Below are 110,154 nucleotides of genomic sequence, written 5' to 3' on the forward strand. Positions count from 1 at the left end.
CCCGCCGGTGCGCCCGCCGAGCCGGCGGGCGTGGGCGCGGCCTCGGGCGCCCGGGTGGGCTCGGGCAGCGGCCGCGCCGGGGTCTGGGCGGCGGGGCCGGTCGGCTGGGGGGTCTTGATCGTCCGGTCCTTGATCAGGGAGACTTCCGGGGTCGGCCCGGGAGCGGGCTCACCACCGGGACCTTCGGGCATGCGGGCGGCGGACTCGTCGGAGTCCTTGTGCGTGCCCACGTCAGCCGTCCCGGTCATCTGGTCTTGTCCTCGTATCACCACTCACCGCCCCGAAGATGGTGGCATGCCCCGGCCCCCCGTGCGGGACAGGGGCCGGATCGGGCGCGGCGGATCGTTCGTACGGGGCCGCGAGTGCGCCCCTGTAAGGAAGAATGCCGCAGGTGACGGACGCTGACGAAGACGGCTTCCCGGGCGAGCTGCCGCCCTTCGCCGAACTGGTGCTCGACCTGACCGAGCGGATTCCACCCGGCCGGGTGATGACCTACGGAGACGTTGCCGAATACCTCGGGCAGGGCGGCCCGCGCCAGGTCGGACGGGTGATGGCGCTCTACGGCGGCTCGGTGCCGTGGTGGCGGGTGATCCGCGCCGACGGCCGGTTCCTGTCGGGCCACGAGCACCGCGCCCTCGCCCACTACGGCGAGGAGGGCACCCCGCTGCGAGAACTCTCCGACCCGCCCCGGGTGGATCTCAAGCGGGCCCGGTGGGACGGCGGGGAGCCACATCCCTCCGCCGGAGATGCACCGAAACCGCCACGCGGACGGGATTGACGGGGCAGGATCGTAGGCTCGATGCGGGCGGGCCCCGGCGGGCCCGCCCGGCCATGCCCCTGTTCGACCCCAGGAACTTCCGTGAGCACCCCCTACCGGCTCGTGCGCAACCCGCTCGCCCAGCCCGCCCCGCCCGTGCTGGACGCCTACCAGCGCGCCGTGGTCGAGCACACCGGCGGGCCGCTGCTGGTGCTCGCCGGACCGGGGACGGGCAAGACCACCACGCTCGTCGAGGCCGTCGCCCGGCGGATCGAGCGCGGCACCGACCCTGAGCGGATCCTCGTCCTCACCTTCAGCCGCAAGGCCGCGATGGAGCTGCGCGACCGGATGTCCGGCCGCCTCGGCGCCTCCGCCGCCGCCCCGCAGGCGGCTGTGCTTCGGTCACCGCAGGCGGCTGCGCTTCGGTCACCGCAGGCGACTGTGCTTCGGTCACCGCAGGCGGCTGTGCTTCGGTCACCGCAGGCGACCACCTTCCACTCCTTCTGCTACGCCCTCCTCCGCGCCCACCAGGACCCGCAGGACTACGCCGAGCCGCTGCGGCTGCTCTCCGGCCCCGAACAGGACGTCATGGTCCGCGAGCTGCTGGCCGGCGGCGCCGAGGACGCCAAGCAGACAGAGTCGATCAACGGCTCCGCCGCGGGCTCCCGGATCCACTGGCCGCTCGACCTGCGCGCCTGCCTGACCACCCGCGGCTTCGCCGACGAGGTCCGCGCCGTCCTCGCCCGCAGCCGCGAACTCGGCCTCGGCGAGGCCGAACTCGAACGCTTCGCCCAGGGCGTCCAGCGCCCCGACTGGGCCGCCGCCGCGCACTTCCTCGCCGACTACCTCGACGTGCTCGACCTGCGCGGCGTCCTCGACTACGCCGAACTCGTGCACCGCGCCGTCCTCCTCGCCGAACGCCCCGAGGTCGGCGAGGACCTGCGCCGCCGCTACGAGGTGGTCTTCGTCGACGAGTACCAGGACACCGACCCCTCCCAGGTCCGGCTGCTGCGCCAGCTGGCCGGCGGCGGCCGGGAACTCGTCGCGGTCGGCGACCCCGACCAGTCGATCTACGCCTTCCGCGGCGCCGACATCAACGGCATCCTCGACTTCCCGCAGACCTTCCGGCAGGCCGACGGCAGCCCCGCCGAGGTCAAGGTGCTGCGCGTATCCCGCCGCTCCGGTGCGGCCCTGCTCGCCGCCTCCCGGGAGCTCGCCCGGCGGATGCCGATGGGCCGGCTGCCCGCCGACAAGCTCGCCCAGCACCGCGCCCTGCTGCCCTCCCGCGAGGGCGGCCGGGTCGAGGTCTACACCTACCCCACGCCCGGCGCCGAGCTCGACTCGATCGCCGACCTGCTGCGCCGCGCCCACCTGGAGGACGGCGTGCCGTGGGGCGAGATGGCCGTCCTGGTCCGGGCCGGCGGCCGCTCCATCCCCAGCGTGCGGCGGGCGCTCGGCGCCGCCGGCGTCCCGCTGGAGATCGACGGCGATGACCTGCCGCTGCGCGAGGAGCCGGCCGTCGCCCAGCTCCTGCTCGCCCTGCGGGTCTGCGCCGAGCAGGCCGCCCGGGACCGGCACGGCGACCCGGACACCCCCGACCCGCTCACCACAGACCTCGCCCACGCCCTGCTCACCGGCCCGCTCGGCGGCCTCGACGGCTCCGACCTGCGCCGCCTCGGCCGCGCCCTGCGGGAGGAGGAACGCGCCGCGCTGCGCGCCGACGGCCGCCCCGCCGCCGCCCCGCGCCCGGCCGGCGAGCTGATCCGCGAGGCCCTCGCCGAGCCCGAGCGGCTGATCGCCCTCGACCCCGCCCACTCCCGGCGCGCCCGCGACCTCGGCACCCTGCTGCGCAAGGTCCGCGAGATGCTGGCCGGCGGCTGCACCGCCGAGGACGCGCTGTGGGCGCTGTGGGACGGCAGCCGCCGCTGGCGCGAACGCCTCGAACGGGCCGCCCTGCGCGGCGGCGCCGCCGGCCGCAACGCCGACCGCGACCTCGACGCGCTGTGCGCCCTGTTCGAGACCGCCGCCCGCGCAGAGGAGCAGGTCACCGGCCACCGCAGCGCCCTCGACCTGCTCGCCGAGCTGGAGGCCCAGGACATCGCCGCCGACACCCTCACCGTGCGGACCGTCCGCCCCGAGGCCGTCCGGCTGATGACCGCCCACCGCTCCAAGGGCCTGGAGTGGCGCCTGGTCGTCGTCGCCGGCGTCCAGGACGGCCTCTGGCCCGACCTGCGCCGCCGCGGCTCCCTCCTGGAGGCCGACCGGATCGGCCGCGACGGCCTCGCCGAACCGCTCTCCCCGGCCGCCCTGCTCGGCGAGGAGCGTCGGCTCTTCTACGTCGCCGCGACCCGGGCCAAGGAACGGCTGATCGTCACCGCCGTCAAGGCGCCCGCCGAGGACGGCGACGAGCCCTCCCGCTTCCTGCGCGAGCTCTACCGCGAGGACGTCGACCCCCGGACGGGAAAGGTGGTGCGCCGCACCCCGCCGGTCACCGTCGAGGACGTCACCCACCGGCCGCGCCGCCCGCTGTCCGTCCCCGCGCTGGTCGCCGAGCTGCGCGCGGTCACCGTCGACCCCGCCCGCTCGCCCGAGCTGCGCCGGGCCGCCGCCGAACGGCTCGCCACCCTCGCCGCCGCCACCGACGAGGACGGGCTGCCGCTGGTGCCCGCCGCCCACCCCGACCGCTGGTGGGGCCTGGACGACCCGACCGCCGCCCCCGAACCGCTGCGCAGCGCCGACCTGCCGGTGCGGCTGTCCGGCAGCGGCCTGGAGCAGCTGGAGAACTGCTCGCTGCAGTGGTTCCTGGACAAGGAGGTCAAGGCACGCGGCGCGGGCTCCGCCGCCCAGGGCTTCGGCAACGTGGTGCACGCGCTCGCCGACGAGGTCGGCTCCGGGCGCACCCCCGCCGACCTCGCCGTCCTCATGGAGCGCCTGGACACCGTCTGGGACGCGCTGGCCTTCGACGCGCCCTGGAAGTCCCAGCAGGAGAAGACCGAGGCCCGCGCCGCCCTGGAACGCTTCCTGAACTGGCACGTGCTGGAGCGCGGCCGGGACGTCGTCGCCACCGAGCACGGCTTCGACGTCACCCTCGACGTGGGCGGCGTCGCGGTGCGCATCCGCGGCTCGATGGACCGGGTCGAGAAGGACGAGGCCGGGCGCGCCTACGTCGTCGACTTCAAGACCGGCAAGCAGATCCCCACCGACAAGTCGCTGCCCGAGCACAAGCAGCTCGCCGTCTACCAGCTGGCCGTCCGGGCCGGGGCGCTCAACGAGCTGCCCGGCTTCGGGCACCGGCCCCCGGCCACCGGCGGCGCCGAGCTGGTCCACCTGCGCGAGCCCGCCGCCAAGGCCGCCCAGGACGCCCCCAAGGTGCAGCGGCAGGAGCCGCCGGAGGGCGAGCCGTGGATCGAGAACCTGCTCGCCGACGCGGCCGGCCGGGTCCTCGCCGAGCGCTTCGTCCCGCAGACGGGCGGCGGCTGCGACCGCTGCACGTTCCGCCGCAGCTGCTCCGCCCAGCGGGACGGGGCCCAACTCGTCGAATGAGGGTTGGGGCGCGACCGGCTGTCCGTCGCTCCGGTTAACGTTGCGGGGTGACCGCCGTGCTCAGCCATCCCGACCAGCTCAAGGAGCTGCTCGGGATCCCGTTCAACCGGGAGCAGATGGCGGCCATCGGCGCCCCGCTCGAACCGGCCGTGATCGTCGCCGGTGCCGGGTCCGGCAAGACCACGGTGATGGCTGCCCGGGTGGTCTGGCTGGTCGGCTCGGGCGCCGTCCGGCCCGAGGAGGTCCTCGGCCTCACCTTCACCAACAAGGCCGCCGGCGAGCTCGCCGAGCGCGTGCGCGCCGCGCTGCTGCGGGCCGGGGTCGCCGACGAGGACGGCGGCGAGCCGCTCGGCGAGCCCGAGATCTCCACCTACCACGCCTTCGCGGGCCGCCTGCTCAAGGAGCACGGCCTGCGGATCGGCATAGAGCCCGACGTGCGGCTGCTCGCCGACGCCACCCGGTTCCAGCTCGCCGCCAAGGTGCTGCGTACCGCCCGTGGCCCGTTCCCCGCCCTCACCGGCACCTTCGCCAACCTGGTCGCCGACCTGATCGCCCTCGACGGCGAACTCGCCGAGCACCTCGTCGAGCCGGACGCGCTGCGCGCCCACGACGAGGAGCTGCTGGACACCCTCGCCACCGTCAGGCTCAGCAACGACGACCTGCGGGCCGTCCCGGTCACCGCCCGGGCCCGGCTGGAGCTGCTGCGCCTGGTCGAGGACTACCGGCGCCGCAAGAGCGCCGCCGGGCTGATGGACTTCGGCGACCAGATAGCCGCCGCCGCCCGGCTCGCCCAGCAGCGGCCCGAGGTCGGCGAGCTGCTGCGCGGCCAGTACCGGGTCGTGCTGCTCGACGAGTACCAGGACACCTCGGTCGCGCAGCGGCTGATGCTCGCCGGCCTGTTCGGCGCCGGCCCCGACGGCAAGGGCGCCGGCCACCCCGTCACCGCCGTCGGCGACCCCTGCCAGGCGATCTACGGCTGGCGCGGCGCCTCCGTCGCCAACCTCGACGAGTTCCCCCGCCACTTCCCGCGGGCCGGCGGCCACCCTGCCGCCCGCTACGCGCTCAGTGAGAACCGCCGCAGCGGCGGGCGGCTGCTCGCCTTCGCCAACGACCTCGCCGCGCCGCTGCGCGCGATGCACGAGGGCGTCGAGGCGCTGCGTCCGGCCCCCGGCGCCGAGCGGGACGGCTACGTGCGGGCGGCGCTGCTGCCCACCCATACCGAGGAGATCGACTGGCTCGCCGACTCGATCGCCCACCTGGTGCGCACCGGCACCGCGCCCGGCCGGATCGCCGTGCTGTGCCGGGGCGGCGCGTCCTTCCCGGACATCCACGCGGCGCTGGTCGCCCGCGAGGTGCCGGTCGAGGTGGTGGGCCTCGGCGGGCTGCTGCAGCTGCCCGAGGTGGCCGACCTGGTGGCGGTCTGCGAGGTGCTCCAGGACCCGACCGCCAACGCGGCGCTGGTGCGGCTGCTGATCGGCCCGCGCTGGCGGATCGGCCCGCGCGACCTCGCCCTGCTCGGGCGCCGGGCCGCCGACCTGGTGCGCACCGACCGCCCCGAGGGCGTGGAGGCGCTGGCCGCGGCCGTCGCCGAGACCGACCCGACCGAGGTCGTCTCGCTGGCCGACGCGGTGGAGACCTTCCTCGACCCCGAAAAGCCGGACGACCTGGCCTTCTCCGCCGAGGCCCGGGTGCGTTTCGCCCGCCTCGCCCAGGAGCTGCGCGACCTGCGCCGCTCGCTCGCCGAGCCGCTCATGGACGTGCTGCACCGGGTGCTCGCCGCCACCGGCCTGGAGGTCGAACTCGCCGCCTCCCCGCAGGCGCTGGCCGCCCGCCGCCGGGAGACCCTGCACGCGTTCCTCGACGTGGCCGCCTCCTTCGCCGACCTGGACGGCGACCCGGGCCTGGCCGCCTTCCTCGGCTTCCTACGCGCCGCCCAGGAGTACGAGCGCGGCCTGGACAGCAGCCTGCCCGGCGGCGAGGACACCGTGAAGGTGCTCACCGCGCACAAGTCCAAGGGCCTGGAGTGGGACGTCGTCGCGGTGCCCGGTCTGGTGAAGGGCGCGTTCCCGTCCGGCACCCCGCGCGAACGCTGGACCAGCACCAAGCGCGTGCTCCCGCACGCCCTGCGCGGTGACGCGGCCACCCTGCCGGACGTGCGCGGCGGGTGGAACAGCAAGTCGATGGCCGCGTTCAAGAAGGAGCTGGCCGAGCACTCCGGCACCGAGGAACTGCGGCTGGGCTATGTCGCGTTCACCCGCCCGCGCTCGCTGCTGCTGGCCTCCGGCCACTGGTGGGGGCCCACCCAGAAGACCGTCCGCGGCCCGTCCGCCTTCCTGGAGCAGCTGCGGGAGCACTGCGAGCAGCCCGGCGGCGGGGAGATCGAGCACTGGGCCGAGCAGCCGGAGAAGGGCGCCGGGAACCCGGCGCTGGCCGCGTCGGTGGAGCGGCCCTGGCCGCTGCCGCTGGACCCGGCCGCCCAGCACGCCCGCCGCCGGGTCGCCGAGGTGGTGCGCGGCCGCCTCGCCGGGGCGCCGACAGTGACTCGCCCGTTCGCCTCCGGGCCCTCGGACCCGGCGCCGACGCTCGTCGCTCCGGCGGGCCCTTCGGCTCAGGGCGGGCCGGAGCCGATGGGTGCCGAGGACCGCCGCCAGGTGGAGTCCTGGGACCGCGATCTCACCGCGCTGCTGGGCGAGTTGGAGCGCTCCCGGCGCAGCGTCCGGGAGGTGCCGCTGCCCGCCGCGCTGTCCGCCACCCAGGTGCTTCGGCTGGCCGCCGACCCGGACGGCTTTGCGCACGACCTCGCTCGGCCGATGCCCCGCCCGCCGCAGCCGGCCGCCCGGCGCGGCACCCGCTTCCACGCGTGGGTGCAGTCGAGGATCGAGCCGCTGCTGCTGATCGAGCCGGGCGCGCTGCCGGGCGCGGACGACGACGGCATCGAGGACGAGCAGGACCTGGAGCGGCTCAAGGAGGCGTTCCTGCGCACCCCGTACGCGAACCGGGCGCCGCACCGGGTGGAGGCGCCGTTCCAGCTGGTGCTGGCGGGCCGGGTGGTGCGCGGCCGGATCGACGCGGTCTACCGGGAAGGTGACGAAACGTCAGGATCGGGTGGTACGTCACGCTACGAAGTGGTGGACTGGAAGACCCAGCGCGAGGAGACCGCCGACCCGCTGCAGCTCGCGATCTACCGGGTCGCCTGGGCCGAGCAGGCGGGCGTTCCCCTGGAGCAGGTCACGGCGTCGTTCCTGTACGTCCGTAGTGGGCGGATCGAGCGTCCGGCGGGACTTCCCGACCGAAAAGAGTTGGAACGGCTCCTGATCGGGAACAGTGAAGAATGAGTCACGGAGAGCATCCAAGTCATCACGGCAACGGGCGAAACCTGTGCGTAGTGCACGTTTCGCGCCTATTGTGGGGTCGGTAACCGGTCAACCCCCGTACTCCGGCCGCCAGCGAGGCCCGCATTCCCTAACCCTCAGTCATCACCGCAGGTGCCCGCGGGCATCGGCGTCTTCTGCTGGAGAAACCGAAGTTGAGCGCGACCGGATGGATCAGAGAGCGGTTCACCGGGCCGACCCCGGGACCCGCTCCGGGCGTGACCGGCACCTGGCCGCGGACGGCGCTCGCGCTGCCGTTCATCGGCACGGCGCTGATCGTCGTCCTCGACTACCTCAGCGGCACCGAGGTGACGGTCGAACCCGCCCTCACCGCCGTACCCGCGCTGGCCGCCGTGGTCAGCCGCCGCACCTGGTACCCGCTCGCCATCGGCCTGTGCACCGAGGCCGTGGCCTTCCTGATGGCCTTTCGCGGCGACGTGCTCGGCCAGTCCGTGCACGCCGCCAGCGTCGTCGCGATCGTCCTGGTCGCGGCGATCGGCTGGGTCAGCGCCACCCTGCGGCTGCGGCAGGAGCGGGCCCTGGCCGACGCCCAGCTGGTCGCCTCGATCGCCCGCCGGGTACTGCTGAGACCGGTCCCCGAACGGGTCGGCACCGTGCGGGCGGCCGTCCACTACGAGGCCGCCGCCGCGCACGCCCGGATCGGCGGCGACCTGTACGAGGTGGTCAACACCCGGCACGGCGTACGGGCCGTGGTCGGCGACGTGCGCGGCAAGGGCCTCGGCGCGGTCGAGACGGCCGCCGCCGTGCTCGGCGCCTTCCGCGAGGCCGCGCACCAGGAGCCCGCGCTGGACCGGGTGGCCGGCTGGCTGGCCGTCAGCCTCGACCGGGCGCTGCACGAGAACGACCACCCGGGCGTGGAGGAGGAGTTCGTCACCCTGGTGCTGATCGGCGTCGGGCCGGACGGCGCCGCGGAGATCGTCAACTGCGGGCACCCCGCGCCGCTACTGCTGCGCGGTGCCGAGGTTCGTCCGCTCGAACTTGCCGAGACCGTACCGCCGTTGGGCGTGCTCGACCCGGCCGACGTCCGCCCGCCGGTGCACCGCACGGTGCTGCAGTCCGGGGATCGGGTGCTGCTGTTCACCGACGGGATGATCGAGGCCCGGGACCGCTCCGGCGCCTTCTATCCGCTCGCCGAACGGTTCCCGCGCTGCGCGGACGGCCGCCCGGCCGACGTCCTGCGGCGCCTGCACGAGGACGTGGTGCGCCACGTCGGCCGCCAGCTCGGCGACGACGCGGCGATGCTGCTCCTGCAGTACGACCCGCCGCTGACCGCCGACGCCCATGTCCCGCACCAGAACGGGGCCCTGGCGCGCCGGTGATTGGTTAGAGCGCCACCTCGACCACCAGCGGCCGGTGGTCCGACACCCCGGCGCGCGGCGCCGCCGCCGGGCCGACCGCGCCGCGCGGCACGCCCACCGCCAGCACGTGGTCGAACTGCACCGCCGGGCGGTGCGACGGGTACGTCGGGGTGCGGGCCAGGTCGTACCAGCCCTGCAGCCGGGGGCGCGGCTCGCGCACCCGGCGCCGGCGCGGCTCGGCCAGGGCCGGCCGGACCCGCCGGGCCGCCCGCAGCTCCCGCACCCGCGTCCGCGGCGCGGTGCGCTCCAGCGCGGTCGCCCCGCCGAGGACGGTCCGCGGCACCGCGCCGACCAGGTTGAAGTCGCCCAGCACCAGGTACGGCTGCGGCAGGTCCGCGATCCACCGCCGGATGCCGGCCAGCTGCGCCATGTTCCACCCGGGGACGAAGGACAGGTGCGCCGCCACCACCGTGAACGGCCCGCGCTCGCCCTCCAGTACCGCCGCCACGGCGGCCCGCGGCTCGTCCGGCACCGGGGTGAGCCCGCGCCGGCCGGCCACCCGCAGCGGCAGCCCGAACGGCGCCGGGGCGAACCGGCGGGCCCGCCAGTGCCGCACCGGCAGCCGGGTCAGCAGCGCGGTCCCGTACGAGGGCGGGGCGCCGTCGCCGATCTCGCCCGGCCCGTACACCCGCAGGCCGTTCGGCACCGCGGGCTCCGGCACCCAGCCGGCCACCGGCGCCGGGCGGCCGTGCAGGGCGGCGGCGAAGCGCCAGTCCGCGGCGCCCATCGCCGCCGCCGCGACGGCCGCCTGGTCGGTGCCGCCGGAGCGGGACTGGTGCCGGTCGACCTCCTGGAGGGCCAGCACGTCCGCGTCCAGCGCCGCCACCGCCTGCGCCAACGGCCCGCCGGCGTCGGCCGGGTAGGGCCGCGGGGCGCCGTCCGGGGCGAGCGGCTGACCGTGCAACAGGTTGAAGGTGGCGATGCGCAACTGGCTCACACCGCACGACGGTACCCGCTCGCCGGCGGAGGGGGCGCCGCTTGAGCCGGTAGGGCATACCGGGTATACATACTGAGTATGTCCATCCGTCACGGTCTGCTCGCCCTGCTCGGCCAGGGCCCGCGCTACGGCTACCAGCTGCGCACCGAGTTCGAGGCGCGCACCGGCGCCACCTGGCCGCTCAACGTCGGGCAGGTCTACACCACGCTGTCCCGGCTGGAACGGGACGGTCTGGTGGAGCCCGCCGGCGAGGACGAGGAGGGCCACCAGTTCTACGAGGTCACCGACGCCGGCCGGGCCGAACTGCGGGCCTGGTTCGACACCCCGGTGCCCCGGACCAACCCCCCGCGCGACGAGCTGGCGATCAAGCTCGCCATGGCGGTGACCGTCCCCGGGGTGGACGTCTCCGCCGTCGTCCAGGGCCAGCGCCGGCACAGCATCAAGGCGCTCCAGGACTACACCCGGCTCAAGGGCCGCGCCCTGGCCGGCGAGCCGAGACTCGGCGCGGGCACCGCCTCCGCCTCCGCGAACAACGACCTCGCCTGGCTGCTCGTCCTCGAACAGCTGATCTTCCAGACCGAGGCCGAGATCCGCTGGCTCGACCACTGCGAGACCCGCCTCGCCCAGCAGGCCGAGATCGAACAGGCCAGGGCCGCCGAGGCGGCCGGCCAGGAGACCGCCAGGACCTTCCGGCCCGGCCGTCGCCGCACGCGGTCCTGAGCCCACCGGCAGTTCACCGGCGGCCTCACCAGCAGCCTCGCCGACAGCCTCACCGACGTCCCGAACCACCGGCTCGGCCACGACCCCGAGCCCAGAACCAGCAAGGGGGGATCGTGTCCCACACCGACCCGACCAGCAGCGGCGGCCGGCCCGTCCTGCACCTGGACGGCATCACCCGGGTGCACGGGCAGGGCGCCGCCGAGGTGCACGCCCTGCGCGGCATCGACCTGCGGGTGCACCCGGGCGAGTTCGTCGCCGTCATGGGCCCGTCCGGCTCCGGCAAGTCGACGCTGCTCACCCTCGCCGGCGGCCTCGACACCCCGACCACCGGCCAGGTCCTCGTCGAGGGAGTTGCCCTCGGCGGCCTCAACCGCAAGCGGCTCGCCGAGGTGCGTCGCCGTTCCGTCGGCTACGTCTTCCAGGACTACAACCTGATACCGGCCCTCACCGCCGCCGAGAACATCTCCCTCCCGCGCGAACTCGACGGCCTCTCCGCCCGCGCCGCCCGCCGCGAGGCGCTGGCCGCCCTGGAGGAACTCGGCATCCCCGAGCTCGCCGACCGCTTCCCCGACGACATGTCCGGCGGCCAGCAGCAGCGCGTCGCCATCGCCCGCGCCCTGATCGGCGACCGCCGCCTCGTCCTCGCCGACGAACCCACCGGCGCCCTCGACTCCACCACCGGCGAGGCCGTCCTCGCCGTCCTGCGCGCCCGCTGCGACGCCGGCGCGGCCGCCATGATGGTCACCCACGAGGCCAGGCACGCCGCCTGGGCCGACCGCGTGGTCTTCCTGCGCGACGGCCGCATGGTCGACGAGAGCATCAGCCAGGACGCCGGCAGCCTGCTCGTCAGCGCCGCCGCCAACGCCAAGCGCCAGGGGGAGGAGTGAAGCTCAGCTCCTGGCGGGTCGCCCTGCGCATCGCCCGCCGCGACGCCCTGCGCGCCAAGGGCCGCAGCGCCCTCGTCGTCGCCATGGTCGCGCTGCCCGTCCTCGGCGTCACCGGCGCCGACGTCGTCTTCCGCAGCGCCGAGCTCGGCCCCGCCGAACGCGCCGTCCGCACCATGGGGCAGGCCGACGGCGAACTGCGCATGGTCGAACGCGGCGTGACGCTCAAGCAGGCCCCCGACCCGGACGGCGGCCTCGCCTTCACGCCGCCCGCCACGAAGGACGGCAAGCCCGACCGCACCCCTGAGCAGCAGCTCAGCCTCGACACCGATCCCACCGAACTCGCCCGCCGGCTCCTGCCGGCCGGCACCACCCTGATCCCCGAGGGCCGCGGCCCGTACACGGCCACCACCAGCGCCGAGGGCCTGATCTCGGTCGAAACCGTCGAGGCCGACCTCACCGACCCGGTCTGGCGGGGCAAGGTCAACCTGGTCGAGGGCCGCGCCCCCGGCGCCGGCCACGAGGTCGCCGTCACCCGGGCCTTCCTCGACCGCTCCCGGCTCAAGCTCGGCGGCACCACGTCCGTCCGCGGCCTGGAAGCCACCCCCTTCACCATCACCGGCGTCGTCGAGTACCCCGGCGAACTCACCTCCACCACCCTCGTCGCCCGCCCCGGCGACCTGATCGAGCCGCTCGCCAAGCTGCCCGGCGGCCACGCCGGCGGCACCCCGCGCGAACTCGACCAGTGGCTGGTCAAGCTGCCCGCCGGGGCCGTCCTCGACTGGGCCAAGGTCACCGAGCTCAACAAGTACGGCTTCACCGCCGCCTCGCACCGCGTCATGGTCGACCCGCCGCCGCGCGCCGACGTGCCCCTGTACGCCGAACAGGACGCGGAGGGCAGCTCCACCGGCCTCCTCGACCGCACCGGCGTCGTCATCCTCGCCACCGTCGCCGGCATGGCCCTGCTGGAGATCGTGCTCCTCGCGGGCCCCGCCTTCGCCGTCGGGGCCCGGCGCTCCCGGCGGCAGCTGGGCCTGCTCGCCGCGGGCGGCGGTGACCGCGCCCAGGTCCGCGCGGTCGTCCTCGGCGGCGGCGTCGTCCTCGGCACCACCGGCGCCGTCGTCGGCCTCGGACTCGGCGTCGGCCTGGTCGCCCTGCTGCGCACCCAGGCCGAGGAGTACGCCGGGAGCCGCTTCGGCCACTTCGCCCTCCAGCCGCTCGACCTGCTCGGCGTGCTGCTGATCGGCCTGGTCACCGGCCTGCTCGCGGCCATCGTCCCGGCCGTCCAGGCCGCCCGGCAGGACGTCGTCGCCGCACTCACCGGCCGTGACTCGCTCAAGCCGCCCAGCCGCTGGCTCGCCCTGATCGGCCTGCTGATGCTCGGCGGCGGCGCCGCCCTCGCCCTGCTCGGCGCCACCAGCGGCTTCGCCAGCCGCAGCGTCGCCGTCCTCGGCGGCTCGGTGATCGCCGAACTCGGCATGGTCGCCCTGGTGCCCTACCTGGTCGGCCTGTTCGGCCGGATCGGCCGCTGGCTGCCGCTCGGCCCCCGGCTCGCCCTGCGCGACTCGGTGCGTCACCGCGGCCGCACCGCGCCCGCCGTCGCCGCCGTCATGGCCGCCGTCGCCGGCTCCGTGGCCGTCTCCATCTACGTCACCAGCACCGACGAGGGCTACCGGCGCGGCTACGAGGCCTCCGCCCCCGCGGGCGCCGTCATGCTCGCCACCGGCTGGGGCCCCGCCGCCGACGGCTCGCTGCTGCCGCAGATGCGCAACGCCGTCGAGTCCAACATGCCCGGCCTCGGCCCCCGCGCCGACGTCCAGAAGCTCCGCTACCCCGCGAACTGCGTGGACGGCAACGGCAGCTGCGGCTACGTCACCCCCGCCCTGCCCAAGGAACTCCGCTGCCCCCTGGAGGACGACCGCACCGAGCTCTCCGGCGCCGAGATCACCCGGATGCGCAACGAGGACCAGCGCTGCCAGTTCAACGGCCACCGCGGCCTCAGCATCTACGGTAGCGTGGGCGCCGGCGACGCCGCCCTCCTGCGCAACCTGCACGGCATCACCGACCCGGCCGCCGCCAAGGCCCTCGCCGACGGCAAGGCCGTCGTCCTCGACCCGCGCTACATCAAGGACGGCAAGCTCATCCTCGAAACCAACGACCCGCCGCCGGCCGGCGGCCCGATCGCCGGCCCGGGGGACGACTACCGAAAGCGCCGGCACGAGATCACCGTCGATGCCGTCCTCGTCACCACGTCCATCAAGACCGCCCAGGCCGTCCTCAGCCCCGACACCGCCCGCCGCCTCGGCCTCGGTGTCGCCGAAGCCGGCTCGGTCTGGCTGCCCGACGGCATGCCCGGCGACGCCGCCGAGCAGAAGGCCGCGGGCGCCCTCGGCAAGCTCGCCGACCACACCCAGTTCTCGGTCGAACGCGGCTACCAGACCAAGGGCGACCTCATCACCCTCGGCCTGTCCGGCTTCGCCGCCCTCGTCGCCCTCGGAGCGGCCGGCATCGCCACCGGGCTCGCCGCCGCCGACTCCCAGCGCGACCTGACCACCCTCGCGGCGGTCGGCGCCACGCCCCGGATCCGGCGCTCGCTCTCCGGCTTCCAGTGCGGGGTCATCGCGGCCATGGGCACCCTGCTCGGCGCCGTCTGCGGCGTCGTCCCCGCGGTGGCGCTGCGCAAGGTGCTGGGCGCGGTCAAGCCCTACCCCGGCATCAGCGCCGAGGAGCTGGCCAACCGGTCGCTCGTGGTCTTCCCGTGGATCCACGTCGCCCTCATCGTGATCGCCCTGCCGGTCATCGCGGCGGGCCTCGCGGCGCTGGTCACCCGCTCGCGGATCTCGCTGCTGCGCCGCTCCGGCTGAGCCTGGCTGAGCTGCTCCGGTTGAACCCCGTCACCCCCGTCCGCCGTCCGGCGCGGCCGGGGGTGACGGACGTTACAGGCCCCGGGGCGCCCGGCAGCCGGACGGCCGGGGCGGGCACCCGTACGGGCGAACTACAGTCGTCCGTATGACGAGAACCCCGGACAGCGCCGTCCGCTCCTACATCGACCAGCACCAGGCCGCCTTCCTCGCCGACCTGTCCGACTGGCTGCGCATCCCCTCGGTCTCCGCCGACCCGGCCCGGGCCGGGGACGTGCGGCGCTCCGCCGAGTGGCTGGCCGTCAAGCTGCGCGACACCGGCTTCCCGGTGGCCGAGGTCTGGGAGACGGACGGCCTGCCGGCGGTCTTCGCCGAGTGGCCCTCCGGGGACTCGTCCGCGCCGACCGTCCTGGTGTACGGGCACCACGACGTGCAGCCCGCCGCGAAGGAGGACGGCTGGGCCACCGAGCCGTTCGAGCCGACCGTGGTCGGGAAGCAGCTGTTCGCCCGCGGCGCGGCGGACGACAAGGGCCAGGTCTTCTTCCACACCCTCGGCGTGCGCGCCCACCTGGCCGCCACCGGCCGCACCGCGCCGGCCGTCAACCTCAAGCTGCTGATCGAGGGTGAGGAGGAGTCCGGCTCGCCGCACTTCGCCGACCTGGTCCGGCGCGAGGCCGCCCGGCTGGCCGCCGACGTGGTGATCATCTCGGACACCGGCATGTGGTCCGAGACCACGCCGACCGTCTGCACCGGCATGCGGGGCCTGGCCGACGCGCAGATCGACCTGTACGGTCCGGACACCGACATCCACTCCGGTTCCTTCGGCGGCGCCGTCCCCAACCCGGCGGTGGTCGCGGCCGAGCTGGCCGCCGCCCTGCACGACTCCGACCGGCGGGTCGACATCCCGGGCTTCTACGACGGCGTGATCGAGCTGACCGACCGCGAGCGCGAGCTCTTCGCCCAGCTCCCGTTCGACGAGGCGCAGTGGCTCAAGGTCGCCAAGTCGTACGGCACGCAGGGGGAGGCCGGCTACTCCACCCTGGAGCGCATCTGGGCCCGCCCGACCGCCGAGGTCAACGGCATCTGGGGCGGCTACACCGGCCCCGGCGGCAAGACCATCGTCCCTGCCTCGGCGCACCTCAAGCTCTCCTTCCGGCTGGTCGCCGGGCAGGAGGTGGAGAAGGTCCGCGAGGCCGTCCGGGCCTGGGTGGCCGAGCGGGTGCCCGAGGGCATCCGGTACGAGCTGGTCTTCCCCGGCACGACCCGGCCCTGCCTGACCCCGCTGGACCACCCGGCGCTGCAGTCCACCGTCCGCGCGATGGGCCGGGCCTTCGAGCAGGAGATCCTCTTCACCCGCGAGGGCGGCTCCGGCCCCGCCGCGGACCTGCAGGACGTGCTCGGCGCGCCGGTGCTCTTCCTCGGCATCTCGGTGCCCTCGGACGGCTGGCACTCGGTCAACGAGAAGGTCGAACTCGACCTGCTGGCCAAGGGCGTGGAGACCGCCGCCCACCTGTGGGGCGACCTGGCCGAGAACTTCCGGCCCGGCGCGTGAGCGTTAGGGCCCAGCATGGCAGTCAGATCACTCATCCGGATGATTCATCACGTGGGGATGGAACGAAGTGAGCACCGTGCCTGAGACCGAACGCCCACTGCACCTGGCACTGGCCCGGGACGGAGTGGACCGGGCGGCCGAGCACCGGTTCGACGAACCCTGGCTGGCGGCCGCCTGGAGCCACCCGGCCACCCGGGTGCTGCCGATCGCCGGCGGCGAGGCGTTCGTGGTCGACACCGCGCAGGGCACCGAACTGGTCCTGCTCCCCTCCTTCGAGGCGCCGCAGACCGGCGACCGGTACTTCCTCGGCACCGACGACGACGGCGTCTCGTACTTCGCGCTGGCCGGCGAGAGCCTGCCCGGGCGGCTGGACGGCGACGCCCGTCCGGCCGGCCTGCGCGAGGTCGGCGCGATGCTGTCCGACCGGGACGCCGGGCTGCTGGTGCACGCCGTGGCGCTGGAGCACTGGCACCGGCTGCACAGCTTCTGCTCGCGCTGCGGGCACCCGACCGAGAAGGCCGGCGCCGGGCACGTGCGGCGCTGCACCTCCTGCGCGGCCGAGCACTACCCGCGCACCGACCCGGCGGTGATCATGGTGATCACCGACGAGCAGGACCGCTGCCTGCTCGGCCGCCAGGCGCTGTGGCCGGAGGGCCGCTGGTCCACCCTGGCCGGTTTCGTCGAGCCGGGGGAGTCGATCGAGCAGGCGGTCGCCCGCGAGGTCCAGGAGGAGGCCGGGGTCCGGGTCGGCGAGGTGCGGTACGTCGCCAGCCAGCCCTGGCCGTTCCCGTCCAGCCTGATGCTCGGCTTCACCGGCCGGGCGCTGCCGGGCGGCACCGAGATCACGGTGGACGGCGAGGAGCTGGCCGAGGCGCGCTGGTTCTCGCGCGAGGAGCTGCGGGCCGGGATGGAGGCGGGGGAGATCCTGCCGCCGTCCGGGATTTCGATCGCGCGTCATCTGGTCGAACTCTGGTACGGCGAACCGCTGCCGTCCTCGGCGCGCTGGTAATTCCGGGGCCGCCTTCCGGGGCCGCCGGCAATTGCGCGGCAGGAGCGTTCCGCGAAGCGGGGGCGCGTGACATATGTCGCGCGCCCCCATTTCCTTTGCCGACGCCGCCGCCCCCGGATGTTCGTAACCGCACGGGCCGGAGCTGCCCCTGCCCCGCGCCACCCGGCGCGCGCCACCGATCCGCGCGGACGACATTGCCGGAAACGGCTGAAACCGCGTCACCCCGCTCGCTACATTCACTCGGGTGACAATCCCCCGGGGCACCGCCCAATCCCCCAAATACCAGCGCCTCGCCGCCGACCTGCGCCGCCGGATCGCCGAGGGCGAGTTCACCGCCGACGCCGCCCTGCCGGTCGAGAGCGAACTGGAACGCCAGTACGGAGTCGCGCGTAACACCGTCCGGCTGGCCGTCGACGTCCTGGTCAACGAAGGCCGGCTGGTCCGCCTCCAGGGCAAGGGCACCTACCTGCGGGAACACCCCGTCCTGGACCACCGCGCCTACGGCCCCGCGCTGCCCCCCGCCCCGCGCGACTGCCTGGCCGTCCCCAGCGCCGTCTACCTCGGCGAGGCCGCCGAGGCTGGCCGGGAGCTCGGCACCGACTTCGAGATGATGATCGTCCGGGCCCGGGTCGACATCGCCGAGCGGCTCGGACTGCGCCCCGGCGAGGCCATCGTGGTCCGCCGCCAGCTGCGGATGCTCGACCGCGAGCCGTACTCGATCGAGGAGAGCCACTACCGGGCCGGCCTCGCCGCCGGCACCCCGCTGATGGAACCCGACCCCGTCGAGGGCGGGGACGAGGCGGTGCTGGCCGCCCTCGGCCGCATCGAGATCGGCGCCGTCGACCACCTCGTGGCCCGGATGCCGGGGCCGGAGGAGGCGCAGTGGTTCCAGGGCGGCCCGGGCGTCCCGCTCGTGGTGCAGACCCGCGTCACCTACGACCGGCGCGGGCCGGTCCGGGTCATCGAGACCCGCTACTCGGCCGACCGCAGCCGGCTCGTCTACGGCGTCGGCGACCTCGGCGCGCGCACGTCCCTGCCCGCGCCCGCCGCGCCCGTCGACCCGGCCCGGACCGACGCGCCCTGACGGGGGTCGGCGCGGGCCGGGCCGGTGCTCGGGTGACTCAGGCGGCGAGGGCCTTCTTGACCTGCAGCAGGCTCGGGTTGGTCATGACGACCTGCTCGCCGCCGCCCACCGGCGTCACCAGGACCGTCGGCACCGTCTGGTTGCCGTTGTTCACCGACTCGACGAAGGACGCCGACGCCGGGTCCTCCTCGATGTTGATCTCGGTGTAGCCGATGCCTTCACGGTCCAGCTGGCTCTTGAGTCGGTTGCAGTACCCACACCAGGTCGTGCTGTACATCGTCACGGTGCCGGACATCGAGGGGGCTCCTTAGGAGAGAAGGCGTACGGTCTCTGGACCGAACGTCCGCCGGACTGCGGTCATTCCGGGGCCGACATCCGGGGATTCCGGGCGGTCGACCCGGGGGATGCGGTCAGCCCGGGGATGCGGAGCGATCATCCTGCGATCACACCGGCCCTGTGGACAACCCCGCCCGCGTTGTCCCACCGGGCTGAGAGGATGGAACGCATGCAGGAAGACCTCTTGAGCGGCAGCCCCCTCGACGGCCACCCCGGCGCCCTCTGGGCCGACCCCGCGGCCGCCACGGGCCCCGACACCGTGCTCGCCGGGCTCGACCCCGAACAGCGCGCCGTCGCCACCGCCCTGCACGGGCCCGTCTGCGTCCTCGCCGGCGCCGGCACGGGCAAGACCCGCGCCATCACCCACCGCATCGCCTACGGCGTGCGCAGCGGCGTCTACCAGCCCCAGCAGGTCCTCGCCGTCACCTTCACCGCCCGCGCCGCCGGCGAGATGCGCGGCCGCCTGCGCCAGCTCGGCGCCGACGGCGTCCAGGCCCGCACCTTCCACGCCGCCGCCCTGCGCCAGCTCCAGTACTTCTGGCCCCGCGCCGTCGGCGGCCCGGTGCCCCAGCTGCTCGAACGCAAGGTCCAGCTCGTCGCCGAATCCGCCGGCCGCTGCGGCCTGCGCGTCCAGCGCACCGAACTGCGCGACCTCACCGCCGAGATCGAATGGGCCAAGGTCACCCAGATCGGCCCCGACGACTACCCCGCCGCCGTCCAGAAATCCGGCCGCGAAGCCCCCCGCGACCCGGCCGAGACCGCCCAGGTCTACCGCGTCTACGAGGAGGCCAAGAGCCGCCGCGGCGTCATCGACTTCGAGGACGTCCTGCTGCTCACCGCCGCCATCCTGGAGGACCGGCCCGACATCGCCGACCAGGTCCGCGCCCAGTACCGGCACTTCACCGTCGACGAGTACCAGGACGTCTCCCCGCTCCAGCAGCGCCTGCTCGACCAGTGGACCGGCCCCGGCGGCGGCGCCAGCCTCTGCGTCGTCGGCGACGCCAGCCAGACCATCTACTCCTTCACCGGCGCCACCCCCGACTACCTGCTCAACTTCCGCAGCCGCCACCCCGAGGCCACCGTCGTCAAACTGGTCCGCGACTACCGCTCCACCCCGCAGGTCGTCCACCTCGCCAACGGACTGCTCGCCCAGGCCCGCGGCGAGGCCGCCCGCCACCGCCTCGAACTCGTCTCCCAGCGCGAGGCCGGTCCCGAACCGGTCTACAACGAGTACGAGGACGAACCCACCGAGGCCGAGACCACCGCCCGCCGCATCAAGGACCTGCTCGCCGCCGGCGTCCGCGCCAGCGAGGTCGCCGTCCTCTTCCGCACCAACGGCCAGTCCGAGGTCTACGAACAGGCCCTCGCCGACCTCGGCGTCCCCTACCAGCTCAAGGGCGCCGAGCGGTTCTTCGAACGCCCCGAGGTCCGCGACGCCGGCGTCCTGCTGCGCGGCGCCGCCCGCGCCGCCTCCGACCCGCTCACCGACGGCGCCCCCGACCTCGCCGGCCAGGTCCGCGCCGTCCTCGCCAGCCGCGGCTTCACCGCCGAACCGCCGGCCGGCTCCGGCGCCGTCCGCGACCGCTGGGAATCCCTCGCCGCCCTCGTCCGGCTCGCCGAGGAGTTCGAACGCTCCCGCGCCGCCGCCGGCCAGAGCGCCGACCTCGCCGCCTACGTCGCCGAACTCGACGCCCGCGCCGCCGCCCAGCACGCCCCCGCCGTCGAAGGCGTCACCCTCGCCTCGCTGCACGCCGCCAAGGGCCTCGAATGGGACGCCGTCTTCCTCGTCGGCCTCACCGAGGGCACCCTGCCGATCATCTACGCCAAGACCGACGAACAGATCGAGGAGGAGCGCCGGCTCCTCTACGTCGGCGTCACCCGCGCCCGCAAACACCTCTCGCTCTCCTGGGCCCTCGCCCGCTCCCCGGGCGGCCGGGCCAGCCGCAAGCCCAGCCGCTTCCTGGACGGGCTGCGCCCCGGCTCCTCCGCGCCCGGCGCACGCACCGGCGGGCGGGGCGGGCGCGGGGGCGTCGAACCCGGCGAGCGCGCCGCCGGGCGCAAGGTCCGCGGGCCGGTCAAGTGCCGGGTCTGCGAGCGCGTGCTCACCGACGCCGTCGAGCGCAAGCTGCGCCGCTGCGAGAGCTGCCCCTCCACGATGGACGAGGCGCTGTACGAGCGACTGCGCGAGTGGCGGGCCCGGCAGGCCCGCAAGCAGGGCGCGCCGGCCTACGTCGTGTTCACCGACGCGACGCTCATGGCGATCGCCGAGGACGTGCCCGCGAGCCGCCAGGAGCTGGCGACGATCTCGGGGGTCGGCGCGATGAAGCTGGACAAATACGGGGCAGCCGTGCTCTCGTTGTGCGCGGGGGAGGAGCCCGAGGAGGAACCGGACGGCGTCGAGGACGACGGTCCGGTCGAACCGGCGTGAGCCGGTCCGGGCGCGGTCCAGGGGACTGCTTGGGGGACTCTCGCGCGACTTCGACAGCGCACCGCGCGACTCGCCGCGAAAAATAGTTTGCGCGGCGTACCGGGAGCGCAATAGCCTGCCGGAGCGGTCAAGGGGACGCGAACGCACGGGGTGACGCCTGTGCCCGATCTCCCGCGCCCAACAGCTTCACCGAGACAGACATCCGAACATTCGGAGCCGGGGAAACCTGGCTCCGCGAGACGCCGAGAGGAGGCGAAGACAGTGGGAAACATCATGATCACCAAAATGACTGGCCAGACCGTTGTCGCTGCCTCCCTGCGTGCCGCCCGCCTGCGGGCGCTCGCCGAGCTCGGTGGAACCGGTCTGGGTCTCGACACCACCGGTGTCTCCGTCGTCCCCGCCGCCGTTGTCAGTGGTCCTGGACACACTGATCTCTGCATCGCGGGCGGCAGGAGCGTCGAAGGCGCCAGTGTCGAGACCGGTCTGTCCCGCGACTGGGCATCGTTCGGCACGCCGCGCTCCCTGCGCGACGAGCGACCGACCCAGGCACCGAAGGCACTCGTAGCCGCCGCCACGCATGGCGACTATGCGCAGGTCATCGGTGCCGGAAACGCCCAGAAGCAGAACGAGCAGCAGATCAACCAGGCCGCGGCCGCCTTCATGGGCGCCAAGGCCATCCGGATGCGGGCCTTCCGCGGGCCTGAACCCTGGAGAGAACGAACCTGAGTCAGCCTCAGGTCGGCACCTCCAGGGCCGCGGAACCCGTCACACCGGGATCCGCGGCCCTTCTGTTTTGTCCGGTACGCAAGACCACCCAGGCCCCCCGGGGCCTCCGGCCCAGCACCACCAGTCCGCTGGGCCGGAACCACTGAGAAGACGAGGAAGACGCCCACAGTGTCCACGGTCATCACGCCGCCCATCCCGTCCGTACCGCCGACAAGCCAGATCACCAAGGCCGACCAGGCCGACCCCCCGGAGGTTCCTTCCATGCAGCTCAGCTCCGTCGAGCAGGCCGAGGCGCTCGGTCTCCCCATCCCCTGCCGCGCCTTCGACCCCGAGGTCTTCTTCGCCGAGACGCCCGCCGACGTCGAGTACGCGAAGTCCCTCTGCGGCACCTGCCCGGTCAAGGAGGCCTGTCTGGCCGGCGCCCTGGAGCGGCGCGAGCCGTGGGGCGTCTGGGGTGGCGAGCTCTTTGTCCAGGGCGTCGTCGTGGCCCGCAAGCGGCCCCGTGGCCGTCCGCGCAAGACCGAGGTCGTGGCGTGAACCCCGACCACGGAGCCGGAGCCGTCCGCCGGGGAGAGCAGCCCCCGCTGGACAGTTCCCTCCGCCGCTCCGTGCGGATCGCCGCCGCCAAGGCCGACGCAGCCCGCACCGCCCCCTTCCCGACGTCGCACCACGAGCAGGACCACCACATGACCGCCGCCGCCATCGATCCGACCGTCCGCGCCGAGCAGACCACCGAACTTCAGATCCAGAACAGGACCCTCGAAATGCAACTTCTCCACGAATCCCTGGCCCGTGCCCATATGCAAGAGCGACTCCACGAGGCCGAGCACCAACGGCTCGTCACCCGGATCGCCCGGGCGCGCAAGCTCAAGCAGCGGGCCGAGCGCGCCTCGTTGCGGGCCCGCAAGGCCCTCGCCGTCGCGCTGATGTAAGCGCGCGGCCGCAGTTCAACCCCCGTCGTGCCGCAGGCCGCCCCCCGTCATGGGGAGCGGCCTGCGGCCGTTGTGACTCCTGCTCAGCTCCGCGGCCTGCGAGCCTGCTTGCGCACCGGCTTCCTCCGCTCGTCGAACTCCGGCAGCCACTCCAGCATCTCCGCCCGGAACGGCGCCTTCGCCCCCAGCTGGCACAGCACCCCGATGGTGCTCAGCGTCACCCGGTGGATCAGCAGATACGCCGGCGGCAGGTTCAGCTGCTTGCCCAGGTTGTAGGCCGGCGACCGCGGATCGGCGATCCGGGCCGCCTGCGCCCGCATCCACGCCCGGGTGAAGTGGAAGGTGCCCACGGCGGCCGGCTCGATGATCGGCACCAGATAGTCCAGCACAGCGTCCGGATCCAGCTCGATCGAGGGCTTCACGAAGCCCTCCTCGCGCAGCATCTCCAGCACGCCCGCCGCGTCCCCGTCCAACGCCATCCGCAGCGACGCCCCGATCGGCGCCGGCAGCCCGCCCGGCAGCCGGTCCACCGTGCCGAAGTCCAGCACCCCGAGCCGCCAGCCGGACGCCGGACCGTCGTCCTTCAGCAGCCGGAAGTTGCCCGGATGCGGATCCGCGTGCAGCAGACCCGTCCGCGACGGGCCCGCGAACAGGAACCGGGCCAGCAACTGCCCCGCCCGGTCGCGCTCCTCCTGACTGCCGTTCGCGATCACCTCCGCGAGCGGGGTGCCGTCCATCCACTCCGTGACCAGCACCTGGTCGGCCTGCGCCACGACCCTCGGCACCACGATGTCCGGGTCGTCCGCGAACTCCTCGGCGTGCCGGCGCTGCGCCTGCGCCTCCAGCTCGTAGTCCAGCTCCTCGGAGACCCGCTCGCGCAGCTCGGTGATCAACGGCTTGATGTCCAGCCCCGGGATCAGTGGGCCCAGCAGCCACGCGACCCGGCTCAGCTGCGACAGGTCCGCGAGCAGCGCGTCACCCGCGCCCGGGTACTGCACCTTGACGGCGACCCGGCGCCCGTCGTGCCAGAGCGCTTGGTGCACCTGGCCGATCGAGGCGGCGGCCGCCGGGCGGTCGTCGAACTCCCGGAACAGCTCGCGCCAGCCGTCGCCGAGGCGTTCGGCGAGCGCGGTGTGCACCTTGGCGGCGGGCATCGGGGGAGCGGCGTCCTGCAGCTTGGTCAGCGCGGCCCGGTACGGCCCGGCGACCTCCTCGGGCAGGGCGGCCTCGAAGACGGACAGCACCTGCCCGAACTTCATAGCCCCGCCCTTGAGTTCGCCCAGCACCTTGAACAGCTGGTCGGCGGTGGCCTGTTGGAGCTCGGCCGTCACCACCTCGGCGGACCGGCCGCCGATCCGTTTGCCCAGCCCGAGCGTGGCCCGACCGGCTATCCCGAGGGGCAGGGCGGCGAGCCGTGCCGTGCGGGTCACTGCCTTGCGCGGAAGATCGCTCACCGGGCCTCCATCCCACACACCCCCGGCCCCCCGACACCGGACGGCCGACCATCACTACGCCATTGTGCCCGCTCCCCGCCCCGGGCCCGCCCGCATTTGGGAGAGCCTTGCGGGGCGGGGTGCGGGCGTCGTTCTCTTCTGGCGACGGGCGGGCGGCGGGAGACGGGCGAGCGCAGCAGCGGATCAGCGGGGCAGGCGGAGGGTGAGGCCGTCGAGGACGACCTCAAGGCCGTACTCGAACTTGGCGTCGCGGGCGGCGGCGGGGTCGAGGTCGGCGGCGGCGGCCTCGTAGGCGTCGGAGAGGTGCTCGAAGCCGACGGTCGCCTCCTGGGCGGCGGGCATGAGCCGGGCGATGAAGTCGGCCTCGGTCTCGCCGGACCGGGCGACGGTGGTGAGCCAGGCCGACTCGGTGGTGCTCATGCCGACGACGAAGCAGACGACGGTGTCGATGGCCCGGCCCGGTTCGGGGAAGCCGGCGGCCGTGAACAGGGCGGTCAGGCGCTCGCCGAAGGACATCAGGTTGGGGCCCAGGTAGGCGAGGCCGGCCTGGCCGAGGACGGATGACAGCCAGGGGTGGCGCAGGACGGTCGCCCGGAACGCCTGGGAGGCCTCAGCGGCCGCGGCGCGCCAGTCGGGGCTGTCGGCGGGCGGGAGGGTGATCTCGCCGAAGACCTCGTCCACCGCGAGCTCCATCAGCTCGTCCTTGGTGGCCACGTGCCGGTAGAGGGAGGTCGCGCCGGCGTTCAGGCGGGCGGCGAGCTTGCGCATGCTCAGTGCGTCGATGCCGTCGGCGTCGAGCATGACGATCGCCTCGCGGACGATCGCGGCCCGGCTGAGCACGGGCTGGTCGGGCTCGCGCTGCTGGCGGGCCCATACGGACGGGATCGGGTTCGTGCTGGCGGCCATGGGCGTTCCCTTCTCTGCGTACACCGTTCGCATTTAGCGTACATGAATCCGCTCTTGCGCACACTGTTCCAAAGTGCGTACAGTGTGCGCAGCGACGGAACAGAGTGCGCGCCGGGGGAACGGTGTGCGCATGGCGAAAGGAAGCCTCATGCAAGCCCGTAATCCGCACCGCTGGTGGATCCTGATCGTGCTGTGCCTGAGCTCGCTGGTTCTGGTGATCGACAGCATGGCGCTGACCGTGGCGGTGCCCTCGATGACGGCCGACCTCGGCGCGAGCGCCCAGGACACCCAGTGGATCCTCGACTCCTACGTCCTGGTCTTCGCCGGCCTGCTGCTGACCTCGGGCAGCCTCGGTGACCGCTTCGGCCGGCGAAAGATCATGATCATCGGCCTGCTGCTCTTCGGGGCGGCGTCGCTGGCCGCGACCTTCTGCACGAACCCCGGCGAGGTGATCGCCGCGCGGATCGCGATGGGTGTCGGCGGTGCGCTGATCATGCCGTCGACCCTGTCGATCCTCATCACCGTCTTCGACGAGGAGGAGCGCAACAAGGCGATGGCGGCCTGGGGTTCGGTCGCGATGCTCGGGCTGGTCGGCAGCCCGGTCCTCGGCGGTGTGCTGATCGACCACTTCTCCTGGCACTCGATCTTCTTCATCAACGTCCCGGTCGTCGCTCTCGCGATCCTGGCGGGCCTGCTGCTGATGCCGGAGTCCAAGGGCCCGTGGCAGAAGCCCGACCCGCTCGGCGCGGTGCTGTCCGCGGTCGGCATGACCGCGCTGATCTGGTGGATCATCGAGATCCCGCAGTACGGCGCGTTCGGCGGCCGGTCGCTGGTCACCCTGGCCGTCGCGGTGGTCTCGCTCGGCGGGTTCGTGGTGTGGGAGAACGTCACCGCCGCGCCGATGGTGCCGCTGGTGCTCTTCAAGCACCGCAACTTCAGCGGTGGCTCGCTGTCGCTGACCCTGGTCCAGATCGGCAACGGCGGTCTGCTGCTGGTGCTCACCCAGTACCTGCAGTTCGTGCTGGGCTACTCGCCGGTCAAGGCGGGCCTCGCGTTCGTGCCGCTGGCCGTCGCCGCGCTGGTCGGCAACGGGGTCGGCGCCAAGTTCGCCGCGAAGATCGGCAACCGCTTCCTGATCCTCGCCGGAATGCTGGTCATGGCCGCCTCCTTCGCGCTGCTGACCACCGTCTCGGCCGACGGCGGCTTCACCGTCCCGGCGGTGGCGCTCGGGCTGCTCGGGCTCGGGGCTGGCCTGGCGATGCCGGCCGCGGTGGGTGCGCTGATGGACACCATCCCGGCGGAGAAGGCGGGTGTCGGGTCGGCGCTCAACGACACCATCCAGCAGGCGGGCACCGCGCTGGGCATCGCGATCCTGGGCTCGCTGCTGTCGAGCGGCTTCGCGAGCAAGATGCCGGCGGGGATGCCGGAGGAGGCGAAGCACTCGATCGCCGGCGCGCTGGCGGTCGCGAACGGGGACGCCGGGCTCGTGCACACCGCTCGGGAGGCGTTCACGAGTGCGATGTCGACCACCTTCACGATCAGCGCGATCGGGGTGCTGGCGGCGGCGCTGGTGGCCACGCTGGTCATGCGGGACCGCCCGGTGGACGCGGAGGCGGTCGCTGAGCAGGCGGAGGGCGCGGAGCTGGTCGCCTGACGGAACTCACCGAGAAGGCCGGTGCCCCTGGGGGTACCGGCCTTCGGCGTTGCGGGTGTGGGTCTGCGCGAGAAGTCGGACGGGCCGACTTCCTGTGTGGCGGGGTGATCGTTCAGGCGGTGGCGGTGCGGCGGTAGGTGGCCACGTGGACGCCGGTCTTGGCGATGGCGGTGGAGGCCAGCTCAAGCGTGCGCAGGGTGCCGTCGGCCGGGAAGATCGTCTTGCCGCCGCCGAGCAGGACGGGCATCACCATGAGGCGGAGCTCGTCGACCAGGTCCTCGCTCAGCAGGGCGCGCACGAGGGTGGGGCTGCCCATGATCAGCAGATCGCCGCCGTCGGCCTCGCGCTGCCGACGGGCCCAGGCGATGGCCTCGTCGCCGGGGACGAGGGTGGTGTTGGCCCAGGTGAGGTCGGATTCACCGAGCGTGCGGGACACGACGTACTTGGGGATCGAGTTCATCCGGTCGGCGAACGGGTCGCCCGCGCGCTCGGGCCAGGCGGCGGCCATCGTCTGCCAGGTGCGGCGGCCGAAGAGAAGGGCGTCGGTGGTGTCCATCGCGTCGTTGATGAAGGCGCCGAGGGTCTCCGGGTCGAAGAACGGGTGCGACCAGCCGCCGTGGGCGAAGCCGCCGTCGGTGTCCTCCTGCGGGCCGCCGGGGGCCTGCACGACGCCGTCCAGGCTGATGAACTCGCTGATCACGATGCGCATGGGGGGTCCGCTCCTCTGTGTTGGATTTCGTATCTCGTCTGTGGCTTACGGCAATGGAGACCGTGGTGCTGCTCGAAAATCATCGCTTGGTTCGAGGTGATCCGGCTCACACTCGCCGGGCCGGGGGCCCTCCCTCCCCCTCCCCCCACCCACCCCCACCCCCACCCCCACCCCCACCCACCCCCACCCTCCGCCCCGCCCGCCTCACCCACGCTCCCCGGCCCACCCCACGCCACCCCGGTCGCCCCCACTGCCCACCCACCACCACCCGCCGCCCACCCGCCGAACGCCTACCCACCAACCCCCCTCACGCCCTCACCCCCCCGGCGCCCCTGGCCACCCCTCACCTCACCTCGGCGGCATCGGCTGCCACAGGCAGCCGCAGTCCGGGTGCCCTCTCAGCCGCATTCGTCGCGGCATCCCGTCGGTCGCCGACACCTCGCACCACCCGTCCACGCTCGGCGGTCGCCCGCCGTCCAGGTACACCTGCGCGTGGAGCGCAGCCAGCCCGGCCACCGTCGTGGCCAGCGCGGTGTCGCAGGCCGGGGTGCGCGCCCGCCCCGGTCCTCCGTCCGCCAGTTGGGCCAGCATCCGTGGCCAGGCGGCGTCCTCGTCCTCCCTCCGCAGCACCAGGCAGTGGCCGCAGGCCGACGCCCCCGGCACCACCAGTGGACCGACCACCCCGAACTCCTCCACCACCCCCACATACAGATGCGGCACCCCGGCCCGGAGCAACTGCCGCGCCTCGTACGCCCCGCCGGCGAACGCCCCGCTCCCGTCCCGCGGCGCGAGGACCACGAGATCGGGCGGCTCGTCCCCGGTCCGCCGTGGTGCGGGCGCCCGGCGCCGCGCCGAGGCCCGCTGCACCGCCTCCTTCGCGGCCGTCGCCCGCAGCCGTCCGACGTCCGACGGCGGCACCCCCGCCGGGGAGCAGTCGCCGGGCCGGACCCGACCGCCGTCCTTCACCGTGACCGCCCCCGCCCCGCCCGCCGCGAGCACCGCCGCCACGGCGGCCCCCACCCGCCCGGCGCCGCGCACCTCGATCCGGGCGTCGGCCCGCCGGGCCAGCACCGCCGGCGCGGCGCCCGGGCCGGAGTGCACCAGCGAGAGCGACGCGAGGTCCGGCCCGAGCAGCTCCCGGTGCGGCTGCGGGAACCGGGTCAGCGCCGCCTCGGCGGCCTCCGCGTCGTCGAGCAGCCCGGCTTCCTCCAACTCGCCCAACAGCGCTTCGGCGGGCTCCCGCCCGAACCCGACGCGCTCGCCGGCCTCCAGCAGAGCGGGCCGGTCCCGTGTCCCGTCAAGCAGTTCGAGGAAGTCGCACAGGGTCTTGTCGGCGCGTTCGAGCACCCCCGCATACCGGCGGACGGTCCCGAACTGCAAGGTCTCGGAGTCCCGCCAGCTGCGGGACAGAGCAGGCTTCATGGCAAGGCGCACGGCGATCTCCCTTCCGATCGTTTCCGGACGGCTGACTGCAGCTTGCCCTAGCGGCCCGACATCGTGCACAGAGTTATCCACAGGCTCGAACGCATGATCACATCATCTGTTCGCAGACCCTGTGGATAACCGGCCATCCGTCCCACCGTCGATTTCCGGACACCCACTGTCGGCCTTTCGTTCCCGATCACTCCACGAAAGATTTCGGCCATGGCAGCGGACTTCTGTCAGCGGTACCGGGTAACGTCGTGTGCCATGGCAGCCGAGCGGGACTCCCATCCACCGGCGTCGCGTCGGCGTGCCCGTGCAGCGTCCGGGTCGCAAGTGGCGGCGCCGGCCACGCGTGGGCGCCCGGACCAGCCGCAGCCGATGCCCGCGCAGCCGCAGCACCAGCCGCCCGCGGCCAAGCCCGCGGAGCCGCACGAGCGCACCCGGGTCGAGGTGCGCCGCAGCGCCCGCCGCAGCCGGACCGTCTCCGCCTACCGCGAGGGCGACCGCACCATCGTGCTGATCCCGGCCCGGATGTCGCATGCCGAGGAGCAGCGCTGGGTCGCCCAGATGCTGGAGAAGCTCGCCGCGCAGGAGAGCCGCCGGATCCCCGGGGACGACGCGCTGGAGGCCCGGGCCCGCGAGCTGTCCGCCGCCTACCTGGACGGTCGCGCCCAGCCGGCCCAGGTCCGCTGGGTCACCAACCAGAACTCGCGCTGGGGCTCCTGCACCCCCAGTGAGCGGACGATCCGCCTCTCGCACCGCCTCCAGGGCATGCCGGAGTACGTCCTCGACTACGTGCTGCTGCACGAGCTCGCCCACCTGCTGGTGCCGGACCACGGCCCGGCGTTCTGGGCCCTGCTGGAGTCGTACCCGCGCACCGAGCGGGCCCGTGGCTACTTGGAGGGTGTGGTCTCGGCGGCCCGCCTCCCGCACATCCCGGGCGCCCGGCACTCCGATCCGGGGTCCGATCCGGCCCGCTCCTGCGGCTGAGGCCCTCGGGCCGGCCGAGCTCACGTACGGCCGACCGACCTCAGGTGCGGCCAACCGATCTCACAGACAGACGAGAGGGGGCGCGGACCGTGTCGGCCGCGCCCCCTCTTCTCCGTTACACCTCAGCTCGTCAGCTGCCGCGCCCGCGCCACGAGGTCCCGCACCGAGTGGTCGGTCAGCTCGGGCAGGCGGTCGTAGTCGAACCAGCGCAGGTCCAGCGACTCCTCGCTGATCAGCTCCTGCGCACCGGCCGGGGCCAGCGCGATGTACTGGACGTCCAGGTGGGTGTTCTCGGGGCGATCCTTGCCGGTGCAGCGGACCTGGTGCCGGTCCAGCTTGGCCGGGGCCGGCAGGCCGTCCGCCGACAGCAGGGTCAGGTCCGGGATGCCGGACTCCTCGACGGCCTCCCGCAGCGCCGCCGACGCGAGGTCCCGGTCGCCCGGCTCGCAGTGGCCGCCCATCTGCAGCCACCTGCCCACCTTGGGGTGCAGGGTGAGCAGCACCCGCCCGGCCGCCGGGTCGACGACCGCCGCGCTGGCGGTGACGTGCGCGGGCAGGCAGGAGCGGAACAGGCCCTCCGGCTGCTCGGCCAGGTGGTCCAGGTAGTCCTGCCGCAGCTGCTTCTGGGCCTGGTCGGCGGGCCGCCACCGGGTCAGGGTGCGGACGGCGTCCGCGTGGAGGGCGGACGCCCCCGGGTCGGTGACCGTCATGCGGTGGGCTCGCCCTTTCCGTCGGTGCCTTCGTTCTTGGGCTCGTCGCCCTTCGTCAGGTCGGGCTTGCCGGCCGCCGCCTCGCCGAGCAGCTTGTCGAGCGCGTCGAAGTCGATCCCGCCCTCCAGGTCGCCGGCCGCGCCCCGGTGCACGAAGGCGTCCGGGTCGTCCAGGTCGGCGGCGGTGGGCAGCATGTCCGGGTGCTCCCAGAGGGCGTCACGGCCCTCGATGCCGCGCGCGTCGGCGAGCAGTGCCCAGAGCCGGGAGGCGTCGCGCAGGCGGCGCGGGCGCAGTTCCAGGCCGACCAGGGTGGCGAAGGTCTGCTCGGCGGGCCCGCCGGCCGCGCGGCGGCGGCGGACGGTCTCGCGCAGGGCGCCGGCCTGCGGCAGGTGGGGCTCGGCGGCGGCGTGCACGACGGCGTCGACCCAGCCCTCGACCAGCGCGAGCGCCGTCTCCAGGCGGGCGAGCGCGGCCTTCTGCTCGGGGGTGTCCTCGGGCTGGAGCAGGCCGCCGGCCAGCGCCTCCTGGAGTGCCTCCGGGTTGCTCGGGTCGAGCTGGCCGACCAGTTCCTCCATCCGGGAGGTGTCGACCTTGATGCCGCGGGCGTAGGCCTCGACGGCGCCCAGCAGGTGGGCCCGCAGCCACGGCACGTGGGCGAAGAGCCGCTGGTGGGCGGCCTCGCGCAGGGCGAGGTAGAGCCGGACCTCGTCGGCGGGCACGCTCAGGCCCTCGCCGAACTCGGCGACGTTCTGCGGCAGCAGCGCGGCCTTGCCGGCCGGGGCGAGCGGCAGGCCGACGTCGGTGGAGCCGACCACCTCGCCGGCGAGCGCGCCGAGCGCCTGGCCGATCTGGGTGCCGAACATGGCGCCGCCCATCGAGCGCATCATGCCCATCAGCGGGCCGGCCATGGCCTGCATCTCCTCGGGCAGGACGCCGCCCATGGCGTTGCCGACCCGCTCGGCGACCGGGTCGACGAGGTCCTTCCAGACCGGGAGGGTGGCCTCGATCCACTCGGCGCGGCTCCAGGCGACGGCGGTGCCGGCGCCGGAGGGGAACTCGGTGGCGCTGTCCAGCCAGAGGTCGGCGAGCCGGATGGCCTCGGCGACGGCCGAGCGCTCGGCGGCGCTGACCGAGCGGTCCTTGCTCTTGCCCTCGGCGGGCTCGGCGACCACGGTCTGCCGGGCGATGTTGGTGGCGAGCTCCCAGTTCACCGGGCCGCCCTCGAACGAGAGCATCTGCCCGAGCTGCTGGAACGCGGCGCCGAGGTCGTTGGGGTTGAGGCCGCCGAACATCGCCGCGAACGGGTTGTCGCCCGCACCGGGGGCGCCCGGGGCTCCGCCGGGCATCCCGAACAGCGCGCCGAACGGGTTGCCGGCCCCGAAGCCGAACGACTGCGGATCGCTCTGGCCGGGGCTCTCGGAGCCCTGGTCCTTCTTCTTCTGCTCGTCGCCGGGCTTGGCCTTGCCGTCCTCGGGCTCCTCGGGCGGAACGCCGAATCCGAAGGGAAGGTCGCTCACGGGGTCCTCGATCCGGTCGGCCGTCATACGGGTGTGGCGGGAAAGTCTGCGCGCCCGGGGCAGTGGTGGAGTGGGGGACTCGCGGGCGGCTCCCGCGCGGCAGGCCCGCGCCGGGTGCACCGCCGGGCCTTCGCCTCGGGCAGGATGGACGTACGTGACACACGTACGTACGCACATAAGCTAACCGTGGAGGATGGCCGGTGAGTTCCCCGCCCTCGGACGTTCGCTCTGGGCTGACCGGAGGCGAGGACGCCCCGGACACCACGGCGTCGCCGCCTCCAGCCTACGGCGGACGGCCGGTCACCGTGGCCGTCACCGGCGCCGCGGGCGTGCTCGGCGAGCGCGTCGCGGCCCGGCTGGTCGCCTCCCCGCACGTGAAGAAGGTCCTCGCGGTGGACGACCGGCGCGGCGACGTCCCGGGCGTGCAGTGGCGGGTGCTGGACGTACGCGATCCGGCGGTGGCCGAGCGGCTGGCCGGGGTCGACGTGGTGGTGCACCTGGCGATGGACTTCGGGATGGAGTCCGACCCGCGCGCCCGCAGCGCCTACAACGTGCGCGGCGCCCAGACCGTGCTCACCGCCGCCGCGGCCGCCGGGGTGCACCGGGTGGTGCTCTGCACCTCCGCCATGGTCTACGGCGCGCTGGCCGACAACGAGGTGCCGCTGGCCGAGGACTCCGAGCTCCGCGCGACCGAGGAGGCCTCGCTCGTCGGGGACCTGCTGGAGATCGAGCGGCTGGCCCGGCGGGCGCCGCGCGCCCACCCGGGGCTCCAGGTGACGGTGCTGCGCCCGGCCGTCGTGGTCGGCCCCAGCGTGGACACCGTGCTGACCCGGCACTTCGAGGCGCCCCGGCTGCTCGTGGTGGCCGGATCCCGCCCCTGCTGGCAGTTCTGCCACGTGGACGACCTGTCGACGGCGCTGGAGTACGCGGCGCTCGGCCTCGTCGAGGGCGAGGTGACGGTCGGCTGCGACGGCTGGCTGGAGCAGGAGGACGTGGAGCGGCTGTCCGGCATCCGCCGGATGGAACTGCCCGCCTCGCTGGCGCTCGGCACCGCGGCCCGGCTGCACCGCCTGGGCCTGACCCCGGCCCCGGCCGGAGACCTGGCGTACACGATGTATCCGTGGGTGGTCTCCGGCAGCCGGCTGCACGAGGCGGGCTGGCGTCCGGCCTGGACCAACGAGCAGGTGCTGGCCGAGCTGCTGGCCCAGGTCGCCGGGAAGCACGCGGTGGCCGGGCGGCGCCTGGGCGGCAAGGAGGCGGCGACCAGCCTGGGCGCGGCCGGGGCGACGGTGGCGCTGGTCGGCACGGCGGCACTGGTGCGGCGGGCGCGCAAGCGGCGCCGCTTCTGACGGGCGTCCAGTGGTTCCCGGGCAGCGGCGCCGTTCTCACGATGCGGAAATTCGGAATCGTGATACGGAAGACCCTTGCCCGAAACCGTGCGGGATGAGGAATCATGGGGTCATGTCCGAGAACCACGACCCCATCCGCCTGCTCGCCATCCGCGACACCCCGCTCTCGCTGGACGAGGTGTACGAGGCGGTCGGCGACGGCGCGGCCGGCGGTACGACCGTCTTCGTCGGGACGGTCCGTGACCACGACGGCGGCAAGTCCGTCACCGCGCTGGAGTACAGCTGCCACCCCTCCGCCGAGCAGGAGATGCGCCGGATCGCCGAGAAGATCGTCGCGGACTTCCCGGTCCGGGCGCTCGCCGCGGTGCACCGGATCGGCCGGCTGGAGATCACCGACAAGGCCGTGATCGTCGCGGTCTCCTGCGCCCACCGGGGCGAGGCCTTCGCCGCCGCCCGCCGGCTGATCGACGACCTGAAGCACGAGGTGCCGATCTGGAAGCACCAGGTCTTCACCGACGGCGAGGAGGAGTGGGTCGGCGCCGGCGGCTGCTGAACCCCCACGCCCCGCCCATAACCCCGCACACCCGGAGCCCCGCTCACACCAGGCGCGCCGTGCCTTCACCCGAACGGGTCCGGGTCGGTGCGCCGAATACCCCCTGGCAGTGAGCCGATCGGCGGTCCCGTTACCGGCATGGCGCTGATCGCGTTGTCCGCCGGAGTGGTTAATCTGCTCATAGACACGACGAGCAGGGAGTACTGACATGGGTGCGCTCGCCTGGTTGATCATTCCGGTTGTCGCCGTCCTGCTCGCCGCCGGGTGGGCGGGCTGGGCCCAGCGGGCCCCGAAGGCGACGGGGGACCCCGCCTCCCTCGCCGAACACCGGCGCTTCATGGCCGCGATGGAACGCACCACCGCCGGCAGCGCCGCGCCTGGGCAGACCTCCGGCCGGTAGCCCGGGGGGCACCCCGTCACCCGCGTCCCGTACTGTCGAGGCATGCCACGCCGCTCTGCGACGATGCTCGCTGCCACCCTGCTGCTCATAGCGCTGCTCTGCGTCTCGGTGCTGATGAAGGTGCCGTACACGGAGATGAGCCCGGGGCCGACGTACAACACCCTCGGGACGCAGGGGGGCAAGCCGGTGATCACCATCACCGGCCACGACTCGTACCCGACCAGCGGGCACCTGAACATGACGACCGTCCAGGTCACCGGCGCCAAGTACGAGCCCAGCCTGGTCAACGCGGTGATCGGGTGGTTGCGGGACGACGTGATGGTGGTCCCGCACGACAACGTCTACCCGAAGGGGCAGACGGACGCCGACGCGAAGAAGCAGAACGCCGAGGAGTTCGCCTCCTCCGAGGACAGCGCCCGCACTGCGGCGCTCAATCAGCTGGGCGTTCCGGTCGGCAGTGAGCTGATCATCAAGACGGTCACCGCCGGCGCCCCCGCCGAGGGCCGGCTGCACGCGGGCGACCAGATCGTCGCCGTCGACGGCACCCCCGTGACCACGACCGACCAGGTCGCCGCCGGCGTCACCAAGCACAAGCCGGGCGAGCCGGTGGTCTTCACCGTGATCCCCCGGGTCAAGGACACCAGCGGCAACGGCGGCGCGAACCCGGGCAGCAGGACCGACGTCACCGTCCCCACCGTGGCGGCCAAGGACCTCGACCCGAAGGCCCCGGCCGAGCGGGCCGACCTGGCGGTGGTCGGCATCGGCACCGGGATCCGGCACACCTACCCGTTCCAGATCGACATCGGCCTGCAGGACGTCGGCGGGCCCAGCGCCGGGCTGATGTTCTCGCTCGGCATCATCGACAAGCTGACCCCGGGCGGCGACCTCACCGGCGGCAAGTTCGTCGCGGGCACCGGCACCATCGACGACGACGGCAAGGTCGGCCCGATCGGCGGGATATCGATGAAGCTGATCGCCGCCCGGGACGCCGGCGCCCAGTACTTCTTCACCCCGTCCGGGAACTGCGCCGAGGCGGCCAAGAACACCCCGTCCGGGCTGACCCTGATCAAGACGGACACGCTGGACGGCGCGCTGAAGTCGCTGGAGCAGATCCGCTCCGCCCAGACCTCCGCGCTGCCGTCCTGCGCCGCGAAGTAGCCGCGCAGTACGCGACGTAGAAGACGTAGAAGTAGAAGTCGTAGAAGCAGCCGCGAACGAGCGGTACGGCGTTACGAGAAGGTCGCCAGCAGCGCGTCGGTCAGTCCGGGCACCAGGTCCGGGCCGGTCAGCACCTCGCGCGCGGTGTCCTTGGAGCGCAGCCGCAGCGCGATCTCCTTCTTGCCGTTGCGCAGCACGGCAGCGGTGATCCGCACCTCCTCGCGCTTGGGGTGGTTGGCCACCCACTCGGCGAGCTGGGCGTCGCTGGCGTTGCGCGGGCGGGACTGCTCGGCGCCCGGCGGCAGCATCAGCCGCTCGACGACCAGGGCGCAGCCGGCCACCGCGTCGGGCCAGGCGATGGTGCCGAGGAACTTGTCGAGCTGCATGCCGGCCGGCAGTTCGTCCTGCTCGACCGGGGTGAGGCCGGCCGCATCCTCCTCGGAGAGGCCGAGCTGGGAGGCGATCCGGGGGTCGGCCTTGCGCAGGGCGGCGCTGTCCACCAGGGCGAACAGCCGGGCCGGGAGGTCCCAGCCGAGCGTGGCGGCGTACTCGTCGATCTCCAGCGCGGCCCGCGTGAGCGGGGTGGCGGCCGGGAGCTTGGAGACGTCGTCGGGGGCGCTGGGGAGCGAGTGGGGGGAGTTGATCGAATCAGGCGCTTCGGACATGCCTCAATCCTCACACGTCGGGCCGGGCCTGCCGCGCCGGGCGGTGCCGGGAGGGGCGGGGAACGGCGTCGTAACCGTCTGCTAACGGTGGGAACTCGGCCGAAGCCTGGTTAAGTTGCTCTGAAGACCGACCGACTCCAGACGACACAGCTGAGGTGCCACCGTGGTATTCCAGATGCCGGAACGCTCAGGGCCGGATTTCCGGCGCAGGGTAGGCCCGCCGTCCCGGCGGGCGCGGGTGGCCCTGCTGACCCTGGGCGTGCTCGCGGTGCTGTTCCTGCTGTTCGTCATGTTCTCCGGGTTCTGGACGGACTGGCTGTGGTTCAGGTCGGTCCACTACTCCTCGGTGTTCACCACGCAGCTGTGGACGAAGGTCGGCCTGTTCGCGGTCTTCGGCCTGCTGATGGCGGTGATCGTGGGCTTCAACATCTGGCTGGCGCACCGGCTGCGGCCGCCGCTGTCGGCGATGTCGGTCGAGCAGCAGAGCCTGGACCGCTACCGGGCGGGGCTGGCGCCGTTCAAGCGCTGGGCGCTGATCGGGATCTCGCTGGTGATCGGCCTGGTGGCGGGCGCGGCGGCGTCCGGCCAGTGGCGCACCTGGCTGATGTGGACGAACGCGACGTCGTTCGGCGAGAAGGACGCGCAGTTCGGCATGGACGTGTCGTTCTACGCCTTCGACCTGCCGTTCTACGAGTTCGTGCTGGGCTTCGCGTTCAGCGCGGTGATCGTCTCGCTGCTGACCTCGGTGCTGGTGCACTACCTGTACGGGGGGCTGCGGCTGCAGGGCCCGGGCCGGCGGGCGAGTGCGGGCGCGCAGGGGCATCTGGCGGTGCTGCTGGGCGTGTTCGTGCTGCTGAAGGCGGTCGCGTACTGGCTGGACCGGTACGCGCTGGCGGTGAAGACCGGCTCGTACAAGGGGGTTTCGGGCTGGACCGGGCTGCGCTACGTGGACGCCAACGCGTTCCTGCCGGCCAAGACGATCCTGTTCTTCGTCGCGATCATCTGCGCGGTGCTGTTCTTCCTGACCCCGGTCCGCCGCACCTGGGCGCCGGCGCTGATCGGCCTCGGACTGATGGTGCTGTCGGCGGTGCTGATCGGCGGGGTGTACCCGGCGATCGTGCAGCAGTTCCAGGTCAAGCCGAACGAGCAGGCCAAGGAGACGCCGTACATCCAGAAGAACATCGACGCGACGCGGCAGGCGTACGGGATCGCGGACGCGCAGACCAGCCAGTACACCCCGCAGGGTTCGACGACGGCCGATGCGCTCAAGCCGGACGCGCAGACCATCGCGGACATCCGCCTGCTGGACCCGAACATCGTCTCGCCGACGTTCCAGTCGATCGAGCAGCAGCGCTCCTACTACGCCTTCCCGAACACGCTGGACGTGGACCGCTACGGCGCTGGCACGGGCAAGCAGGACACCGTGATCGGCCTGCGCGAGCTGGACCTCAACGGCGTGCAGCGCAACTGGATCAACGACCACTTCAAGTACACCCACGGCTACGGCGCTGTCGTGGCCAAGGGCAACCAGGTCAACGACAAGGGCCAGCCGGTGTTCACCGAGTCGGGCCTGCCGGCCACCGGCGCGCTGGGCGACTACGAGCAGCGGATCTACTACGGCGAGAAGACGACGACGTACTCGATCGTCGGCGGCTCGAACCAGGAGATCGACTACACGACCGAGACCGGCGAGAACAAGCAGTACCAGTACACCGGCAACAGCGGTGTCTCGCTGGACAATCCGATCACCCGGGCCGCGTACGCGGTGCGCTTCGCCGAGCCGCAGATCCTGTACGCGGGAGCCATCACCGACGGCGCGAAGGTGATCTACAACCGGACGCCGAAGGAGCGGGTGGAGAAGGTCGCGCCCTGGCTGTCGATCGACGCCGACGCCTACCCGGTGGTGCAGAACGGCCGGGTGGTCTGGATGCTGGACGGCTACACCACCTCGGACGGCTACCCGTTCTCGTCCAAGACGACGCTGGGCACCGCCACCAAGGACTCGCTGACCAACCAGCGCGGTGAGCTGCTGACCGCCGCCAACCAGGTCAACTACATCCGCAACTCGGTCAAGGCCACGGTCGACGCCTACACGGGCGAGGTCAGGCTCTACCAGTGGGACGAGAACGACCCGGTGCTGAAGACCTGGATGAAGGCCTTCCCGGACACCGTCCGGCCGAAGGCGGACATCCCGGCCGACCTGCTGCCGCACCTGCGCTACCCGCAGGACATGTTCAAGGTGCAGCGCGACCTGCTCGGCCAGTACCACGTGACCGACGCCAACTCCTTCTTCAACGGCAGCGACATCTGGCAGGTCCCGGTGGACCCGGCCAGCGACACCAAGCAGCTCCAGCCGCCGTACTACCTGACGGTGCGGATGCCGGACCCGGCGGTCACCTCGGCGAGCTTCTCGCTGACCACCACCTTCGTGCCGAACGGCCGGGACAACCTGGCGGCCTTCATGGCGGTCAACGCCGACCCGGGGCCGGACTACGGGAAGATCCGGATCCTCAAGGTGCCGGGGGACAGCAAGACGCTCGGCCCGAACCTGGTGCAGTCGCAGTTCAACTCCCGGCAGGAGGTGGCCCAGCAGATCACCCTGCTGAAGAGCGGCGGCGACTCGGACCTGGAGTACGGCAACCTGCTGACCCTGCCGGTCGGCGGCGGGCTGCTCAACGTCGAGCCGGTGTACGTGCGCGGACGCGGCGCCAAGTACCCGACGCTGCAGAAGGTCCTGGCGGTGTACGGGAACGACAACGTGGCGTTCGAGAACACCCTGGAGGAGGCGCTGAAGAAGGTCTTCGCCGGCGCCGCCCCCGCGACGACGCCCACCGCGCCGACCACACCGGCGAATCCGGGCACGCCCACGAATCCGGGGACGCCCACGCCGGCGCCGGGTGGGACGATCTCGCCGGAGCTGCAGAAGGCGCTCTCGGACGCGGAGAAGGCGTACAACGACAGCCAGACCGCGTTCAAGAACGGCGACTGGGTGGCCTACGGCAACGCCCAGAAGGCGCTCGGCGACGCGCTGAAGGCCGCCGACGCGGCCCGCAACGGCAGCCCGGTGCCCGCCCCGACCGTCACCGCCAACGCGACCGGATCGCCGAGCCCGAAGCCGTGACCCCGCTGAGCTGCGACAACCGATTCCTGTTCCACCCCGCACCCGTGCTATGGTTTAGCTACCGACGCGGGGTGGAGCAGCTCGGTAGCTCGCTGGGCTCATAACCCAGAGGTCGCAGGTTCAAATCCTGTCCCCGCTACTCAGTAGCAAGAGGCCCGGAGGATTCTTCCTCCGGGCCTCTGGTGTTTTCGCCCCGAAGCGGAGGGAACCGCTCCGGTACTATCGACCGTCGCCAAGGACGACGGCACGGGGTTTGTGGGGTTGACGTGTCGGGAAATCGACAAAGCGCCGAAGCAATTTCGTCGGCTTCGGGTCGGCCCCGCCCGAATTCGGCCGGGGCAGGTGTACGCGGGTTGCGGGTGGTGCGACGATGGGACACATGGGGGACGGTGCACGGCTGCTGACCAGCCGTCGGGACCGGCACCTCCCCGGATGCCGCAACACTCTGGGGGAGCGGGAGTCGGCATGAGGCTGATCGGCAAGAACGGGTCAGGCGCCAAGTCCGCAGCGGCCACCGAGGCGGACACCGACGCCTGGGCGGAGAGCCCCGAGCGCCGGCCCGGCGCCCTGCCCGCCCAGCGCACCAGCGGCCTGTCCGAGCGTCGCCCCACGGCCGGCTGCGGCCCCGACACCCTGGTGCACCTGTCCGCCCGTCAGTTCGCCGCCGCCGTCGGCCCGTACGGCCCGTCCAGTGCGGACGGCGCCGAGGGCCCGCTCGGCTCCGGTGTGCCCGCCTTCGGCGCCCTCGACCCGGCCGGGCTGGACACCAGCTTCGAGACCGCGCTGGCCGCCCGCGAGCAGGCCGCGCTGGAGGCCCGGCACCGCCAGGCCGCCGACGGTGGCGACCCGGACGCCGCCTGCCGTCTGGGCACCCTGCTGCTGCGCCGCGCCGACCTGGAGGACGCCGAGCCGTACCTGCGCGCCGCCGCCGCGGCCGGGGTGCGCGCGGCCGCCAACAACCTCGGCGTGCTGCTCCACCAGCAGGGCCACCGCGCCGAGGCCGCCCAGTGGTGGCGCCAGGCCGCGGTGGCCGGCAGCGCGCCGGCCGCGCACGCGCTCGGGCTCCAACTGCGCGACCAGGGCGAGGAGGAGGCCGCCGAGTACTGGCTGCACTTCGCCGCCGACCACGGCCACCCGCTCGGCGCCTACGCGCTGGGCGACCTCATGGAGCACCGGCGCGACGTCCGCGCCGAGCGCTGGTTCAAGGTCTCCGCCGACGCCGGGCACCGCGAGGCCGCGTACCGGCTGGCCCGGATGCGCGAGGCCGCCGGGGACAAGGAGACCGCCGAGACCTGGTACCGCACCGCCGCCGCGCGAAGTCACGCCAGGGCCGCGCTGCGGCTCGGCGTCCTGCTGGAGGAGCGCGCCCGCACCGACCAGTCGCTGCTGGACGAGGCCGCCCGCTGGTACCGGCAGTCCGCGCAGAACGGCGAGCCGCGGGCCGCCTGCGCGCTGGGCTTCCTGCTGCGCGACTCCGGGGACGTCACGGCCGCCGCCGAGTGGTGGCAGGAGGCCGCCGAGGCCGGCGACGGCAACGCCGCCAACGCGCTGGGCGCGCTGCACGCGAGCCGCGGCGAGGCCAAGGAGGCCGAGCGCTGGTACCGCACCGCCCTGGACGCGGGCGACCAGAACGGCGCCTTCAACCTCGGCCTGCTCTGCGCCGGCACCGGCCGCGAGCAGCAGGCCGAGCAGTGGTACCGCCGGGCCGCGTACGCCGGGCACCGGGAGGCCTGCAACGCGCTGGCCGTCGTGCTGCTCCAGCGTGGCGACGAGTCCGGCGCCGAGCCGTGGTTCTCCAAGGCCGCCGAGGCCGGCAGCGTGGACGGCGCGTTCAACCTGGGTGTGCTGCACGCCGGGCGCGGCGAGCAGCGGCAGGCGCAGGAGTGGTACGCGCGGGCCGCCGCCGAGGGGCACGGCGAGGCCGCGCTCCAGCTGGCGGTCGTCCAGGAGCAGCGCGGCAACCTGGCCGGGGCGCTGGAGCGCTACCGGCAGGCGGCGGCGGGCGGTTCGGCGGAGGGCGCGTTCCGGCTGGCCTCGGTGCTGGACCGGCGCGGTGACGCGGACGCGGAGGCCGAGCACTGGTACGCGCTGGCGGCGGACGCCGGGCACCGGCGGGCCCAGGTGCGGATGGGCGTGCGGGCGGCCGAGCGGGGCGCGCTGGAGATCGCCGAGAGCTGGTACCGGCGGGCGGCGGAGGCCGGCAGCCGCAGCGCGGCGTTCAACCTGGGGCTGCTGCTGGCCCGGCAGGACAGCGAGGCCGAGGCGATGCTCTGGTACACCCGGGCGGCGGACGCCGGGCACGGGCGGGCGGCGCTGCGGCTGGCGCTGCTGGCGCTGCGCCGGGGCGAGCCGGTGCAGGCGGAGAACTGGTGCCGCCGGGCGATCGACTACGGGCCGGCCGAGGTGGCGGAGCGGGCGGGGCGGCTGCTGGGTGCGCTGCACGCCGAGCTGAGCGCGTAGGGCGCTTGCTCCACGGAACCGGTCCGGTGGTTGCCGAACCGGTCCGGTCGTTACGGAACAGGGCTGGTCGTTACGGAACTGCGTTGGTCGTGCAGTCCGGGCAGAGTCCGCGGTAGGTGATCTCGGCGCCGGAGAGGACGAATCCGAAGCGTTCGGCGGCGGGGAGGGCGGCCAGCGGGTCGCCCTGGGGGTGGACGTCGCGGATGGCGCCGCAGCCCGAGCAGACCAGGTGCTGGTGGGCCTGGTGGGCGTTGGGGTCGTAGCGCTTGGCGCGGCCGTCGGTGGCGACCTCCAGGATCTCGCCGAGGCCGACCAGTTCGCCGAGCGTGTTGTAGACCGTCGCGCGGCTGATCTCGGGCAGGCGCTGCACGGCGCGGGCGTGCACCTCGTCCGCCGTGAGGTGGACGTGCTCGCCGTCGAGGACCTCGGCCACGACCCGGCGCTGCGAGGTCAGCCGCCACCCACGTCCGCGAAGTCGTTCCAGCAGGTCACTCATGGGGACAGCTTAAGTCACCATCTGAGATTGGTTCCAGTGTTGACTTAGACAAAGTCCAAGTTAGGATCGAATCGTCACGACCGGATCATGCGGAGGCACCCTTATGACGACCCAGGACGAGCTGCGCCCGACCCTCACCACGGAGGCGGGTGCCCCCGTCGCCGACAACCAGAACACCGAGACGGCGGGCGTCGGCGGCCCGGCGCTCATCCAGGACCAGCAGCTCTTCGAGAAGCTCGCGCACTTCAACCGCGAGCGGATCCCGGAGCGCGTGGTGCACGCCCGCGGCGCGGCGGCCTACGGCACCTTCACGGTCACGGCCGACGTGACGCCCTACACCCGGGCCGCGTTCCTCTCCGAGATCGGCAAGCAGACCGAGGTCTTCCTCCGGTTCTCGACGGTGGCCGGCAACCTCGGCTCCGCCGACGCCGTACGCGACCCGCGCGGCTTCGCGCTGAAGTTCTACACCGAGGAGGGCAACTACGACCTCGTCGGCAACAACACCCCGGTGTTCTTCATCAAGGACGCCGTGAAGTTCCCCGACTTCATCCACACCCAGAAGCGAGACCCGTACACCGGCTCGCAGGAGGCCGACAACGTCTGGGACTTCTGGGGTCTGTCGCCCGAGGCGACCCACCAGGTGACCTGGCTGTTCGGCGACCGCGGCATCCCGGCCAGCTACCGCCACCTCAACGGCTACGGCTCGCACACGTTCCAGTGGCAGAACGAGGACGGCGAGCACTTCTGGGTCAAGTACCACTTCAAGACCGACCAGGGGATCCGGAACCTCGCCCAGGACGAGGCCAACCGGCTCGCCGGCGAGGACCCGGACAGCCACCAGCGCGACCTGCGCGAGGCGATCGAGCGCGGCGAGTTCCCGACCTGGACCGTGCAGGTGCAGATCATGCCGGCGGCGGACGCGGCGAACTACCGCTTCAACCCGTTCGACCTGACCAAGGTCTGGCCGCACGCGGACTACCCGCCGATCGAGATCGGCAAGCTGGAGCTCAACCGCAACCCCGACAACGTCTTCGCCGAGGTCGAGCAGTCGATCTTCTCCCCGGCGCACTTCGTGCCGGGCATCGGCCCGTCCCCGGACAAGATGCTGCAGGGCCGCCTGTTCGCGTACGCGGACGCCCACCGCTACCGCGTCGGCATCAACGCCGACCACCTGCCGGTGAACCGCCCGCACGCCACCGAGGCGCGCACCAACAGCCGCGACGGCCACCTGTACGACGGCCGCCACGGCCGGCAGAAGAACTACGAGCCGAACAGCTTCGGCGGCCCGGTGCAGACCGGCCGTCCGCTGTGGGCCGCGACGGCGGTCACCGGCGCCACCGGCAACCACGTGGCGCCCTCGCACGCCGAGGACGACGACTTCGTGCAGGCGGGCAACCTGTACCGGCTGTTCTCCGAGGACGAGAAGCAGCGGCTGATCGCCAACCTGGCCGGCTTCATCGCCAAGGTCTCCGCCGACCGCGAGGACATCGTCGAGCGGGCGGTCGACAACTTCCGCAAGGCCGACGCCGACTACGGGCAGCGGCTGGAGGCGGCCGTGCGGGAGCTGCGCAAGCAGTAGCCCCCGGGCCGCCCCGACGAGCAGCGGGCCCGCCGACCGGATCACCGGTCGGCGGGCCCGCACCATTCATCGGACGTCATCAGGAGCCCTCGGACGTCATCGGACGTCATCGGACGTCGTCAGACGCTGAGGCGACGCAGCGTCTCCTCGTGCAGCAGGCCGTTGCTGGCGACGGCGTCGGCGCCGCCCGGGCCGGGGATGCCGTCCAGGCCGGTGAAGCGGCCGCCGGCCTCCTCGACGATGATGCAGTTCGCGGCCATGTCCCAGAGCGACAGCTCGGGTTCGGCGGCGATGTCCACGGCGCCCTCGGCGACCATCATGTAGGACCAGAAGTCGCCGTAGGCGCGGGTGCGCCAGCAGGCCCGGGTGAGGTCGAGGAACGGGTCGAGGCGGCCGCGCTCCTCCCAGCCGGAGAGCGAGGAGTAGGAGAAGGAGGCGTCCTCGATCCGGGAGACGCTGGAGACGTGGATCCGGGAGGCCTTGGCGAGGCTGCGGCCGGCGAAGGCGCCGAGGTCCTTGGCGGCCCACCAGCGGCGGCCCAGCGCGGGGGCGGAGACGATGCCGACCACCGGGCGCTCGACGCCGTCCGGGCCGTCCTCCAGGAGGGCGATCAGGGTGGCCCAGACCGGGACGCCGCGGATGTAGTTCTTGGTGCCGTCGATCGGGTCGATCACCCAGCGGCGCGGGCCGGAGCCCTGCAGGCCGAACTCCTCGCCGAGCACCGCGTCGCGCGGGCGGGCGCGCTGGAGGATGCCGCGGACGAGTTCCTCGGCGGCCTTGTCGGCGTCGCTGACGGGGGTGAGGTCGGGCTTGGTCTCGATCGCGAGGTCGAGCGCGCGGAAGCGCTCCAGGGTGACCGAGTCGGCCGAGTCGGCGAGGACGTGGGCGAGTCGGAGATCGTCGTGGTAGTCGGCCATGTCCGAAACCCTAGCGAGCCCGCCCGGATCGGGACAGCCGGGCTCGCGGAGCGGGACGGGGCCCGTTCTGCCCCGCCCCGAGCCAAAGGGCGCGCCGGTGCCGAAAGGGAGAAGCGAGGAGGCCGCGAGGAACGAGGGGCATCGGAGCGCCGACCGTCGGCACCGGGTCCGAGCGCCCGGAGGCGAGCGGGCGAGTAACTGTCAGTGTGCGGAGCCGCTGAGCTGGAGGCCGATGACGCCGGCGATCACCAGGGAGATCGAGACCAGCTTCAGCACGGAGGTGGCCTCGTCCAGGAAGACCATGCCGTAGATGGCGGTGCCGGCCGCGCCGATGCCGGTCCAGACCGCGTAGGCGGGGCCGATCGGCAGGCTCTTCAGGGAGATGGTGAGCAGGCCGAAGCTGCCGAGGGCGAACACACAGAAGCTGATGGTGGGCCAGAGCCTGGTGAAGCCCTCGCTGAGCTTGAGGTTGATCGCGAAGCCGGTCTCCAGCAGGCCGGCCAGGATCACCAGGGCCCATGCCATCGTGTGCCCTCCCGGTCGATCGACGGGTCGGACCGCGCTCCGGCCCGACTTTCCTATGATCGCCAGGCTGGGGCGGTCCGACACCTCGAACGGGCTGTGGACACCAAGGAACGGCAAACCGCCGGGCGGTCAGTCGCCCTCGCGGGTCTCCTTGCTGGCCAGCAGGCGGCGCAGCGAGTAGAGCCGGGCGGCCTCGGCGTGGCCGTCGGCGACCCACGCGTCCAGGGCGCAGTCCGGCTCGTCGTGGCTGCACGCGCGCGGGCATTCGACGGTGCCGGGCTCCAGGTCGGGGAAGGCGTGGATGACCCGGGACGGGTCGATGTGCGAGAGGCCGAAGGAGCGGAAGCCCGGGGTGTCGATCACCCAGCCGGAGTTCAGCGCCTTCTTGGAGCCGGGCTTGGCGCCCGGTGGCGGGGGCAGCCGCAGCGCCAGGGCGGAGACGGTCGTGTGCCGGCCGCGGCCGGTGACGACGTTGACGTGGCCGGTCTGCCGCTGGCGGTCCGGCACCAGGGCGTTGACCAGAGTGGTCTTGCCGACACCGGAGTGGCCGATGAACACCGTGGAGCGGCCGCGCAGGTGCTCGCGGACGGCCTCGGCGCCCGCCGTCTCCAGCTCGTCCCGGCGGGTGACGACGTAGTCGATGCCGAGCGGGGCGTAGGACTCCAGCAGCGGTCCGGCCGAGGCCAGGTCGGCCTTGGTGAGCACCAGCAGCGGGTCCATGCCCGCGTCGTAGGCGGCCACCAGGCAGCGGTCGATCAGCCGGGGCCGGGGCTCCGGGTCGGCGAGGGCGGTGACGATGGCCAGCTGCTGGGCGTTGGCGACGACGATCCGCTCGTACGGGTCGTCGTCGTCCGCGGTGCGTCGCAGCACCGAGCTGCGCTCCTCGACCCGGACGATCCGGGCGAGCGTGTCGGCGTCCCCGGAGAGGTCGCCGACCAGGTTGACGACGTCGCCGACGACGACGCCCTTGCGGCCCAGCTCGCGGGCCTTCATCGCGACGACCTCGCGCTCCTGCTTCGTCCCCGGGTCGACCAGGCAGGTGAGCCGGCCGCGGTCGATGGTCAGCACCATCGCCTCGGCGGCGTCCTCGTGCTTGGGCCGGATCCGGGTCCGCGGCCGGGAGCCCCGGCGGGCGGGGCGGTTGCGGATGTCGTCCTCGTCGGAGTCCTTGCCGTAGCGGCGCATGTGCTCAGTCTCCGCTCAGGCGTCCGCCGCCGCTTCGCCGAGCAGGTCCGCCCACATCGCCGGGAAGTCGGGCAGGGTCTTGGCGGTGGTGGACACGTTCTCCACCTGCACGCCGGGTACGGCCAGGCCGATCACCGCGGCGGCGGTGGCCAGGCGGTGGTCCTCGTAGGTGTGGAAGACGCCGCCGTGCAGCGGGCGCGGGCGGATGCGCAGGCCGTCCTCGGTCTCGGTGACGTCGCCGCCGAGGTCGTTGATCTCCTTGACGAGCGCGGCGAGCCGGTCGGTCTCGTGCAGCCGCAGGTGGGCGATGCCGTAGAGGTGGGACTCGGAGTCGGCGAGCGCGGCGACGGCGGCGATCACCGGGGTGAGCTCGCCGACATCGTGCAGGTCGGCCTCGATGCCGTGGATCCGGCCGGTGCCGGTGAACTGCAGGCCCTCGTCGGTGAACTCGCAGGCGCCGCCCATCCGGCCGTAGATCTCGCGCAGCTGGTCGCCGGGCTGGGTGGTGTGCTTCGGCCAGTCGCGGACGGTCACCCGGCCGCCGGTGACCAGCGCGGCGGCGAAGAACGGCGCGGCGTTGGAGAGGTCGGGCTCGACGACCAGGTCGCGGCCGATCAGGGCGCCCGGGGTGACCCGCCAGACGTCCTTCTCACCGCCGTCCTCGGGGGCGTCGACCTGGACCCCGGCCAGGCGCAGCATCTCGACCGTCATCCGGATGTGCGGCAGCGACGGCACCGGGCCGCCGACGTGCCGGACCTCGACGCCCTGGTTGTAGCGGGCGCCGGAGAGCAGCAGGGCGGAGACGAACTGGGACGAGGAGGAGGCGTCCAGCTCGACCGGGCCGCCGTCGAGGGCGCCGGAGCCGTGCACGGTGAGCGGGAAGGCGCCGCGGCCGCCGTCGTCGATGCGGGCGCCGAGCGCGCGCAGGGCGTTGATCACGCCGTGCTGGGGGCGCTCGTAGCTGCGCGGGTCGCCGTCGAAGTGAACCGGGCCGTCGGCGAGGACGGCCAGCGGGGGCAGGAAACGCATGACCGTGCCGGCGTTGCCGACGTCGATCGAGGCCGGGCCGAGCAGGGCGGGGGCGGGGATGACCCGCCAGGCCTCGCCGCCGCCGGTGCCGCCGGAGTCGTTGTTGACCTTCTCCTCGATGCCGACGCCGAGGGCGCGCAGGCCGTCGGCCATCAGCTGGGAGTCCCGGCTGCGCAGCGGGCGGCGCACCCAGCCGGGCTCGTCGGCGAGTGCCGCCAGCACCAGGGCCCGGTTGGTGACCGACTTGGAGCCGGGGATGGTGACGGTGGCGTCAACGGGGGTGGTCGCGACGGGGGCGGGCCACAGGGTCTCGGTCATGGGGGCCAGTTTAGGCGCCGTACCGGAACGACCCCCGCGCCGGCCGTATGCCGGGACTGTGGGGGTTCAGTGCAGGGGCTGGACCAGCCAGCTCGCGCCGAGGGCCAGGCTGGCGAGGGCGACCAGCAGGAAGGCGGTGACCCAGGCCAGGCCGGGGATGTGGGTGAGCCGGGCCAGCTGGTCGGCGTCGGAGTCACGGGCCCAGCCGGTGCGGCGCTGGTTCTGGAGTTCCAGGACCGGGCGGACGGCGCCGAACAGCAGGAACCAGCAGCCGAGGTAGGCGAAGCCGGCCTGGACCTCGGCGCTGCCGAACCAGGAGACGAGGAAGAAGGCGCCGCCGGCGACCAGCACGGTGAAGAGGCCGAAGGCGTTGCGGATCCGGATCAGCAGGGCGAGCAGCAGCACGATCGCCAGCCAGAGCAGCAGGGTGATCCGGTCGGCGGCGAGCAGGGCGGCGCAGCCGAGGCCGAGCAGCGCGGGGGCGGTGTAGCCGGCGGCGGCGGTGAGGACCATGCCGGGGCCGGTGGGGCGGCCGTAGGAGAGGGTGAGGCCGGAGGTGTCGGAGTGCAGCCGGATGCCGGCCAGTTTGCGGCCGGTGGCGAGGGCGGCGAGGCCGTGGCCGCCCTCGTGGGCGATGGTCACGGCGTTGCGGGTGACGTGCCACAGCGGGCGGGCGAGCACCGCGAGCAGGGCGGCGGCGCCGGTGGCCAGGACCAGCCAGCCGGGCGGGGCGGGCTGGGTGCCGGTGACCCGGTCCCACAGTTCGCCGAGGTTCTGTCCGGTCGGGTTCGCGCTCATGCGCCCGCCTCGCTTCGCTCAGCGAGCGCTTCGCGCAACGCGCACCTCTCGATGGCTCGCTCGCTCCGCTCGCTCATGCGCCCGCCTCGCTTCGCTCAGCGAGCGCTTCGCGCAACGCGCACCTCTCGATGATGACCTCACTTCGTTCGCTCATTCTTTCTTCTCCGCCTCCGTTCGCTGCGCTGGGCCGTTCGGGGCAGCCTCCCATGCGGAGACGGGCGGGCGGGAGCGGGTGGTTCTGTTCGTGAGATGAAGAAGTGGTGAGTGCGGGCGGCATGGCAAGCTGGCCCGCATGTGCGGTCGCTTCGCCTCCAGCAGCAAGCCGGAGGACATCGTCGAGATCTTCGGCGTCGAGCAGTGGGATCCCGCGGAGACCCTGGCGCCCAACTGGAACGTCGCCCCGACCAACAGCGCCTTCGTGGTGCTGGAGCGGCTGCCCAAGGGGCAGGCGCGGGCGGTACGGCAGCTGCGGGCGCTGCGCTGGGGGCTGGTGCCGCAGTGGTCGAACTCCGCCGAGACGGCGGTGAAGATGATCAACGCCCGTGCGGACACCGTGCACGAGAAGCCCGCGTACCGGCAGGCCTTCGCCTCGCGGCGGTGCATCCTGCCGGTGGACGGCTACTACGAGTGGCAGACGGTGCCGGGCGAGCGGGGCAAGGCGCGCAAGAAGCCGTTCTTCGTCTCCCGGGCGGACGGCGCGCCGCTGGCGCTGGCCGGGCTGTACGAGTTCTGGCGCAACCGGGCGGTGCCGCCCGGCCACCCGGAGGCCTGGCTGGTGACGTTCACCATCGTCACCACCGACGCCGAGGAGCTGCTCGCGCCGATACACGAGCGGATGCCGCTGTTCCTCGACCCGTCCTCCTTCGACGAGTGGCTGGACCCGGGGCTGAGCGAACCGGACGAGCTGCGCCGGCTGCTGATACCCCCGCCGCCCGGTGCGCTGCTCGCCACCCCGGTGTCGCCGGCGGTCGGCAGCATCCGCAACAACGGCCCGGAGCTCAAGGAACCGTGGGCCGAGGTCGAATACGAGACCACCCTGTTCTGACCCGTTCCGACCCGTTCCGACCCGTTCCGACCCGTTCCGACTTTTGAGCCTGTCGGTCCGAGCTTTCTGGAGTTGCCGCGATGACCACCGAACTTGTCCCCACCGAGGCCGGGGACGCCCGGATCACCCACCACCGGGCCGCGGCGCCGAAGGCGGTGCTGGCGCTCGGGTACGGCGCGGGCGGCGGGATCGCGGCGCGGGACCTGGTGGCGCTGGCCGCGGCGCTGCCGCCGCGCGGGATCACCGTGGCGCTGGTCGAGCAGCCGTGGCGGGTGGCCGGGAAGAAGCTCGGCCCGGCGCCACGCACGCTGGACCTCGGCTGGACGCCGGTCGCCGAGCGGCTGGCCGGGCAGGGGCTGCCGCTGGTGGTCGGCGGGCGCAGCGCCGGGGCCCGGGTGGCCTGCCGGACCGGTGCGGCCACCGGGGCGGTGGGCGTGGTGGCGCTGGCGTTCCCGCTGCACCCGCCGGGCAAGCCGGAGAAGAGCCGGGCCGAGGAGCTGCTGGAGTCGGCGCTGCCGACGCTGGTGGTGCAGAGCGTGGCGGATCCGTTCGGCGGGCCGGCGGAGTTCCCGGAGCTGCCGGCGGGGCACCTGATGGTGTCGGTGCCGTACGGGAGTCACGGCTTCGAGGTGCCCAAGCGGGCGCCGATGGGGCAGGACGAGGTGCTGGAGCTGATCTGCGGGGCGGTCGGGGACTGGGTGCTGGGTCTGGTGTGACCCCTGGTGCGACCGGTGAGGTGACCCGCGCTGCGACCCCCGCTGTGACCGGCGGGGCGCCTGTGAGCAGGGGGTTTCCGCTCGATGGGCCGTGCGGGTGAAAGCCCGGCGCGGGCGGGAATGCGGGCGGGGGTGGTGTGGTTGACACCCTCGTCAGCACGATTCCCGGTGAGAGGCAGGGCAGATGGGTTCGATCGCGTGCCCCGAGCGGCCGGAGGAGCGCGAGGCCGCGGCGGCCTTCGCTCCCGCCTGGTCCGATTGGATTGACGCGGGCGAGAAGCCCGTCAGCCCGATATCCTCCATTTCGGGGCGGCCCGCCGTGGGTCGTGCCCGCCATGCCGAGGAGGTGGGTCCGGTCGTCGGGACCGAGCACGAGGCCGAGCCTGGCCGGGGCCCAGATGAGGGCCGCCCCGAGGGCGAGGCGCTCACCGGTGAGGAGCTGGCCGAGGCGATCGGTGAGGACACCTTCCGGGTGTCGGCGGAGGAGACCGAGGAGGCCCGGCGGGAGCGCTTCGAGCGCGACGCCCTGGGCTACCTGGATCCGATGTACTCGGCCGCGCTGCGCATGACGCGCAACCCGGCCGATGCGGAGGACCTGCTCCAGGAGGCGTTCGCCAAGGCGTACGCGTCCTTCCACCAGTTCCGCGAGGGCACCAACCTCAAGGCCTGGCTGTACCGCATCCTCACCAACACGTTCATCAACTCGTACCGCAAGAAGCAGCGGGAGCCCCAGCGCACCGCCGCGGAGGAGATCGAGGACTGGCAGCTGGCCCGCGCCGAGTCGCACATGTCGACCGGTCTGCGCTCGGCCGAGACGCAGGCCCTCGACCACCTCCCGGACAGCGACGTCAAGGACGCCCTCCAGGCCATCCCGGAGGAATTCCGGATCGCCGTCTATCTCGCGGACGTAGAAGGCTTTGCGTACAAGGAGATCGCGGACATCATGGGTACTCCCATCGGTACGGTGATGTCCCGGCTGCACCGCGGCCGTCGTCAGCTGCGCGGCATGCTGGAGGATTACGCCCGTGAGCGCGGGCTGGTCCCGGCCGGCAGCGGGGCAGGGCAGGAAGCGAAGGGCTCGGGCTCATGAGCTGCGGCGATCCGCACGACACCGAGTGTGGCGAGGTCCTCGACCACCTCTATGAATTCCTCGACAACGAGATGGCAGAGGGCGACTGCGCGAAGCTGCGCGTGCACTTCGAGGAGTGCTCGCCCTGCCTCAAGCAGTACGGGCTGGAGCAGGCGATCAAGGCGCTGATCAAGCGCTCCTGCGGCTGCGACGACACTCCGACCGACCTGCGCAGCAAGGTGCTGGCCCGGATCGACTCGATCCGTTCCGGGCAGCGCTCCGGTGAGCAGGTGGTGGTCGCCGTCGAGAGCACGGTCGAGATCCACACCGAGACCGCCAGGCCGGCCCCCACGGTGGCCGACGGCCCGGCGGAGCCGGCGGTCCGGCCCGGCTCGCCGGTCGAGGCGGGCGCCCAGGCGGAGTAACCGGCCGGGCCCGCCGGCGAGGGCGGGCCGATCGGTCCGGACACGGAGTTCAGCGGCCCCGGGAGCGTGTGCTCCCGGGGCCGCTCCCTTTCTGCTTGCATGCGCCGTCACTCGTTCGAGTGAGTTGGCGGTGTGCCAGCTGCGGCATTGCGCGACCATGCGTCCCCACGCCCGACGAGCGGCCTATCCTCCTGACGGTAACTCACCGCCGGTCCGCCCGGCGCGCGAGCGCGGAGCGGGTCAGGACGGCGGGGAGGTCGAGATCGCTACCGACAGTGGAGGCCCGGCCCTGCCGGAGGGCGCGGCGCGGTACCTGGTGGCCGTCCCCGTGGCGGCGCTCTGCTGCCTGCTGCCGCTGCTGCCCGCCGGGGGTATGCCCGGCGTGCCGCGCTGGCTGGGCGCCCCGGTGGACTGGCCCAAGGTCGGGCTGCTGGGCTTCCTGCACGGCTGCTGGGAGTCGCTGGCCCAGGGACTGCCGACGCCCTGCCTGCACGTGGTCCGCCGACTGCTGCGCCGCCCGCCGCCGCCCGAACGGGCGCCCGCCCGGCCCGGCGTGAACGCCTTCTTCCCGGTGCTGTTCGCCGGCGTACTGATGCTTCCGCCGGCCGCCGCCGCGCTGGTCGCCGCGCCGGCCGCGCTGCTCGGCGGCCCCGGCGGGCGGCGCCACCGGCAGCGGCAGCTGTGGAACGGCTCCCAGCTCGCGTTGTGTGCCTTCGCCGCCGCGGCGGCCTTCCACCTGCTGCACGGGCCACAGCTGCTGCTCGGCTCCCGCTTTCCGGCCGCGCTGCTGCCCAGCCTCGCCGCCCTGGCCGCGTTCTGCCTGGTCAACGGGGTGCTGGTGGGCGTCATGCTGATGCTCACCGAGGACCGCCGGGCCGACGTGCTGCTGCGCGGGGCCTGCACGGTGTGCGGGCTGCCGGTACTGGTGCACGCGGCCGGCGGGCTCATGGTGGCCGTCCTGTGGCAGGGCCCGTACGGGGCGTTCGCCGCGCTGCTCGCCCTGCTGCCGCTGTCCATCTCGGCATGGGTGTTCGCCCAGGGGCACCGCGAGCGGGACGCCCACCAGGCGACCGTCCAGGCGCTGGTGCAGGCCGTCGAGATCAAGGACGCGTACACCCGCGGGCACAGCGAACGGGTCGGCCGGGCCGCCGTGCTGATCGCCGGTCAGCTCGGCATGGAGGCCGAGCGGCTGCGCACCCTGCGGTTCGCCGGGATCCTGCACGACGTCGGCAAGCTGGGCGTGGCCACCGAACTCCTGCGCAGAAACGGTCCCCTCAGCGAGACCGAGCGGCGGGCCGTCGAGGTCCACCCGGTGTACGGGTACGAGCTGGTGCGCGGGATCGCCTTCCTCGGCGAGGCGCACGACGGGATCCTGCACCACCACGAGCGGATGGACGGGCGCGGCTACCCCAGCGGGCTGACCGGCGACCGGATCCCCGAGTTCGCCCGGATCATCTCCGTCGCCGACGCCTTCGACTCGATGACCTCGACCCGCTCCTACCGGCGCGGACGGCCTGTCGCCGAGGCCGTCGCCGAGCTGGAGCGCTGCTCGGGCAGCCAGTTCGACCCGGTCATGGTCCGGGCGCTGATCGACGCGCTGGCCGTGCACGACTGGCAGCCGGTGCTGCCGCCGCCGCCCGGAGACTGCCTGCGGGCCGTCCCGGACATCCCGCTGGGCGTGCCCGAGCCGGTCCGGGCCGCGCCGCGCCGGGTGCCCGCCCAGGGCAGGACCGTCCCCACGGCCGGACAGACGTGACCGGCGCGGGCGTGACGGGCGGGGGTGTGATGGGCGGGGGCATGAACGGCGGAGGCATGACCGGTGCACGCGGTGCGGGCGCGGTGCGGGCGGCGGCGGCCGTGCTGCTGGCCGTCGCACTGGTGACGGTCGCGGTGCGCGGCATCGAGGAACCTGGGGTCGCCCTGGCGTTCACGGCGCTGATCGCGCTCGGCGAGTGCGTCCGGATCACCCTTCCGGGCGACCGCGAACAGGCGCCCATCGGCGCGGCCGGTGCGCTCGCGTACGCCCTGCTCGGGCCGCTGCGCGGGCTGCCCACCGCGCACGGGACGCTCCAGGTGGTTGCGATCACCGGCATCGGCCTGCTGCTGGCGTGGCTGCCCGGGCTCGCCCTGCCGAGGCCCAGCCGACCGCACCGGCGACCGCCCTGGGCCGACCCGGCCCGGCGGGACAGCGCCGCCCGGCGGCTGCTCGGGGTCGGCTTCGCCGCCGCCGTCTTCCAGCCGCTCTACAACGGCGGCCTGGTCGACCGCTTCTCGCCCGAGGGCCCGGCGTACGGGGTGTTCCTGACCGCCGTCGCCGCGCTGGCTGCGCTCTGCGACGCCACGCTGGCGGCGGTGCTGCGGTGCGACTGGGCCTGGCGGCCCGGTTTCGTCGTCGGCCCGGAGGGCGGGCCGGGCGGCGGTGGGGTGCGGGCATCGCAAGGCGGAGGGCGGGGGCACCGCCCGGCCGCCGGGAAGGCACGTGGGACTTCGGCGGCGCGCCCCAGGACCGGGCTGCGCTTCCCGGCCGCCCTGGAGGACGAGCTGCGGTCACTGTTCGGGATCGGCTCGGCGATCGTCGCCACCGGGATGCTGGTCAGCCTGGCGGCCGGCGAGGTCGGGCTGTGGGCGTTGCCGCTGTTCTGCACCCCGCTGCTGCTCGCCCAGGTGTCGTTCCGGCGGGCCGCGGCCGTCCGGGCCACCACCGGGCAGACCATCGCCAGCCTGGCCCGGGCCACCGAGGTGGCCGGCTACACCCCGCACGGGCACGCCCGCCGGGTCGCCGACACGGCGTGCGCGCTGGGCCGCGAGCTGGGGCTGGGCACCCGGGAGCTCGCCCTGCTGGAGTACGCGGCGCTGATGCACGACATCGGGCAGCTGTCGCTGGTCGAGCCCGTGCCGGACGGCGCCACCGCGCTGCTGCCCTGCGCGGAGCAGCAGCGGATCGCCCGGCTCGGCAGCGAGGTGATCAGCCGTACCGGGGTGCCCCGGCAGGTGGCCGAGCAGGTCGCCCGGCTGGCCGACCCCTGCGCCGGGCCGGCCGGCGGCGACGGCTCGGTGCCGCTGGCGGCCCGGATCATCCGGGTGGCCAACGCACACGACGACCTGCTGACGGCGGCCCGCGGACGCGGGGTCGGCGAGGCGGTGGGGCGGCTGGAGGCCATGGAGGTGCTGCGGCTGGGCCGGGGGCGGGTGTACGACGCGCGGGTGGTGGACGCCCTGGCCCGCGTGGGCGGCCAGAGCCGGGGCTGACCGCCGGGCCGAAGAGGTGGTGGGGTCGGAGCGGCGGGCCGTGGGCCCGGCGTGGGGCCGAGTCAGGCTGATGGGCCGGACGGACCCGGCGTGGGGCCGAGCCGGGATGGTTGATCGGTCGGCGCAGGTGCGGTGTGGGGCGAGCTCTGGAGCGGCCTGTCCGGGCCGGGCAGCTCCGGGCGGGCCGGTGGGTGCGTCGCGGGTGTGGGGTGCAGGTGGTGCGTGGGGCCGAGCAGGGGGCCGTCGGGGTTGAGGTGGGGCGGTGGGGCGGGCAGGCTGGGTAGGAGCGGCCCCAACCTCGGCGGTGGGGAGCGCAGTCGGGGGCGGGCGTGGTTGGATGCGGTCGTAGCGTGGAACACCGACCCGGGGCACCGGGCCCGTACCCCGCGGAAGCTCCTCTGTCTCTGCGGAAGTAGGGGCGGGAGGAGCGGTACGGGACTTGAGCGGACGACGACGGCAGGGACGAACGTGAGGATCTTCCACCGGGCACGGCACCGGCCGTCCGCCACCTGGCGGCAGACGACCGACCGGGCTTTCACGCTGATCGGCGACGGCCGCTACGAGGACGCGGGCGCGCTGCTGGTGATGGCCGCCGACCTGGAGCCGTGGCTCTCCGACTCCTGGTTCAACCTCGCCCTGCTGCACAAGTTCCGCCGCGACTGGGAGCAGGCCCGCTCGGCCGGCCTGCGGGCCGTCGCGCTGCTCGACCGCGAGCACGGCGCCCCCGACTGGTGGAACCTGGGCATCACCGCGACCGCCCTGCAGGACTGGCCGCTGGCCCGCCGCGCCTGGCAGGCGTACGGGCTGAAGCTGCCCGGCGGCCCCGGCGCGCAGCCGGACGGCCCGGTCAGCCTGGACCTCGGCACCACGCCGGTGCGGCTCTCCCCGGACGGCGAGTCCGAGGTGGTGTGGGGCCGCCGGCTGGACCCGGCCCGGATCGAGGTGCTGTCCATCCCGCTGCCGTCCTCCGGCCGCCGCTGGGGCGAGGTGGTGCTGCACGACGGCGCCCCGCACGGCGAGCGGGTCACCGACGGGGTCGCGTACCCGGTGTTCGACGAGATCGAGCTGTGGGCGCCGTCCCCGGTGCCGACGTACGTGGTGCTGCTGCAGGCCGCCACGGCGGGGGACCGGGACGCGCTGGAGCGGATGGTCGCGGACTCGGGCTTCGCGGCGGAGGACTGGACGTCCTCGGTGCGGCTGCTCTGCCGGGCCTGTTCGGAGAGCCGGATGGCCTCGGACGACGGGCACACCGCCCACCACGACCCGCACGACGACGGCGACGCCGCGCACCCCGGCCACCTGAGCCACCTGAGCCAGGGCGGCGCGGCCGGGATGTCCTGGCTGGTGGAGCGGGAGTGCGGGATTGCCGCGCCGGCCCATCTGGTGCGGACGCTGCTGGAGCGGTGGGTCGCCGCCGCCCCGGCGAGCCGGGCATATCGCGATCTTGAAGAAGTCTGCTGAGCGGGCCGCTTACCCTTGAGCGGTATACCTCGACAGTCCTCGGATTCGGAAGCGGAATAGCAGCGATGGCGGAGCAGCACGACCAGCAGCACGAGCACGACCTGGAGGGGGCGGCGCCCGAGGCCCCGGTGAAGGTGGTCGGCGAGGAGCCGGACCTCTCCAAGGGCACCGCGCGTCCGATCACCGTGGTCGGCAACCCCGTTCTGCACCGCGAGGTCAAGGACGTCACCGCGTTCGACGCCGAGCTGTCGGCGCTGATCGACGACATGTTCCAGTCGATGTACGCAGCCGAGGGCGTGGGCCTCGCGGCCAACCAGATCGGCGTGGACCTCAAGGTCTTCGTCTACGACTGCCCGGACGACGAGGGCGTGCGCCACATCGGCCACGTGATCAACCCGGTGCTGGAGGAGTACCCGGCCGACCGCAAGCGGGTGCTGGACGACGGCAACGAGGGCTGCCTCTCGGTGCCGACCGCGTACGCGGAGCTGCCCCGCCCCGACTACGCCGCGGTCACCGGCGTGGACAAGGACGGCAACCCGATCCGGGTCGAGGGCACCGGCTTCTTCGCCCGCTGCCTGCAGCACGAGACCGACCACCTGTACGGCTTCCTCTACATCGACAAGCTGTCGAAGCGGGACCGCAAGGACGCCCTGCGGCAGATGGCCGAGGGCACCCCGCGGTACGCGACCGTGCCGAACGAGTAACGGCTGATGGCGTGTTGAAGGCCGGTGCGGGCGATCCGCACCGGCCTTCGTGCTGTCCGTTGTGCCTACTGCTGGACGAACAGCCACTCCGGGCCGTAGGCGAAGCGGGGGTTGGCGGGCAGCTTGACGCCGTTGATCTGCTGGGCCGTCCCGCGCATGGCGCCCATCAGGCCGATCGCGGTGCCGATCGACGCGGACCCGAGGTCGCTCCAGGCCTCTTCGAGGGCACGCAGCATGTTGCTGTACTGCTGGTTGAAGGTGTGCAGGAGCCGGGCGGTGTCCGGGTCGGGCTGGTTGGGCTTGTCGTTCGCCCACCCGCCCTTGGGCACCCGGGCGACCGGGGACGTCGGGGGGAGGGGGACCGGGTCGCCGGTGAACTCCCACCGCATGGTCTTGGGGTTCAGGACGAGCCGCTTGCCCTCGGCGATCTCCTTGAAGGCGTAGTAGTGGGCGAGTTCGCCCGGGTCGCCGGGGAACGGGTTCTCGGGGGAGCACTCGGTGCCCTCACCCTGGGACTGAATGATCTTGATTGCCTTGAGGACGTCGTCGATGGTGTTCATCGGGACGATGTCGTTGCCGGCGCCGTGCTTCGCTCCGAGGGGGAACGTCACCTGCCGCTGACCGGTGAGCAGGTGGGCGTACTTCGGAAAGACCTTGGCGATCCGCTGGTAGAAGGCGCCGATCGTGTTGCCGTCGAGCGCGAAGGCGAGCGGGTTCTCGGGCTTCTCGATGTCGGAGAACAGCTTGGCCGACTCCCGGGTCAGCCCGCTGAGGTAGACCTTCAGCCCGGGGTTGACCTTGCCGGGGAGCTCGCCCGGGTACTTGGGGACGGTGAGCGGGTTGGTGAGGACGACGGTGCCACCGATGCTGGTGAGCATGTTGCAGACCAGGCCGAAGTGGGACATCTCATCGAAGATGATCTCGCGGATCGTCTGGTAGACGCCGGCCGTGTTGTCCTGGTTGGTGATCGACCAGAGCGCGGTGGCGTAGGGCGGGATGGTCGCCAACTCCAGCATGATCGCGTGGCCGAGGGCGTCCTTGAGTTCCTGCTCGGTCCAGTCCTCCTCCGCCATGCTCATGAGTCGGACGATGCCGTCGCCCTCGTAGTCCAGAACTGCCGTCACGGTGAGCCCCTTTCGTTCTGCTGTGGGCTGGACCGTAGCCGGGGCTTTGCCGTGCATATGCGCGCGATGCCGGTGTGGCCCGGGAGTTCATCCGGACGGGCGGCGTGCGGACATTCGGCCGCCCCGCCCGGCGTGAGCGCCGGGCGGGGCGGGGGAGTTCAGAGCTGGTGGGTGGTGATGGTGATCGGGTGGGCGGTCCAGTCGGTGAGTTCGCCGACGTAGAGGGTGACGCTCCAGCGGCCGCCCCGGGCGAGGCAGCGGGCGACGCCGTCACCGCCGCCCGGGCCGATGCAGAGGCGGATGAAGTCCCGGTGGGCCGCGCGGATCGGGAGCCGGCGGACGTGCTCCCAGAGGACGGGCAGCGCGTGGTCGAGGCTCGGGAAGACGGCGGGCGGCATGATGCCGGTGATCCGGGCCCGGACGGCGCTCACGCGGCGGCCGCCTCGGGGGAGACGTGGCACCAGACGAACTTGCCGATGCCGCCCTTGCGCGGGCAGCAGCCCCACTGGGTGGCCAACTCCTCGACTAGGAGCAGGCCTCGGCCGGTCTCGGAGGAGACGGAGGCGGGGCGGAGGGCGGGCTTCTCGCTGTCGGCGTCGTGCACCTCGATGCGGAGGGTGTTGTCCGGGACGAGCTGGAAGCGGACGAAGATCAGTCGGATCGAGAACGCGAGGCTGGGCATTTCGCTCGGCGAACTGCGCGACCTGCTGATGTTCTACGACGTTGACGATCCCGAGCACGTGGACGAGCTTGTGGCGCTGGCTCGCAGAGGGCGCGAACCCGGCTGGGTGCAGCGGGCGCGTGCAGCTCGGCCGTCGTACTCGGACTTCATCGGCTACGAGGAGACGGCCGACTGCATTCGGTCGTTTCAGAACACCTTGGTAGCGGGGCTCTTGCAGACGCCCGACTATGCCCGCGCGGTGCTTCAGGCTCGGCCTTCAGCTCTCTGCAAAGAGGAGGTGGATGCCCTCGTGACGGCGCGGATAGCTCGACAGGAAGTGCTGGAGCGGGCCGATCCGCCGCGTCTCTGCGTGATCCAGGGAGAAGGGGCTCTCCGGATTCAGGTGGGCGGGGCGAAGGTGATGGCCCGCCAGCTCGACAGACTTGTCGAGCTGGTGGAGAACCCGCGTATCGAATTGCAGGTGCTGCCGGACAGGGCGGGCGCTCATGCCGGGCTCTTCGAGGCATTCGTGCTGTTCAGCTTCCCTACCCCGGTGTTCTCCGACGTTGTATGCGTGGAGCACCGAACGGGAACGCTCTACATGGAGACGCCTGAGGAGACGAACGAATACGGGCTGATCTTCGATTCGCTCCGCGCAACCGCCTTGAGCCCGGCAGACAGCCTCGACATGATCGCTCAGGTACGGCAAGAGCTGTACCGCTAGTGCCGTGGCCGCGAACGCTCACCGGGTCGGGAGTCCAGTCCTGGCTAAGGTGCGCGTAGCGGAATGATGTTCGGTTGTAAGGGGTTTGGCGGATGCTGATCGAGGTTGCAGGGGTGCGCGTACCTGTGGGGCGGGCGACAGAGGCGGCGCGGCTGGTCTGTGAGGAATACGCTGACGAGGCGCTGTACCACCACTCTGTGCGGTCATACTTCTTCGGCGCGGCCTGGGCGGAGGCGCGTGGCCTCGACTTCGACCGTGAGCTGTTCTTCGTCTCGGCGTTGCTGCACGACTTGGGGCTCGTTCCGCCCTTCGACAGTCACACGCTCTCGTTTGAAGAGGCTGGTGGCCACCTGGCCCGGGTCTTCACGGCCGGTCTCGGCTGGCCGACTGAGCGACGCGACCGGGCGGCTGAGCTGATCGTGCTCCATATGCGGGACGACGTTGCGCCGGAAGTAGACGTGGAGAGCCGACTGTTGCAGGTGGGGACGAGCGCGGATGTATCCGGGGCGGGCCTGGAAGCCTTCGACCCGTCTTTCACGGACACACTCGTTGGTGCATACCCCCGGCTGGGCTTCGCCAAGTCCTTCGTGCGCTTGTTCCAGGACCAGGCAGAGCGTAAGCCGGGGTGCGCGGCGGCGCAGTTGGTAGCGGGAGAGTGGGCGGAACGGACTGTATCCAATCTGCTCGATCAGGGCTGATGGCCGGGAAACGGATCGTCACGCGGCTTCCGTGACGGGGCGTCCGCCCCAGCGCAGGTAGACGTGCAGGGCCCGGGTCTGGACGGTGTGGTTCGGATGGTGGGAGTTGGCCAGAGTGAACTGCCGCAGCGGTCCGAAATGGGCCTCGATGGGGTTGGCCCAGGAGGCGTTGGTCGGGGTGAAGCACAGCTCCACCTTGCTTTTCTTCGCCCAGGCGCGGATCTTGGTGCCCTTGTGGGCGGAGAGGTTGTCCAGGATCACGTAGATGGGTGCACCGTCTGGGCGGGCGGCCCGGATCGACTTCAGGGCCGCGAGGGTGTTGGCCGCGCCTTTGCGGCGGCGGTTGACGCCCCACAGGGTGTCGTCCCCGACCGAGTAGCAGCCGTGGAAGTAGGTGACGCCGTGGGTGCGGTGGTAGGTCGCCGGGACCCGGTTGGGGCGGCCCTGTTCGGCCCAGCAGGACCCACCGGTGGGGCGGATGCCCAGCGGGCCGAACTCGTCGAACGCGAAGGTGCGGTCGGGGAAGTTTTCCAAGACATGCTCGATGCGGTCGAGTTTGGCGTCGCGCTCGGGATCGGTGGACTCCTTCCAGGTCTTGGTCCGCTGGAAGGTGATGCCGCGGCGGGCGAGCAGACAGCGCAGGGCCTCGCGGCCGATGCGGATCACCCGGCCGTGGACACGGCGCAGGTAGGCGGCGAGCTTACGTAACGACCAGCGGGTGAAGGGCTGGCCGAGTTTGGCCGGGCGGGTGGTGGCCGTCTGGACGACGAAGTCCTCGTCGTCAGGGCTGAGCAGGCGGGGACGGCCTCCCGCCCATTGAGGGTCCAGGCAGGCCAGGCCGATCTCGTTGAACCGGTGGATCACGTCGCGGACCGTGTCCTCGTCGGCCTGGACCAGCTGGGCGATGACCGGCACGCGGTTCCCGCCGGCCGAGGCCAGCAGCATCATCGCGCGCCGGTAGCGCACCGAGCTGCTGTCGCCCCGGCGCACGATCTGCTGCAGCCGCTGCCCCTCCTGATCGGTCAGCCTGCGGACTCGAACGGGCTCAGCCACCACACCTCCACCTGTCGGACGGCCTGTCGGCTCACATCCAACCGGCCCGCCACCCATCAGCGCGAACCGCAACCCGGTGAACCATCGCGGTCAGAGCACTAGGCAGTAGAGGGGTAAGGCATGCGTGTCGTGTGGCGTAAGAGCAGTTTCAGCGGTCAGGGCGGTGACTGTATCGAGGTAGCTGACGGGATGGCCGGCGTTGTTCCTGTCCGTGACTCGAAGGACCCGGATGGGGCGGCTCTTCTCTTCTCCGCCGATGCGTGGGAGGCCTTCGTCGGCGGTGTGAAAGCAGGAGAGTTCCCAGGCGTCTGATCCAACAGCGCTGCCCCGCACGGCTTGTGGCCGTGCGGGGCAGCGTCGTTGTGTCGTCTCTAGAACTCGTCGTCGAAGGAGACGGAGCCCTCGACGGCGACCTGGTAGGCGCTGACCCGGCGCTCGAAGAAGTTGGTCAGCTCCTGGACGTTCTGGAGCTCCATGAAGCCGAACGGGTTGGTCGACCCATACCGGATCGGCAGGCCCAGGCGGGCCAGGCGCTGGTCCGCAACGGCCTCCAGGTACTGGCGCATCGAGTCGGTGTTCATGCCGGCCAGGCCGTCACCGCAGAGGTCCTGGGCGAACTGGAGCTCGGCCTCGACGGCCTCCTCCAGCATCTCCGTGACCTGCTTGGCCATCTCGTCGTCGAAGAGGTCGGGCTCCTCCTCGCGGACGGTGTCGACCACCGACATCGCGAAGTCCATGTGCATGGACTCGTCGCGGAACACCCAGTTGGTGCCGGTGGCCAGGCCGTGGAGCAGGCCGCGCGACCGGAACCAGTACACGTACGCGAACGCGCCGTAGAAGAACAGGCCCTCCACACACGCTGCGAAGCAGATCAGGTTGAGCAGGAACGCCCGCCTGTCCTCCTTCGTCTGCAGCGAGTCGATGTGGTCGACCGCGTTCATGTACTTGAAGCAGAACTGGGCCTTCTGGTGGATGGAGGGGATGTTCTCCACCGCGGCGAAGGCCGCGTTGCGGTCCTCCGGGTCAGGCAGGTAGGTGTCGAGCAGCGTCAGGTAGAACTGGACGTGCACGGCCTCCTCGAACAGCTGGCGCGACAGGTACAGCCGCGCCTCCGGGGAGTTGATGTGCTTGTAGAGGCTCAGCACCACGTTGTTCGCCACGATCGAGTCGCCCGTCGCGAAGAACGCGACCAGGCGGCCGATCAGGTGGCGCTCGCCCTCGCTGAGCTTGGCCAGGTCGGCGACGTCGGAGTGCAGGTCCACCTCCTCCACCGTCCAGGTGTTCTTGATCGCGTCCCGGTACCGGTCGTAGAACGACGGGTAGCGCATCGGGCGCAGGGTCAGCTCGAAGCCGGGGTCGAGCAGCATCTTCTGGCGATCGTCGGACATTACTGGCAGGCCTCGCAGGACTCGGGGTTCTCCAGGGAGCAGGCCAGCGCGGCCTCTTCCTCCGGCGTGAGGGTCGGGGTGTTCACCGGCACCGGAGCCGCGGTCCGGGCGGCGCCGGGGGCGGCCTGGGCGATGCGGGTCGCCGGGCGCGAGCGCAGGTAGTAGGTGGTCTTCAGACCGACCTTCCACGCGTACGCGTACATCGAGCTGAGCTTGCCGATGGTCGGCGCGGCCATGAACAGGTTCAGCGACTGGCTCTGGTCGAGGTACGGCATGCGGGCCGCGGCCAGGTCGATCAGCGCGCGCTGGGGCAGCTCCCAGGCCGTCCGGTAGAGCGAACGGACCTCGGCGGGCAGCCAGTTGAACTCCTGGACGGAGCCGTTGGCGTCGCGCAGCGCGTCCCGGGTCTGCTCGTCCCAGACGCCGAGCTCCTTGAGCTCGCGCACCAGGTACGGGTTGACCTGGAGGAACTCGCCGGACAGGGTCTCGCGCTTGAACAGGTTGGACACCTGCGGCTCGATGCACTCGTACACACCGGCGATGGACGCGATGGTCGCGGTCGGGGCGATCGCGAGCAGCAGCGAGTTGCGCAGGCCGGTCTCGGCGATCCGGGCGCGCAGCGCCTCCCAACGCCCGGCCCACTGCGGGGCGGCCGACGGGAAGTGGTCGATGTGCAGCTCGCCGCGGGCGGCGCGGGTCTCGCCGTACGCCTCGTGGCGGCCCAGCTGCTCGGCCAGGTCGGCGGAGCGCTCGTAGGCGGTGAGCATGATGCGCTCGGCGATCAGGGTGGAGAGGGCCTTCGCCTCCGCCGAGTCGAAGTCGATCCGCAGCTTGAAGAAGACGTCCTGCAGGCCCATCACGCCCAGGCCGACCGGGCGCCAGCGGGAGTTGGACGTCCCCGCCTCAACCGTCGGGTAGAAGTTGATGTCCACCACGCGGTCGAGGAAGGTGACGGCGGTGCGCACGGTGGCGTCCAGCCGCTCCCAGTCCATCGCACCCAGCAGGTCGTCGACAGAAGCGCCGGCAGCCACGTGGGCGCCGAGGTTGACCGAGCCGAGGTTGCAGACGGCGGTCTCGGAGTCGTCCGTGACCTCCAGGATCTCGGTGCACAGGTTGGACGAGTGCACCGTCCGGCCGGGCAGCGCGGTCTGGTTGGCGGCGCGGTTGGAGGCGTCCTTGAAGGTCATCCAGCCGTTGCCGGTCTGCGCCAGGGTGCGCATCATGCGGGCGTAGAGGGTCTGCGCCGGGATGGTGCGGACGGCCTTGCCGGCCAGCTCGGCCTTGCGGTAGGCCTCGTCGAAGTCGGCGCCCCAGAGGTCGACGAGCTCGGGCACGTCGGCGGGGGAGAACAGCGACCAGTCCGCGTTGGCGTTGACCCGGCGCATGAACTCGTCCGGGATCCAGTGCGCCAGGTTGAGGTTGTGGGTGCGGCGCGCCTCCTCGCCGGTGTTGTCGCGCAGTTCGAGGAACTCCTCGATGTCCGCGTGCCAGGTCTCCAGGTAGACGCAGGCCGCACCCTTGCGGCGGCCGCCCTGGTTGACCGCGGCGACCGAGGAGTCGAGGGTGCGCAGGAACGGGACGATGCCGTTGGACTTGCCGTTGGTGCCGCGGATCAGGCTGCCGCGGGAGCGGATGCGCGAGTAGGACAGGCCGATGCCGCCGGCGTGCTTGGACAGCCGGGCGATCTGCGCGTAGCGGTTGTAGATCGAGTCCAGGTTGTCCAGCGGCGAGTCGAGCAGGTAGCAGCTCGACATCTGCGGGTGCCGGGTACCCGAGTTGAACAGGGTCGGCGAGGAGGTCAGGTACTCCAGGCGGCTCATCAGGCCGTACAGCTCGGCCACCTCGCGCACCGACTGCTCGTTGTCACCGACCGCCAGGCCGCAGGCGACGCGGAGCAGGAAGTGCTGCGGGGTCTCGACGACCTTGCGGGTGATCGGGTGGCGCAGCAGGTAGCGGGACTGCACGGTGCGCAGGCCGAAGTACTCGAAGCGGTCGTCGCCGTGGGCGTCGATCAGCGCGTCCAGGGCGGCGGCGTGCTTGGTGACGAAGGCGGCGGTGGTGTCGCCGATCAGGCCCTCGGCGTGGCCGACGGCGACCGAGGCGGAGAAGGAGGTCGAGCCCTGGCTGGTCGCCTCGTCGACGATCTCGAGGGCGAGCAGGCGGGCGGCCAGCTTCGAGTACTGCGGGTCCTCGGCGATCATCGACGCGGCGGCGTCCACGGCCAGCCCGCGCAGCTCGGCGAAGTCCGAGCCGGCGTGGCGCCCGCGCAGCGCGGCGGCGGCGACGTGACCGGGGTCCACCTGGGGGAGATCGGCGCTGCGGTCGGTGAGCAGCCGCAGGAGCGCGCCGCCGGGGTCGGAGACCGTCGGGTCGGCGGGGGCGGAGCCGGAGCCCTGGGCGGGCAGGGTGGCTGAGGCAGCGATGGTCAAGGCGCTCTCTCCTGGCGGCGATCGGCGGCGGTGATCGGAGTACCGGGCCGTTCGGGGCAGGGGAGCACGGCGCGGACGCAAGCGGCGTCCGCGCGACGGTGGCATCCCCGGCCCGCCCGCGAGGCCCGGAAGGTACTGCTCGTGCTGCCGGCCTCTGCGGGAGGGCCTGTGGCACGCCGTCGGCAGGTACTCGGACTCGCGGGCACGGCTCGTGGAGCCGCCCGCACACCGCTGCGGGGCAGTCCCGGACTCGCACCGGGTTCCCCTGCGTCGACAGCAGGGATGAGCATACATCTAGTGCTGTGAATCCGATGCAGCCCCACATGTAGTGTCGCGCAGCACAGTTGTTCGAGCCTGAGTGCGATAGGCTGCTCAGGCCGGAGGGTGCCATTCCTGGCCCGTACGGCCGTCGCAGGGGCGCATACGCACCTGTGCGGCCCCGCCCGCGGCGGCACCGGGATTCTCGACGCAGCGCCCGGTGTCCTGGTTCGCGAGCTGGCCCGTGGGGGTCACCCGCCAGCGCTGGTCGGGGCGTGAGGTGCAGCCGGTGAGGACGGGGAAGCCGATGTCCGGGTCCTCGACGCAGCGTCCGTTCTGGCCGATCGAACCGTCGTCCGCCATCGTCCAGGTCTGTGCCGCGGAGCCGTCGCAGGTGCCGGCGCCGACCGCGGCCGGATCGCCCGGCACCCGGCTGTCCAGGCAGAGGCCGGGCAGCGCCGAGGTGATCGCGCCGCTGGGCTGGCCGGCGGCGGCCTGGAACGAGAACGCGTCGCTGCCGAGCCCGGCGCCGCCGTCCCAGATCTCGAACCCGGCCTGGACGGCGCACAGGTACGAGCCGGCCGGGACGTAGCCGCGCTGGACGGCGTCGCGGGTGAAGGCCCGCAGGTCCAGGTCGGTGACGGAGGTCGCGCTGGTGGCCATCTCGTAGGTGATCAGCGTGTGGCTGCTCTTCTTCGGTGCCTGGTACACGCCGTAGGAGGTGCCGCCGACCCGCAGCTCGCCGGCCTGGTCGCCGAACGGCGTCTTGCCGTTGCCGCGCAGCCAGATCATCAGCTCGGCGCTCTCGGTGAAGGAGCAGCTGGTCCGGCTGTTGCTGTACCAGATGTCGTACGACACGTTGTAGACGCCGCCGTCGACCTGGGTGGTGCGCCAGCTGCTGGTCGCGTACCGCAGGTTGTTGACGGCGATGGGCAGCGGGCCGGTGCCGGGCTGGAGCTGGGTGCTGATGTGCGGGTAGGCGCCGGGGCCGCGGTCCGGGTCGATCAGGCTGGCGCGGCCGATGCCGCTGCGGGTCACCCGGAAGCCGGTGGCGCCGTCGGTGCTGCTGATGCAGAGGCCGCCGGTGGCGTTCCACTCGTTGGGGTTGATCAGGTAGCGGCCGGAGTCGACGGCCTGGGAGGGGTAACGGTTCTGCCCGGTGGAGCAGAGCTCGCCGGCGGTGGCGGCCGGCAGCGGGGTGACCGCGGGGGCCGCCAGGGCGGGCTCCTGGTGGTCCCTGGGGAGCAGCAGGGCGCACAGGATCAGCACGATCACGAGGGTCGGCGCGAGCCACCACCACGGGCGCCTGCCTGCGTACCCGGTTCCGGGCATGGCGGGGTTGGTCATGGGGTTCTCGCCTCCCTGCTGCTGTGTGGTTGTCCGGTCCGTCGGTCCGGCCTGTGGCGCGGTCATCCGGCGGGCGTGGAGCTCGACCGGGGCCGCGTGGCGGTCGGGGTCGGCTTCCTGGCGGGGGGCTTCGTGGTGGCCGTGGCCGAGGGGGAGGCGGAGGGCGACGCCGCGGGGTCGGGTGCCGGGGCGGGCGCGGGGGCCGGCGGCGCGACGGTCAGGGCGGGCTCGGAGCGGACGGTCCACGGCGTGCTGTAGCGGGGCGCGGAGACCCCGGCGGCGTACGCCTCGGAGGCCGCGCCGGACGCGGCCACCCGCCAGTCCACCTCCTTCCGCGCCTCGTACCAGATCACGCCGATGATGTCGGGGTGCTGGGGGAGCTGCGAGAACATCTCGGTGATCCACTGCGCCTTGAGCCCCGAGGTGTCGGTGGCCCCGGTCTCGGTGATCACGACGGGCTTCTGGGTGAACTCCCGGACCTGCTTGATGGTCGGCTGGAAGATCTGGTCGAACGACTTGTACTTCTCGACGCCGGTCGTGCCGTAGTAGCCGGACAGGCCGACCCAGTCGACGTAGTCGTCGCCGGGGTAGAGCGTGTTCAGGCTGGTGGCGTTCTCGTAGTCGACGTTGGGGCTCCACACCCAGGTCACCCGGGTGGCGCCGGCCTGCTTGAAGAGGTCGTGGACGTGCCGCCAGGCCTGGACGTACTGGCCCTTCTTGTTGCCGTTCGCCTGCTCGGCCCAGGGGTACCAGTAGCCGTTCATCTCGTGGGCGTAGCGCAGGGCGACCGGGTAGCCGAGGCCCTTGATGCCCTCGGCCCAGGCCTTGATGTAGTCGTCGAACTTGCCGTCGATGATGTTGGAGAGGGCGTACTCGGGCTGCTCGCCGCGGAGTTTGTCGTCCTTCGACTCCTTGCGGTAGTCCCAGGGCTCCCAGGCGACCATCGGCATGATGCCGCGCTCGGCGACCGTGTCGAAGACCCGGCGGTCGAACTTGCGGTCCCACCAGCCCACCGAGAACTCCAGCACGTTCGGCTGGTGCTTGACGGCGGCGGTGAACTCGTCGAGCGGGCCGAGGTCGTACGGGCCGGTCTTGGTCATGATGCCGGTGAACGCACCGCCGGCCGGCGGGAACTGCGGCGGCGGGGGCGGCGCGCTCGGCGACGGGGACGCCGTCGCGCCCGGGGTGGCCGGGGTGGCCGGGGTGGCCGGGGTGGCGGTCGGGGACGCGGCCAGGGCGCTGGTCAGCCAGCTCGGCATCGCGGTCGGGGCGGCGCCGGCGAAGGAGTACGGGTCGTCGTGGGCGCGGGAGAGCCGGGGGGCGAGCACGAAGGTGTACCCGACCATCAGGGCCAGGGCGAGCAGGGCCGCGATCCGGGGGATGGTGATCCGAAACATCAGCGGCCGCCCTGCTTCGGCCGGCCGCCGGCCCGGGCCGGCTCCAGCAGTTCCTCGAACTCGTCCACGTCGGGGGCGGCCGCCTCCTCCGACGGGTTCAGCTCGGCCCGCGGCGGTTCGTTCCGCTGGGCGGGCAGGCGGCCGGCCACCGCGGTCCCGTCGGGCTCGTTCTCGGCGTACTCGGCGGTCTCGTTCTCAGCGGTCTCGTTCTGGGAGGCCTCGTTCTGGGAGGCCTCGGCCTTGGCTGCGGCGGCCCGCTGGGCCCGGGCCTCGCGGCGCCCGCTGACGAAGGAGATGACCGGCGGCGCGACACCCGTGAACAGGCTGACCACGGCCCAGAACCGCAGGATCCAGATGTCGTGGTGGAGCGTGAAGCTCGCGCCGAGCAGTCCGCCCGCGACGGCCGCCCACATCAGGTGCAGCCGGAACGTCGACAGCGACTCGGCGCTGCGCAGGTCGCCCTTGGCGGTGACGGCGTAGGCGAGCGGCCGGCGCAGCAGCGCGGCGATCGCGGCGGCGACGTAGACCGGGCCGGCGAACAGGGCCAGTCCCATGCCCGCCACGCCGATCTCGCGCCGCTCGTGCGCGGCCAGGTTGAACCGGCGCAGCCACAGCCAGAGCACGAACCAGCTGCCCATGCTGGCGCCCCACAGGGCCATCCAGTGGGTGCTGTTGAGGTGGATGGAGGTGACGCCCAGGGCCAGGTACACGGAGGTGGCGAGGCTGCCGAGGACGGTGTTGAGCGCCACGCTCGGGTAGTAGAACTGGACCAGGCCGTAGAGCACCCGCTGGCGCAGCCGCAGCTTGATGCCCGAGCGCAGGCGGCTCTTGAGCAGGATCTCCCAGATGCCGTACGCCCAGCGCTTCTGCTGGTTGAAGTAGTCGGTCCAGGAGGTCGGGCCCTCACCGACGGCGAGGACGTCCGGGGTGTAGACGCCCTTCCAGCGGTGGCCGGTCTCCGGGTTGACGGAGGCCTGGATCCGCATGCTGGTCAGGTGGTCCTCGATGATCGAGTCCTGGTAGCCGCCGATCTGCTGCCAGGCGGTGGGCCGGTAGAGGTGGTTGGTGCCGATCAGCAGCGGCGCGTCCATGCCGTTGCCGCCGCGCTCGACCAGGCCGGAGAACAGGTACTGCTGCACGGAGGCGCCGTGGGCGACCCAGTTGTCGTACATGTTGCCGTACACCTGGGGGGCGACCACGAACGCGACGTCGGGGTCGTGGAAGTAGCCGAGGGTGCGCTCCAGGAAGCAGGGCAGCGGGACGTGGTCCGGGTCCATCTGGGCCACCACGTCGTAGCCGTGCTCGTGTTCGGCGCGCCAGGAGTTGTGGTTGCCGGACTTCGTCTTGGCCCGGAACTCGCCCTCGGCCTGGTTGTACTCCGGGCGTCCCTTGCGGCTGAAGTGGTGGACGCCGAGGCGGGCGGCCATCTTCTTGACCCGGTCGTCGTCGCCCTCGTCGAGGATCCAGACGTCGATCTGGCCGTCGTACTCGATGCGCAGCATCGCGGCGAGGGTCCGCTCGACGATCTCGATCGGCTCCTTGGAGGGCACGATCGTGGTCAGCACGGCGACCCGCAGCCCGGGCGGCGGGGTGACCGGTACCGGGTCCTTGGCGCGGAACGCGAAGACCCAGACGGCGAGGTTCTGCACCAGCCGGATCACTTCCACCGTGATGACGGAACAGAAGCAGATCCGGGCCACGTTGATCCGCCAGTCCGGGGACCAGCCGACACCGGAGCCGGGGATGTGTTCGGGGAGGAGCAGCCACCCGACGAAGGCCAGGCCGGCCAGCGCGTTGACCGTCACCAGCACGGTCATGACGAACTTGACGCCGCGCGAGGAGACCGAGCGGTAGCGGACGGCGGCGCCGTCCTCACCGGGGGTCAGCGGGCCGGAGGTCTCGGCGCACGCGACGTAGGCGCGCTGGGCCGAGGTGTTGCGCAGCTCCCGGCGGACGATCCGCCGTTCGTGCCGGGCCCGGGGAAGTACGCGCCCGTGGCGCCCGCGCCCCCGGTTGGCCCGGTTCGCCGCGTGTTCGTCGGTGGAGTCCACCACTAAGCCCCCATACAACCGCTCCGAAGTACCGAAGCCGCTGGTTTCGTGCTCTGTCACCGCCCGCCGGCGCTGGTCACCCGACCGTCGGTCGACGGTTTCGCGGCGAGCCGGCGCCACTCATGGGCCTGGTCTGATAGTCGTTCCGGCCGCACAGCATACGGGCAGCGGTCGGGCGGTCACAGCCGGGGCTCCGGGTCCGGGAGTGCCGGGAAGCCCGCAGGCCCCGCCGGGAAGGGCGGGGCCTGCGGGGCGGAGCGTCCGTCAGGGAGTGATTTTGACGGAGTTCGCGATCTGGTCCATCAGCGTCAGCGGCGGTGCCTCCGCTGCCTGGTCGAGGCAGATCTGGAGCACCGGCACGGTGGTGGCCCCGGCGGCCGGGGTGATCTCAAGGACGCCGCAGTAGCTGTCGGGCGTCGAGGAGACGCTGGACATCGGGACGTGCCACAGCGCGAGGTAGCCGTCCAGGCCCTGGATCTTGACGGCGGACTGCTTCACCGGCTCCGGCGGGGTCGGCGCGTCCGCGCCGTAGCGGGCGTTGTAGAGCAGCTGGCCCATGCCGAGCACCAGGGACTTCGGGTCGGACCAGCCGCCGTTGAACACCCGGAGGTTCTGGACGACCAGGCCGCGGGTGCAGGCCCCGTTGCCGTGGCCCACGCAGGCGTACGGGCCGATCGCGTAGCGGATCTCGTTCGGGGCCTTGGCGTCGACCTGGACCTGCCAGTCCTGCGGCAGCATGAAGTTCATCTTCGAGTCCTGGCCGGTGATCTGCCGCCCGCCGGGGAGCTGCTGGCCGCCGGTCAGGGCGGTGCCCATGAAGCCGTTCGGGCTCTTGGGGTCGCCGGCGGCCGTCGCGGCCGCGGTCGAACCGGCCTTCGTCGAGCCGGGCTTGGCGGTCTTGTGGCCGAGGACGTAGCCGCCGCCGGCCATGGCGACGGACAGCACCACGGCGCCGACGGCCAGGAGCACTCGGTGCTTGGTGCGGTTCGGCTCGACGGTCTCGAAGACCACCGAGGTCGGGACCGGCTTGGGGGCCGGCGCGACGGGCGCGGGCTGCGGAGCCGGGGTCGGCTGCTGCATGGGCTGCGGAGCCGGGGTGGGCTGCGGCGTCGGCGCGGCGGTCTGGGTCGGCAGGGAGGGCATCGTCGGCGTGGCCGGCGCGGGCTGCGGAGCCGGCACCGCCGGGGAGACGGCCGTCGGCGCGGCGGCGTTCCGGGCGGCGGCGCTCTGGGCGGCCTGCCCGGGGAAGGCGCTCGCGGGCGCCGAGGCGCCTCCCGGCTTGGCCTGAATCTTGTCGGTCCAGGTCGAACCGTCCCACCAGCGCAGCGTGTTGGGCTGGCCGGAAGGGTCGTCATACCAGCCGCTAGGCGCACTCCCCGTCGTCATGCGGCGGATCCTAGCAGTGTCCCGATCAGATGGTCATTTCAAGTCACAGGCTGTTCTCCGGGGAGCCGCCGGCGCCCCCGTCGGAGGTGCCTGGTGGGTCCTCAGAACGCCAGTGAGTACACCATCAGGTCCATGCCCGGGTACGGGGCCCAGTCGCGTTCGGGAGTGCGCCGGAAGCCGAGCCGCTCGTAGATGCGGTGGGCGGCGGTCATTCGCGGCCGGGTGGAGAACGCCATCCCGGCCAGGCCGAGTTCGCGGCTGCGGGCGACCGCGGCGCGGACCAGGGCCTCGCCGACGCCCCGGCCGCGGGCGGCCGCGGCGGTGGCGAGCATCCGGATCTCGCCCTCCTGCGGGGTGGCGATGTCGGCCCACTCGGTGCCGCCGACGGCGAAGGTCACGCAGCCGAGGACCTGTCCCTCGGCCGCGTCGACCGCGACGAGGAGCTCGGCCTCCCGGGCCCGGCGGTCGGCGTCGCGCAGGTGCTCGACGTAGCTGCTCCCGGGCGCGGTGTGGCCGTCGCCGACGAAGGCCTCGACGGTGATGCGGCCGGCGTCGTCGAGGTCCTCCGGGCGGGCTCGGCGGATGAGGATGTCCATCGGGCCAGTGTGCCGGAGCCGTGCGGGGTTCTGATTTCGGGGGTCGAGCGGACCGGGAGGGTGGCCGGGTCGGCGGAGGGGCGCAGCGAGGCGGCGGGCATGGTGCCGTACAGCCGGTCGAGGCGCTCCGGGCCGGCCGGGTAGCCGCCGGCCCGGTGCCAGTTGTCGCGGCCGGTGGCGCCGCCCCGGGACATCTCCCGGCCGATCAGGGTGCCGAGCAGGCCGAAACCGCCGACGACCCCGGCCAGGGCGAGTGCGCTTGCGAGTGTGTCGGAGTCCATGGCTCCACTCTGTCCGGGCCGTCGGGCGCCCACGAGTGGCAGGAATGACCGATTGCATCGAAATCCTGCCACCGCGGCCCTTCCGTCCGCGCCATCCGCCGGGGCATCCTGGGCGGCATGCTGAAGAACGTGGTCGCGGTTGTCCTGGAGGAGATCCACCCCTTCGAGCTCGGCGTCGCCTGCGAGGTCTTCGGCCTGGACCGCACCGCCGACGGCCTGCCCGGGTACGACTTCGCGCTGGCCGGCGCCCGGCCTGGGCCGCACGCGACCCATTCGGGCTTCGCGGTGGACGTCCCGTACGGCCCGGAGCGCGTCGCCGGGGCGGACCTGGCGGTGGTCACCGCCTCGCGGATCCGCGAGCGGTACCCGGAGCCGCTGCTGGAGGCGCTGCGCGCGGCGGTGGCGGGCGGCGGCCGGGTGCTGTCCATCTGCAGCGGCGCCTTCGTGCTGGGCGCCGCCGGGCTGCTGGACGAGCGCCGGTCCACCACCCACTGGCGGCACACCGAGGAGCTGGCCGGGCGCTTCCCCCGGACCCGGGTCGAGCCGGACGTCCTCTACGTGGACGACGACCCGGTGATCACCTCTGCCGGGACGGCCGCCGGCATCGACGCCTGCCTGCACCTGGTGCGCAAGCTGCAGGGCGCCGAGGTGGCCCGGGGGATCGCCCGCCGGATGGTGGTGGCCCCGCACCGGGAGGGCGGGCAGGCCCAGTTCGTCAACCGCCCGCTGCCCGAGGGTGACGGCGACTCGCTGGCCCCGCTGCTCGACTGGATGCGCCACCACCTGGACCGGGAGTCCACCGTCGAGCAGCTGGCCGCCCGGGTCCACATGTCGCCGCGCACCTTCGCCCGCCGCTTCCAGCAGGAGACCGGCACCACCCCGCACCGCTGGCTCACCGGTCAGCGGGTGCTGCTCGCCCAGCGGCTGCTGGAGTCCACCACAGAGCCGGTGGACGCGATCGCCGCCCGCTGCGGCTTCGGCAACGCGGCGGCCCTGCGGCACCACTTCGGGCGCCGGCTGGGGACCACGCCGCTGGCCTACCGGCGCTGCTTCGCCGGGCCGGAAGCAAGTTGACGGACCGTCAGTCCTTGTGTGCGAGGTGGGCGGTGTCGTTCCAGTGGGCGGGCCGCAGCCGCCCGTCCTGGGTCCGCCAGAGGCTCGTCGAGCAGTTGTGCACCGGCCCGAGCCCGATCAGCCGCTCCTCCGTCAGCCGGTCCAGCGCGTACCGCAGCATCAGCACGGTGCAGTCGTGCGCGACCAGCAGGACCGGCCGTCCGGCCTCCTCCTCGCACACGTCCCGCAGCACGCTGCGCACCCGCAGCGCGACGTCCGTCCAGGACTCGCCGCCGGGCGGGCGGTAGTACAGCTCGCCCATCTTGCGCCGGCGGGCCGCCTCCTCCGGGTACTTGGCCTCGATGGCGGCCTTCGGCAGCATCTCCAGGATGCCCAGCTCCCGGTCCCGCAGCCGCTCGTCGTAGCGCACCGCGAGCGAGACCGGGACGGCGCCGAGCCCGGCGGCCTGGGCGAGCGCGATCCGGGCGGTCTCGGCGGTGCGCACGTACGGCGAGCACCAGACGCTGCGCGGACGGTCGGGGCTGGGCAGCGCGGCCCACCAGCGGCCGAGCGCCTGGGCCTGCTGCCGGCCGTGCATCGACAGCGGGATGTCGGCGTCCCGGCTGCTGATCGGCACGCTGAGCGCGCCGGCGGCCTCGGCCAGCTGGAACTCGACGTTGGCGGTGGACTCGCCGTGCCGGGTGGCGATCAGCACGGACGGCAGCCGGGTGGCCGCCGGCCGGCCGTTCGCGGTGAGCGGGGGATGGGTGGCCTGGTGCTGGGTGGCCTGGTGCTGGGTGGATTGGTGCTGGCCGTTGAGGGTGCTGCCGAGTTCTGCCATTGCCGCGTGCTCCCCGTGGGTCGAACAGTTGCCGGCCGGCTTGTCCGGTCCGGTCCGGTCCGGTGGTGCCCGGCGTACGCGCCCGTTCATACATATGATCGCGCCGCCTTCTCCAGTGTTCACGGAGAAGGCGGCGCGATCACAGGGCGCGCGCACGGCCAATCAGTGCGCCGCTACGGGCTCCGGCGCGTTCTCCAGCTCGTCGTCGCCGGCTTCGGCGCTGTAGTCGCCGGGCCTGGTCTCGTCCGGGCCTTCGGGCGCCTTGACCGCCCGCAGCACCAGGGTGAGCACCACCGCGACCAGCAGGTTGAGCACGAAGGCGGTCAGGCCGATGTAGCCGATCTGGCCGATGCCGGGGATCTCGGCCGCGTTGCCGCCGAAGTGCCTGGTGGCCGGGCTGGCGATGCCGTACGCCTCCCAGGTGCCGTAGGCCATGCCGGCCGCCCAGCCGGCGAACAGCGCCCAGTGGTGGAACCAGCGGGTGAACAGGCCGCCGACGATCGCCACGAAGGTCTGCAGGATCCACAGGCCGCCCAGCAGCTGGAGGTTGATCGCGGCCTGCTTGTCCATGCCGAGCACGAAGACCAGCGCGCCGACCTTCACCAGCAGCGACACCAGCTTGGCGATGCGGGTCTCGTCGGCGGAGGTGGCGGAGGGCTTGAGCCACTCCTTGTAGACGTTGCGGGTGAACAGGTTGGCCGCCGCGATGGACATGATGGCGGCCGGCACCAGCGCGCCGATCCCGATCGCCGCGAAGGCCACCCCGGTGAACCAGTCCGGGAACATGTCCGCGAACAGCTGCGGCACCGACAGCTGGGAGTTGAACGCCTTGTCGCCCTTGCTGACGTTCGCCGCGATCGCCATGAAGCCGAGCAGCGCCAGCAGGCCCAGCATCAGCGAGTACGCCGGCATGATCGCCATGTTGCGGCGCACGGTGTTGCGGGACCTGGACGCCAGCACCCCGGTCACCGAGTGCGGGTACATGAACAGCGCCATCGCCGAGCCGAGCGCGAGCGTCGCGTACGTCCACTGCTTGTTGCCGGGGACGGTCAGGGAGCCGGCCGACTTGGGCGCGCTGAACTTCTGCGCCGCCGCGTCGAAGATGTGCCCGTACCCGCCGAGCCGGATCGGGATGTAGATCACCGCGACGATGATCACGATGTAGATCAGGGCGTCCTTGACGAACGCGATCAGCGCCGGAGCACGCAGCCCGGAGGAGTAGGTGTAGGCCGCCAGCACGCCGAAGGCGATGAACAGCGGCAGGTCCTTGACGAACCAGTTGGCGTTCGCCCCGCCGCCGACGCCCAGCACGTCCAGCACCGCCTGGATGCCGACCAGTTGGAGCGCGATGTACGGCATGGTGGCCAGGATCCCGGTCAGTGCGACGACCAGCGAGAGCGGCCGGGAGCCGTACCGGCCGCGGACGAAGTCGGCCGGGGTGACGTACCCGTGCACCCGGGAGACCGACCAGAGCCGGGGCAGGAAGAGGAACACCAGCGGGTACGCGACGATCGTGTACGGCACCGCGAAGAAGCCCGCCGCGCCGGTCGCGTACACCGCCGCCGGGACGGCGACGAAGGTGTACGCGGTGTAGAGGTCGCCGCCGAGCAGGAACCAGGTGATCCAGGTCCCGAAGCTGCGCCCGCCGAGGCCCCACTCGTCCAGGTGCTGGGCGTTGTCCGCCCGGCGCCAGCGCGAGGCGAGGAAGCCCATCACGGTGACGAGCGCGAAGAAGAGGACGAAGACGACGAGGGCGGGCACGTTGACGTTCTTCATCGCGCGTCACCCGCCGTCCGGGCGGCCCGGCGGGCGGCCTTGCGCGCCTTCTCGTCCCGGTTGATCAGCAGGTACGCGGCGACCGTGAAGACCGCCGACACCGGCACCCAGAGCAGCTGGTACCAGTAGAAGAACGGCATCCCGCCGACCGCGGGGTCGGCCTTGTCGTACGAGGACACCCAGAGCATCGCGACGATCGGCACGAGCAGGGCGAGCCCGGCCAGCACCCGCTCCGGTGTCACCGCCGGGACGGGCTCGCCCGGTGGCTCGGGCATGACAGGTTCGGTGAGGTCGGACTCAGACGACATGTTCGGCTCCGCTCCGGAGGGTTCACCCCGTCGGCGCCGCAGCCCGGGGAGCACACACCCCCACGAGCCCGCCGAGCAGCACCATCGGTGATCGGCAGTCAGTACGGCTGCGCAATCTAGACCATGGAGTGATCCATGTCACCGGAAATGACGGAACTTCCCGCCATCCGGACGCCAGTGCGCCCGCGGCACGCAACCGGGCACCGGCGCGTGCGCCGGTGCCCGGGAGCCTGGGAGGAGGGGGAGCGGCCTACTCGGGCCGCTTGAGGCGGGTGATGAACTTGTAGCGGTCGCCGCGGTAGATGGAGCGCACCCACTCGACCGGGTTGCCGTCGGCGTCGAACGAGTGCCGGGAGAGCTGGAGCATCGGGAGGCCGAGATCGGAGCCGAGCAGCCCGGCCTCGCGCGGGTTGGCGAGGGTGGTCTCGATGGTCTCCTCGGCCTCGGCCACGGTGACGCCGTACACCTCGCGCAGCGCCGCGTAGAGGGAGTTGTGCTTGGCGAGGTTGCGGCGCAGGGCGGGGAAGCGCTTGGCGGAGAGGTGGGCGACCTCGATGGCCATCGGGTCGCCGTTGGCCAGTCGCAGGCGCTCGATCCGCAGGACGCGGCCGCCGGGCTTGATGTCGAGCAGCGGGGCGAGCCGCTCGTCGGCGGTGATGTAGCCGATCTCGATCAGCCGGGAGGTGGGCTCCAGGCCCTGGGCCCGCATGTCCTCCGTGTAGGAGGTGAGCTGGAGGGCCTGGGCGACCTTGGGCTTGGCGACGAAGGTGCCCTTGCCCTGGATGCGCTCCAGCCGGCCCTCGACGACCAGTTCCTGGAGCGCCTGGCGGACGGTCGTGCGCGAGGTGTCGAACTGGGCGGCGAGCGCGCGCTCCGGCGGGACCGGGGTGCCCGCAGGCTGGGTCTCGGTGAGCTGGAGCAGGTGGCGCTTGAGGCCGTAGTACTTGGGGACGCGCGCGGTCGGGTCGGTGCCGGCCTGCGTCGGGAGGTTGTTCACCTCGGGGTCGTTGACCTGGGCGGTGGATCCCCCGTCGCTGCTCATCGGACCTGTTCTCCCGCTTCTCGCAGGGCCTTTACGGGCCCCGCCACATCGTTAACGGGTCACATCGTTGCATGTATGGCTACGGAACGAATACCTCATCACGCGATGAACGATGTGCGGTGTCGGCTTGATAACGGGTGGTCCTGATCGGTCGAAGAGCCGTTGACAGGCCCATTGGTCTAGGCCAAGCTCCAGGCATCTGGTCTACACCACTAGGCCGGTGACTACGAATCCCCCACCCGTTCGAAAAGGTCCGCGGCACCTGTTGCCCCGCTTTGCGTGGGTCTGCCGCTGCCACCCGACGGGGGCAATCCAGGCATCCCTCAGGAGGATGGCGTGAAGCGTCAGCTCATCGCGGCGGTCGGCGTCGCAGCAATGGTCGTCGGCCTGGCGGCTTGTGGCTCGGACGGCAAGAAGAACGACGCCGGTTCGGGCTCGTCGTCCGCGGCGGGCGCCAAGAACTACAGCGGCAAGACCCTGACCGTCTGGCTGATGGACGGCTCCGCGCCGAAGGGCTGGACGGACTCCGTCAAGAGCGAGTTCGAGACCACCTACCCGGGTGCCAAGGTCGACTTCCAGATCCAGAAGTGGAACGGCATCGGCGCCAAGGTCACCACCGCGCTCTCCGAGGGCTCCGTCGACGTCCTGGAGATCGGCAACACCCAGACCGCCGGTTACGCCGCCTCGGGCGGTCTACTGGACATCACCAAGGACAAGGACGCGCTCGGCGGGGCCGACTGGGCCGCCAACCAGAACGAGTCCACCGTCCTGGAGGGCAAGCAGTACGCCGCCCCGTGGTGGGTCTCCAACCGCGTGGTCGCCTACAACAAGGACCTCTGGACCAAGGCCGGCATCGCCGCCCCGCCGAAGACCCTGGACGAGTTCTACGCCGACCTGGACAAGCTGAAGGCCACCCCGGGCGTCGCCGACCCGATCTACATGCCGGGCCAGGAGTGGTACACCTACTTCGGCCTGCTGACCACCGAGGGCGGCAAGCTGGCGAAGAAGGACGGCGACAAGTGGGTCGGCGGCCTGTCGACCCCCGAGGCGCAGAAGGCCTTCGACACCTACAAGAAGCTGCAGAGCTACTCGGCCACCGGTCCGAAGGACAAGGACGAGGCCACCCCGCAGCAGAAGGACGTCTTCGGCAAGGGCGACATCGGCTCCATCATCGGCCTCGGCTGGGAGCTGCCGGACGAGAAGACCATGGCCAAGGACAAGATCGGCTTCTTCCCGCTCCCGGGCAAGACCGCCGACAAGGCCTCCAGCGTCTTCCTCGGCGGCTCGAACCTGGCCGTCGCCCAGGCCAGCAAGAACAGCGACATGGCCAAGGACTTCCTGAAGATCGCCCTCAACGACAAGAACGAGGGCCTGGTCGCCGCCGCGGGCTCCATCCCGAACAAGGCCGCGCTGAACAGCCAGGTCGCCGGCGACTTCGCGAAGGCCGCCCTGCCGGCCGCCCAGAACGGTGCGATCACCCCGAACACCCCGACCTGGACGAACGTCGAGAACGAGCCGAACCCGGTCAAGGACTTCCTGACCTCGGCGCTGACCGGTGACTACGCGGCGGCGGCCAAGAAGGCCGACGACGAGATCGCCAAGCGGATGAACCAGAAGCAGTAAGGCATTCGAGCGGCGTCGCTCACCGACTCCCGGCGGGGAGCCGGTGGGCGACGCCTTCCGTCGTGTCGGGTTGTGAGGAAGAGAGAACGATGGCTGTGCATTCGGAGCGGGTGCAGACACAGTCCCCGGGATCAGGGAAGGCTGCTGTGGCCAGTACGGACGAGATCGTCGCCTCCGGTGCCGGGCGCACCCCGAAGAGCGGCAGACCGGCGGGCGGACCCCGTGTGCCGGCCAGGCTGACGCCGTACCTGCTGCTGCTGCCGGCTGTCGCGGCCACCGTGCTGCTGCTGGGCTGGCCGCTGCTGAAGACGATTCTGGTGTCGTTCCAGAACCTCAACAAGCGCCAGCTCATCCAGCACCTGACCGAGTGGAACGGGTTCGAGAACTACACCGAGCAGCTCGGCAGCGCCGACTTCTGGCGGATCACCGGCCGCACCGTGGTGTTCACGGTGGTCAACGTCGTCCTGATCATGGTCCTGGGCACGCTGGTCGGCCTGCTGCTCAACCGCCTGGGCAAGAAGATGCGGCTGACGCTGTCCATCGCGCTGATCCTGGCCTGGGCGATGCCGGTGGTCGCCGCGACCACCGTCTTCACCTGGCTGTTCGACCAGCAGTTCGGTGTCGTCAACTGGTTCCTGGACAAGCTGGGCTGGCACTCGATGCTCCACTACAACTGGACCAGCACCCAGTACTCGACCTTCTTCGTGATCATCCTGCTGATCGTCTGGGGCTCGATCCCGTTCGTGGCCTTCAACATGTACGCGGGCCTGACGACGATCCCCAAGGAGCTCTACGAGGCGGCCCGGATGGACGGCGCCGGCTCCTTCCGGGTCTTCACCTCGGTGATCGTCCCGATCATGAAGCCGTTCTTCCTGGCCACGACCTTCCTTGAGGTGATCTGGGTCTTCAAGGCCTTCACCCAGGTCTACCTGATCAACAAGGGCGGACCGGAGGACCTCACCCGGACCCTGCCGGTCCACGCCTTCCTCGAAGGCTTCGGCGCCCAGCGGTTCGGGGCCGGGTCCGCGATCGCGGTCCTCACCATCGTCATGCTGGCCACGCTGATGGCGTACTACTTCCGCATCATCCTGAAGCAGGAGGACGAGCTGTGAGGCGCTCGCTCATCGGACGTACCTGGCCGAACGCGATCGCGGTCGTCCTCTTCGTCTTCTTCATCTTCCCCGTCTACTGGATGATCGCGACCGCGTTCAAGCAGGACAGCGACGTCATCAGCCGGACGCCGGTCTTCCTCCCGCTGAACGCGACCCTGGAGCACTTCGACAAGGCCGTCCACGCCGAGAACTTCTGGACGTACGTCAGCAACAGCCTGATCGTCACCGTCGGCGCGGTGCTCGGCTCGCTGGTGATCGCCACCCTGGCCGCGTTCGCGATCGCGCGGATGAGGTTCCGCGGCCGCAAGGGCTTCGTCCTGGTCGTCATGGCCGCCCAGATGGCGCCCTGGGAGGTCATGATCATCGCGGCCTACCTGATCGTCCGCGACAACGACATGCTCAACAGCCTCGTGCCGCTGACCGCCTTCTACCTGATGATGGTGCTGCCCTTCACCATCTGGACGCTGCGCGGCTTCATCGCCGCCGTGCCCAAGGAGCTGGAGGAGTCGGCCATGGTGGACGGCTGCACCCGCACCCAGGCCTTCCTGAAGGTGATCTTCCCGCTGCTCGCCCCCGGCCTGATGTCGACCTCGCTGTTCGGCTTCATCACCGCGTGGAACGAGTTCCCGCTGGTCAACATCCTGAACAAGAAGCCCGACGTGCAGACGCTGCCGCTGTGGCTCTCCTCGTTCCAGACCAACTTCGGCACCGACTGGGGCGCCACCATGGCCGCGTCCACCCTCTTCGCGGTCCCGATCCTGATCCTGTTCGTCTTCCTGCAGCGCAAGGCGGTCGGTGGCCTGACCGACGGCGCCGTGAAGGGCTGAGAAACGTGAGCATCCTCGTCCCCACCGCCCCGGACAGCGACCAGCTGCACCGCGACGCCCTGACCGTGCTGCAGCCCGGCTTCGTCGGCACCGAGCCGCCGGAGTGGCTGCGCCGCCACCTCGCGGCCGGGCTCGGCTCGGTCGCGCTGTTCGACCGCAACGTGGTCGACCTCGACCAGCTCTCCGCGCTCACCAAGGCGCTGCGCGCGGAGAACCCCGACCTCCTGATCGCCATCGACGAGGAGAGCGGCGACGTCACCCGGCTGGAGGCGGGCTCCGGCTCGTCCTGGCCGGGCAACCTCGCGCTCGGCGCGATCGACGACCCGGCGCTGACCCGGGACGTCGCCCGCGAGCTGGGCCGGGCACTGGCCGCGGCCGGCGTGAACTACAACTGGGCGCCCACCGCGGACGTCAACTCCAACCCGCGCAACCCGGTGATCGGCGTCCGCTCCTTCGGCGCCGACCCGGAGCTGTGCGCCCGGCACACCGCCGCCTGGGTGGAGGGCCTGCAGTCGGCCGGCGTGGCCGCCTGCTCCAAGCACTTCCCCGGCCACGGCGACACCGCCGTCGACTCGCACCACGGCCTGCCGGTCATCGACGTCGACCTGGACGTGCTGCGCGCCCGCGACCTGATCCCGTTCCAGGCGGCGATCGCGGCCGGGACGAAGGCCGTCATGACGGCCCACATCATGATCCCGGCACTCGACCCCGAGCTTCCGGCCACGCTCAGCCCGACCGTGCTGCGCGACCTGCTGCGCGCCGCCCCGGCCGACGGCGGCCTCGGCTACCAGGGCCTGATCGTCAGCGACGCGATCGAGATGGGCGCCATCGCCGACACCTTCGGCATGGGCGCGGGCACCGTGCTGGCCCTGGCGGCCGGCGCGGACGCGATCTGCGTGGGCGGCGGCCTGGCCGACGAGGAGACCGTGCTGATGCTGCGCGACGCCATCGTGGCGGGCGTGCGGGCCGGCCGGCTCTCCGAGGAGCGGCTCGCGGACGCTGCGGACCGGGTGCGGGCGCTCGGCAGCTGGGGCCGGATCTCGGCCCAGGGCGAGCGGCCGGAGCCGGACCTGGCGGTCGGCCTGCGGGCGGCCCGCCGGGCGCTGAAGGTGGTCCGGGCGCCGGGCCGCGAGGTCCTGCCGGTGAGCGAGCGCCCGTACGTGGCCTCGTTCTCGGACGAGCCGAACATCGCCGTCGGCGACGTCACCCCGTGGGGTGTGGCGGGCATGCTGGCGGACCGCTTCCCCGGCACCCGCACCCGCGAGGTCGGCGCGGTCGAGGCGGCCCCCGAGCTGCTGGACGGGCTGGTCGCCGAGCTGGTGGCCGGCGCCGAGGGCCGCCGCATGGTGCTGGTGGTCCGGGACGCGCACCGGCACGCGTGGATGTCGGCCGTGCTGGGCCGCCTGGTGGCGGCGCGGCCGGACGCCGCCGTGGTGGAGATGGGGCTGCCCCAGTCCAAGCCGGTCGGCGGGCTCCACATCGCCACCCACGGCGCCGCCCGGGTCTGCGGGCTGGCGGCCGTGGAGGTGCTCACCGGGCAGCCGGGAGCGATCGGCTGAAGCCGGGGGAGGACGTCACCGGGAGTGCCCGGCAGACGTCGCCCGACGGGCCCGTCATGCGTATGCCGCATGGCGGGCCCGTTCCGTTCTCCCGGCGTTGGCCTGCGGCTTCGCCGTGTGACCGTGCTCCCTCAAGTGGGCCTTAAATCCGCCTTAAGTTCGACTTAGGGTGACGGCGACGCAACTGATCGCCACAGGATCGGTATGGGGTACAACAGCTCTGCAACGGCCTTGGCAGGAGCGGCATTTGGTCGTTGACACCACCAGTGGTCTAGGCCAGAGTCCACACATCCGGTTCGAACTTCAACCTCACCGGATGTGGTATCGGCCCTTCCCGAAGCTCTACGCCCCTGCCCGGACTCTCCGCCGCGGGCGCCATCACGCTGCCGGCGGGCACCAACGGCTCTAGCACCCTCGGAGGATGGCGTGAAGACGCGTCAGCTCGTCGCGACGTTCGGGATCATGGCACTGGCGGTCGGTACGACGGCCTGTTCCTCGTCCGGCTCACCGTCAGGGGATGGCACGGGCGCCGCCGCCGACCCGAAGAACCTGACCGGCACCGTCACCGTCTGGCTGATGGACGACGCCCAGAAGAACTGGCCCGACCTCGTGCAGCGGGTCAACGACGACTTCGCGGCCAAGTACCCGAAGGTCAACCTCAGGCTCGCCTACCAGGGCTGGGCGGACAAGGTGACCAAGCTCGACAAGGCGCTCGCCGACGGCAACGCCCCCGACGTGGTCGAGCTCGGCAACACCGAGACCATGAAGTACGTGCTGTCCGGCGCGCTGGCCCCGGTCGACCGGACCACCTTCGACAACTCCGACAGCTGGATCAAGGCGCTCGCCAACACCTGTACCTACCAGGACAAGCTCTGGTGCGTGCCCTACTACGCGGGCGCCCGGGTCGCCATCTACAACTCCGTCGCCCTCCAACAGGCCACCGGCAGCGCGGACTTCCCGAAGACCGAGGCCGACCTGACGGCGGCGCTCGACAAGGTCGCGGACAAGAACAGGTCCGACAGGAGCTACTCCCCGCTCTACCTGCCCGGCCCGTACTGGTACGCCGCGATGAGCTACGTGGCCGCGTACGGCGGCAGCATCGCCAAGTTCGACAGCTCCGGCAACTGGCACGGCACCCTGCACGACCCCAAGTCCCAGCAGGGCATCAGCCACTTCGCCGACCTGGTCCGCAAGTACAACAAGGGCGACCTGGCGGTGAACGAGCAGAACCAGTACGAGTCGATGGCCCGGGGGCGCACCGCGGCCTTCTACGGCAACGGCTACGAGGCGGCCGGCGTGACCGCCCCGGGCACCGGCGACCCGGGCCTCAAGGACGCCGTCAAGGTGGCCACCATGCCCGGCCCGGACGGCAAGCCGCTGCCCACCTTCATCGGCGGCTCGGACCTCGCCGTCACCGCCAAGTCCCCGCAGGTCGCGCTGGCCGCCGACTGGATCCGGATGTTCACCAGCACCAGGTCCCAGCAGGCGCTCGCCGACAAGGACATCCTGCCGAACAACCTCACCCAGCTGAACCCGCTGAAGAACAAGCCCAACACCGCCGCCGCGGCCAATGCGGTGCCGGACGCCTGGTTCACCCCGCTGGCACCCGGCTGGGGCGCGGTCGAGAAGCAGAAGATCCTGCCCGACATGCTGACCGCGATCCTCAAGGGCAAGTCGGTGGACCAGGCCACCAAGGAGGCCGACGCCGCGATCGACCAGCTGATCAACAACCCGTCCTGATCCCCTCCTCGCCCCGGGCGGACCGGCCCGGGGCGAGCAGGCGCGCCGCGGCCCCCGTAGGATTGCGGTAGGAATCACCGCAGCGAGTGTGCGGACTCGCCGCCGTTGGAGATCCCCGCCGGGCAGCCCTGCCCGGGCGGGGTCGAACCATCTCATCGGAGGCACATCCAGATGTCCGACACGCAGACTGTCCCCGTCCCCGGCCGGATCATGGCGGCGGAGATGGCCGAGCAGCCGGCCGTCCTCCAGCGCATCCTCGACGAGGGCGCCCCGAAGATCCGCGAGATCGCGGCCGAGATCGCCGCCCGCAACCCGCGGTTCGTCCTGCTCACCGCGCGCGGCACGTCCGACAACGCGGCGCTGTACGCCAAGTACCTGATCGAGATCCTGCTCGGCAAGCCGGCCGGCCTGACCTCGATGTCCACCACCACCGCCTACGGCGCCAAGCCGGACCTCACCGACGTCCTGGTGATCACGGTCAGCCAGTCCGGCGGCTCGCCGGACCTGGTGGCCTCCACCAAGGCCGCCCGCGAGGCCGGTGCGATCACTCTCGCGGTCACCAACAACGCCGCCTCGCCGCTGGCCGAGGTCTCCGAGTTCCACATCGACGTGCTGGCCGGCCCGGAGAAGGCGCTGCCCGCCACCAAGACCTACACCGCCGAGCTGCTCGCGCTCTACCTGCTGATCGAGGGTCTGCGCGGCGGCGACGGTTCGGCCGCCAAGGAGCTGCCGGGTCTGGCCGCCGGCATCCTGGCCCGCCAGGCCGAGGTGAAGGCCCTGGCCGAGCGCTACCGCTTCGCCCAGCGCCTGGTCATCACCTCGCGCGGCTACGGCTACCCGACCGCCCGCGAGGCGGCCCTGAAGCTGATGGAGACCACCTACATCCCGGCCTCCCCGTTCTCCGGCGCCGACCTGCTGCACGGCCCGCTGGCCATGGTGGACAACGTCTCGCCGGTCATCGCGATCGTCCCGGACGGCAAGGGCGGCGAGGCCCTGCAGCCGGTGCTCGACCGGCTGCGCGGCCGCGGCGCGGACCTGGTCGTCGTCGGCCAGCAGCCGCAGGTGGACGCCGCCTCCGCGGGCTTCGCGCTGCCGGCCGACGTGCCCGAGGAGGTCCAGCCGATCCTGGAGATCCTGCCGCTGCAGCTGCTGGCCTACGAGGTCACCATCGCCCGCGGCCAGGACCCGGACGCCCCGCGCGCCCTGGCCAAGGTCACCGAGACGCACTGACGACGCACTGACGATGCACTGACGCCCAGACGCGCGAGAGCCGGGCCCCCGTCCACAGGCTGTGGACGGGGGCCCGGCTCTTTGAGCGGCAGAACATGGCTTCGGCGGGGGAGTCCCCGGAAAGGCGCACCGGACGGGTCGCACCGGAAGGTGCCGTACCCGGAAAGCACTACGGGCCGCGGCGCCATGGGACCCTCAACCCATGTGGCGCCGCAGCCCGGAGCTGTCGTCGGGCGCCTTGGTCGACCGAGAACTGTGCGGGGTCCTCGCTCGGTGGCGTCCGACCGAGGAGGGGCCTCGCGCGGTCAGGGCAGTTGCGCGGTGGGCCTCTCCTTGGTGCCCTTTCATTGTGGACTAGACCAATCTTGGTTGTCCAGGCCGCTTGGCAAATTGGTCTGGACAACTTCGGACGACGGCTCCACCGCAGGCCGGGCCCGTGATCCACTCCGCGGTCCGCCGCGCCCCGCCCCGACCGACGGCGCTACCCTCGGCCATGTGCCCTCGCTGAACGAACTCGTCCGCCGCCACACCACCCTCACCGGGGCCGACGTGGAATGGCTCCACAACCTGGTCTCGGAGTGGCAGCTGCTCTCCGACCTCTCCTTCGCCGACCTGGTGCTGTGGATCCCCACCTGGGACGGCATCCGCTACGTCTCGGTGGCCCAGATGCGGCCGAACACCGGCCCCACGTCCTACCAGGACGACATGGTCGGCCACCTCGTCCCGCGCGGTCGCCGGCCACTGCTGGACGCCGCCTTCGACGAGGGGCGGATCGTGCGCGAGGGCGACCCGGAGTGGCGCGAGGAGGTGCCCGTCCGGGTCGAGTCCATCCCGGTGCGGCGCGAGGGCAAGGTGCTCGGCGTGATCGCCCGCAACACCAACCTGCTGACCGTCCGCACCCCCAGCCGGCTGGAGCTCACCTACCTGCAGAGCGCCTCCGACCTGGCCCAGATGATCGCCGCCGGCAGTTTCCCGTTCCCGGGCGTCGAGCAGGTCGACATGGACGCCGCCCCCCGGGTCGGCGACGGCCTGATCCGCCTGGACGCGGACGGCATCGTCACCTACGCCAGCCCCAACGCTCTCTCCGCCTACCACCGCCTCGGCCTCACCACCGACCTGGTCGGCAGCCACCTCGGCCGCGCCACCGCCGACCTCGTCCCGCCGTCCCGCGCGGCCGTGCACGAGGCGCTGGTGAAGCTGGCGAGTGGCTGGGCGCCCCGGCAGACCGAGGTGGAGGTGCAGGGGGGAGTGGTGACCCTGCGGGCGATCCCGCTCAAGCCCAAGGGCACGCTGACCGGTTCGCTGGTGCTCTGCCGGGACGTCACCGAACTGCGCCGCCGCGACCGCGAACTGATGACCAAGGACGCCACCATCCGGGAGATCCACCACCGGGTGAAGAACAACCTGCAGACCGTCGCGGCCCTGCTGCGGCTGCAGTCCCGCCGGATGGAGTCGGAGGCCGGCCGGGCCGCGCTGGACGAGGCGGTGCGCCGGGTCGGTTCGATCGCGATCGTGCACGAGACGCTCTCCCAGGCGCTGGACGAGCAGGTGGCCTTCGACGAGATCGCCGACCGGGTGCTCGCGATGGTGATGGAGCTGTCCCAGGACGGCCGGGTGGCCACCCGCCGTTCCGGCAGCTTCGGCATCCTGTCCGCCGAGGTCGCCACCCCGCTGTCGATGGTGCTGACCGAGCTGCTGCAGAACGCCCTGGAGCACGCCTTCGGCCCGACCGCCTCCGGGAACCTGGAGGTGAGCGCGCTGCGCGGGCGGGCGCCGGCCACCGGGATGGGCTGGTCGGACAGCTGGAACGGCGGCGCCCGGCCGGAGGAGTACCTGCTGATCACGGTCACGGACGACGGCCGCGGCATGCCCGAGGGGTTCGACCCGCAGACGGCGGGCAACCTCGGCCTGCAGATCGTGCGCACCCTGGCCACCGGTGAGCTGGGCGGCACCTTCGACATGGTGGCCGGGCCGAACGGCGGGACCAAGGTGATCCTGGAGATTCCGGTGCGTTGAGGCGCGCGGCGGGGGCGTGCGCTCGGCGGAAGCGCCGGGTGCACACCTCGCGAGCCCTGCGGCAGCAAGAGCCGAACGGGCGAGGAGACGGAAACCGGGCGCGGAGACGGCGGAGACAGCGGCGCGGCAACCGGATGCGGAAACAGAAACGAGGCCCTGTCGACCGGGGGGGGTGGGTCGACAGGGCCTCTCAACCCGTTCCGGCCGTCGGGGGGAGTCGGCCGGAACGGGGGCTCTGGGTGGTGCGACACCTCGCCGGTGCGTTGCACACGGTGAGCGCCTCAGCTCCACAGTATTGCTCTAAGTGAACAGTATCAAGTGGCTGGACGGTCCGGTGTCGCGGGACCTTGCCGGGCAAGGTCCTTTGTGCGGAAGGCTTCACCAGGAAGTGCAGGGAAGCCTTTGATCATGGGTTGATCGATACTGCGGTCACTGCTGGTACTACGGCGTGTGATCAGGCGGTCCGGGCGCGGTTGCGGGCGGCACGGCGCTTCATCGCGCGACGCTCGTCCTCGCTCATCCCGCCCCAGACGCCGGCGTCCTGACCGGTCTCAAGCGCCCACTGCAGGCACTGCTCCATGACCGGACAACGGCGGCACACGGCCTTGGCTTCCTCGATCTGCAGCAGAGCAGGACCGGTGTTCCCGATCGGGAAGAACAGCTCCGGGTCCTCTTCGCGGCAGACAGCGCGGTGGCGCCAGTCCATGGTCGTCCAACTCCTCCTGCCGGCGGGGGTGGCCCGGTCGGCATAATCGATGACTTTGTGAATGTGAACGCTTTCACGAATCCCGCAACAGCAAAAGAGACCAAAGGCCCGCCGGGCCCGGGTGGTCTGTGCTGGGGAGGGATTCGGCGATTCGAGGGACGCCCCGCGGTCGGCCTCCGTGAGGTGCTGAGGTTGCCGTCGCTGCGATGTGTCCCGATCGCCATGTAGAGGTTCGCAAACCTCGGGCCCGGATACAACCCCCTTCAGGGAGGAATTTTTGATTCTTCGGTGTCGCCTAGCTCACAGCCAGTACTTCTATGGAGTGAAGGGGGCTTGTGCGTTCGAGAAGAAGGGTGAACCCCCCTTCCGGTCACACAATCACACGCAGTGCCCGCCGTACGCCTGTGAAACTGACGCGACTCCTGTCTCCAAGATGGTCCCCATCGACCTGAAATGGCGCCGGTTCCTCTGAAACCAAGGTGAAGTGTCTGACGTCGTGATAGGAGACGACGTGCCTGCCGGACGGGCCGGCCGGCGGGGCGCCGTCGCCCGAAGGTGCGTACGACCGCAGGATCTGACGGATCGTTCGAGCCGTACCGAACGCCGTCATCCGGGTGATGCCGAAGACGTCGAGATCCGTGTCGAAGGAGGCGAGCGGCGAGGGATACACCGGGCGGTTGCCCAGGAACGTCCACGGCGAGGTGTTGCTGACTATGGCCAGCACCAGGCCCGGCACGGCCTCGTGGCCCGGCAGCTGCAGGGCGACCGGGCCGGAACGGCGCTGCTCACGCTGGGTGACGAAGTGCCGCAGCGCCTGCCCGATGTAGAGCCCGTGGGTGGACCTGCGCCCGGCCCGGCGCTGCTCCTCGACCCGGCCGACCACGCCGGCGTCGAAGCCGAGGCCGGCGGTGAAGGTGAACCAGCGGTCCGGCAGCCCCTCGGTCATCGCCTTGCCCAGGCCGATCGGCCGCTCGCGCCCGTGCTCCAGCGCGTCCAGCAGCGCCCCGGTGGCCTCCACGGGGTCGTTGGGCAGACCCAGCGCGCGGGCGAACACGTTGGTCGAACCGCCCGGCACCACGGCCAGTCGCGGGACCTTCTCGCCCGGGCCGTGCGCCAGCAGCCCGTTCACCACCTCGTTGACGGTGCCGTCGCCGCCCAGGGCCACCACCAGGTCGACCGTGCCGTCCTCCGCCGCCTCGCGGGCCAGGTCGCGCGCGTGGCCCCGGTACTTGGTCTCGGCCACTTCCAGCTTGAGGTCGCTGCGCAGGGCGTGGATCAGCACGTCCCTGGTGCGGCCACTGGTGGTGGTCGCCTTTTGGTTCACGACCAGGAGAGCGCGCATAGGGAAAGCCTACGGGTCGGTACGGACCGACCGGCGGCTACCCTGCTGGAGTGACCGCAGAATCCTCCGCACCCGTACCCCCGGCGCCCCTGCCCGCGGGCGGCCCCGCCCGCCCGGTCGCGCTGACCGTCGGCGCCGCCATCACCGCCCTGGAGGGCGCCGCGCTGGCCGTCGTCGGCGTCTGGGACATGGTGTCCGCGCTGTCCGGCCAGGCCAAGCAGCTCGCCCTGAACGAGTTCGGCGGCGCGGTCATCGTGCTGCTGGGCGTGCTGCCGATCCTGGCCGCCCTGGCGCTGCTCAAGGAGCGCCGCTGGGGCCGCAGCCCGGCCGTGCTGACCAACTCGATCTGCCTGCCGGTCGCTTACTACATGCTGAAGAGCGGCGGCGCCATGATCGGCGTCGGCGTGCTGGTCGGCGTGCTCGGGCTGGTGGGCATCGGCGCGCTGCTGAGCCCGAAGTCGACGGCGGCCCTGTACGCCGAGCACGAGGGCTGAGCGCACCGGGCCGCCGGTTCGACCGCGGCCGCCTGAGCGGCCGTCAGTTCTACTCCTCCACCAGGAGCTTCTCCCGCAGCTGGGCCAGCGTCCGGGCCAGCAGCCGGGACACGTGCATCTGCGAGATCCCCACCTCGGCGGCGATCTGCGACTGGGTCATGTTCCGGAAGAACCGCAGCACCAGGATCTTCTGCTCCCGGGGCGGCAGTTGGGCGAGCAGCGGCTTGAGCGACTCGCGGTACTCGACGCCCTCCAGCGCCTCGTCGGTGGCGCCCAGGGTGTCCGCCACGGCCGGCGACTCGTCGTCGCTGTCCGGGACGTCCAGGGACAGCGTGGAGTACGCGTTGGCGGACTCCAGGCCCTCCAGGACGTCCTCCTCGGAGATGCCCAGGTGCTCGGCCAGCTCGTGCACCGTGGGCGAGCGGCCGTGCCGCTGGGAGAGCTCGCTGGTCGCCGTGGTGAGCGACAGCCGCAGCTCCTGGAGCCGGCGCGGCACCCGGACCGCCCAGCCCTTGTCGCGGAAGTGCCGCTTGATCTCGCCGACGATGGTCGGCGTCGCGTAGGTCGAGAACTCGACCCCGCGCTCGTGGTCGAAGCGGTCCACCGACTTGATCAGCCCGATGGTGGCGACCTGGGTCAGGTCGTCGAGCGGCTCGCCCCGGTTGCGGAAGCGCCGGGCCAGGTGCTCGACCAGCGGGATGTGCATCCGCACCAGCTGGTTGCGCAGCTCGACGCGCTCCGGGGAGCCTTCGGGCAGCGCGGACAGCCGGACGAACAGCGCGCGCGCCGCCTCCCGGTCCGGCGCGCCGGTGCGGTGCGGGCCCTGGGCGGGCACCGCGCCGCGCAGGGCCCCGGCCGCGTCCGCCGGATCCGGCGGGGTCGGGGAAGCGGGCGTCGGCTCAGACGTCGGCTCGGTCGGCTGGCTCATCCGGTGGGCGTCCTTCGGGTGCGCTTCGTCGTTGGCGAGGCCGGGAACGCTCGCCTGGGTCGGTACGGCAGGGCCCGCCGTCGCGAGGCCGGTACGGTCCAGATCACTCACGGCCATTCCCCCGTTCCGTTCCGGGAGCACCGAGGCCGTCGGCCCCGGATTCGTCTCTGTGGTCGTACCGCGTGGTGGGCGGTACCGGGCGCCGCCCGTTCCGGCCCCGGGTCGGGGAGCCGGGCGGACGGCCCTTTGCGCGGTGCTGCCGGCGGTGCTGCCGCCGTGCCGCTAGTGGGCGGTGGAGCCGCCGCGCTTCTTGTGCAGGCTGATCGACACGGTGTTGTCCTCGCCGACCGAGGAGTCGACCTCGCCGGCCAGGGCGGAGAGCACCGTCCAGGCGAAGGTGTCCCGCTCGGGCGCCTTCCCGTCGGTGGTCGGGGCGGCGACGGTGACCTTCAGCGAGTCGCCGACCAGGCGGAACTCGCAGGACAGGACGGAACCGGGCACCGCCTGCTGGAGCAGGATGGCGCAGGCCTCGTCCACCGCGATCCGCAGGTCCTCGATCTCGTCGAGGGTGAAGTCGAGCCGCGCCGCCAGGCCGGCCGTCGCTGTTCGCAGCACGGAGAGGTAGGCCCCCGCCGCGGGCAGTCGGACCTCCACGAAGTCCTGCACTCCGAGATCGCCGTCGATCTGGGACACCCTTGCCTCCTGGGTGACGCGCTGTGCTTCCGGGCCGGTGGCCGCGGCGCTGTCTGTTGCTTGGCTCAACTGCTTCGCCCCAACTGTCCGTGTGTTGATACCCCTGAAAGGGTGGCCTTGCTACCCCTCAAAAGGGTGGTCAGACGCCGCGTTTCCGCCGTTGCTCTGTGCCTTCAGCACCCGGTGCGGGAGTTACTCATGGTAAGGCATTGCGACACAGGGTGGCAGGGGTCCGACCGGACTTGCCGGGGTACTCAGGGAGCGCCGGCGGCGGTGAGCGCCTCTCCGGTGAGCCGGTAGACGGTCCAGCCGTCCATCGGCACCGCGCCGAGCGACTTGTAGAAGTTGATCGAGGGTTCGTTCCAGTCGAGCACCGACCACTCCACCCGCGAGTAGCCCCGCTCGACGGCGATCCGCGCCAGCTCCAGCAGCAGCGCCTTGCCGTGGCCGCCGCCGCGGGCCTCCGGGCGGACGTACAGGTCCTCCAGGTAGATCCCGTGGGTGCCGCGCCAGGTGGAGAAGTTGAGGAACCAGACCGCGAAGCCGACCGGCTCGCCGGTGGTGTCGTCCTCGGTGATCAGGCCGAACAGCGCCGGGTCGGCGCCGAACAGCGCGTCGTGCAGCTGCTCCTCGGTGGCCACCGCCTCGTGCGGGGCCTTCTCGTACTCCGCGAGCTCGCGGATCAGAGCGTGGATGACGGGAACGTCGGTGGCGACGGCGGCGCGGATCATGGGGATGAGCCTACTGGCCGGGACCGGTCTCGTCCCAGGCCTGGATCGAGGTCTGGTCGACGATCCGCCCGTCCCGCAGGTCGGCCATCGAGGTCACCAGGACCCGGACGCCGTCGGGGTAGTGGCAGGACTCCATGAAGGCGACATGGTCGTCCTGGACCACCACCTGCTCCAGCGTGTGGGTCATCTCGCGGCTGTAGATGTCGCTCAGCATCGCGCCGATCTCGTCCCGCCCGTGCATCACCAGGGGGTGGCTGGGCTGGGTCTTGCGGTCGACGACTCGCAGTTCGGCGTCGTCGGCGTACAGCGCCAGCAGGGTCTCGGCGTCGCTGCGCTCGATGCCCTCGCGCAGCGCGCGGGTGTCGAAGGCGGTCGGCTCCGCCATGGTGGTCATGATCTCGCTCCTCCGGTCGGTTCCGTCGGCTCGTACTCCGAGCGTACGCCCGGCCGGAGGAGCGGGACCCCGGGCGTTTCGGCGGGCGGGGACGCCGCGCAGGTACGCGGCGAGGGCGGTGATCGCGGCCGGGTTGCGCGGGCTCCCGACCAGGTCGACGTAGTCCAGGACGAAGATCCGGTCGTTCTTGATCGCGGAGACGCCGGCCGGCGGGGGGAGGGACGTGAGGAACTTTCGCTTGGCCTCGGCGTTGGTCTCGCCGTAGTTGTCGATGACGATCGGACGGGAGTGCGAATGGATGTGAACGCACGACCGCCCCCGTCCGGCGGTCCGGACGGGGGCGGTCGGGTGGCGACGCGTCAGGCTCAGGCCTGCTTGGTCTCCCAGAAGATCTTGTCGACCTCGGCGATCAGGTCCAGCAGAGCCTGGCCGGTGGCCGGGTCGGTGGACGCCTTGGTGGCCGAGGCGGCCTTCAGGGTGTCGTTGATCAGCTTGTGCAGCTGCGGGTACTTCTCGAAGTGCGGGGCCTTGAAGTAGTCGCTCCACAGCACCGAGATGTGGTGCTTGACGGCCTCGGCGCGCTGCTCCTTGATGATGATGGCGCGGGCGCGGAAGTGCGGGTCCTCGTTGGCCTGGTACTTCTCCTGGGTGGCCTTGACCGACTCGGCCTCGAGCCGGGCCTGCGCCGGGTCGTACACGCCGCAGGGCAGGTCGCAGTGGGCGTGAGCGGTGGCACGCGGTGCAAACAGACGAGAGAACATGGGAGTCCTTCCTTAGATCGTCTTCCCGCGCCCGAGATTACCCTTCCGCCCTGCGGGTTTCGCGATCGGGCGGTGGGCCTAGGGCAAAAGGCGGATCCGGAACCGGGGTAATCCGGACATCGGACAGGTGACGGTCCGTACGGCAGACTGGGACGCGGTGGGCCGGGAGGAGGAGTCGTGGCGCGGAGGACGCAACCTGAGGGCGGCGCGCGGGGCAGCGCGGTGCCGTTCGGGCTGATCGACGTGGTGGGGCCGTCGATGGTCCCGACCCTGCGCGAGGGCGACCAGCTGCTGGTCCGGTACGGCGCGCGGATCCGCCCCGGAGCCGTGGTGCTCTTCCGGCACCCGTTCCAGCAGGACCTGCTCGTGGTGAAGCGGGCCGCCGAGCGCCGCCCGAAGGGCTGGTGGCTGCTCTCCGACAACCGGCCGATCGACAGCGACAGCCGCAGCTACGGCCCGGTCCCGGACGAACTCGTGCTCGGCCGGGTGCTGTTGCGGCTGCGCCCGCGCCCGGCCTGGCTGGCCCCCGGCCGCCGGCTGGAACGGCTGCTGCTCACCTCGCCGTTGGCCCGGGTGCCCGGTCTGGCCCGCCGCCTCGGCGTCTGGGTGGACGACCTGTAGCGGGTCAGGCCTGGGCTTCCAGCGCCTGCGCCTCCTGGCGCTTGCGGGCCCGGTACGCGGCGACGTTGGCGCGGGTGGCGCAGCGGTCCGAGCAGTAGCGCCGGGAGCGGTTGGTCGAGGTGTCGAGGTAGGCGTTGCGGCAGGGTGCGGCCTGGCAGATGCCGAGCCGGTCGGCGCCCAGCTCGGTCAGGTGGACGGCGAGGCCCATGCAGGCGACGGCGCTGAAGTGCGCGGTGGCGGTGGGCGAGTTGTCGGCCAGGTGCAGGTGCCAGCGCGGCCGGCCGGCGTCGTCCAGGTAGTCGTGCCCGGAGACCAGCGGGCTGACCGGGTACTCCATGAGCAGGCTGTTCAGCAGGTCGACGCCGCGGACCTCGTCGCCCTCGGCGGCGGCCTCGAAGACCCCGCGCAGCCTGGTCCGCACCGCCCGCAGCCGGGGCAGGTCGGACTCGTCGGCCAGGGCGGCGGCGCGAGAGGACTCGGAGAACAGGGCGCGTACCGCGTCCACCGAGGTCAGCGAATCGGTGCCGCGCTCGGGTTCCTCGGTGTTCACCAGCCGAACGGCGAGATCGGCATAGGAGGCGAGCTCCACGGCGGTCCTTCCAGTGTTTCGGTAACAGGCTGATTGCTTCAAGCCTATTACCCGGGTGGGGAAAACGGCGGCGCCCGGCAGGACCGGCCTGCCGGGCGCCGTCAGTACGGGCTCAGAGGACCTTCGACAGGAAGGCCCGGGTGCGCTCGTGCTGGGGGTTGGTGAGGACCTCGCGGGGGTTGCCGGACTCGACGACCACGCCGCCGTCCATGAACACCAGCGCGTCGCCGACCTCGCGGGCGAAGCCCATCTCGTGGGTGACGACGATCATCGTCATCCCGTCCTCGGCGAGGCCGCGCATGACGTCCAGCACGTCGCCGACCAGCTCCGGGTCGAGCGCCGAGGTGGGCTCGTCGAAGAGCATCAGCTTGGGCTTCATGGCCAGCGCACGGGCGATCGCCACGCGCTGCTGCTGGCCGCCGGAGAGCTGGGACGGGTAGCTCTTCGCCTTGTCGGCGAGGCCGACCCGCTCCAGCAGGGCCATGGCGCGCTCGCGCGCGTCGGCCTTGGACTCGCCCTTGACCTGCACGGGCGCCTCGATGAGGTTCTCCAGCGCGGTCATGTGCGGGAAGAGGTTGAAGTGCTGGAACACCATGCCGATGTCCCGCCGCTTCTGGGCGACCTCACGGTCCTTGAGCTCGTGGAGCCGGTCGCCCTTCATCCGGTAGCCGACCAGTTCGCCGTCGACCGAGAGGAGACCGCCGTTGATCTTCTCCAGGTGGTTGATGCAGCGCAGGAAGGTCGACTTGCCGGACCCTGAGGGGCCGACCAGGACGAACACCTCGCCCTTCCTGACCTCCAGGTCGATGCCCTTGAGGACCTCCACGTGGCCGTAGGACTTGCGTACGCCCTGCGCCTCGACCATGAGGGCGGTCCGGGCGTCGGCGGGCTTCGTCAGATCGGTCATACGTGACCACCTCCCTCGATCCCCGGGACCACGTCGTGCTCGATCTTCGGGACGGGCTTGCCGGCGAACAGCCGGCGCAGCCGCTGGAACGGCGTGGGCGGGAGCACCCGGTTGGCGCCACGGGCGAAGTGGCGCTCGATGTAGTACTGGCCCACCGTGAGGATCGACGTCATCAGGAGGTACCAGATGCTGACGACGACGAGCAGCGGGATGGTCTGGAAGGTGCGCGAGTAGATGTTCTCGCCGGCCCGGAGCAGCTCCTCCAGGGAGATCGCCGAGACCAGCGAGGTGGTCTTCAGCATCGAGATGGTCTCGTTGCCGGTCGGCGGGATGATCACGCGCATGGCCTGCGGCAGGATGATCCGCCGCATGGTGTTGAACTGGCTCATGCCCAGCGCGTGTGCGGCCTCGGTCTGGCCGATCGGCACGGACTGGATGCCGCCGCGGACGATCTCGGCCATGTAGGCGGCCTCGTTGAGGCCGAGGCCCAGCAGGGCCGCGACGAAGAGCGGGATCGCCTTGTTGGTCGGCTCGGACCAGAAGGCCGGGCCGAACGGGATGCCGATGGAGATGTTGGCCCAGAGCGCGCCCAGGAAGTTCCAGAAGAGCAGCTGGACCAGGACCGGGGTGCCTCGGAAGACCCAGATGTAGAACCAGGCGGTGCTGGAGAGCACGGGGTTCGCCGAGAGGCGCATGATCGCCAGCGTGATACCGCCGGCGACGCCGATCAGCATCGAGAGGAAGGTCAGTTCGAGGGTGACACCGAGGCCGTGCAGGATCGTGGAGTCGAACAGGTACTTGTTGACGACGTCCCACTGGAACTGGCGGTTGGTGACAAGGGCGTGGATCAGCATGGCCGCGAGGACGGCGACGACGGCTGCTCCGGCCCAGCGTCCGGGGTGGCGGACCGGGACGGCCTTGATGGTCTCAGGCCGTCCCGGGTGCACCGACCCCTGGTCGGAAGAGTTCACTGTGTGGCCTCAGGGGTTGTGTTCAGAAGAGCGGATTCAGCTGGTGGCGCCGTTGATGCCGGACTTGTCGATCGCGCCCGCCTGCACGCCCCACTTCTCCAGGATGCTCTTGTAGGTGCCGTCCGCCATCAGGGACTGGACGGCGCCCTGGACGGCCTTGCTCAGGTCGGAGCCCTTGGCGAGCACGATGCCGTACGGGGCGGTGTCGGTCACGTCGCCGATCTTCTGGAGCTGCCCGTTGGTCTGCTTGATCGCGTAGTCGACGACCGGGGAGTCGGCCAGCATCGCCTGGTCGCGGCCGGAAACCAGCGCCTGCGTGACGTCGGTCTGCAGGTCGAACTTGTCGCCGTCGTTCGGGATGGTCGGCTTGCCGGCCTTGACGCAGGCCGGGTTGATGGTGTCCGTGATGTCCTTGGCCTGCGTGGTGCCGGTCTGGACGGCGATCTTCTTGCCGCAGAGGTCCTTGGCGTCGATCTTGTCCGGGTTGCCCGTCTTGACCGCGGTGCCGGTACCGGCGCTGAAGTAGGTGACCATGTCGACGCTGGCCTCGCGCTCCTTCGTGTCGGTGAAGGAGCTCATGCTGAGCGTGTACTTCTTGGCGGTGATGCCCGGGATGATCGAGTCGAACGTGGCGTTCTGGACGTCGGCGGTCAGGCCCAGCTTCTTGGCGATGGCGTCGGCCAGGTCGACGTCCATGCCGACGATGGCGCCCTTGTCGTCCTTGAACTCGTTGGGCGCGTAGGACGCGTCCGTGGCGACGACGATCTTGCCGGCGCTCTTCACGTCGGCCGGGACGAGGGCGGCCAGCGACGGGTCGGCGGCGACGGCGGGGACCGTGACGCTCGGGTTCGCCGCGCTCGAACCGCCGGATGACGAGGAACCGCTGCTGCCGCAGCCGGTCAGGACGAGGGAGACGGACGCGGCAACCGCGCCGGCGGCGAGGAGCCGGGTGCGCTGGGTACGGGCGGTCATGAGGGGGATCTCCTCCTGAGGGAGAGGTCGGGCGGAGTGTGCCGCAGGGGGCGGCGCACCGGGGCAGCAGGCCGTACGGCGCTGTACGGGTGCGTGGCGCTGTACGTCGTCGTACGGGCAGGGCCGGGTTGTGCAGGGCCTGGAGCGGGGGTGTCCAGGGTCGTGCCTGGGTACTGCTTCCGCCACCCTCCGCCGAGGTGGACGTTGACCGAACCGCCTCGACCAGTGGCCGGCTCGATCCGAGATGGGGGGAATCCTGCCATCTGATGACGGTCAGGTGTCCCTCATTCAGATCAAAATCGGATAACGAGGGGCCGCACTGTCCGCTATTCGGACGATTCCCTTGCCCCTGTCACCCTGCGTATAAGTATGCAGATCCCCTTGCGCTGCGCCCGGAGGCCCGCCGCCCGCGGTTCAGATGCCGCCGTTGACCACCGCGTTCTGGGCGGCGCCCGCACTGACGTTCCACTTGGCGAGAATCTTGTCGTAGTCGCCGCTGCGGATGAGCTGGTCGACCGCCTTGGCCAGGGTGTCCCGCAGCTCGGTGTCGCTCTTGCGCAGCGCGATCCCGTACGGGTTGGACGTGGACTGCGCGCCGGTCACCTCGAAGCGGTTGCCGCCGTCGGTGGTCTTCGCCGCGTAGGCGGCCACCGGGAAGTCGTTCACCCCGGCCACGGCCGCACCGGAGGCCACCTCGGCCAGCGCCTTGGTGTCGCTGTCGAACTTGTGCGCGGTCAGCTGACGGCCCGTGCGGGCACAGACGGCCACCTGGCGGGTGATGATCTCGTCCTGGGTGGTGCCCTGCTGGAGCGAGACGGTCTTGCCGCACAGGTCGTCCAGCGTCTTGATGCCCTTCGGGTTGCCCTTCGGGACGACGATCGAGGTGCCGGCGATGAAGTAGTCGACGAAGTCGACGCCCGGGTTCACCTGCTTGCCGTTCTCGTCCAGGCCCTCGCGGCGCTGGCGGATGTCGCTCAGCGCGGACATCGCCACGTCGAACTGCTTGGACTGCAGGTTCGGTACCAGCTTGTCGAACGCGGTGTCGACGTACTCGATCCGCACGTCGAGGATCCTGCCGAGCGCCGTGGCGATCTCCGGGTCGAGGCCGGCCGGCTTGCCGTCGGTGCCGCGGAACTCCACCGGCGCGTAGTTCAGGTCCATGCCGATCCGCAGCACCCCCGCCGAGCGCTGGGCCTTCGGGAGCTTGGCGCGGATCTCCTGGACCGGGTCCTTCGCGGCGGCCTGCCCGCCGTCGTTGCAGCCGGTCAGCAGCAGGGCCCCGGCGGCGGCCAGCGCGGTGCAGGCGAGGGCCGTCCGACGGGGGTGGGGACGGTGGTGCATGAGGTTTTGCTCCTGAGGGAGGGTTGTGCGGTCGCCACGGTGTCGCGGAGGTGTACGCCGAACGGCGGACAAGCGATCCTTCCATCCCGGCCTGCCGGGCCCGGCGGCGGGTGTGTCAGAATTCGGTACCGGGTGACCCCCGAACGCTCGAACCAGACCGCCGAGTCCCGACAGGCTCGGGGTGTTCAGGACCGGAAGTCCTCACGCGGCTCCGTATCCGGAACACCTGCTCCCCTCCGTGTCTGCGTTCACTCCTGCGGGTGTGCGTGTGCCATCACCGTTGCCGCCGCCGGAGCTCGGCGCTTCCGACGCCGTGCCCCAGTGACGCGCCGACACGGCGATGAACCGCACGTGACGAGGACGAAAAGGCATAGGTGCGATGCCTTGGTCCGACCTACGCTCGCCCGGTAGTAGCACGACGCGGACAAACAAGACCCCATAAAACCCTCATCCGAGGGCGCCGCCCGACGGCAGCGCCCCGACCCCGTTCCGGGTCCGCTTCGGCGTACCCGGGTTTCCGGTTTCCGGACGGGGCCGCCCCGCCCGTCGGCCGCGCGTCCTCGCCAGATCAATGACGAAGAGGTCATCGTGGCAGCGGAGATCATCCACAGCAGCACCCAGGACACCGACGATCCGGTCGACGCCGTTTTCGCGCTCCACCGCGGCGGCAAGATGGAGATCCGCGCGACCGTCCCGGTGCGCGACGCGGACGACCTGTCCCTCGCCTACACCCCGGGTGTCGCACGGGTCTGCACGGCCATCGCCGAGCAGCCGGAGCTGGTGAACGACTACACCTGGAAGTCCAACACGGTCGCCGTGGTCACCGACGGCACCGCAGTGCTCGGCCTCGGCGACATCGGCCCGGAGGCCTCGCTGCCCGTGATGGAGGGCAAGGCCATCCTGTTCAAGCAGTTCGGCGGGGTCGACGCGGTGCCGATCGCGCTCGCCTGCACCGAGGTCGACGAGATCGTCGAGACCGTGGTCCGGCTGGCGCCCTCCTTCGGCGGCGTCAACCTGGAGGACATCTCCGCGCCGCGCTGCTTCGAGATCGAGCGCAGGCTCCAGGAGGCCGTGGACATCCCGGTCTTCCACGACGACCAGCACGGCACCGCGATCGTCACCACCGCCGCCCTGTGGAACGCGGCCGAGGTGACCGGCCGCGAGATCGGCTCGCTGCGGGCCGTCATCTCCGGCTCCGGCGCGGCCGGTATCGCCATCGCCAAGATGCTGGTCGCGGCCGGCATCGGCGACGTGGCGGTCTGCGACCGCAAGGGTGTGGTGTACGAGGGCCGCGGCGACCTCACCGACGTCAAGGCCGAGATCGCCGCGCTGACGAACCGTTCCGGCATCAAGGGCTCGCTGGCCGACGCGCTGGCCGGCGCCGACGTGTTCATCGGCGTCTCCGGCGGCACCGTGCCGGAGGAGGTCGTCGCGACCATGGCCGAGGGCGCGTTCATCTTCGCGATGGCCAACCCCAACCCGGAGATCCACCCCGAGGTCGCGCACAAGTACGCGGCCGTCGTCGCCACCGGGCGCAGCGACTTCCCGAACCAGATCAACAACGTGCTGGCCTTCCCCGGCATCTTCGCCGGAGCCCTGCAGGTCCGCGCGAGCCGGATCACCGAGGGCATGAAGCTGGCCGCCGCCAAGGCGCTGGCCGGCGTCGTCGCCGACGAGCTGACGCCGCAGAAGGTCATCCCCTCGCCGTTCGACGAGCGGGTCGCCCCGGCGGTCACCAAGGCCGTCGCCGAGGCCGCGCGCGCCGAGGGTGTCGCCCGGATCTGACGATCTGCTGATCTGCCGATCCATCGATCGGAACATATCGACGGCCGGGGCCGGGACACGCGTCACACCTACGCGTGGTTCCCGGCCCCGGCCGTCGCGGCTATCGTCCGGACCATGTTTGCTGCCTACGCCGCACGTATCGACGCCGACGACCCGCTCGGCGGACTGGAGTTGGGCGAACTCCCCGAGCCGCAGGCCCGCCCCGGGTGGAGCGTGGTCACGGTCAAGGCCGCCAGCCTCAACCACCACGACCTCTGGTCGCTGCGCGGGGTCGGACTGCCCGCCGAGAAGCTGCCGATGATCCTCGGGTGCGACGCCGCCGGCGTCGACGAACACGGCAACGAGGTGGTCATCCACTCGGTGATCGGCCAGAGCGGCCACGGGGTGGGGCCGGACGAGCCCCGGTCCATCCTCACCGAGCGCTACCAGGGCACCTTCGCCCAGCGGGTGGCCGTGCCGACCTGGAACCTGCTGCCCAAGCCCGCCGAGCTGAGCTTCGAACAGGCCGCCTGCCTGCCCACGGCCTGGCTGACGGCCTACCGGATGCTGTTCACCAACGCCGGGGTCAAGCCCGGCGACACCGTCCTGGTGCAGGGCGCCGGCGGCGGGGTGGCGACCGCGCTGATCGTCCTTGGCAAGGCGGCCGGCCTGCGGGTCTGGGTCACGGGCCGGGACGAGGCCAAGCGCCGGCGGGCCGTCGAACTCGGCGCCGACGCGGCCTTCGAGAGCGGTTCCCGGCTGCCCGCGCGGGTGGACGCGGTGATGGAGACGGTCGGCGCGGCCACCTGGTCGCACTCGGTGAAGTCGCTGCGCCCGGGCGGCACCATCGTCATCTCCGGCGCCACCTCCGGGCCCAACCCGAGCGCCACCGAGCTGAACCGGATCTTCTTCCTGGAGCTCAAGGTGGTCGGCTCGACCATGGGCACCAAGGAGGAGCTGGCCGGGCTGCTCTCGCTCTGCGCGACCGCCGGGGTCCGGCCGGTGATCGACTCGGTGCTGCCGCTGACCGAGGCCCGCGAGGGCTTCGCGCGGCTCGCCAAGGGTGACGTCTTCGGCAAGATCGTCCTCACGCCGTGACCCGAGCGCCCCGTGACCTGAGCACGCCGTGACCTGAGCACGCCGTGACCTGAGCGCGGGACGGGCCCGGTGCTCTCCCCCGAGAAGCACCGGGCCCGTTCGCGTCCCGTCCGGCCCGTCCGACCAGTCCGGCCCGTCCGGCCCGTCAGCCGAGCAGCCGCTTGAGCCGCTCGCCGGCCGTGCCCAGCACCGAGCGGGCCTCCGCCAGCCGCTCGGGCGTCACCCCGCCGTCCCGGGCCGCGTCGCGGACCTGGTCGCGGAAGCGGTCGAGCAGCCGCTCCAGCTCCCGGGCCGGGTCCCCGGCCGGGTCGGTCGCCGCCCACGGCGGCAGGTCGGCCGGAGCGGCGGCCGGCTCGTCCTTGTCCAGGTCGATCCGGGTCACCGTGACCTGCTCGGCCGGTTCGTCCGAGGGGTGGCCCCAGCGGGCCGCGTCGGCCAGCCCGGCCAGACCCTTGGTCAGCTCCGACAGGCCCTCGGCCAGCCCGGTCGGCCAGTCGCCCTTCGCCGCGTGCTCGCGCACCTGCTGCTCGACCCGGCGCTTGATCCGCAGCGCCTCCTGCTGGGCCGCCGTCCGCGCCGCCTTCGACTGCTCGCGCAGCCGGTGGGTCTCCTCCTCGGCGGCCTTCGCCTTGGCCTTGGCGGCCTTCTCCTGCTCCTTGGCCCGCTTGGCCTGCTCCATGGCGTGCCGCTTGAACTCGGCGAACTCCTCCTTGGCGCGCTGCCAGGAGTCCTTGTCCCCCCAGGGCCCGGCCCACGGGTCCCCGCCCTCGGCGCGATCCGGCTTGGGGGCCGTCCTCGCGGCGTTCCACAGCTCCTCGCGCAGATCCTTGGCGCTGTCCCGGACGTCCTCGCGGATCGCCCCGGCGAGCTGCGCCACGGAGTCGTGGATCTCCAGCTCCAGCTCGTCCAACTCGCTGTGGCGGTTGGCGAGTTCGGTGCGGCCGGCGTCGGTGAGCCGGTACACCTTGCGGCCGCCCTCGGTGCTGTGGGCGACCAGGCCCTCCTGCTCCAGCTTGGCGAGCCGCGGGTAGACCGTCCCGGCGGAGGGCGCATAGAGGCCCTGGAAGCGCTCCTCCAGGAGGCGGATCACCTCGTAGCCGTGCCGCGGGGCCTCGTCGAGGAGCTTCAGCAGGTAGAGCCGGAGCCGGCCGTGGCCGAAGACGGGGGTCATCTCATGCCTCCTTGGTGAGGTCGGGTCCGGCCGGCTTGTCGAGGTCGGGGCCGGCCGGGAGCTCCCGGACCACCACCGGCGCGTCGTCCTCCGGGTCCGGGCGGCGCAGCACGGTGACGGCGCCGGAGACGGTGGTCACCGCGAGGCTGCCCTGGCCGTCGCCGAGCTGGCCGGACAGCCGCTTGGCGCCCCAGCTGCCGCCCAGTTTGAGCTGGTCGAAGGTGCTGGAGATGTCGCCGCTGGTGGAGCCGGCGTCGACCTTGGCGTCGGCCAGCGAGGGGAGCCGGACGGCGACCGGGCCGCTGACCGTGGTGACCTTGATGTCGGCCGGGGTGGGGCCGTCGAGGTCCAGGGTGACCGCGCCGGTGACGGAGTTGGCCTGGACCCGGTCGGCGGTGCCGGCGACCACGGTGAGCTGTCCGGAGACGGTGTTCACCTTGAGCTGCCCGGCCACCGACTGGGCGTCGACGTCGCCGGAGACGGTGTTGGCGTCGGTGCGGCCGCTGAGGCCGACCAGGGTGGCGTCGCCGCTGGCGCTCTGCACCGAGACGTGCCCGGCGAAGCCGGAGACGGTGCTGTCGGCCGAGACGGTGCCGACCTTGACGTCGGCGGCGGCCGGCACGGTCAGGGTGATCCCGGCGATCCGCTTGCGCTTGAGCGAGCTGAAGAATCCCTTGACCGAGTTGACCGACTTGAGCCAGTCGCCGACCTCGCCCCAGCTGCTGATGTCCTTGTAGGTGACCGTCAGGACACCGTCGACCAGGGTGACGTGCAGCGGCTCGCCGCTGAGCTCGGTGACCTCCAGGCGGGCGGGGCCGTCGGCCGCCACCACGTTCACCGTGCCGTCGATGATCCGCACGTTGAGTGCGCGCACCGCCTCGTCGATGGTGATCCTGTCGGGTCCCTCGACCGTCCACTGGCTCATCTCTGCCGCCTCCCGTGTGAATCGCGATGTATCGCGTTCTCTGCTGAAGACGATATATCGCGTGGCGGGAAAAGCAAGCGGTTCCGCCCCGGATCCGGACCCGGACGCGCCCCTGAGCCCGCCCCGACCCGACCCCGGCGGCGGACCCCTACGGGGGCATGCGAAAGGCCCGGGGGCTTTCGCCTCCGGGCCTCTCAGCTGCGGTTCACCGCGTCACTCGTCGTCCTCGTCGTCGAGCCGGGCCAGCCAGGTGGCCAGCCGCTCGACCGGGATCTCGAAGTCGGGGTTGAGGTCGACGAACTCGCGCAGGCGCTCGGCCAGCCACTCGAAGGTGACCTCCTCGTCGCCGCGTCGGTTCTCCAGCTCCTCGATGCCTCGGTCGGTGAAGTACACGGTTCGCTCCGGTCGGATGGGGATTGACCTGGTCAGGATAGACCCGCCTGGCCGTTGGCCCGCCAGGTGCTCACGGTCACCTTGGCGGCCCCGGTACTGGCGTCCGCGACCTCCACGGCCACGACGGCGATGTTCTGCGTCACCCGGTCGCGGATGCAGAGCAGCCGGCCCGGGGTGACGCGGTTGAAGCTCAGGTCGGTGTCCGGACGGGAGTCGATCGCGCTCGCGCACTGCTCCGGGGTGACGCTGGCCTCGCTGATCACCGCGAAGTCGGAGGCGTTGTCGCCGTAGGGATCGAAGGAGTCCGCCCGGCCGCCGCAGCACCCGGCCTTGCCGACACCGAAGCCCCACTTCAGGCCGTTGCCCCCGGGCACCACCTTGCCGGCGGTCAGATCGATCTTGTAGGCGTCGCTGGAGTACTGGGCGGCGGGGATGGCGAGCGAGACCTTGTCGAGCGCCGGCGTGTAGCCGGTGGGCCGGGCGGGTGCCGAGACGGTGCCGCCGGGCGTCGACGGCTTCGCGGTCGGGGCCGACACCGGGGAGTTGGTGGCGGTCGGGGCGGGCGTGGAGCTCTGTGCGGGCGGCAGCGGCCCGGCCGACTGGGTCACCGTCTGGCCGGCGACCGGGGTGTTGTTGCTCGTCTTGCCGTCGTTCAGCTTCTTCATCAGGAAGACGCCGCCCGCGGTGCCGCCGATCGCCATCACCAGGGCGACGACGAGCAGCACCTTCCAGGACACCCCGCCCTTCTTCTTCTCCTTGGGCTCCGGCTCAGGGGTGCTGGTGACCACCGGGCCGGGCGGCGGGGTGTCGTAGGACGGCGGCTCCTGGCGGAGCTGCATGGTCGGCGGGGCGGACAGCACCGGCGCGGTCGGCGTCTCGGTGGGCGGCTGAGGGGCGCCGTACGCGCCGAGCGGCGGCGGGACGAAGCCGGGCGGGGGCCCTGCGGGCGACTGCGGGACGGGCGGCTGCGGGGGCTGGCTCACCGCGGTGGCCGGGTGGGTCGGTGCGGCGGCCGACGGCGGGGGAGTGGCCGGCACGGCCGGCATCGGGGTCGGCGGGGTGGCCGGGACGGCCGGCATCGGGGTGGGCGGCGTCTTGGGCAGGTCGGAGCGGCGGGTGATCTCGGTGTTGACCTGGCGCGGCAGCCAGTCGTCACCGAACCGCAGCTGGCCGCCGACCTCGGGGTGGTTGCGGGCGACCTGGATGATCTCGGCGGGCGTCGGCCGGTCCTCGGGGGACTTCGCCAGGCAGCGCAGGACCAGCTCGCGCAGGTCGGCCGGGACGGTCTCCAGGTCGGGCCCCTCGTGCACCACCCGGTAGAGCACCGCGGTGTCCGGGCCGTCGCCGAACGGCGCCGCGCCGCCGGCCACGTAGGCGGCCAGCGCGCCGAGCGCGAAGACGTCGGTGGCCGGGGTGACCGGGCGGCCCTGGGCCTGCTCGGGGGACATGAAGGCGGGGGAGCCGATCCGGTAGCCGGTGCCGGTCAGCGCGGTGGCGTCGGCGGCCCTGGCGATGCCGAAGTCGATCACCCGCGGGCCGTCGCCGGCGACCAGCACGTTGGCCGGCTTGAGGTCGCGGTGCACGACCTCGACGCTGTGGATCGCCTGCAGCGCCTCGGCGATGCCGCCCATGAGCAGCAGCACGGTGCGCACCGGCAGCGCGCCGTGCTCGCGCACCACCTGCTGGAGGGACGGGCCGGGGACGTACGCGGTGACCAGCCAGGGGGCGTCCGAGTCCAGGCCGCCGGAGTCGATCACCTGCGCGGTGTAGAGCCCGTGGATCCGCTGGGCGTTGCTGACCTCCTGGGCGAAGCGGCGGCGGAACTCGGAGTCCTCGGCGAACTCGGGGCGGACCACCTTGAGGGCGACCGGGCGCCCGCCCGGCGTGTACGACAGGTAGACCCGGCCCATGCCGCCGGCCCCCAGCCGGGCGAAGAGCCGGTAGCCCCCGACCTCCCGGGGGTCGTCCGGGAGCAGCGGCTGGAAGACCGGCGGGAGCTTGCTGGCGTCCCGCGGCGTGTCGGCGGTCATGTGGTGATCCCCCTGGGAGAGCGGTGAGGTCGTCCGGCCGGCCACGGGCGCGGTGACGGGCACCCGGGCAGAAATCCGGCGAGGCATAACCTATCGACCTGTCAGGTGGACGTGCACCGCGGTTCCCCTGTTGGTTGCAGAGCTGCGACCTTGACATGGCGCCACCGTGAAACGGCGGGCCGGAAAACGGCGCGGCCCCCGCCCCCCCGGAGGGGGAGGACGGGGGCCGGATTGCCCTGAGAGCGTCAGAGCGTCAGATCGAGTAGACCTCTTCGATCAGCGCCTGCTGCTCGGCGGCGTGGCGCTTGGCCGAGCCGACCGCGGGGGACGAGGCCGCCGACCGGGCGACGCGGCGCAGCCGCGAGCCGTTGGCGCTGCGGCCGATGACGACCTGCAGGTGGTCGACCAGGTTCATCGCGATGAACGGCCAGGCACCCTGGTTGGCCGGCTCCTCCTGGGCCCAGACGAACTGGACGTTGTCGCCGTAGCGGGCCAGCTCCTCCTGGAGCTCGGCCACCGGCAGCGGGTAGAGCCGCTCGACCCGGACGATCGCCGTGTCGGTGACGCCGCGCTCGGTGCGCGCCGCCTCCAGGTCGTAGTAGAACTTGCCGGCGGTGATGATCACCTTGCGGACCTGCGCCGGGTCGACGGTGCTGTCGCCGATGACCGGGCGGAACGAGCCGGACAGGAACTCCTCGGTCGCACTCGCCGCGGCCTTGAGACGCAGCATCGACTTCGGGGTGAAGACGACCAGCGGCTTGTGGTGCGGGTTGTGCGCCTGCCAGCGCAGCAGGTGGAAGTAGTTCGACGGCAGGGTCGGCATGGCGACCGTCATGTTGTTCTGCGCGCACAGCTGGAGGAAGCGCTCCGGGCGGGAGGACGAGTGGTCCGGGCCCTGGCCCTCGTAGCCGTGCGGCAGCAGCAGGGTGACGCCGGAGTGCTGGCCCCACTTCTGCTCGGCGGAGGCGATGTACTCGTCCACCACGGTCTGCGCGCCGTTGACGAAGTCGCCGAACTGCGCCTCCCACATGACCAGCGAGTTCGGGCGGGTCAGCGAGTAGCCGTACTCGAAGCCCATGGCCGCGTACTCCGACAGCAGGCTGTCGTAGACGGTGTAGCGGGCCTGGTCCTCGGTGAGGTACTGCAGCGGGGTGTAGTCCTCGCCGGTCTTGCGGTCGATCAGGACGGCGTGCCGCTGGCCGAAGGTGCCGCGGCGGCTGTCCTGGCCGGCCAGGCGGACCGGGTGGCCCTCCATGAGCAGCGAGCCGATGGCGAGGGTCTCGCCCATCGCCCAGTCGATGGTGTTGTCCTCGACCGAGGCGGCGCGGCGCTGCAGCTGCGGCAGCAGGCGCGGGTGGACGGTCAGCCAGTCCGGGTGGTTGACCTGGGAGGCGGCGATCCGCTTGACCATCTCCTGGGAGATGCCGGTCTGGATGTTGACCGGGAAGTCGGCCTGCGGCTTGCCACCGGCGGTCGGGGCCGGCGCCTGGGCGGCGTCGCGGACCTCGGCGAAGACCTTCTCCAGCTGGCCCTGGAAGTCCTGGAGCGCCTGCTCCGCCTCTTCCATGGTGATGTCGCCGCGACCGATCAGGCCCTCGGTGTACAGCTTGCGCACCGAGCGCTTCTTGTCGATCAGGTCGTACATCAGCGGCTGGGTGAACGACGGGTTGTCGGCCTCGTTGTGACCGCGGCGGCGGTAGCAGATGAGGTCGATCACGACGTCCTTGTGGAACGTCTGGCGGAACTCGAAGGCGAGCCGCGCGACGCGGACTACGGCCTCCGGGTCGTCGCCGTTCACGTGGAAGATCGGGGCCTCGATCATGCGGGCCACGTCGGTGCAGTACATCGAGGAGCGCGAGGAGGCCGGGGCGGCGGTGAAGCCGACCTGGTTGTTCACCACGACGTGCACGGTGCCGCCGGTGCGGTAGCCGCGCAGCTGCGACATGTTCAGGGTCTCCGCGACGACGCCCTGGCCGGCGAAGGCCGCGTCGCCGTGGATCTGGATCGGCAGCACCGGGAAGGTGGTGCCGCCCTGGTCCAGGATGTCCTGCTTGGCGCGGGCGATGCCCTCGACGACCGGGTCCACGGCCTCCAGGTGGGAGGGGTTCGCGGCGAGCGAGACCTTGATGGTCTCGCCGTCCAGGCCGGTGAAGGTGCCCTCGGCGCCCAGGTGGTACTTGACGTCGCCGGAGCCGTGCATGGACTTCGGGTCGAGGTTGCCCTCGAACTCGCCGAAGATCTTGCCGTACGGCTTGCCGACGATGTTGGCCAGCACGTTCAGGCGGCCGCGGTGGGCCATGCCGATGACGGCCTCGTCGAGGCGGTTCTCGGCGGCGGAGTCGATGGTCGCGTCCAGCAGCGCGATCAGCGACTCACCGCCCTCCAGCGAGAAGCGCTTCTGTCCGACGTACTTGGTCTGCAGGAAGGTCTCGAACGCCTCGGCGGAGTTCAGCCGGCGCAGGATGCGCAGCTGCTCCTCGCGCTCGGGCTTCGCGTACGGCTTCTCCAGGCGCTCCTGCAGCCACTTGCGCTGCTTCGGGTCCTGGATGTGCATGTACTCGATGCCGACGGTGCGGCAGTACGTGTTGCGCAGCAGGCCGAGGATGTCGCGGAGCTTCATCATCTTGTGGCCGCCGAAGCCGCCGACCGCGAACTCGCGCTCCAGGTCCCACAGGGTGAGGCCGTGCGTGGTGACGTCCAGGTCGGGGTGCTTGCGCTGCTTGTACTCCAGCGGGTCGGTGTCGGCCATCAGGTGGCCGCGGACCCGGTAGGAGTGGATCAGCTCCATGACGCGCGCGGTCTTGTTGACCTCGTCGTCGTGGGTGGTGGCGACGTCGGTGGCCCAGCGGACCGGCTCGTACGGGATCCGCAGCGACTCGAAGATCTCGTCGTAGAAGCCGTTCTCGCCGAGCAGCAGGCGGTGGATCTCGCGCAGGAACTCGCCGGACGCCGCGCCCTGGATGACGCGGTGGTCGTAGGTCGAGGTCAGCGTCATGATCTTGGAGACGCCGAGGCGCGACAGGGTCTCCGGGGCGGAGCCCTGGAACTCGGCCGGGTACTCCATGGCGCCGACGCCGACGATGGTGCCCTGGTTCTGCATCAGGCGCGGCACGGAGTGCACGGTGCCGATGCCGCCGGGGTTGGTCAGCGAGACCGTGACGCCGGTGAAGTCGTCCATGGTCAGCTTGTTGGCGCGGGCCCGGCGGACGATGTCCTCGTAGGCCTGCCAGAAGCCGAAGAAGTCGAGGGTCTCGGCCTTCTTGATGGCCGCGACGACGAGCTGGCGGTCGCCGTTGGGCTTGACCAGGTCGATGGCCAGGCCGAGGTTGACGTGCTCCGGCTTGACCAGGAAGGCCTTGCCGTCCTCCACCTTGTAGCTGTAGTTCATGCCCGGGGCGGCCTTGATGGCCTGGACCAGGGCGTAGCCGATCAGGTGGGTGAAGGAGACCTTGCCGCCGCGGGCGCGCTGCAGGTGGTTGTTGATGACGATGCGGTTGTCGATCAACAGCTTCGCGGGGACCGCGCGGACCGAGGTCGCGGTGGGGACCTCCAGCGAGGCGTCCATGTTGGTGGCGACGGCCTTTGCCGGGCCGCGCAGCTGGACGAGCTCGGGGCCGGCGGTGGCGGCGGCGGGCGCTGCCGGCGCGGCGGCCTTGGGGGCCGGGGGCGCGGCGGGCGCTGCGGCGAGCGGCAGATC

At 72.2% G+C, this 110,154-nt stretch carries 93 protein-coding genes, 1 tRNA gene, 2 pseudogenes and 1 riboswitch; of the genes and pseudogenes, 47 read left to right on the top strand and 49 right to left on the bottom strand.

Annotation, left to right across the window (positions count from 1 at the left end; all coding sequences use genetic code 11):
• Window positions 1-248: pseudogene (locus KV557_RS23295) on the bottom strand (hypothetical protein); the annotation flags it as partial.
• Between the two features lie 134 nt (window positions 249-382).
• Between KV557_RS23295 and KV557_RS23300 the strand changes: the two are divergent.
• From KV557_RS23300 to KV557_RS23315, 4 genes are all read left to right on the top strand, one after another.
• A complete protein-coding gene (locus KV557_RS23300; RefSeq protein WP_218203344.1) occupies window positions 383-778 on the top strand; it encodes an MGMT family protein in 396 nt (131 codons plus the stop codon).
• Between the two features lie 21 nt (window positions 779-799).
• A complete protein-coding gene (locus KV557_RS23305) occupies window positions 800-4,300 on the top strand; it encodes an ATP-dependent helicase (protein WP_218203346.1) in 3,501 nt (1,166 codons plus the stop codon).
• A gap of 47 nt (window positions 4,301-4,347) precedes the next feature.
• Window positions 4,348-7,635, top strand: coding sequence for an ATP-dependent DNA helicase (locus KV557_RS23310; protein ID WP_218203348.1), 3,288 nt, complete (start codon window positions 4,348-4,350; stop codon window positions 7,633-7,635).
• A 254-nt stretch (window positions 7,636-7,889) separates the two neighbouring features.
• Window positions 7,890-9,011: a PP2C family protein-serine/threonine phosphatase gene (locus KV557_RS23315; RefSeq protein ID WP_218203351.1), complete on the top strand. Its 1,122-nt coding sequence runs from the start codon at window positions 7,890-7,892 to the stop codon at window positions 9,009-9,011.
• 4 nt (window positions 9,012-9,015) lie between these two features.
• Here KV557_RS23315 and KV557_RS23320 read toward each other — a convergent pair whose 3' ends face one another.
• Entirely contained in the window at window positions 9,016-9,987 is a 972-nt protein-coding gene (locus KV557_RS23320) for an endonuclease/exonuclease/phosphatase family protein (RefSeq protein ID WP_218203353.1), read from the bottom strand.
• 78 nt (window positions 9,988-10,065) lie between these two features.
• On the opposite strand from KV557_RS23320, the gene KV557_RS23325 reads away from it, so the two are divergent.
• The 6 genes from KV557_RS23325 to KV557_RS44525 all read left to right on the top strand — a co-directional run bounded on the left by KV557_RS23325 (window position 10,066) and on the right by KV557_RS44525 (window position 18,097).
• Window positions 10,066-10,707 (top strand): PadR family transcriptional regulator, encoded by a 642-nt coding sequence (locus KV557_RS23325; protein ID WP_218203355.1) that lies wholly within the window; start codon window positions 10,066-10,068, stop codon window positions 10,705-10,707.
• Between the two features lie 113 nt (window positions 10,708-10,820).
• Entirely contained in the window at window positions 10,821-11,594 is a 774-nt protein-coding gene (locus tag KV557_RS23330; RefSeq protein ID WP_218203357.1) for an ABC transporter ATP-binding protein, read from the top strand.
• Window positions 11,591-14,455, top strand: coding sequence for an FtsX-like permease family protein (locus KV557_RS23335; RefSeq protein WP_218203359.1), 2,865 nt, complete (start codon window positions 11,591-11,593; stop codon window positions 14,453-14,455). The genes KV557_RS23330 and KV557_RS23335 overlap by 4 nt, the downstream gene beginning before the upstream one ends.
• Before the next feature lie 145 nt (window positions 14,456-14,600).
• A complete protein-coding gene (locus KV557_RS23340; RefSeq protein ID WP_218203360.1) occupies window positions 14,601-16,004 on the top strand; it encodes a dipeptidase in 1,404 nt (467 codons plus the stop codon).
• A 67-nt stretch (window positions 16,005-16,071) separates the two neighbouring features.
• Window positions 16,072-17,013, top strand: coding sequence for an NAD(+) diphosphatase (gene nudC / locus KV557_RS23345; protein WP_218203363.1), 942 nt, complete (start codon window positions 16,072-16,074; stop codon window positions 17,011-17,013).
• 244 nt (window positions 17,014-17,257) lie between these two features.
• Complete coding sequence (locus KV557_RS44525; RefSeq protein ID WP_218203365.1) at window positions 17,258-18,097, top strand: GntR family transcriptional regulator; 840 nt, start codon at window positions 17,258-17,260, stop codon at window positions 18,095-18,097.
• A gap of 37 nt (window positions 18,098-18,134) precedes the next feature.
• On the opposite strand, the gene KV557_RS23355 is transcribed toward KV557_RS44525, so the two are convergent.
• A complete protein-coding gene (locus KV557_RS23355) occupies window positions 18,135-18,392 on the bottom strand; it encodes a mycoredoxin (RefSeq protein ID WP_218203367.1) in 258 nt (85 codons plus the stop codon).
• Window positions 18,393-18,692: 300 nt separating this feature from the next.
• On the opposite strand from KV557_RS23355, the gene KV557_RS23360 reads away from it, so the two are divergent.
• The 4 genes from KV557_RS23360 (at window position 18,693) to KV557_RS42890 (ending at window position 22,519) form a co-directional block, all read left to right on the top strand.
• The gene (locus KV557_RS23360; RefSeq protein ID WP_308130037.1) at window positions 18,693-20,861 is read left to right on the top strand and encodes an ATP-dependent DNA helicase UvrD2; all 2,169 of its coding nucleotides are present in this window, start codon (window positions 18,693-18,695) and stop codon (window positions 20,859-20,861) included.
• A gap of 261 nt (window positions 20,862-21,122) precedes the next feature.
• Window positions 21,123-21,587, top strand: a complete 465-nt coding sequence (locus KV557_RS23365) for a hypothetical protein (protein WP_218203371.1) — start codon at window positions 21,123-21,125, stop codon at window positions 21,585-21,587.
• Between the two features lie 168 nt (window positions 21,588-21,755).
• Entirely contained in the window at window positions 21,756-22,124 is a 369-nt protein-coding gene (locus KV557_RS23370) for a WhiB family transcriptional regulator (RefSeq protein WP_374106663.1), read from the top strand.
• A gap of 149 nt (window positions 22,125-22,273) precedes the next feature.
• Window positions 22,274-22,519, top strand: coding sequence for a hypothetical protein (locus KV557_RS42890; RefSeq protein ID WP_256177852.1), 246 nt, complete (start codon window positions 22,274-22,276; stop codon window positions 22,517-22,519).
• Window positions 22,520-22,602: 83 nt separating this feature from the next.
• Here the strand turns inward: KV557_RS42890 and KV557_RS23380 are convergent, their stop codons facing one another.
• Window positions 22,603-23,973, bottom strand: coding sequence for an ABC1 kinase family protein (locus KV557_RS23380; protein WP_218203377.1), 1,371 nt, complete (start codon window positions 23,971-23,973; stop codon window positions 22,603-22,605).
• Window positions 23,974-24,156: 183 nt separating this feature from the next.
• Window positions 24,157-24,879 carry a TetR/AcrR family transcriptional regulator C-terminal domain-containing protein gene (locus KV557_RS23385; RefSeq protein WP_218203379.1) on the bottom strand — a complete coding sequence of 241 codons (723 nt, stop codon included), beginning with the start codon at window positions 24,877-24,879 and terminating at the stop codon, window positions 24,157-24,159.
• A 148-nt stretch (window positions 24,880-25,027) separates the two neighbouring features.
• Between KV557_RS23385 and KV557_RS23390 the strand changes: the two genes are divergently transcribed.
• The gene (locus KV557_RS23390) at window positions 25,028-26,533 is read left to right on the top strand and encodes an MFS transporter (RefSeq protein WP_218203381.1); all 1,506 of its coding nucleotides are present in this window, start codon (window positions 25,028-25,030) and stop codon (window positions 26,531-26,533) included.
• A gap of 112 nt (window positions 26,534-26,645) precedes the next feature.
• Here KV557_RS23390 and KV557_RS23395 read toward each other — a convergent pair whose 3' ends face one another.
• Complete coding sequence (locus tag KV557_RS23395; protein ID WP_218203383.1) at window positions 26,646-27,242, bottom strand: dihydrofolate reductase family protein; 597 nt, start codon at window positions 27,240-27,242, stop codon at window positions 26,646-26,648.
• Window positions 27,243-27,590: 348 nt separating this feature from the next.
• A complete protein-coding gene (locus KV557_RS23400) occupies window positions 27,591-28,676 on the bottom strand; it encodes a TOMM precursor leader peptide-binding protein (protein WP_218203385.1) in 1,086 nt (361 codons plus the stop codon).
• 369 nt (window positions 28,677-29,045) lie between these two features.
• Here KV557_RS23400 and KV557_RS23405 point away from each other — a divergent pair, with 369 nt between their 5' ends.
• Window positions 29,046-29,657: a M48 metallopeptidase family protein gene (locus KV557_RS23405; protein ID WP_218203387.1), complete on the top strand. Its 612-nt coding sequence runs from the start codon at window positions 29,046-29,048 to the stop codon at window positions 29,655-29,657.
• A 122-nt stretch (window positions 29,658-29,779) separates the two neighbouring features.
• On the opposite strand, the gene KV557_RS23410 is transcribed toward KV557_RS23405, so the two are convergent.
• Both KV557_RS23410 and KV557_RS23415 read right to left on the bottom strand, forming a co-directional pair.
• Window positions 29,780-30,367 (bottom strand): NUDIX hydrolase, encoded by a 588-nt coding sequence (locus KV557_RS23410; protein WP_218203389.1) that lies wholly within the window; start codon window positions 30,365-30,367, stop codon window positions 29,780-29,782.
• Window positions 30,364-31,884: a zinc-dependent metalloprotease gene (locus KV557_RS23415; RefSeq protein WP_218203391.1), complete on the bottom strand. Its 1,521-nt coding sequence runs from the start codon at window positions 31,882-31,884 to the stop codon at window positions 30,364-30,366. Before KV557_RS23415 ends, KV557_RS23410 begins: the two co-directional genes overlap by 4 nt.
• A gap of 200 nt (window positions 31,885-32,084) precedes the next feature.
• Here KV557_RS23415 and KV557_RS23420 point away from each other — a divergent pair, with 200 nt between their 5' ends.
• From KV557_RS23420 to KV557_RS23435, 4 genes are all read left to right on the top strand, one after another.
• Window positions 32,085-33,233, top strand: a complete 1,149-nt coding sequence (locus tag KV557_RS23420; protein WP_374106664.1) for an NAD-dependent epimerase/dehydratase family protein — start codon at window positions 32,085-32,087, stop codon at window positions 33,231-33,233.
• Window positions 33,234-33,345: 112 nt separating this feature from the next.
• Window positions 33,346-33,786 (top strand): molybdenum cofactor biosynthesis protein MoaE, encoded by a 441-nt coding sequence (locus KV557_RS23425; protein WP_256177840.1) that lies wholly within the window; start codon window positions 33,346-33,348, stop codon window positions 33,784-33,786.
• A gap of 208 nt (window positions 33,787-33,994) precedes the next feature.
• Window positions 33,995-34,186 carry a hypothetical protein gene (locus KV557_RS23430; protein ID WP_218203395.1) on the top strand — a complete coding sequence of 64 codons (192 nt, stop codon included), beginning with the start codon at window positions 33,995-33,997 and terminating at the stop codon, window positions 34,184-34,186.
• Window positions 34,187-34,228: 42 nt separating this feature from the next.
• A complete protein-coding gene (locus KV557_RS23435; RefSeq protein WP_218203397.1) occupies window positions 34,229-35,344 on the top strand; it encodes a YlbL family protein in 1,116 nt (371 codons plus the stop codon).
• 71 nt (window positions 35,345-35,415) lie between these two features.
• Here the strand turns inward: KV557_RS23435 and KV557_RS23440 are convergent, their stop codons facing one another.
• Window positions 35,416-36,009 carry a PPA1309 family protein gene (locus KV557_RS23440; protein ID WP_218203400.1) on the bottom strand — a complete coding sequence of 198 codons (594 nt, stop codon included), beginning with the start codon at window positions 36,007-36,009 and terminating at the stop codon, window positions 35,416-35,418.
• Between the two features lie 175 nt (window positions 36,010-36,184).
• Here KV557_RS23440 and KV557_RS23445 point away from each other — a divergent pair, with 175 nt between their 5' ends.
• The 3 genes from KV557_RS23445 to KV557_RS23455 all read left to right on the top strand — a co-directional run bounded on the left by KV557_RS23445 (window position 36,185) and on the right by KV557_RS23455 (window position 41,590).
• A complete protein-coding gene (locus tag KV557_RS23445) occupies window positions 36,185-39,130 on the top strand; it encodes a UPF0182 family membrane protein (RefSeq protein WP_218203401.1) in 2,946 nt (981 codons plus the stop codon).
• A 65-nt stretch (window positions 39,131-39,195) separates the two neighbouring features.
• Window positions 39,196-39,269: transfer RNA gene (locus KV557_RS23450), tRNA-Met, on the top strand.
• A 326-nt stretch (window positions 39,270-39,595) separates the two neighbouring features.
• Window positions 39,596-41,590 carry an SEL1-like repeat protein gene (locus KV557_RS23455; RefSeq protein WP_256177841.1) on the top strand — a complete coding sequence of 665 codons (1,995 nt, stop codon included), beginning with the start codon at window positions 39,596-39,598 and terminating at the stop codon, window positions 41,588-41,590.
• Window positions 41,591-41,660: 70 nt separating this feature from the next.
• On the opposite strand, the gene KV557_RS23460 is transcribed toward KV557_RS23455, so the two are convergent.
• The gene (locus tag KV557_RS23460) at window positions 41,661-42,086 is read right to left on the bottom strand and encodes a Fur family transcriptional regulator (protein WP_218203403.1); all 426 of its coding nucleotides are present in this window, start codon (window positions 42,084-42,086) and stop codon (window positions 41,661-41,663) included.
• 103 nt (window positions 42,087-42,189) lie between these two features.
• Between KV557_RS23460 and KV557_RS23465 the strand changes: the two genes are divergently transcribed.
• Complete coding sequence (locus KV557_RS23465) at window positions 42,190-43,665, top strand: catalase (RefSeq protein ID WP_218203406.1); 1,476 nt, start codon at window positions 42,190-42,192, stop codon at window positions 43,663-43,665.
• A gap of 119 nt (window positions 43,666-43,784) precedes the next feature.
• On the opposite strand, the gene hisN is transcribed toward KV557_RS23465, so the two are convergent.
• The 5 genes from hisN to KV557_RS23490 all read right to left on the bottom strand — a co-directional run bounded on the left by hisN (window position 43,785) and on the right by KV557_RS23490 (window position 48,437).
• Window positions 43,785-44,582 carry a histidinol-phosphatase gene (gene hisN, locus KV557_RS23470; RefSeq protein ID WP_218203407.1) on the bottom strand — a complete coding sequence of 266 codons (798 nt, stop codon included), beginning with the start codon at window positions 44,580-44,582 and terminating at the stop codon, window positions 43,785-43,787.
• A 201-nt stretch (window positions 44,583-44,783) separates the two neighbouring features.
• The gene (locus KV557_RS23475; protein WP_218203409.1) at window positions 44,784-45,107 is read right to left on the bottom strand and encodes a DMT family transporter; all 324 of its coding nucleotides are present in this window, start codon (window positions 45,105-45,107) and stop codon (window positions 44,784-44,786) included.
• 129 nt (window positions 45,108-45,236) lie between these two features.
• A complete protein-coding gene (gene rsgA, locus KV557_RS23480; RefSeq protein WP_218203411.1) occupies window positions 45,237-46,292 on the bottom strand; it encodes a ribosome small subunit-dependent GTPase A in 1,056 nt (351 codons plus the stop codon).
• A gap of 15 nt (window positions 46,293-46,307) precedes the next feature.
• A complete protein-coding gene (aroA, locus tag KV557_RS23485; RefSeq protein ID WP_218203413.1) occupies window positions 46,308-47,639 on the bottom strand; it encodes a 3-phosphoshikimate 1-carboxyvinyltransferase in 1,332 nt (443 codons plus the stop codon).
• 66 nt (window positions 47,640-47,705) lie between these two features.
• The gene (locus KV557_RS23490; protein ID WP_218203415.1) at window positions 47,706-48,437 is read right to left on the bottom strand and encodes a M50 family metallopeptidase; all 732 of its coding nucleotides are present in this window, start codon (window positions 48,435-48,437) and stop codon (window positions 47,706-47,708) included.
• 292 nt (window positions 48,438-48,729) lie between these two features.
• On the opposite strand from KV557_RS23490, the gene KV557_RS23495 reads away from it, so the two are divergent.
• From KV557_RS23495 to def, 8 genes are all read left to right on the top strand, one after another.
• The gene (locus KV557_RS23495) at window positions 48,730-49,482 is read left to right on the top strand and encodes an SOS response-associated peptidase (protein ID WP_218203418.1); all 753 of its coding nucleotides are present in this window, start codon (window positions 48,730-48,732) and stop codon (window positions 49,480-49,482) included.
• An 80-nt stretch (window positions 49,483-49,562) separates the two neighbouring features.
• Window positions 49,563-50,198, top strand: coding sequence for an alpha/beta hydrolase family protein (locus KV557_RS23500; RefSeq protein WP_218203419.1), 636 nt, complete (start codon window positions 49,563-49,565; stop codon window positions 50,196-50,198).
• Between the two features lie 346 nt (window positions 50,199-50,544).
• On the top strand, window positions 50,545-51,288 hold the full coding sequence (locus KV557_RS23505; protein WP_308130030.1) for a sigma-70 family RNA polymerase sigma factor: 744 nt from the start codon (window positions 50,545-50,547) through the stop codon (window positions 51,286-51,288).
• Window positions 51,285-51,692 (top strand): mycothiol system anti-sigma-R factor, encoded by a 408-nt coding sequence (rsrA, locus tag KV557_RS42895; protein WP_256177842.1) that lies wholly within the window; start codon window positions 51,285-51,287, stop codon window positions 51,690-51,692. Before KV557_RS23505 ends, rsrA begins: the two co-directional genes overlap by 4 nt.
• 316 nt (window positions 51,693-52,008) lie before the next feature.
• Window positions 52,009-53,448 (top strand): HD-GYP domain-containing protein, encoded by a 1,440-nt coding sequence (locus tag KV557_RS44145; protein WP_308130031.1) that lies wholly within the window; start codon window positions 52,009-52,011, stop codon window positions 53,446-53,448.
• Between the two features lie 56 nt (window positions 53,449-53,504).
• Entirely contained in the window at window positions 53,505-54,941 is a 1,437-nt protein-coding gene (locus KV557_RS23520; protein WP_218203421.1) for an HD domain-containing protein, read from the top strand.
• A gap of 468 nt (window positions 54,942-55,409) precedes the next feature.
• Window positions 55,410-56,402: a tetratricopeptide repeat protein gene (locus KV557_RS23525; RefSeq protein WP_218203423.1), complete on the top strand. Its 993-nt coding sequence runs from the start codon at window positions 55,410-55,412 to the stop codon at window positions 56,400-56,402.
• A gap of 128 nt (window positions 56,403-56,530) precedes the next feature.
• Window positions 56,531-57,106: a peptide deformylase gene (gene def, locus KV557_RS23530; protein ID WP_374106667.1), complete on the top strand. Its 576-nt coding sequence runs from the start codon at window positions 56,531-56,533 to the stop codon at window positions 57,104-57,106.
• Window positions 57,107-57,171: 65 nt separating this feature from the next.
• Here def and KV557_RS23535 read toward each other — a convergent pair whose 3' ends face one another.
• From KV557_RS23535 to KV557_RS23545, 3 genes are all read right to left on the bottom strand, one after another.
• Complete coding sequence (locus tag KV557_RS23535; RefSeq protein WP_218203426.1) at window positions 57,172-58,230, bottom strand: ferritin-like domain-containing protein; 1,059 nt, start codon at window positions 58,228-58,230, stop codon at window positions 57,172-57,174.
• Between the two features lie 158 nt (window positions 58,231-58,388).
• The gene (locus KV557_RS23540) at window positions 58,389-58,661 is read right to left on the bottom strand and encodes a hypothetical protein (RefSeq protein WP_218203429.1); all 273 of its coding nucleotides are present in this window, start codon (window positions 58,659-58,661) and stop codon (window positions 58,389-58,391) included.
• A complete protein-coding gene (locus KV557_RS23545; RefSeq protein ID WP_218203430.1) occupies window positions 58,658-58,912 on the bottom strand; it encodes an ATP-binding protein in 255 nt (84 codons plus the stop codon). Before KV557_RS23545 ends, KV557_RS23540 begins: the two co-directional genes overlap by 4 nt.
• Window positions 58,913-58,940: 28 nt before the next feature.
• Between KV557_RS23545 and KV557_RS23550 the strand changes: the two genes are divergently transcribed.
• Window positions 58,941-59,615: a DUF5753 domain-containing protein gene (locus KV557_RS23550; protein WP_218203432.1), complete on the top strand. Its 675-nt coding sequence runs from the start codon at window positions 58,941-58,943 to the stop codon at window positions 59,613-59,615.
• Between the two features lie 92 nt (window positions 59,616-59,707).
• Window positions 59,708-60,313, top strand: coding sequence for an HD domain-containing protein (locus KV557_RS23555; RefSeq protein WP_218203434.1), 606 nt, complete (start codon window positions 59,708-59,710; stop codon window positions 60,311-60,313).
• An 18-nt stretch (window positions 60,314-60,331) separates the two neighbouring features.
• Here KV557_RS23555 and KV557_RS23560 read toward each other — a convergent pair whose 3' ends face one another.
• Window positions 60,332-61,366, bottom strand: a complete 1,035-nt coding sequence (locus KV557_RS23560; protein WP_308130032.1) for an IS630 family transposase — start codon at window positions 61,364-61,366, stop codon at window positions 60,332-60,334.
• A 120-nt stretch (window positions 61,367-61,486) separates the two neighbouring features.
• Between KV557_RS23560 and KV557_RS44910 the strand changes: the two genes are divergently transcribed.
• Window positions 61,487-61,678, top strand: coding sequence for a DUF397 domain-containing protein (locus tag KV557_RS44910; protein WP_218203436.1), 192 nt, complete (start codon window positions 61,487-61,489; stop codon window positions 61,676-61,678).
• A gap of 59 nt (window positions 61,679-61,737) precedes the next feature.
• Here the strand turns inward: KV557_RS44910 and KV557_RS23570 are convergent, their stop codons facing one another.
• The 7 genes from KV557_RS23570 to KV557_RS23600 form a co-directional block, all read right to left on the bottom strand.
• Window positions 61,738-62,754 carry a ribonucleotide-diphosphate reductase subunit beta gene (locus KV557_RS23570; protein WP_218203437.1) on the bottom strand — a complete coding sequence of 339 codons (1,017 nt, stop codon included), beginning with the start codon at window positions 62,752-62,754 and terminating at the stop codon, window positions 61,738-61,740.
• Complete coding sequence (locus KV557_RS23575; protein ID WP_374106665.1) at window positions 62,754-65,183, bottom strand: ribonucleoside-diphosphate reductase subunit alpha; 2,430 nt, start codon at window positions 65,181-65,183, stop codon at window positions 62,754-62,756. The genes KV557_RS23570 and KV557_RS23575 overlap by 1 nt, the downstream gene beginning before the upstream one ends.
• 164 nt (window positions 65,184-65,347) lie before the next feature.
• Window positions 65,348-65,477, bottom strand: a riboswitch (cobalamin riboswitch).
• A 78-nt stretch (window positions 65,478-65,555) separates the two neighbouring features.
• Window positions 65,556-66,788 (bottom strand): GH12 family glycosyl hydrolase domain-containing protein, encoded by a 1,233-nt coding sequence (locus KV557_RS23580; protein WP_218203439.1) that lies wholly within the window; start codon window positions 66,786-66,788, stop codon window positions 65,556-65,558.
• 62 nt (window positions 66,789-66,850) lie between these two features.
• On the bottom strand, window positions 66,851-68,185 hold the full coding sequence (locus KV557_RS44150; RefSeq protein ID WP_218203441.1) for a glycoside hydrolase family 26 protein: 1,335 nt from the start codon (window positions 68,183-68,185) through the stop codon (window positions 66,851-66,853).
• Window positions 68,185-70,236 carry a glycosyltransferase family 2 protein gene (locus KV557_RS23590; protein ID WP_218203443.1) on the bottom strand — a complete coding sequence of 684 codons (2,052 nt, stop codon included), beginning with the start codon at window positions 70,234-70,236 and terminating at the stop codon, window positions 68,185-68,187. The genes KV557_RS44150 and KV557_RS23590 overlap by 1 nt, the downstream gene beginning before the upstream one ends.
• 264 nt (window positions 70,237-70,500) lie before the next feature.
• On the bottom strand, window positions 70,501-71,622 hold the full coding sequence (locus KV557_RS23595; RefSeq protein ID WP_218203445.1) for a DUF2510 domain-containing protein: 1,122 nt from the start codon (window positions 71,620-71,622) through the stop codon (window positions 70,501-70,503).
• A gap of 101 nt (window positions 71,623-71,723) precedes the next feature.
• The gene (locus KV557_RS23600) at window positions 71,724-72,218 is read right to left on the bottom strand and encodes a GNAT family N-acetyltransferase (RefSeq protein ID WP_218203447.1); all 495 of its coding nucleotides are present in this window, start codon (window positions 72,216-72,218) and stop codon (window positions 71,724-71,726) included.
• Between the two features lie 398 nt (window positions 72,219-72,616).
• Between KV557_RS23600 and KV557_RS23605 the strand changes: the two genes are divergently transcribed.
• The gene (locus KV557_RS23605) at window positions 72,617-73,573 is read left to right on the top strand and encodes a helix-turn-helix domain-containing protein (protein ID WP_218203448.1); all 957 of its coding nucleotides are present in this window, start codon (window positions 72,617-72,619) and stop codon (window positions 73,571-73,573) included.
• Between the two features lie 7 nt (window positions 73,574-73,580).
• Here the strand turns inward: KV557_RS23605 and KV557_RS23610 are convergent, their stop codons facing one another.
• The 4 genes from KV557_RS23610 to KV557_RS23625 form a co-directional block, all read right to left on the bottom strand.
• Window positions 73,581-74,393 carry a histidine phosphatase family protein gene (locus KV557_RS23610; RefSeq protein WP_218203450.1) on the bottom strand — a complete coding sequence of 271 codons (813 nt, stop codon included), beginning with the start codon at window positions 74,391-74,393 and terminating at the stop codon, window positions 73,581-73,583.
• A 162-nt stretch (window positions 74,394-74,555) separates the two neighbouring features.
• Window positions 74,556-76,169: a monocarboxylate uptake permease MctP gene (gene mctP, locus KV557_RS23615; RefSeq protein ID WP_218203452.1), complete on the bottom strand. Its 1,614-nt coding sequence runs from the start codon at window positions 76,167-76,169 to the stop codon at window positions 74,556-74,558.
• The gene (locus tag KV557_RS23620; RefSeq protein WP_308130033.1) at window positions 76,166-76,477 is read right to left on the bottom strand and encodes a DUF3311 domain-containing protein; all 312 of its coding nucleotides are present in this window, start codon (window positions 76,475-76,477) and stop codon (window positions 76,166-76,168) included. Before KV557_RS23620 ends, mctP begins: the two co-directional genes overlap by 4 nt.
• Before the next feature lie 250 nt (window positions 76,478-76,727).
• Window positions 76,728-77,519, bottom strand: a complete 792-nt coding sequence (locus KV557_RS23625; protein ID WP_218203454.1) for a GntR family transcriptional regulator — start codon at window positions 77,517-77,519, stop codon at window positions 76,728-76,730.
• A 336-nt stretch (window positions 77,520-77,855) separates the two neighbouring features.
• Here KV557_RS23625 and KV557_RS23630 point away from each other — a divergent pair, with 336 nt between their 5' ends.
• The 7 genes from KV557_RS23630 (at window position 77,856) to KV557_RS23660 (ending at window position 87,626) form a co-directional block, all read left to right on the top strand.
• Window positions 77,856-79,142 carry an extracellular solute-binding protein gene (locus tag KV557_RS23630; protein WP_218203455.1) on the top strand — a complete coding sequence of 429 codons (1,287 nt, stop codon included), beginning with the start codon at window positions 77,856-77,858 and terminating at the stop codon, window positions 79,140-79,142.
• A gap of 89 nt (window positions 79,143-79,231) precedes the next feature.
• Window positions 79,232-80,254 (top strand): carbohydrate ABC transporter permease, encoded by a 1,023-nt coding sequence (locus KV557_RS23635; protein ID WP_218203456.1) that lies wholly within the window; start codon window positions 79,232-79,234, stop codon window positions 80,252-80,254.
• Window positions 80,251-81,081, top strand: a complete 831-nt coding sequence (locus KV557_RS23640) for a carbohydrate ABC transporter permease (protein ID WP_218203457.1) — start codon at window positions 80,251-80,253, stop codon at window positions 81,079-81,081. The genes KV557_RS23635 and KV557_RS23640 overlap by 4 nt, the downstream gene beginning before the upstream one ends.
• Before the next feature lie 5 nt (window positions 81,082-81,086).
• Window positions 81,087-82,640, top strand: coding sequence for a glycoside hydrolase family 3 protein (locus tag KV557_RS23645; protein ID WP_218203458.1), 1,554 nt, complete (start codon window positions 81,087-81,089; stop codon window positions 82,638-82,640).
• Between the two features lie 462 nt (window positions 82,641-83,102).
• A complete protein-coding gene (locus tag KV557_RS23650; protein WP_218203483.1) occupies window positions 83,103-84,380 on the top strand; it encodes an extracellular solute-binding protein in 1,278 nt (425 codons plus the stop codon).
• A 171-nt stretch (window positions 84,381-84,551) separates the two neighbouring features.
• On the top strand, window positions 84,552-85,610 hold the full coding sequence (locus KV557_RS23655; RefSeq protein WP_218203459.1) for an SIS domain-containing protein: 1,059 nt from the start codon (window positions 84,552-84,554) through the stop codon (window positions 85,608-85,610).
• A gap of 495 nt (window positions 85,611-86,105) precedes the next feature.
• Window positions 86,106-87,626: a sensor histidine kinase gene (locus tag KV557_RS23660; protein ID WP_218203460.1), complete on the top strand. Its 1,521-nt coding sequence runs from the start codon at window positions 86,106-86,108 to the stop codon at window positions 87,624-87,626.
• Window positions 87,627-88,080: 454 nt separating this feature from the next.
• On the opposite strand, the gene KV557_RS23665 is transcribed toward KV557_RS23660, so the two are convergent.
• Together KV557_RS23665 and KV557_RS23670 are read right to left on the bottom strand one after the other, a co-directional pair.
• Window positions 88,081-88,332: a WhiB family transcriptional regulator gene (locus tag KV557_RS23665; RefSeq protein ID WP_014138019.1), complete on the bottom strand. Its 252-nt coding sequence runs from the start codon at window positions 88,330-88,332 to the stop codon at window positions 88,081-88,083.
• A 370-nt stretch (window positions 88,333-88,702) separates the two neighbouring features.
• A complete protein-coding gene (locus KV557_RS23670; protein ID WP_218203461.1) occupies window positions 88,703-89,674 on the bottom strand; it encodes a diacylglycerol/lipid kinase family protein in 972 nt (323 codons plus the stop codon).
• 50 nt (window positions 89,675-89,724) lie between these two features.
• Here KV557_RS23670 and KV557_RS23675 point away from each other — a divergent pair, with 50 nt between their 5' ends.
• On the top strand, window positions 89,725-90,168 hold the full coding sequence (locus KV557_RS23675) for a hypothetical protein (RefSeq protein WP_218203462.1): 444 nt from the start codon (window positions 89,725-89,727) through the stop codon (window positions 90,166-90,168).
• A gap of 49 nt (window positions 90,169-90,217) precedes the next feature.
• Here KV557_RS23675 and KV557_RS23680 read toward each other — a convergent pair whose 3' ends face one another.
• The 6 genes and pseudogenes from KV557_RS23680 to sodN form a co-directional block, all read right to left on the bottom strand.
• Window positions 90,218-91,213, bottom strand: a complete 996-nt coding sequence (locus KV557_RS23680; protein WP_218203463.1) for an RNA polymerase sigma factor SigF — start codon at window positions 91,211-91,213, stop codon at window positions 90,218-90,220.
• 165 nt (window positions 91,214-91,378) lie between these two features.
• The gene (locus KV557_RS23685) at window positions 91,379-91,789 is read right to left on the bottom strand and encodes an anti-sigma regulatory factor (RefSeq protein WP_218203464.1); all 411 of its coding nucleotides are present in this window, start codon (window positions 91,787-91,789) and stop codon (window positions 91,379-91,381) included.
• 254 nt (window positions 91,790-92,043) lie between these two features.
• Window positions 92,044-92,520 (bottom strand): GNAT family N-acetyltransferase, encoded by a 477-nt coding sequence (locus KV557_RS23690; protein WP_218203465.1) that lies wholly within the window; start codon window positions 92,518-92,520, stop codon window positions 92,044-92,046.
• 10 nt (window positions 92,521-92,530) lie between these two features.
• Window positions 92,531-92,914, bottom strand: coding sequence for a nuclear transport factor 2 family protein (locus KV557_RS23695; RefSeq protein ID WP_218203466.1), 384 nt, complete (start codon window positions 92,912-92,914; stop codon window positions 92,531-92,533).
• Between the two features lie 96 nt (window positions 92,915-93,010).
• A pseudogene (locus KV557_RS42920) lies at window positions 93,011-93,193 on the bottom strand (ABC transporter substrate-binding protein); the annotation flags it as partial.
• Window positions 93,194-93,279: 86 nt separating this feature from the next.
• Entirely contained in the window at window positions 93,280-93,675 is a 396-nt protein-coding gene (sodN, locus tag KV557_RS23700) for a superoxide dismutase, Ni (RefSeq protein ID WP_218203467.1), read from the bottom strand.
• Between the two features lie 258 nt (window positions 93,676-93,933).
• Here sodN and sodX point away from each other — a divergent pair, with 258 nt between their 5' ends.
• On the top strand, window positions 93,934-94,296 hold the full coding sequence (sodX, locus tag KV557_RS23705) for a nickel-type superoxide dismutase maturation protease (RefSeq protein ID WP_218203484.1): 363 nt from the start codon (window positions 93,934-93,936) through the stop codon (window positions 94,294-94,296).
• Between the two features lie 4 nt (window positions 94,297-94,300).
• Here the strand turns inward: sodX and KV557_RS23710 are convergent, their stop codons facing one another.
• The 5 genes from KV557_RS23710 to KV557_RS23730 form a co-directional block, all read right to left on the bottom strand.
• A complete protein-coding gene (locus KV557_RS23710; protein WP_218203468.1) occupies window positions 94,301-94,885 on the bottom strand; it encodes a CGNR zinc finger domain-containing protein in 585 nt (194 codons plus the stop codon).
• A gap of 112 nt (window positions 94,886-94,997) precedes the next feature.
• The gene (locus KV557_RS23715; RefSeq protein WP_374106666.1) at window positions 94,998-95,792 is read right to left on the bottom strand and encodes an amino acid ABC transporter ATP-binding protein; all 795 of its coding nucleotides are present in this window, start codon (window positions 95,790-95,792) and stop codon (window positions 94,998-95,000) included.
• Complete coding sequence (locus KV557_RS23720; protein ID WP_218203469.1) at window positions 95,789-96,763, bottom strand: amino acid ABC transporter permease; 975 nt, start codon at window positions 96,761-96,763, stop codon at window positions 95,789-95,791. The genes KV557_RS23715 and KV557_RS23720 overlap by 4 nt, the downstream gene beginning before the upstream one ends.
• A gap of 36 nt (window positions 96,764-96,799) precedes the next feature.
• Window positions 96,800-97,735: an ABC transporter substrate-binding protein gene (locus tag KV557_RS23725; protein WP_218203470.1), complete on the bottom strand. Its 936-nt coding sequence runs from the start codon at window positions 97,733-97,735 to the stop codon at window positions 96,800-96,802.
• A gap of 414 nt (window positions 97,736-98,149) precedes the next feature.
• Window positions 98,150-99,076 (bottom strand): ABC transporter substrate-binding protein, encoded by a 927-nt coding sequence (locus KV557_RS23730; protein ID WP_218203471.1) that lies wholly within the window; start codon window positions 99,074-99,076, stop codon window positions 98,150-98,152.
• 588 nt (window positions 99,077-99,664) lie between these two features.
• On the opposite strand from KV557_RS23730, the gene KV557_RS23735 reads away from it, so the two are divergent.
• Complete coding sequence (locus tag KV557_RS23735) at window positions 99,665-100,861, top strand: NAD(P)-dependent malic enzyme (RefSeq protein ID WP_218203472.1); 1,197 nt, start codon at window positions 99,665-99,667, stop codon at window positions 100,859-100,861.
• A gap of 114 nt (window positions 100,862-100,975) precedes the next feature.
• Window positions 100,976-101,938, top strand: coding sequence for a zinc-binding dehydrogenase (locus KV557_RS23740; RefSeq protein WP_218203473.1), 963 nt, complete (start codon window positions 100,976-100,978; stop codon window positions 101,936-101,938).
• A 145-nt stretch (window positions 101,939-102,083) separates the two neighbouring features.
• Here KV557_RS23740 and KV557_RS23745 read toward each other — a convergent pair whose 3' ends face one another.
• The 5 genes from KV557_RS23745 to KV557_RS23765 form a co-directional block, all read right to left on the bottom strand.
• A complete protein-coding gene (locus KV557_RS23745) occupies window positions 102,084-103,109 on the bottom strand; it encodes a PadR family transcriptional regulator (protein WP_218203474.1) in 1,026 nt (341 codons plus the stop codon).
• A 1-nt stretch (window position 103,110) separates the two neighbouring features.
• Window positions 103,111-104,034: a DUF4097 family beta strand repeat-containing protein gene (locus KV557_RS23750; protein ID WP_218203475.1), complete on the bottom strand. Its 924-nt coding sequence runs from the start codon at window positions 104,032-104,034 to the stop codon at window positions 103,111-103,113.
• Between the two features lie 213 nt (window positions 104,035-104,247).
• On the bottom strand, window positions 104,248-104,427 hold the full coding sequence (locus KV557_RS23755) for a DUF6104 family protein (protein WP_030057990.1): 180 nt from the start codon (window positions 104,425-104,427) through the stop codon (window positions 104,248-104,250).
• Between the two features lie 32 nt (window positions 104,428-104,459).
• On the bottom strand, window positions 104,460-106,457 hold the full coding sequence (locus KV557_RS23760; RefSeq protein WP_218203476.1) for a serine/threonine-protein kinase: 1,998 nt from the start codon (window positions 106,455-106,457) through the stop codon (window positions 104,460-104,462).
• A gap of 253 nt (window positions 106,458-106,710) precedes the next feature.
• A partial coding sequence (locus KV557_RS23765) for a multifunctional oxoglutarate decarboxylase/oxoglutarate dehydrogenase thiamine pyrophosphate-binding subunit/dihydrolipoyllysine-residue succinyltransferase subunit (RefSeq protein WP_218203477.1) occupies window positions 106,711-110,154 on the bottom strand: 3,444 nt, incomplete at its 5' end.

The sequence above is a fragment of the Kitasatospora aureofaciens genome, assembly GCF_019192735.1.
Classification (GTDB): Bacteria; Actinomycetota; Actinomycetes; order Streptomycetales; family Streptomycetaceae; genus Kitasatospora; species Kitasatospora aureofaciens_A.

Excerpts from the sequence above, each read along its gene's own strand:
- KV557_RS23760 (WP_218203476.1), bottom strand. The coding sequence starts at position 106,457 with ATGACCGCCGACACGCCGCGGGACGCCAGCAAGCTCCCGCCGGTCTTC.
- KV557_RS23495 (WP_218203418.1), top strand. The coding sequence starts at position 48,730 with ATGTGCGGTCGCTTCGCCTCCAGCAGCAAGCCGGAGGACATCGTCGAG.
- KV557_RS23390 (WP_218203381.1), top strand. The coding sequence starts at position 25,028 with ATGCAAGCCCGTAATCCGCACCGCTGGTGGATCCTGATCGTGCTGTGC.
- KV557_RS23355 (WP_218203367.1), bottom strand. The coding sequence starts at position 18,392 with ATGTCCGGCACCGTGACGATGTACAGCACGACCTGGTGTGGGTACTGC.
- KV557_RS23750 (WP_218203475.1), bottom strand. The coding sequence starts at position 104,034 with ATGAGCCAGTGGACGGTCGAGGGACCCGACAGGATCACCATCGACGAG.
- aroA (WP_218203413.1), bottom strand. The coding sequence starts at position 47,639 with ATGACCGAGACCCTGTGGCCCGCCCCCGTCGCGACCACCCCCGTTGAC.
- KV557_RS23595 (WP_218203445.1), bottom strand. The coding sequence starts at position 71,622 with ATGACGACGGGGAGTGCGCCTAGCGGCTGGTATGACGACCCTTCCGGC.
- KV557_RS23745 (WP_218203474.1), bottom strand. The coding sequence starts at position 103,109 with ATGACCCCCGTCTTCGGCCACGGCCGGCTCCGGCTCTACCTGCTGAAG.
- KV557_RS23715 (WP_374106666.1), bottom strand. The coding sequence starts at position 95,792 with ATGACCGATCTGACGAAGCCCGCCGACGCCCGGACCGCCCTCATGGTC.
- KV557_RS23520 (WP_218203421.1), top strand. The coding sequence starts at position 53,505 with ATGACCGGTGCACGCGGTGCGGGCGCGGTGCGGGCGGCGGCGGCCGTG.
- KV557_RS42890 (WP_256177852.1), top strand. The coding sequence starts at position 22,274 with ATGACCGCCGCCGCCATCGATCCGACCGTCCGCGCCGAGCAGACCACC.
- KV557_RS23405 (WP_218203387.1), top strand. The coding sequence starts at position 29,046 with ATGCCCGCGCAGCCGCAGCACCAGCCGCCCGCGGCCAAGCCCGCGGAG.
- KV557_RS23465 (WP_218203406.1), top strand. The coding sequence starts at position 42,190 with ATGACGACCCAGGACGAGCTGCGCCCGACCCTCACCACGGAGGCGGGT.
- KV557_RS23325 (WP_218203355.1), top strand. The coding sequence starts at position 10,066 with ATGTCCATCCGTCACGGTCTGCTCGCCCTGCTCGGCCAGGGCCCGCGC.
- KV557_RS23490 (WP_218203415.1), bottom strand. The coding sequence starts at position 48,437 with ATGAGCGCGAACCCGACCGGACAGAACCTCGGCGAACTGTGGGACCGG.
- KV557_RS23305 (WP_218203346.1), top strand. The coding sequence starts at position 800 with ATGCGGGCGGGCCCCGGCGGGCCCGCCCGGCCATGCCCCTGTTCGACC.
- KV557_RS23690 (WP_218203465.1), bottom strand. The coding sequence starts at position 92,520 with ATGATCCGCGCCGCCGTCGCCACCGACGTTCCCGTCATCCACGCTCTG.
- KV557_RS23635 (WP_218203456.1), top strand. The coding sequence starts at position 79,232 with ATGGCTGTGCATTCGGAGCGGGTGCAGACACAGTCCCCGGGATCAGGG.
- KV557_RS23440 (WP_218203400.1), bottom strand. The coding sequence starts at position 36,009 with ATGTCCGAAGCGCCTGATTCGATCAACTCCCCCCACTCGCTCCCCAGC.
- KV557_RS23610 (WP_218203450.1), bottom strand. The coding sequence starts at position 74,393 with ATGGCAGAACTCGGCAGCACCCTCAACGGCCAGCACCAATCCACCCAG.
- KV557_RS23725 (WP_218203470.1), bottom strand. The coding sequence starts at position 97,735 with ATGACCGCCCGTACCCAGCGCACCCGGCTCCTCGCCGCCGGCGCGGTT.
- KV557_RS23340 (WP_218203360.1), top strand. The coding sequence starts at position 14,601 with ATGACGAGAACCCCGGACAGCGCCGTCCGCTCCTACATCGACCAGCAC.
- KV557_RS44910 (WP_218203436.1), top strand. The coding sequence starts at position 61,487 with ATGCGTGTCGTGTGGCGTAAGAGCAGTTTCAGCGGTCAGGGCGGTGAC.
- KV557_RS23680 (WP_218203463.1), bottom strand. The coding sequence starts at position 91,213 with ATGGCCGTGAGTGATCTGGACCGTACCGGCCTCGCGACGGCGGGCCCT.
- KV557_RS23410 (WP_218203389.1), bottom strand. The coding sequence starts at position 30,367 with ATGACGGTCACCGACCCGGGGGCGTCCGCCCTCCACGCGGACGCCGTC.
- sodN (WP_218203467.1), bottom strand. The coding sequence starts at position 93,675 with ATGTTCTCTCGTCTGTTTGCACCGCGTGCCACCGCTCACGCCCACTGC.
- mctP (WP_218203452.1), bottom strand. The coding sequence starts at position 76,169 with ATGAAGAACGTCAACGTGCCCGCCCTCGTCGTCTTCGTCCTCTTCTTC.
- KV557_RS23600 (WP_218203447.1), bottom strand. The coding sequence starts at position 72,218 with ATGGACATCCTCATCCGCCGAGCCCGCCCGGAGGACCTCGACGACGCC.
- KV557_RS23385 (WP_218203379.1), bottom strand. The coding sequence starts at position 24,879 with ATGGCCGCCAGCACGAACCCGATCCCGTCCGTATGGGCCCGCCAGCAG.
- KV557_RS23300 (WP_218203344.1), top strand. The coding sequence starts at position 383 with ATGCCGCAGGTGACGGACGCTGACGAAGACGGCTTCCCGGGCGAGCTG.
- KV557_RS23650 (WP_218203483.1), top strand. The coding sequence starts at position 83,103 with ATGGCACTGGCGGTCGGTACGACGGCCTGTTCCTCGTCCGGCTCACCG.
- KV557_RS23545 (WP_218203430.1), bottom strand. The coding sequence starts at position 58,912 with ATGCCCAGCCTCGCGTTCTCGATCCGACTGATCTTCGTCCGCTTCCAG.
- KV557_RS23500 (WP_218203419.1), top strand. The coding sequence starts at position 49,563 with ATGACCACCGAACTTGTCCCCACCGAGGCCGGGGACGCCCGGATCACC.
- KV557_RS23430 (WP_218203395.1), top strand. The coding sequence starts at position 33,995 with ATGGGTGCGCTCGCCTGGTTGATCATTCCGGTTGTCGCCGTCCTGCTC.
- KV557_RS23550 (WP_218203432.1), top strand. The coding sequence starts at position 58,941 with ATGTTCTACGACGTTGACGATCCCGAGCACGTGGACGAGCTTGTGGCG.
- KV557_RS23580 (WP_218203439.1), bottom strand. The coding sequence starts at position 66,788 with ATGACCAACCCCGCCATGCCCGGAACCGGGTACGCAGGCAGGCGCCCG.
- KV557_RS23740 (WP_218203473.1), top strand. The coding sequence starts at position 100,976 with ATGTTTGCTGCCTACGCCGCACGTATCGACGCCGACGACCCGCTCGGC.
- KV557_RS23695 (WP_218203466.1), bottom strand. The coding sequence starts at position 92,914 with ATGACCACCATGGCGGAGCCGACCGCCTTCGACACCCGCGCGCTGCGC.
- KV557_RS23460 (WP_218203403.1), bottom strand. The coding sequence starts at position 42,086 with ATGAGTGACCTGCTGGAACGACTTCGCGGACGTGGGTGGCGGCTGACC.
- hisN (WP_218203407.1), bottom strand. The coding sequence starts at position 44,582 with ATGGCCGACTACCACGACGATCTCCGACTCGCCCACGTCCTCGCCGAC.
- KV557_RS44150 (WP_218203441.1), bottom strand. The coding sequence starts at position 68,185 with ATGTTTCGGATCACCATCCCCCGGATCGCGGCCCTGCTCGCCCTGGCC.
- KV557_RS23655 (WP_218203459.1), top strand. The coding sequence starts at position 84,552 with ATGTCCGACACGCAGACTGTCCCCGTCCCCGGCCGGATCATGGCGGCG.
- rsgA (WP_218203411.1), bottom strand. The coding sequence starts at position 46,292 with ATGCGCCGCTACGGCAAGGACTCCGACGAGGACGACATCCGCAACCGC.
- KV557_RS23435 (WP_218203397.1), top strand. The coding sequence starts at position 34,229 with ATGCCACGCCGCTCTGCGACGATGCTCGCTGCCACCCTGCTGCTCATA.
- KV557_RS23395 (WP_218203383.1), bottom strand. The coding sequence starts at position 27,242 with ATGCGCATCGTGATCAGCGAGTTCATCAGCCTGGACGGCGTCGTGCAG.
- KV557_RS23665 (WP_014138019.1), bottom strand. The coding sequence starts at position 88,332 with ATGGACTGGCGCCACCGCGCTGTCTGCCGCGAAGAGGACCCGGAGCTG.
- sodX (WP_218203484.1), top strand. The coding sequence starts at position 93,934 with ATGGTCCCGACCCTGCGCGAGGGCGACCAGCTGCTGGTCCGGTACGGC.
- KV557_RS23445 (WP_218203401.1), top strand. The coding sequence starts at position 36,185 with ATGCCGGAACGCTCAGGGCCGGATTTCCGGCGCAGGGTAGGCCCGCCG.
- KV557_RS23475 (WP_218203409.1), bottom strand. The coding sequence starts at position 45,107 with ATGGCATGGGCCCTGGTGATCCTGGCCGGCCTGCTGGAGACCGGCTTC.
- KV557_RS23570 (WP_218203437.1), bottom strand. The coding sequence starts at position 62,754 with ATGTCCGACGATCGCCAGAAGATGCTGCTCGACCCCGGCTTCGAGCTG.
- KV557_RS23425 (WP_256177840.1), top strand. The coding sequence starts at position 33,346 with ATGTCCGAGAACCACGACCCCATCCGCCTGCTCGCCATCCGCGACACC.
- KV557_RS23605 (WP_218203448.1), top strand. The coding sequence starts at position 72,617 with ATGCTGAAGAACGTGGTCGCGGTTGTCCTGGAGGAGATCCACCCCTTC.
- KV557_RS23625 (WP_218203454.1), bottom strand. The coding sequence starts at position 77,519 with ATGAGCAGCGACGGGGGATCCACCGCCCAGGTCAACGACCCCGAGGTG.
- KV557_RS23455 (WP_256177841.1), top strand. The coding sequence starts at position 39,596 with ATGAGGCTGATCGGCAAGAACGGGTCAGGCGCCAAGTCCGCAGCGGCC.
- KV557_RS23670 (WP_218203461.1), bottom strand. The coding sequence starts at position 89,674 with ATGCGCGCTCTCCTGGTCGTGAACCAAAAGGCGACCACCACCAGTGGC.
- rsrA (WP_256177842.1), top strand. The coding sequence starts at position 51,285 with ATGAGCTGCGGCGATCCGCACGACACCGAGTGTGGCGAGGTCCTCGAC.
- KV557_RS23730 (WP_218203471.1), bottom strand. The coding sequence starts at position 99,076 with ATGCACCACCGTCCCCACCCCCGTCGGACGGCCCTCGCCTGCACCGCG.
- KV557_RS23555 (WP_218203434.1), top strand. The coding sequence starts at position 59,708 with ATGCTGATCGAGGTTGCAGGGGTGCGCGTACCTGTGGGGCGGGCGACA.
- KV557_RS23620 (WP_308130033.1), bottom strand. The coding sequence starts at position 76,477 with ATGTCGTCTGAGTCCGACCTCACCGAACCTGTCATGCCCGAGCCACCG.